General features: G+C 40.2%; 95 protein-coding genes, 7 tRNA genes and 6 rRNA genes (2 of these 108 running past the window's edge). 38 read left to right on the top strand and 70 right to left on the bottom strand.

Annotated elements, in window-relative coordinates; all coding sequences use genetic code 11:
• Positions 1–679 carry the 5' portion of a UDP-2,3-diacylglucosamine diphosphatase gene (locus PL_RS16370; protein WP_041887035.1) on the bottom strand. Its footprint begins 77 nt before the window's first position, so 679 of the gene's 756 nt are visible here — the first part of the coding sequence; its start codon is at positions 677–679; its stop codon lies off the left edge, out of view.
• A 203-nt stretch (positions 680–882) separates the two neighbouring features.
• Here PL_RS16370 and PL_RS16365 point away from each other — a divergent pair, with 203 nt between their 5' ends.
• On the top strand, positions 883–1,893 hold the full coding sequence (locus PL_RS16365; protein ID WP_041887037.1) for an NAD(P)/FAD-dependent oxidoreductase: 1,011 nt from the start codon (positions 883–885) through the stop codon (positions 1,891–1,893).
• Between the two features lie 3 nt (positions 1,894–1,896).
• A complete protein-coding gene (locus tag PL_RS16360) occupies positions 1,897–2,226 on the top strand; it encodes a 2Fe-2S iron-sulfur cluster-binding protein (RefSeq protein ID WP_041887039.1) in 330 nt (109 codons plus the stop codon).
• On the opposite strand, the gene PL_RS16355 is transcribed toward PL_RS16360, so the two are convergent.
• Positions 2,227–3,924 carry a S41 family peptidase gene (locus PL_RS16355; RefSeq protein ID WP_041887041.1) on the bottom strand — a complete coding sequence of 566 codons (1,698 nt, stop codon included), beginning with the start codon at positions 3,922–3,924 and terminating at the stop codon, positions 2,227–2,229.
• Positions 3,925–3,970: 46 nt separating this feature from the next.
• Positions 3,971–4,186, bottom strand: a complete 216-nt coding sequence (locus PL_RS16350; RefSeq protein WP_041887044.1) for a hypothetical protein — start codon at positions 4,184–4,186, stop codon at positions 3,971–3,973.
• 182 nt (positions 4,187–4,368) lie between these two features.
• Between PL_RS16350 and nagB the strand changes: the two genes are divergently transcribed.
• A complete protein-coding gene (nagB, locus tag PL_RS16345; protein ID WP_041887046.1) occupies positions 4,369–6,288 on the top strand; it encodes a glucosamine-6-phosphate deaminase in 1,920 nt (639 codons plus the stop codon).
• 178 nt (positions 6,289–6,466) lie between these two features.
• A complete protein-coding gene (locus PL_RS16340; RefSeq protein ID WP_041887048.1) occupies positions 6,467–9,313 on the top strand; it encodes a M16 family metallopeptidase in 2,847 nt (948 codons plus the stop codon).
• Positions 9,314–9,356: 43 nt separating this feature from the next.
• Here the strand turns inward: PL_RS16340 and PL_RS16335 are convergent, their stop codons facing one another.
• Complete coding sequence (locus PL_RS16335) at positions 9,357–10,889, bottom strand: glycoside hydrolase family 10 protein (protein WP_041887049.1); 1,533 nt, start codon at positions 10,887–10,889, stop codon at positions 9,357–9,359.
• Between the two features lie 213 nt (positions 10,890–11,102).
• Between PL_RS16335 and PL_RS16330 the strand changes: the two genes are divergently transcribed.
• On the top strand, positions 11,103–12,011 hold the full coding sequence (locus PL_RS16330; RefSeq protein WP_041883395.1) for a hypothetical protein: 909 nt from the start codon (positions 11,103–11,105) through the stop codon (positions 12,009–12,011).
• Between the two features lie 12 nt (positions 12,012–12,023).
• On the opposite strand, the gene PL_RS16325 is transcribed toward PL_RS16330, so the two are convergent.
• The 4 genes from PL_RS16325 to PL_RS16310 form a co-directional block, all read right to left on the bottom strand.
• The gene (locus PL_RS16325; RefSeq protein WP_348619913.1) at positions 12,024–15,677 is read right to left on the bottom strand and encodes a sensor histidine kinase; all 3,654 of its coding nucleotides are present in this window, start codon (positions 15,675–15,677) and stop codon (positions 12,024–12,026) included.
• 97 nt (positions 15,678–15,774) lie between these two features.
• Positions 15,775–16,659, bottom strand: coding sequence for an ACP S-malonyltransferase (gene fabD / locus PL_RS16320; protein WP_041883394.1), 885 nt, complete (start codon positions 16,657–16,659; stop codon positions 15,775–15,777).
• A 17-nt stretch (positions 16,660–16,676) separates the two neighbouring features.
• On the bottom strand, positions 16,677–17,312 hold the full coding sequence (gene folE, locus PL_RS16315) for a GTP cyclohydrolase I FolE (protein WP_041883393.1): 636 nt from the start codon (positions 17,310–17,312) through the stop codon (positions 16,677–16,679).
• A gap of 13 nt (positions 17,313–17,325) precedes the next feature.
• Complete coding sequence (locus tag PL_RS16310; protein ID WP_041883392.1) at positions 17,326–17,736, bottom strand: 6-pyruvoyl trahydropterin synthase family protein; 411 nt, start codon at positions 17,734–17,736, stop codon at positions 17,326–17,328.
• An 83-nt stretch (positions 17,737–17,819) separates the two neighbouring features.
• Here PL_RS16310 and mqnB point away from each other — a divergent pair, with 83 nt between their 5' ends.
• Positions 17,820–18,449, top strand: a complete 630-nt coding sequence (gene mqnB, locus PL_RS16305; RefSeq protein WP_041883391.1) for a futalosine hydrolase — start codon at positions 17,820–17,822, stop codon at positions 18,447–18,449.
• Positions 18,450–18,483: 34 nt separating this feature from the next.
• Entirely contained in the window at positions 18,484–19,335 is an 852-nt protein-coding gene (locus tag PL_RS16300) for a menaquinone biosynthesis family protein (RefSeq protein WP_041883389.1), read from the top strand.
• Positions 19,336–19,354: 19 nt separating this feature from the next.
• On the opposite strand, the gene PL_RS16295 is transcribed toward PL_RS16300, so the two are convergent.
• The 7 genes from PL_RS16295 to PL_RS16265 all read right to left on the bottom strand — a co-directional run bounded on the left by PL_RS16295 (position 19,355) and on the right by PL_RS16265 (position 25,477).
• Positions 19,355–19,735 (bottom strand): hypothetical protein, encoded by a 381-nt coding sequence (locus tag PL_RS16295; protein ID WP_041883387.1) that lies wholly within the window; start codon positions 19,733–19,735, stop codon positions 19,355–19,357.
• A 1-nt stretch (position 19,736) separates the two neighbouring features.
• Positions 19,737–20,969, bottom strand: coding sequence for an ABC transporter permease (locus PL_RS16290; protein WP_041883385.1), 1,233 nt, complete (start codon positions 20,967–20,969; stop codon positions 19,737–19,739).
• 31 nt (positions 20,970–21,000) lie between these two features.
• Positions 21,001–21,639 carry an MBL fold metallo-hydrolase gene (locus PL_RS16285; protein WP_041883384.1) on the bottom strand — a complete coding sequence of 213 codons (639 nt, stop codon included), beginning with the start codon at positions 21,637–21,639 and terminating at the stop codon, positions 21,001–21,003.
• A gap of 12 nt (positions 21,640–21,651) precedes the next feature.
• The gene (gene gldD, locus PL_RS16280) at positions 21,652–22,239 is read right to left on the bottom strand and encodes a gliding motility lipoprotein GldD (RefSeq protein ID WP_041883383.1); all 588 of its coding nucleotides are present in this window, start codon (positions 22,237–22,239) and stop codon (positions 21,652–21,654) included.
• Between the two features lie 12 nt (positions 22,240–22,251).
• Positions 22,252–23,013 carry a shikimate dehydrogenase family protein gene (locus PL_RS16275; RefSeq protein ID WP_316933278.1) on the bottom strand — a complete coding sequence of 254 codons (762 nt, stop codon included), beginning with the start codon at positions 23,011–23,013 and terminating at the stop codon, positions 22,252–22,254.
• A 13-nt stretch (positions 23,014–23,026) separates the two neighbouring features.
• The gene (locus PL_RS16270) at positions 23,027–23,794 is read right to left on the bottom strand and encodes a phosphosulfolactate synthase (protein ID WP_041883382.1); all 768 of its coding nucleotides are present in this window, start codon (positions 23,792–23,794) and stop codon (positions 23,027–23,029) included.
• Between the two features lie 279 nt (positions 23,795–24,073).
• Complete coding sequence (locus PL_RS16265) at positions 24,074–25,477, bottom strand: tetratricopeptide repeat protein (protein WP_041883381.1); 1,404 nt, start codon at positions 25,475–25,477, stop codon at positions 24,074–24,076.
• A gap of 352 nt (positions 25,478–25,829) precedes the next feature.
• On the opposite strand from PL_RS16265, the gene amaB reads away from it, so the two are divergent.
• Positions 25,830–27,368, top strand: coding sequence for an L-piperidine-6-carboxylate dehydrogenase (gene amaB, locus PL_RS16260; protein WP_041883380.1), 1,539 nt, complete (start codon positions 25,830–25,832; stop codon positions 27,366–27,368).
• 102 nt (positions 27,369–27,470) lie between these two features.
• On the opposite strand, the gene PL_RS16255 is transcribed toward amaB, so the two are convergent.
• Both PL_RS16255 and PL_RS16250 read right to left on the bottom strand, forming a co-directional pair.
• Positions 27,471–27,875: a hypothetical protein gene (locus PL_RS16255; RefSeq protein WP_041883379.1), complete on the bottom strand. Its 405-nt coding sequence runs from the start codon at positions 27,873–27,875 to the stop codon at positions 27,471–27,473.
• A 152-nt stretch (positions 27,876–28,027) separates the two neighbouring features.
• A complete protein-coding gene (locus PL_RS16250; protein WP_348619908.1) occupies positions 28,028–28,657 on the bottom strand; it encodes a GIN domain-containing protein in 630 nt (209 codons plus the stop codon).
• A gap of 351 nt (positions 28,658–29,008) precedes the next feature.
• On the opposite strand from PL_RS16250, the gene PL_RS16245 reads away from it, so the two are divergent.
• The gene (locus tag PL_RS16245) at positions 29,009–31,906 is read left to right on the top strand and encodes a DEAD/DEAH box helicase (RefSeq protein ID WP_041883399.1); all 2,898 of its coding nucleotides are present in this window, start codon (positions 29,009–29,011) and stop codon (positions 31,904–31,906) included.
• Between the two features lie 19 nt (positions 31,907–31,925).
• Here the strand turns inward: PL_RS16245 and aat are convergent, their stop codons facing one another.
• Positions 31,926–32,567, bottom strand: coding sequence for a leucyl/phenylalanyl-tRNA--protein transferase (gene aat, locus PL_RS16240; RefSeq protein WP_041883398.1), 642 nt, complete (start codon positions 32,565–32,567; stop codon positions 31,926–31,928).
• Positions 32,568–32,638: 71 nt separating this feature from the next.
• On the opposite strand from aat, the gene PL_RS16235 reads away from it, so the two are divergent.
• Both PL_RS16235 and PL_RS16230 read left to right on the top strand, forming a co-directional pair.
• Complete coding sequence (locus PL_RS16235; RefSeq protein ID WP_041883375.1) at positions 32,639–34,066, top strand: DUF1800 domain-containing protein; 1,428 nt, start codon at positions 32,639–32,641, stop codon at positions 34,064–34,066.
• A gap of 10 nt (positions 34,067–34,076) precedes the next feature.
• Complete coding sequence (locus PL_RS16230) at positions 34,077–35,276, top strand: DUF1501 domain-containing protein (RefSeq protein WP_041883374.1); 1,200 nt, start codon at positions 34,077–34,079, stop codon at positions 35,274–35,276.
• Here PL_RS16230 and PL_RS16225 read toward each other — a convergent pair.
• Positions 35,273–36,103, bottom strand: coding sequence for an App1 family protein (locus tag PL_RS16225; protein ID WP_348619905.1), 831 nt, complete (start codon positions 36,101–36,103; stop codon positions 35,273–35,275). The genes PL_RS16230 and PL_RS16225 overlap by 4 nt on opposite strands.
• Positions 36,104–36,318: 215 nt before the next feature.
• Here PL_RS16225 and PL_RS16220 point away from each other — a divergent pair, with 215 nt between their 5' ends.
• On the top strand, positions 36,319–37,191 hold the full coding sequence (locus PL_RS16220; RefSeq protein WP_041883373.1) for a diacylglycerol/lipid kinase family protein: 873 nt from the start codon (positions 36,319–36,321) through the stop codon (positions 37,189–37,191).
• Here the strand turns inward: PL_RS16220 and PL_RS16215 are convergent.
• The 12 genes from PL_RS16215 to PL_RS16160 all read right to left on the bottom strand — a co-directional run bounded on the left by PL_RS16215 (position 37,184) and on the right by PL_RS16160 (position 45,624).
• A complete protein-coding gene (locus tag PL_RS16215) occupies positions 37,184–37,576 on the bottom strand; it encodes a hypothetical protein (protein ID WP_041883372.1) in 393 nt (130 codons plus the stop codon). The genes PL_RS16220 and PL_RS16215 overlap by 8 nt on opposite strands.
• Positions 37,577–38,227 (bottom strand): energy transducer TonB, encoded by a 651-nt coding sequence (locus tag PL_RS16210; protein WP_041883371.1) that lies wholly within the window; start codon positions 38,225–38,227, stop codon positions 37,577–37,579. It abuts the gene before it with no gap.
• A gap of 16 nt (positions 38,228–38,243) precedes the next feature.
• Complete coding sequence (locus PL_RS16205; protein WP_041883369.1) at positions 38,244–38,951, bottom strand: peptidoglycan DD-metalloendopeptidase family protein; 708 nt, start codon at positions 38,949–38,951, stop codon at positions 38,244–38,246.
• 6 nt (positions 38,952–38,957) lie between these two features.
• Positions 38,958–39,347 (bottom strand): 30S ribosome-binding factor RbfA, encoded by a 390-nt coding sequence (gene rbfA / locus PL_RS16200; RefSeq protein WP_041883368.1) that lies wholly within the window; start codon positions 39,345–39,347, stop codon positions 38,958–38,960.
• Positions 39,348–39,362: 15 nt separating this feature from the next.
• On the bottom strand, positions 39,363–40,556 hold the full coding sequence (hflX, locus tag PL_RS16195) for a GTPase HflX (protein WP_041883367.1): 1,194 nt from the start codon (positions 40,554–40,556) through the stop codon (positions 39,363–39,365).
• 22 nt (positions 40,557–40,578) lie between these two features.
• The gene (gene trpC, locus PL_RS16190; RefSeq protein ID WP_041883366.1) at positions 40,579–41,370 is read right to left on the bottom strand and encodes an indole-3-glycerol phosphate synthase TrpC; all 792 of its coding nucleotides are present in this window, start codon (positions 41,368–41,370) and stop codon (positions 40,579–40,581) included.
• A gap of 10 nt (positions 41,371–41,380) precedes the next feature.
• Positions 41,381–41,953: an anthranilate synthase component II gene (locus PL_RS16185; RefSeq protein WP_041883364.1), complete on the bottom strand. Its 573-nt coding sequence runs from the start codon at positions 41,951–41,953 to the stop codon at positions 41,381–41,383.
• A gap of 9 nt (positions 41,954–41,962) precedes the next feature.
• Positions 41,963–43,375, bottom strand: coding sequence for an anthranilate synthase component I family protein (locus PL_RS16180; protein WP_041883363.1), 1,413 nt, complete (start codon positions 43,373–43,375; stop codon positions 41,963–41,965).
• A gap of 215 nt (positions 43,376–43,590) precedes the next feature.
• Positions 43,591–44,055 (bottom strand): cytochrome B, encoded by a 465-nt coding sequence (locus PL_RS16175; RefSeq protein WP_316933277.1) that lies wholly within the window; start codon positions 44,053–44,055, stop codon positions 43,591–43,593.
• Between the two features lie 119 nt (positions 44,056–44,174).
• Entirely contained in the window at positions 44,175–45,161 is a 987-nt protein-coding gene (locus tag PL_RS16170; protein WP_041883361.1) for a phosphatidylinositol-specific phospholipase C, read from the bottom strand.
• Positions 45,162–45,345: 184 nt separating this feature from the next.
• Positions 45,346–45,491: transfer RNA gene (locus tag PL_RS16165), tRNA-Asp, on the bottom strand.
• Between the two features lie 22 nt (positions 45,492–45,513).
• Positions 45,514–45,624, bottom strand: a tRNA-Asp gene (locus tag PL_RS16160).
• 154 nt (positions 45,625–45,778) lie between these two features.
• Between PL_RS16160 and PL_RS16155 the strand changes: the two genes are divergently transcribed.
• Positions 45,779–46,255, top strand: a complete 477-nt coding sequence (locus PL_RS16155; RefSeq protein WP_041883359.1) for an Lrp/AsnC ligand binding domain-containing protein — start codon at positions 45,779–45,781, stop codon at positions 46,253–46,255.
• A 272-nt stretch (positions 46,256–46,527) separates the two neighbouring features.
• Here the strand turns inward: PL_RS16155 and rrf (PL_RS16150) are convergent.
• The 12 genes from rrf (PL_RS16150) to PL_RS16095 all read right to left on the bottom strand — a co-directional run bounded on the left by rrf (PL_RS16150) (position 46,528) and on the right by PL_RS16095 (position 58,838).
• Positions 46,528–46,639, bottom strand: a 5S ribosomal RNA gene (gene rrf, locus PL_RS16150).
• A gap of 144 nt (positions 46,640–46,783) precedes the next feature.
• A 23S ribosomal RNA gene (locus PL_RS16145) occupies positions 46,784–49,662 on the bottom strand.
• Between the two features lie 218 nt (positions 49,663–49,880).
• Positions 49,881–49,957, bottom strand: a tRNA-Ala gene (locus PL_RS16140).
• 15 nt (positions 49,958–49,972) lie between these two features.
• Positions 49,973–50,047: transfer RNA gene (locus PL_RS16135), tRNA-Ile, on the bottom strand.
• A gap of 141 nt (positions 50,048–50,188) precedes the next feature.
• Positions 50,189–51,710 (bottom strand): 16S ribosomal RNA (locus tag PL_RS16130).
• Between the two features lie 822 nt (positions 51,711–52,532).
• On the bottom strand, positions 52,533–52,721 hold the full coding sequence (locus PL_RS16125) for a hypothetical protein (protein ID WP_041887102.1): 189 nt from the start codon (positions 52,719–52,721) through the stop codon (positions 52,533–52,535).
• Positions 52,708–53,289 carry a zeta toxin family protein gene (locus PL_RS16120; RefSeq protein WP_041887104.1) on the bottom strand — a complete coding sequence of 194 codons (582 nt, stop codon included), beginning with the start codon at positions 53,287–53,289 and terminating at the stop codon, positions 52,708–52,710. The genes PL_RS16125 and PL_RS16120 overlap by 14 nt, the downstream gene beginning before the upstream one ends.
• Before the next feature lie 301 nt (positions 53,290–53,590).
• A 5S ribosomal RNA gene (rrf, locus tag PL_RS16115) occupies positions 53,591–53,702 on the bottom strand.
• Between the two features lie 144 nt (positions 53,703–53,846).
• Positions 53,847–56,725, bottom strand: a 23S ribosomal RNA gene (locus PL_RS16110).
• 229 nt (positions 56,726–56,954) lie between these two features.
• Positions 56,955–57,031: transfer RNA gene (locus PL_RS16105), tRNA-Ala, on the bottom strand.
• A gap of 13 nt (positions 57,032–57,044) precedes the next feature.
• Positions 57,045–57,118, bottom strand: a tRNA-Ile gene (locus PL_RS16100).
• A 198-nt stretch (positions 57,119–57,316) separates the two neighbouring features.
• Positions 57,317–58,838, bottom strand: a 16S ribosomal RNA gene (locus tag PL_RS16095).
• Together the 16S, 23S and 5S rRNA genes with 4 tRNA genes alongside form the textbook arrangement of a ribosomal RNA operon.
• 1,837 nt (positions 58,839–60,675) lie before the next feature.
• On the opposite strand from PL_RS16095, the gene PL_RS16090 reads away from it, so the two are divergent.
• A complete protein-coding gene (locus tag PL_RS16090) occupies positions 60,676–62,076 on the top strand; it encodes an RtcB family protein (RefSeq protein ID WP_041879302.1) in 1,401 nt (466 codons plus the stop codon).
• An 8-nt stretch (positions 62,077–62,084) separates the two neighbouring features.
• Positions 62,085–62,693, top strand: a complete 609-nt coding sequence (prfH, locus tag PL_RS16085; RefSeq protein WP_348619899.1) for a peptide chain release factor H — start codon at positions 62,085–62,087, stop codon at positions 62,691–62,693.
• 36 nt (positions 62,694–62,729) lie between these two features.
• Here prfH and PL_RS16080 read toward each other — a convergent pair whose 3' ends face one another.
• Positions 62,730–63,599, bottom strand: a complete 870-nt coding sequence (locus PL_RS16080) for a helix-turn-helix domain-containing protein (RefSeq protein WP_041879295.1) — start codon at positions 63,597–63,599, stop codon at positions 62,730–62,732.
• A gap of 84 nt (positions 63,600–63,683) precedes the next feature.
• On the opposite strand from PL_RS16080, the gene PL_RS16075 reads away from it, so the two are divergent.
• Positions 63,684–65,120 carry an MFS transporter gene (locus PL_RS16075; protein ID WP_052496108.1) on the top strand — a complete coding sequence of 479 codons (1,437 nt, stop codon included), beginning with the start codon at positions 63,684–63,686 and terminating at the stop codon, positions 65,118–65,120.
• A gap of 2 nt (positions 65,121–65,122) precedes the next feature.
• A complete protein-coding gene (locus PL_RS16070) occupies positions 65,123–65,515 on the top strand; it encodes a hypothetical protein (RefSeq protein WP_041879292.1) in 393 nt (130 codons plus the stop codon).
• On the opposite strand, the gene PL_RS16065 is transcribed toward PL_RS16070, so the two are convergent.
• From PL_RS16065 to PL_RS16050, 4 genes are all read right to left on the bottom strand, one after another.
• Positions 65,508–67,817 carry a Tex family protein gene (locus PL_RS16065; RefSeq protein WP_041879289.1) on the bottom strand — a complete coding sequence of 770 codons (2,310 nt, stop codon included), beginning with the start codon at positions 67,815–67,817 and terminating at the stop codon, positions 65,508–65,510. The two genes, PL_RS16070 and PL_RS16065, sit on opposite strands and share 8 nt — an antisense overlap.
• Positions 67,818–67,922: 105 nt before the next feature.
• Positions 67,923–68,909, bottom strand: coding sequence for a pyruvate dehydrogenase complex E1 component subunit beta (locus PL_RS16060; RefSeq protein ID WP_041879287.1), 987 nt, complete (start codon positions 68,907–68,909; stop codon positions 67,923–67,925).
• Positions 68,910–69,014: 105 nt separating this feature from the next.
• Positions 69,015–71,924, bottom strand: a complete 2,910-nt coding sequence (locus tag PL_RS16055) for a PD-(D/E)XK nuclease family protein (RefSeq protein WP_041879284.1) — start codon at positions 71,922–71,924, stop codon at positions 69,015–69,017.
• A 3-nt stretch (positions 71,925–71,927) separates the two neighbouring features.
• Positions 71,928–75,191 carry a UvrD-helicase domain-containing protein gene (locus PL_RS16050; protein WP_041879281.1) on the bottom strand — a complete coding sequence of 1,088 codons (3,264 nt, stop codon included), beginning with the start codon at positions 75,189–75,191 and terminating at the stop codon, positions 71,928–71,930.
• Between the two features lie 124 nt (positions 75,192–75,315).
• On the opposite strand from PL_RS16050, the gene PL_RS16045 reads away from it, so the two are divergent.
• The gene (locus PL_RS16045; RefSeq protein ID WP_041879277.1) at positions 75,316–75,858 is read left to right on the top strand and encodes a thioredoxin family protein; all 543 of its coding nucleotides are present in this window, start codon (positions 75,316–75,318) and stop codon (positions 75,856–75,858) included.
• On the opposite strand, the gene PL_RS16040 is transcribed toward PL_RS16045, so the two are convergent.
• Entirely contained in the window at positions 75,859–76,299 is a 441-nt protein-coding gene (locus PL_RS16040; protein ID WP_200890700.1) for an RrF2 family transcriptional regulator, read from the bottom strand.
• Positions 76,300–76,511: 212 nt separating this feature from the next.
• Between PL_RS16040 and hmpA the strand changes: the two genes are divergently transcribed.
• Positions 76,512–77,723: an NO-inducible flavohemoprotein gene (hmpA, locus tag PL_RS16035; RefSeq protein ID WP_041879320.1), complete on the top strand. Its 1,212-nt coding sequence runs from the start codon at positions 76,512–76,514 to the stop codon at positions 77,721–77,723.
• An 84-nt stretch (positions 77,724–77,807) separates the two neighbouring features.
• Here hmpA and PL_RS16030 read toward each other — a convergent pair whose 3' ends face one another.
• Positions 77,808–79,514: a glycoside hydrolase family 3 protein gene (locus tag PL_RS16030; RefSeq protein ID WP_041879274.1), complete on the bottom strand. Its 1,707-nt coding sequence runs from the start codon at positions 79,512–79,514 to the stop codon at positions 77,808–77,810.
• A gap of 337 nt (positions 79,515–79,851) precedes the next feature.
• Between PL_RS16030 and PL_RS16025 the strand changes: the two genes are divergently transcribed.
• Entirely contained in the window at positions 79,852–80,463 is a 612-nt protein-coding gene (locus PL_RS16025) for a porin family protein (protein ID WP_041879317.1), read from the top strand.
• A 64-nt stretch (positions 80,464–80,527) separates the two neighbouring features.
• On the opposite strand, the gene PL_RS16020 is transcribed toward PL_RS16025, so the two are convergent.
• From PL_RS16020 to PL_RS15975, 10 genes are all read right to left on the bottom strand, one after another.
• Positions 80,528–81,838 (bottom strand): carbohydrate porin, encoded by a 1,311-nt coding sequence (locus tag PL_RS16020; protein ID WP_348619895.1) that lies wholly within the window; start codon positions 81,836–81,838, stop codon positions 80,528–80,530.
• A 100-nt stretch (positions 81,839–81,938) separates the two neighbouring features.
• Complete coding sequence (locus PL_RS16015) at positions 81,939–82,526, bottom strand: LutC/YkgG family protein (RefSeq protein WP_041879271.1); 588 nt, start codon at positions 82,524–82,526, stop codon at positions 81,939–81,941.
• Entirely contained in the window at positions 82,523–83,902 is a 1,380-nt protein-coding gene (locus PL_RS16010) for a lactate utilization protein B (protein WP_041879268.1), read from the bottom strand. Before PL_RS16010 ends, PL_RS16015 begins: the two co-directional genes overlap by 4 nt.
• Positions 83,903–83,911: 9 nt before the next feature.
• The gene (locus PL_RS16005; RefSeq protein WP_041879265.1) at positions 83,912–84,649 is read right to left on the bottom strand and encodes a (Fe-S)-binding protein; all 738 of its coding nucleotides are present in this window, start codon (positions 84,647–84,649) and stop codon (positions 83,912–83,914) included.
• On the bottom strand, positions 84,646–86,019 hold the full coding sequence (locus PL_RS16000) for an FGGY-family carbohydrate kinase (protein ID WP_041879262.1): 1,374 nt from the start codon (positions 86,017–86,019) through the stop codon (positions 84,646–84,648). Before PL_RS16000 ends, PL_RS16005 begins: the two co-directional genes overlap by 4 nt.
• Complete coding sequence (locus PL_RS15995; RefSeq protein WP_041879259.1) at positions 86,019–87,287, bottom strand: sugar isomerase; 1,269 nt, start codon at positions 87,285–87,287, stop codon at positions 86,019–86,021. The genes PL_RS16000 and PL_RS15995 overlap by 1 nt, the downstream gene beginning before the upstream one ends.
• A gap of 31 nt (positions 87,288–87,318) precedes the next feature.
• A complete protein-coding gene (locus PL_RS15990; protein WP_041879256.1) occupies positions 87,319–89,439 on the bottom strand; it encodes a bifunctional rhamnulose-1-phosphate aldolase/short-chain dehydrogenase in 2,121 nt (706 codons plus the stop codon).
• 20 nt (positions 89,440–89,459) lie between these two features.
• Entirely contained in the window at positions 89,460–90,539 is a 1,080-nt protein-coding gene (rhaT, locus tag PL_RS15985; RefSeq protein ID WP_041879252.1) for an L-rhamnose/proton symporter RhaT, read from the bottom strand.
• Positions 90,540–90,626: 87 nt separating this feature from the next.
• Positions 90,627–91,211, bottom strand: coding sequence for a TMEM175 family protein (locus PL_RS15980; RefSeq protein WP_235324452.1), 585 nt, complete (start codon positions 91,209–91,211; stop codon positions 90,627–90,629).
• Positions 91,212–91,288: 77 nt separating this feature from the next.
• Complete coding sequence (locus PL_RS15975; protein WP_041879246.1) at positions 91,289–92,248, bottom strand: quinone oxidoreductase family protein; 960 nt, start codon at positions 92,246–92,248, stop codon at positions 91,289–91,291.
• A 261-nt stretch (positions 92,249–92,509) separates the two neighbouring features.
• On the opposite strand from PL_RS15975, the gene PL_RS15970 reads away from it, so the two are divergent.
• Positions 92,510–93,262: a LytR/AlgR family response regulator transcription factor gene (locus PL_RS15970; RefSeq protein ID WP_041879245.1), complete on the top strand. Its 753-nt coding sequence runs from the start codon at positions 92,510–92,512 to the stop codon at positions 93,260–93,262.
• 213 nt (positions 93,263–93,475) lie between these two features.
• Here the strand turns inward: PL_RS15970 and PL_RS15965 are convergent, their stop codons facing one another.
• The 3 genes from PL_RS15965 to PL_RS15955 form a co-directional block, all read right to left on the bottom strand.
• Entirely contained in the window at positions 93,476–94,240 is a 765-nt protein-coding gene (locus tag PL_RS15965; protein WP_082035842.1) for a type 1 glutamine amidotransferase domain-containing protein, read from the bottom strand.
• An 86-nt stretch (positions 94,241–94,326) separates the two neighbouring features.
• A complete protein-coding gene (locus PL_RS15960) occupies positions 94,327–94,893 on the bottom strand; it encodes a Crp/Fnr family transcriptional regulator (RefSeq protein ID WP_041879243.1) in 567 nt (188 codons plus the stop codon).
• A gap of 4 nt (positions 94,894–94,897) precedes the next feature.
• Positions 94,898–95,455, bottom strand: a complete 558-nt coding sequence (locus PL_RS15955) for a GNAT family N-acetyltransferase (RefSeq protein WP_052496106.1) — start codon at positions 95,453–95,455, stop codon at positions 94,898–94,900.
• Between the two features lie 155 nt (positions 95,456–95,610).
• Here PL_RS15955 and PL_RS15950 point away from each other — a divergent pair, with 155 nt between their 5' ends.
• The 6 genes from PL_RS15950 (at position 95,611) to PL_RS15925 (ending at position 99,261) form a co-directional block, all read left to right on the top strand.
• Positions 95,611–96,189: a Crp/Fnr family transcriptional regulator gene (locus PL_RS15950; RefSeq protein ID WP_041879241.1), complete on the top strand. Its 579-nt coding sequence runs from the start codon at positions 95,611–95,613 to the stop codon at positions 96,187–96,189.
• 102 nt (positions 96,190–96,291) lie between these two features.
• Positions 96,292–96,828, top strand: a complete 537-nt coding sequence (locus tag PL_RS15945; protein WP_041879240.1) for a YceI family protein — start codon at positions 96,292–96,294, stop codon at positions 96,826–96,828.
• 11 nt (positions 96,829–96,839) lie between these two features.
• Positions 96,840–97,058, top strand: coding sequence for a tautomerase family protein (locus PL_RS15940; RefSeq protein WP_041879237.1), 219 nt, complete (start codon positions 96,840–96,842; stop codon positions 97,056–97,058).
• Between the two features lie 4 nt (positions 97,059–97,062).
• Complete coding sequence (locus PL_RS15935) at positions 97,063–97,797, top strand: SDR family NAD(P)-dependent oxidoreductase (RefSeq protein ID WP_041879235.1); 735 nt, start codon at positions 97,063–97,065, stop codon at positions 97,795–97,797.
• Between the two features lie 7 nt (positions 97,798–97,804).
• The gene (locus PL_RS15930) at positions 97,805–98,185 is read left to right on the top strand and encodes a nuclear transport factor 2 family protein (RefSeq protein ID WP_041879232.1); all 381 of its coding nucleotides are present in this window, start codon (positions 97,805–97,807) and stop codon (positions 98,183–98,185) included.
• 5 nt (positions 98,186–98,190) lie between these two features.
• A complete protein-coding gene (locus PL_RS15925; RefSeq protein WP_041879229.1) occupies positions 98,191–99,261 on the top strand; it encodes an NAD(P)H-dependent flavin oxidoreductase in 1,071 nt (356 codons plus the stop codon).
• 202 nt (positions 99,262–99,463) lie between these two features.
• On the opposite strand, the gene PL_RS15920 is transcribed toward PL_RS15925, so the two are convergent.
• The 3 genes from PL_RS15920 to PL_RS15910 all read right to left on the bottom strand — a co-directional run bounded on the left by PL_RS15920 (position 99,464) and on the right by PL_RS15910 (position 101,609).
• A tRNA-Ser gene (locus PL_RS15920) sits at positions 99,464–99,554 on the bottom strand.
• Between the two features lie 66 nt (positions 99,555–99,620).
• Complete coding sequence (pyk, locus tag PL_RS15915; protein ID WP_348619890.1) at positions 99,621–101,051, bottom strand: pyruvate kinase; 1,431 nt, start codon at positions 101,049–101,051, stop codon at positions 99,621–99,623.
• A gap of 138 nt (positions 101,052–101,189) precedes the next feature.
• Entirely contained in the window at positions 101,190–101,609 is a 420-nt protein-coding gene (locus tag PL_RS15910; RefSeq protein ID WP_041879226.1) for an IPExxxVDY family protein, read from the bottom strand.
• Positions 101,610–101,774: 165 nt separating this feature from the next.
• On the opposite strand from PL_RS15910, the gene PL_RS15905 reads away from it, so the two are divergent.
• From PL_RS15905 to rnc, 3 genes are read left to right on the top strand one after another with little or no spacing between them, the layout of a single operon-like run.
• Positions 101,775–102,011: an acyl carrier protein gene (locus PL_RS15905; protein WP_008508386.1), complete on the top strand. Its 237-nt coding sequence runs from the start codon at positions 101,775–101,777 to the stop codon at positions 102,009–102,011.
• A 29-nt stretch (positions 102,012–102,040) separates the two neighbouring features.
• Positions 102,041–103,294, top strand: coding sequence for a beta-ketoacyl-ACP synthase II (gene fabF, locus PL_RS15900; RefSeq protein WP_041879222.1), 1,254 nt, complete (start codon positions 102,041–102,043; stop codon positions 103,292–103,294).
• A 32-nt stretch (positions 103,295–103,326) separates the two neighbouring features.
• Positions 103,327–104,055 carry a ribonuclease III gene (gene rnc / locus PL_RS15895; RefSeq protein ID WP_200890697.1) on the top strand — a complete coding sequence of 243 codons (729 nt, stop codon included), beginning with the start codon at positions 103,327–103,329 and terminating at the stop codon, positions 104,053–104,055.
• Positions 104,056–104,059: 4 nt separating this feature from the next.
• On the opposite strand, the gene PL_RS15890 is transcribed toward rnc, so the two are convergent.
• On the bottom strand, positions 104,060–104,794 hold the full coding sequence (locus PL_RS15890) for a hypothetical protein (protein WP_235324451.1): 735 nt from the start codon (positions 104,792–104,794) through the stop codon (positions 104,060–104,062).
• A 184-nt stretch (positions 104,795–104,978) separates the two neighbouring features.
• Between PL_RS15890 and PL_RS15885 the strand changes: the two genes are divergently transcribed.
• The 3 genes from PL_RS15885 to nadD all read left to right on the top strand — a co-directional run bounded on the left by PL_RS15885 (position 104,979) and on the right by nadD (position 107,091).
• Positions 104,979–105,842, top strand: coding sequence for a YicC/YloC family endoribonuclease (locus tag PL_RS15885; protein WP_041879219.1), 864 nt, complete (start codon positions 104,979–104,981; stop codon positions 105,840–105,842).
• 86 nt (positions 105,843–105,928) lie between these two features.
• Complete coding sequence (gmk, locus tag PL_RS15880) at positions 105,929–106,498, top strand: guanylate kinase (RefSeq protein WP_041879216.1); 570 nt, start codon at positions 105,929–105,931, stop codon at positions 106,496–106,498.
• A 17-nt stretch (positions 106,499–106,515) separates the two neighbouring features.
• On the top strand, positions 106,516–107,091 hold the full coding sequence (nadD, locus tag PL_RS15875) for a nicotinate (nicotinamide) nucleotide adenylyltransferase (protein WP_041879213.1): 576 nt from the start codon (positions 106,516–106,518) through the stop codon (positions 107,089–107,091).
• Positions 107,092–107,097: 6 nt separating this feature from the next.
• Here nadD and PL_RS15870 read toward each other — a convergent pair whose 3' ends face one another.
• Positions 107,098–107,805 (bottom strand): SAM-dependent methyltransferase, encoded by a 708-nt coding sequence (locus PL_RS15870; protein WP_041879210.1) that lies wholly within the window; start codon positions 107,803–107,805, stop codon positions 107,098–107,100.
• 441 nt (positions 107,806–108,246) lie between these two features.
• Between PL_RS15870 and PL_RS15865 the strand changes: the two genes are divergently transcribed.
• From PL_RS15865 to PL_RS15850, 5 genes are all read left to right on the top strand, one after another.
• Positions 108,247–109,662, top strand: coding sequence for a DUF6600 domain-containing protein (locus PL_RS15865; RefSeq protein ID WP_348619887.1), 1,416 nt, complete (start codon positions 108,247–108,249; stop codon positions 109,660–109,662).
• A 94-nt stretch (positions 109,663–109,756) separates the two neighbouring features.
• Positions 109,757–111,337, top strand: a complete 1,581-nt coding sequence (locus PL_RS15860; protein ID WP_041882093.1) for a peptide chain release factor 3 — start codon at positions 109,757–109,759, stop codon at positions 111,335–111,337.
• 593 nt (positions 111,338–111,930) lie between these two features.
• A complete protein-coding gene (locus PL_RS15855) occupies positions 111,931–112,110 on the top strand; it encodes a hypothetical protein (protein WP_041882091.1) in 180 nt (59 codons plus the stop codon).
• A gap of 73 nt (positions 112,111–112,183) precedes the next feature.
• On the top strand, positions 112,184–112,399 hold the full coding sequence (locus PL_RS26025; RefSeq protein ID WP_082035920.1) for an ATP-binding cassette domain-containing protein: 216 nt from the start codon (positions 112,184–112,186) through the stop codon (positions 112,397–112,399).
• A gap of 84 nt (positions 112,400–112,483) precedes the next feature.
• Complete coding sequence (locus tag PL_RS15850; protein ID WP_041882089.1) at positions 112,484–112,702, top strand: hypothetical protein; 219 nt, start codon at positions 112,484–112,486, stop codon at positions 112,700–112,702.
• 74 nt (positions 112,703–112,776) lie between these two features.
• On the opposite strand, the gene PL_RS15845 is transcribed toward PL_RS15850, so the two are convergent.
• A complete protein-coding gene (locus tag PL_RS15845; RefSeq protein WP_041882086.1) occupies positions 112,777–114,030 on the bottom strand; it encodes a pyridoxal phosphate-dependent aminotransferase in 1,254 nt (417 codons plus the stop codon).
• Between the two features lie 25 nt (positions 114,031–114,055).
• Positions 114,056–115,343, bottom strand: partial view of an argininosuccinate lyase gene (gene argH, locus PL_RS15840; protein WP_041882085.1) — the 3' portion only. 44 nt of this gene lie beyond the right edge of the window; the window shows 1,288 of its 1,332 coding nt (coding positions 45–1,332); its start codon lies beyond the right edge, outside the window — the gene reads right to left on this strand; it ends in the stop codon at positions 114,056–114,058.

Raw genomic sequence — 115,343 nt, 5'->3', positions numbered from 1 at the left:
ACTCCCCTATATTGTAATACTTACTATTGCTCCCCAGATCGACGATCATAGGCAAATGACGATGTCCGTAAATAAAGTAATCATAATGCTGTTTTTTCAGCACATCCCGGGAATAAACAGCCAGCCATTCATTTTCATCACCCAGAAAAAATTCTTCTACCGAACTGCTGGCCATACGGCTATGACCAGACCAGCCATTTGCAATGCCCAGGCCAATCCTTGGCGGGAGAATAGAAAACAACCACCTGCAGACAGGATTTCTAAAAATCTTTCTCAGTATCCTGTAATTCGCATCCCCGGGCCCCAATCCATCTCCGTGATGCAAATAAAAACTCTTTCCCCCTCTATGGATAACCAGCTCATCGCTGATAATCTGGATCCCCATTTCTTTGGTGAAATAATCATCTACCCACATATCGTGGTTTCCCTTAAAAAAATAGATTTTTGTACCAGCATCGGACATTGAGGCCAGCTTACCAAGTAAACGGATATATCCTTTGGGAACTACGGTTTTATACTCAAACCAGAAATCAAAAATATCTCCCATCAAAAATAACTCAGCACAAGTTGGTTCGATAGAGGTAAGCCAGCGGACAATACGGTCTTCGCGAAGACGACTTGCCGCGTGATTTGGTGACCCTAAATGAAAATCAGAGGCAAAATATATGTTCTTTTTCATCAATATTCAAAGATAGTCAACCATTTTATCATTCATGTTCAAAAATATTTTTTACCTGTAATCGGCCTTAAGCATATGAAAAAATGAATACTTACCCCACTAGATTGGTCAACTTTGTCAAATCAGCCTCAATTTTAAACCAAATGCATACAATTGAGAATCATTACAAATGAATTTCGTAAATTCGCAACAAATTTAAATACATGATTTCTACAGATATAGCCATCATTGGCGCCGGACCCGTAGGTTTGTTTGCTATTTTCGAAGCAGGTTTGCTTAAAATGCGTTGTCATTTAATTGATTACTTACCTCAGGTTGGAGGTCAGCTTTCTGAAATTTATCCTAAAAAACCGATATATGATATCCCTGGTTATCCGAGCGTACTTGCTCAGGAATTAGTTGATAACCTGGTAGAACAGGCCAAGCCTTTTCACCCTGGTTACACCCTGGGTGAACGTATTGAAGGATTGGAAAAACGCGGAGAAGGCGATTTTGTTCTGACCACTAATATGGGAACTAAAATAGAAGCCAAAGTAGTTGTAATTGCTGGTGGATTAGGTTGTTTTGAACCTCGTAAACCTGCTGTTGCCGGATTGGAACAATTTGAGAACGGACGCGGTGTTAACTATATGATTTTAGATCCTGAGCAATACAGGGGACAAAAAATGGTAATTGCCGGTGGTGGTGACTCAGCATTAGACTGGACTATATTTCTGGCTGACATTGTAGAAGAATTAACACTGGTTCACCGCAGTGAAAGCTTCCGTGGTGCACCGGATTCAGTAAACAAAGTAATGGAACTGGCTGAAAGCGGAAAAATTAATCTGGTACTAAACAGTAATCTGAACTCTGTATCAGGACATGGTAAACTGGAAAATGTGGAACTGGTTCATAACCGCAGTCTTGAAAAAACAATTATTCCTGCTGATCACCTGATTCCTCTTTTTGGTTTAAGTCCGAAATTAGGCCCTATTGAACAATGGAATCTGAATATCCACAAAAGTGCAATTGAAGTAAATACAGATGATTATTCTACGAATATTCCTGGTATTTACGCAATCGGCGATATCAATACTTATACAAATAAATTAAAGTTAATCCTTTGTGGATTCCATGAAGCTGCATTAATGAGTCACAGTGCTTACCAGTACATGAACCCTGGTATTAAATACACTATGAAATATACTACAGTTAACGGAGTAGCAGAATTTTAAATAATGGAAGAAAATAATATTACCGTACACGTTCAGAATCCTGATGGTACTTTGACTTCACTTGAAGCCCCGGTAGATATGGGCTTAAGTTTAATGGAATATCTTAAAGCCTGTGAGTATGACATTTTAGCTACCTGCGGAGGTATGGCTTTATGTGCAACCTGCTGCGTAGATGTTTTAGAAGGAGAAGAAAAGCTAAAGGAAATGACAGATGACGAATATGCTATGCTGGACACCCTGCCTGATCTTTTACCTAATTCAAGATTAGCCTGCCAGTTACAGTTAAGTCATGACATGGACGGACTTGTAGTTAAATTACACGGGGTTGAATAATTAATTACTATCTGTTACTCCTGTTACTATTTTAGCAGGATCACCTATAGTTTTATAAGCACCCTCACCTTTCAATATTGCAAGCATTTTAGAGGAGTTACCCAGCAGTGATTTTGCTGCTTCCAACTCTTTATCATACTGGAATGCTTGCATTATTTTACCCTTCTCAAAATAATATCTGCTTACAATCTGTGTTTCCAGTATTCTTTTAATCTCAGCTTTATGCTGAAGCACCTCTGTTTTTTTTGCAACCAGCATCTTGGCTTTTAAATCTTCCAGATCTTTTTTGACTGCAGTCAGTTTCTGTTCTTTTTCGGCTTCAGCTCTGAGATCAGATAACAATCGCTCGGTAGCAGAAACATAAGAATAATCTTTATCATCCAGTGAACTTGCAAATGCAGCATATTCCTCATCTGACAGCTGGAAATCCGTCGCCGGACTGATGGCAGCATGCTTCCTTTTGTAAGCGTTGGCAAAGTCAAAAAACATACTTTTACTAATCAGAGATATCGTAATCGGGCTTAGTTTTGTAGCTCCAACTTCTACATCAGGATAAACTCCGCTCCCGTTATACACACTTCTTCCAGTCCTGGTTTTATATTTGGCGATCAATGAATCCGCTATTTTTATATTCTTTCCTTCTGCATTTTTATGCGCATAATCAACAGCTTGTATACATCTGCCGGATGGGGTGAAGTATTTAGCAACAGTAACTTTAACAAGACTGTTATATGGTAAATTAAACGTCTGCTGCACCAGCCCTTTACCATAACTGCGCTGCCCAATAATAACGCCCCGATCCAGATCCTGCAATGCTCCTGCAACAATTTCGGAGGCCGATGCCGAAGAACCGTTAATAATAACTGCCAAAGGAAGGTCAGGTAATAATGGAAGATTATTGGTTTTATAACTAACTGTCTTTTCAGGATTACGCCCCTTTTGAGTAACAACAACCAAATCTTTATTTACAAAGAGATTAACAATTTTTACAGCTTCCTGCAAAATCCCACCACCGTTATATCTAAGATCAAGAATTAGCCCCTTAGGGTGCTGTTTATTCAGCTCAACAGCAGCATCCTGTACTTCCTGTGCAGAATTTTCAAGAAACTTATCCAAACGGATATAGGCAATATCACCTACCATACCCGAATAGGATACATTAGGCTGCCTGATTTCATCTCTTACCAGTTGTTTCTGAATTACAGTTCCCTCTCTGACAATCAACAGGTCTACGGCAGTACCACGGGGGCCACGAAGTAAACGGCTAACTTCTGTACGGTCTTTCCCTTTTACTTCAACTCCATTGATCTTCACAATCTGATCACCAGGTTGTATCCCCAGCTTAAATGCAGGGTAACCGGAACTTACTTCATTTACAAAGAGTTTTCCTTCGATAAAAACAGTGCTCGCGCCTATTCCTCCAAACTGCGTACTTACATATTTCAGTTTATACTCTTCTACTTCAGATTCAGGAACATAAGTTGTATAAGGATCTAATGATTCCAGCATGGCATCAATGCCGGTTTTCATTAAATCTGAAGGACTGGTCTCATCTACATAATTGATATTAATCTCCTTATACAGGGAGGCAAAAATGTCCAGATTTTTAGATACAAGGAATAAATCCTCCTTAAAAGACCAGGTTAAAGACGCAAATGCAATAAGAGCAAACAGGAGCGCAAACTTATTTCGTTTCATGAGCATGCAAATTATTTAAAGAGGATGCGTTTACATGCATCTTAACTTACAACCTGTTTCCTTCAGGATCAGCAAGTGCTTTATTAATAGTAAATTCCACATATCTGGCGTCCCTGTGCAATAAAGTAGTCAACTGATTAACCAACTGATCCTCCTGACCGGGTGCAAACACTAAATTTTCTTTAGCCAGATCTCTGTATTTTCTAAGAACTTTGATTTTAACTCTTTGCGCTGTTTCAGGAGTGAATGTAAAGCTTGCCATAATATATTCTTTCCCGCAAAAATATGAAAAAAAAACAGCAATAACCCAACAAAGAGCCTTCTATATAACGCATGTAAAACGGTATGTTATCAAAAAAACATCATTCCCCTTTTTTAATCGAAGACTCAAAATCTTTTTTATATTTACGTCTTCCTTAAATCCTCAAAAACTCCATACTAAAAATGGCAAGATTAAATCTTTTGGAAGAAACACGTTTCGAAAAACTCCCTGTTTCAGTATTTGACAATCCCAAGACAGCATCTCTAAACGTTGCACAGCGCATCGCTAATCTCATCAGAGAAAAACAAGAAAAGAAACAAAAGGCAGTTCTTGGCCTCGCAACAGGAGCTACGCCAATAGCTGTTTATGCAGAACTTGTCCGCTTGCACAAAGAAGAAAATCTGAGTTTCAATAATGTGATAACTTTCAATCTGGATGAATACTACCCGATGCAGCCTGATGCAGCCCAGAGTTATGTGACTTTCATGAAAGAACATCTGTTTGATCATATTGATATTCCAAAAGAGAACATCAACATTCCGGACGGGACCTTAAGTCTTGAAGCTATTCCTGCTTTCTGTCTGGATTACGAACGCAAAATAGGTGAACATGGAGGTCTGGATATTCAAATTCTCGGAATCGGACGTACCGGTCACATCGGGTTTAATGAACCGGGGTCAGCACCAAACTCAGGTACCCGTCTGGTAACCCTTGATGACCTGACCAGAAGAGATGCTGCCAGAGACTTCGGAGGAAAATCTTTTGTTCCTGCAAAAGCAATTACAATGGGTATCGGGACTATTTTCAAGGCCCGCGAAATCATATTAATGGCATGGAACCAGAAGAAAGCTTCTATTATAAAAAAAGCAGTCGAAGGAGAAATTTCAAGTGAAGTACCTGCTACTTACTTACAGCTTTCTGATCATGTGGAATTTATTCTGGATAAGGATGCAGCCTCTTTATTAACCCGTTTTGATACACCATGGCTTGTTAAAGATTGTGTATGGGAAGACAAATTAATCAGAAAAGCGGTAATATGGCTGGCCAACACACTAAAAAAACCAATATTAAAACTTACTGAGGATGATTATAATAATCACGGTATGGCGCAGTTAGCCATTGAAAGAGGGCCAGTTTATAACATCAATATCCATATATTCAACAAATTACAACATACTATAACGGGATGGCCCGGAGGCAAACCCAATGCAGACGACTCTCAGCGTCCGGAAAGAGCAGAGCCTGCTAAAAAAAGAGTGGTAATTTTTTCTCCGCACCCGGATGATGATGTAATCTCTATGGGTGGTACTTTTATCCGCCTGGTAGATCAGGAACATGATGTTCATGTAGCTTATCAGACTTCCGGAAACACTGCCGTTTGGGATGATGACGCTTTGAGGTTTGTGGAATTCAGTATTGATTTTGCAGAAAAAATGGGACTTGATCAAAAAGAGCTTGAAAATATCTACCAGAATATGCGCTCTTTTATTGCAAAAAAACTACCTAACCAGGTAGATACACCAGAAATTCAATCTGTAAAAGGACTGATCAGAAAAGGTGAAGCTATAGCAGGAGCACGTTATTGTGGCCTTGAAGATGATCATATTCATTTCATGGCATTACCATTCTACGAAACCGGGAAAAACAAGAAAAATCCGGTAACCGACCTGGATATAGAACTGACTATAGAGCTACTTCAAAAAGTTAAACCTGAGCAGATATTCGCGGCCGGAGATTTTGAAGATCCGCATGGTACTCACATCGTTTGTTTTCATATAATTCTGGAGGCGATGAACCGTCTGAGAAAAACGGAAGAATGGGCAAAAGACTGCTGGCTATGGCTTTATCGTGGGGCATGGCAGGAATTCGATACGCATGAGATTGAAATGGCTGTTCCATTAAGCCCGCAGGAGTTACTAAAAAAGAAATATGCCATTTTCAAACATCAGTCACAAAAAGACAGAGCAGTATTCCCGGGTGATGATTCAAGAGAATTCTGGGAACGTGCTGAGGACAGAAACAGAGAAACAGCGAAAGCCTACGATGATCTTGGATTAGCAGAATATGAAGCGATGGAAGCTTTTGTTCGCTGGAAATTCTAAGCATTCTTTCATTTATAAAATCTTAGCGCCTGTTTAATAAACAGTCTGAAAATATATCAATTATAGCTTCTGACCGTTTATTAAACAGGCGCTTGAGTTAAGATCAATATTTCAAAAAGATAGGGGTATAATCGAATAATGGCGTTTAAACGTTAATTACGAACAATTATCATTTAATATGTATAAAAATATAATCCCGGTAATCGGATTAACTGTGCTTACTGCAATTAGCAACCCGGTATCTGCACAGCATAAAATAATTAAACAAAAACCAACTGCCACTGTCAACACCGGAAAACCAATTCCGAATGACCCTGCGGTCAAAATCGGTAAACTGCCAAACGGTCTGACCTATTATATCAGGAAGAACATCGAACCCAAAAACAGAGCAGAGCTCTATCTGGCCAATCGCATAGGGTCATTAATGGAAAACGACGATCAGCAGGGGCTTGCGCATTTCACCGAGCATATGGCTTTCAATGGCACAAAAGATTTTCCAAAAAACGAAATCATCAATTATCTGCAGAAAGCAGGAGTACGTTTTGGCGCCGACTTAAATGCCTATACCTCATTTGATCAGACAGTTTATCAATTACCAATTCCAACAGACAGCATAGAACTTTTCAGAACAGGCTTTAAAATACTTGCCAACTGGGCGGGAAAAATCAGCATGGATGGTGAGGAAATAGACAAAGAAAGAGGTGTAATCATTGAAGAAGATCGCCAGAGTGGTAAAAATTCAGGAGAAAGAATAAGAAAACAATTGCTTCCTGTGATTCTTAAAGATTCCCGTTATGAAAATCGCATTCCGATTGGAAAAATTGACTTATTAAAAACGTTTACACATGATAAGATCAGAAATTTTTATGCAGACTGGTACAGACCAGATTTACAAGCAGTAATTGCTGTTGGCGATTTTGATGTTAATGAAGTTGAAAAGTTGATTATTGCTAACTTCTCTGACCTGAAAAATCCGGTAAAAGAAAAGGAAAGGATAAAATACGATCTTCCCGACAATACAACACCGCTTGTTAAGATAGTTACTGACGCAGAACAACAATACAATACTGCATCAATCACCTGGAAACAGCGTGGGAACATCTTAAAAACCACAGCAGACCAAAGAAAAAACATTGTATATAGCATGATTAATTCTATGCTATCTGCTCGTTTTCAGGAAATCCTTGAAAAAGGGAATGCTCCATTTCTATTTGCTCAAAGTTCATTTGGCGGTTACCAGGGGGGATTAGTTCCCGGCATCAATGCTTTTCAAACAACAGTTGGGGCCAAATCCGGCAAAGACCTTGAGCATGCTCTAACTGCCGCAATAGCGGAGAGTGAAAGAGCTGTCAGGTTTGGATTTCTCCAATCAGAACTTGATGTAGTCAAAAAAAATATTGAAGCCGGAAATGAAATTTCACTCAAGGAGAAGGACAAAACCTCTTCTGCTGCCTTTGTTGGTGAATATCTTAGTCATTTCCTGACAGGATCGGCTATAGGATCAATTGAGTTCAACTATGCCGATACCAAACAGAATTTAAAAACGATCACGTTGAAAGAAGTTAATGCACTGGCAAAAACACTGATTACCAAAAATAATCCGATAATTATTGTACAGGCTCCGGAGAAAGAAAAAGCCAATCTGCCAACTGCAACACAATTACTGGCTGTTTTTACCAATGCGGGAAAAGGTCTTAAACCATATATTGACAATACCATAAACAAACCTCTTTTAGCGCAAATACCAACTGCTGGTAAAGTAACCGGAGAAAAGAAATTTGAAGATATTGGGGTTACAGAATGGACATTAAGCAATGGGATCAAGGTATTGCTCAAACCGACTGATTTCAAAAATGATCAGATTATATTCAGTTCTTTTTCCAGAGGTGGAACTTCTCTGGCAAACCCTGCTGACTACCAGTCGGCTGATAATGCCGGAATCATATCCCAAAGCGGTCTCGGGGATCTAAACCCATCTCAGCTAAATAAATTATTAGCAGGGAATACTGGCAGCGCAAGTGCTTATCTGGATGAATTATATCAGGGTTTTGGAGGAAGTTCTTCGCCTAAAGATTTAGAGAATGCACTACAAATGGTGGTCGCTTCAGCTCTCCACCCCCGTAAAGACACAGAAATTTTCAACAAATGGATTAGCGATGCCAAAGTAAGTCTGGAGAATAAAAATGCTGATCCCGAAAGTGTATTTGCAGATACCATACAGGCAGTACTTTCTTCCTACAACAAAAGAAGTATGCCCTATACGCTGTCCGACCTGGATAAAATCTCACTGGACAAAGCATTCGACTTCTACAAAGGGCGTTTTGCTGACCTTGGAGAGCAAACTTTTGTCTTTGTGGGTAACTTTGACCTGAATACAATTAAGCCTCTTATAGAGACTTATATTGCAAGCCTGCCTACATTGAATAAAAAAACAGATTTCATAGATCTGGGTGCACGAACACCTAATGGGAATATTAGCAAAACTGTCCGCAAAGGATTAGAAGACAAAGCAAGTGTCCAGTTATATATCCATGGCGACTATGATTATACAGCAGCAAATAATGTGCAGCTGGACGCATTGAACACTGCCCTGGAAATTAAAATACTGGAAAGACTGCGTGAAAAAGAAAGCGGAGTTTATTCTCCCGGGGTTTCACTAAGTGTCAGTAAATATCCGGTGTCCCATTACTATTTTGTCATCTCTTTCAGCTGTGCACCTGCCAATGTAGAAAAGCTGATCGCAGCAGCACTGGATGAAGTAAAAAACATCAGAGTTAATGGAGCAACTGCACAGGATATCACCAAATTCAAATCTGAAATACAGCGTCAGCAGGAATTAAATCTGCGTAATAACGGATACTGGCTGGGCTATCTGACCACCAGATTAAAATATGGCGATAACTTAAATCAGCTACTGACAGAAAAGCAAAGACTGGAGGAAGTAACAATCGAGTCTTCTAAAACTAATGCACAAAAATACTTAAAACAAGATAACTACATCAGGCTCACTCTATTGCCACAGTAATAAATAAAAAACGGGTATGAAATTCAATCATACCCGTTTTTTTTTATCTGGTTTCAACACCAACCGGTCCACCTGGATCACTTTCGTTCTTCAGCCTGTCCAGCGCAGTAACCAGGTAATTATACCGTCTTCCTTTAATTACACCTGTATCCAAAAAGGATGTTGTATTCTCAAAACTGATCTTTATAATATTTTTAGGGTTGACCACACTGATTCTTTCGCCCTCATCAAATCTATAGATCACATAACCAGATGCAGTTTCTCCATCCTCTGCTTTTAATGGTGCAGACCATTTAAGCTGAACCCCGGTTCCAACTGCCTCTGCACTTAAACCCTGGGGTATATTAGGTACAATTTCATCCAGCCAAGGCATTTGTGGCGGAAGCGCCGGATATTTATACAAATCATTTCTTAAAGAATCAGCAGTTGCCCTTGCTACTGTAGAAAAGGATTTGGAACTGAAGAAAACACTTCCCTGAACACGGTTATTTTCTCTCATATATCTGATCTGATCTGGAATCTGACTTGGGTTTCTCCATGCAGCCTCCATACGCTGATTCATCAAATAAGCTGCTTGTCCGATATAGAGGTGTCTTCCATAAGTATTATTACTCCACCAATCTACTAAAGTATCAAATGGCGCTGCTTTTCTGGTAAAGCTGAAATATACCTGCGGATTGATATAATCTACCCAGCCTTCTTTAATCCATTTCCTTGAGTCTGCATACAGTTCTGTAAAATTAGAAAGTCCATGAGTAGCAGACCCTTGCGGGTCCTCATTACTATTTTTCCATATTCCAAAAGGGCTGATACCAAACTTCACATATTTTTTGTAGTGATGAATACTGTCATCCAGCTGTTTAATCAGCATGTCTACATTATTTCTCCTCCAGTCGTTCAGATTTGTAAAGCCATTCGGATATTTATTAAAGGTAGCACCATCATTAATACGCTGACCAGAAATAGGATAAGGATAGAAATAATCATCAAAGTGAATACCATCTACATCATATCCTTTAACCACATCCAGAATTACCTGAACAATATATTCTCTAACCTCAGGTAAACCCGGATCAAATTGCTTTTTTCCTCCGTAGGTAAAAAACAGGTCCGGTCTTTTTCTGGTCATATGGTCTTCACTGAATACGGTATTAGGACTCATACTTGCACGGTATGGATTAAACCAGGCATGTAATTCCATTCCACGGGAATGTGCTTCAGCAATAGCAAATTCTAACGGGTCATAACCCGGACTAGGGGCAATTCCCTGTCTTCCCATCAGCCACTGACTCCATGGTTCTCTTGATTTACGGTAAAATGCATCCGCAGCAGGCCTTACCTGTAGCATAATAGCATTCATACCATTTCTTTTATGCTGATCAAGCAACCCGATCAACTCCTGTTTTTGTTCATCTACACTCAGTCCTGGCTTTGAAGGCCAGTCAATATTCGTAACGGTAGCGACCCAGACCCCTCTAAACTCCCTTTTTGGAGCAATTTTTGCTGATGATTGTGCATAAATAAAAATTGGGGTAATTAAAGTTGTTAGAATTGTAAAAACAATCTTTTTCAGCATTATTGGTTCTTTTGGTAGTTTAAACTTTACATCAATATGGGGACAGAATACTAAACATTTAGCCCCAACGTCAGCAATTAAACGATTTTTTTTAAGGTCTCATACAATTTCAGTCATTTTTTTACCACAAATTATTTTTTTTATCCTATGTTCGTTTTTTTTATCAGTAAGTTTTAAACACCTTAACAAGGAAACTTCAATTTTTGATTTCAAATGTTAGACCGAAAAGATCCCGTAAATAAAGGAGACCGAAATAAAATATATTTTCTGATCGTAGTAATTGCTGCCCTATTGGGTACAAATGCTTTTTTATATTTCAAAGATAAGCATGAAAAAGAGCGCTTTGTGACCACTAATACAGAGAAAGAAAGGTTAAAGCTGGAAGTGGAGAAAATAGAAGTTGAATTTGATAAGGTTAACACGATGAATGTTGCCCTGACTGATAAACTTCAAAAAGAACAACAGCTGGCAAGAGCTAAAATTTCAGCCTTAAAACGGGCATTACAAAAAGGAGAGGTCACACAAAACGAGTTGATTGCTGCTCAGAGTGAGCTCAAGAAATTAAGATCATTTTTAAATGACTATAAAGAAGATTTCTCCCGTCTGGAAAAAGAAAACTCTTTTCTTAAAGCAGAAAGAGACAGTCTGGTCAAATCAGTAAGTTCCGTCTCTGCCAGGGCAACGGCACTGGAAAAAAAGAATTCAGAATTGAGTGCTAAGGTAAAAAGCGGAGCTGCATTAAAAGCCTTTAATGTAAATCTGCTGGCTTTTAAAGTAAAAAACAGTGGTAAAAACGTAGAAGTAACCAGAGCTTCCACAGCAAAAAAACTGGTCACTTATTTCAATATCATTCCTAATCAACTGGCGGCAAAAGATTATCATAAGATATATATTCGTGTTTTTGACCCTTCAGGAAATCTCATCGCAGACGAACAGAATATGTTTGAGGCAGATGGTCAGGAAATGCAGTATAGTGATATGATTACTATTTCTTATAATAATGATGATACAGCTTATACAATTGAATGGGTAAACCCAAGACCATTTGTCAAAGGCACCTACGCTATTCTGCTTTATGCAAATGGCTTTACAATGGGGAAAGCTGCCATTACATTGAGATAAATTCCAAAAAACCTATTCCTGAACCAGCGGGAAACTCAGATAAAAGGTGGTTCCGGTATCTTCTACAGACTTAAAGTCTATTGTTCCACCAGCGTTTTCTACAGCCTGCTTCACAAAAGCCAGCCCCAATCCTGTTCCGGAAGATTTAGTCGTGAAATTAGGAACAAATATCTTTGGCTGCAGTTCAGCATCAATACCCTTTCCATTATCTTCTACCTCTACCCATACATAATCAGAATCATTTGTGATTTTGATAAAAATCATGCACTTGTCTTTTAGATTTGCAGCTTCTATCGCATTCTTCATCAGGTTATTAAATGAACGCAGCATCTGATCTTTATCTCCCTGAATCAAGACCTCTTTATTGGTCAGGTTAGAGATGTAGATTTCAACATTCTTTGTATTGACAAAAACATCTCTTGTCTGTTCAATAATCGGAATAAGCTTTAGCTTTTCCAGTTTCGTATCCGGCATTTTTGCAAAATTTGAGAACTCTGAAGCTATGGTAGCCAGACTATCTATCTGCTCTACAAAAGACCTGTAAAAACGTTCAAATTTTTGTTCAAAGTTAGGATCTTTCTCTTTCCAGGATTTTTCCAGCAATTGTACACCAAGTTTTAAAGGTGTCAATGGGTTTTTAATCTCATGAGCAACCTGTTTAGCCATCTCACGCCACGCACTTTCCCTTTCAGACTTGGCTAGCTTAACTGCGCTCTCTTCAAGCGCAGAGATCATTTTATTATACTCTTTGATCAGTGAACCTATCTCATCATGACGGGACCAGACAATGGGTTGATTTTTCTGGCCAAGTTTAGTCTTTTTAATACTTTCCTGGATGAAAGTTAACGGACTTGTAATCTGATTAGCCAGGAAAACTGCCAGAATACCAATAGCCACAAAAACAAGCGCATAAATATTAATCAGCGTATTAATAAACAGCCCAATTTTTGACTGATAATCCGCTTCATTTCCATAATAAGGCAGACCAATATAAGCTACTGTCTGATTTTGTGCATTCCGTATAGGTGCATAGGCTGATGAATATTTGAACTCACCGATTGTTTCATGAGGATTGGAATATTCAGATCTTTGAAGCTGCTTAAGATAAATATAGGCTTTAGGCTCCATTTTAGTTCCTATAATCCCATAATCATACATCTTGGGCAATGAAGTAAACAAAAGATTCCCGTCAGTGTCAAAAAGGTTTAAATAAGCTGAATTGATATCTGCAAACTGATTGAAGTTAATTACAGCCATATCAGTCGCTTCAGGTATACCTGTACTGAAAATCTGCTTTTCATAGGAGAGCTGTACTTTCCTGATTTTCTCCCTGATAAAGTCTTCCTGTTGTTTTCTGTACTCATCCCTGATATAGAAGAATGTAGACCAGCCAACAATCAGTAAGGTAGCCACTACAGAAAGTACAATGGAAAGTTGTATCCTGGTTTTATAAAGGATCTTATTTGCATTAATCATTAAGGAGCGATTGATATTGAACCATCCGCCCCAGCTCCTGTCAATATTCTTCAGCAACCAGATCAGCATATATAAGCCCGCAGAAAAGATGATAAACATCAGAAAGAAGAAAGATAATGCAGCTAGCCTGACAATATAATTTACCTTCTCTTTACTGATCACTATAATCTTTGAATTACTCGCCGAATAGATTAAATGACTATAGCCTAATTTAGGTTCATTTACAATAACCGGTTCTCCGTAAATGCCCTTGAATTCTGTGTTCGCAATTTTGTAGGTATACTTACCAGCCTGCTTGATCAGTTTATTATTATTATAAAACGCAAAAGAATAATTGCTGTAATCTTCATCATTTTTCAGTTTCCCGTCAATCAGGATTTCCGGAAACTGACTGTTATAATTATACTGTTGTGATTTCAGTTCGATAACCAGTGTCCCCAGAATATGATTATCGTCAAAAATCGGGATAATCCCGAAGTAATTCTGATAACCAAACGTATCATTAAGCCGGTAAAAGAAGTTTGAGATTTTAACAGACCCGGACTTAACCAGATTCTGATAATGCTGCAATGACCTGTCTTCTCTTACGGCAAGCGTAGAATCTGAAGCATTAAATTCGTAAAAATTGTGCTCAAAAGGAGCTAAATAACCATCCAGAAAAGTCTTAATAATATAGTTCTGTAAGGCAAGGTGCCTGTTTGACCCCGGGCTTTTAAAATAGTCTGTAATAAAAAGGTCATTGGAAATCCCGTTTCCCAGGCTTTCAATAGAGTTAATTACTTTAGGATCATCTGAGCTCTGCAGCTTTTGTGCGATAACGTAGCGGTTACTGCGCTCCTTAATATCATTAAATTTTAAATACTTGATAGATGAAACAAAGGCAAGACAGAAAAATACCGCAGCAAAAATGCCTATAGAAAATTTATTTTTCTGAATATAGCTATTATAGGAAATAATAAACAGGAATAAAGCATAGGCTATAAAGAAGGCTGTAAAATCCATACATAACATATAAATGAAATACAGTGAGAACAGCGTAATGAACAAGATTACCCTTTCCTTATTGTTCACAATTAATTGCCTGGTCAGCTGTATGGCGATACTGGCCATCAGGTAAACATTAAACCAGACCAGACAAAGAATGATAATACAAACCCAGCTCAACCAGCTAAGATTGATAATATTAGTAATATCAAAATTTATTTTAGAGTTATAAATGAGGCCAAAAAAGACATCATTCATCAAAAAAGCGATACCAGAGAACAGCAGCAGCAATACAAAATGGAAAAATAGCCCTGCTATCTTGCTTCTGACCATCCATTGCGGGAGCCTGTAACTATCCTTATAAGTATATATAAAAAGTACGACCCAGGTAATAGCTAATACATTAAGCAGAAAATCACCCAGAGAGGGTAAAAAGAAGCTTTCAGCATAAATCGAGGGGCTGAAAATTTCCAGGGTAAACTGATGATTGTACCAGCCGTATTCCAGATCCGTAATTCTGACTCCCAGGAAAAAAGTAAGGAGTAATAAAGTTGCCGGAACCAGATAACCTCTTTTGGCTAATCTGGCGCAGAATGAGTTGACAAATAAAGAGAAACTGAATAACCCGACGACCCATAACCAGATTTGAATAGTAGAGTAAACACTTTCCGTATAATTAGGCTTTAATTTCACCTCAAACAGTAATTTACCATCCAGGTTCATAATTCCATTAACCTGTTCATCCATAAAGGAAGCCAGAGCCAGAGAATTTGAGGAAGATAAGCTATTTACGATTCCATTTTTAAGATACCTGTTCTGAATACTGAACTGGTTTTTCACATCAATAAGGAAGATAATGGTGTAACTTCCTTCTGTTTTTTTGATTGCTTCGTACCAGCCGTTAGATAATTGCAGAAAAGAAGAACCTTCTTTTACCTTATCCAGATTTGGCGGTATCGCTTTGTAAGAGCTCCAGAATTTAAGTACAGAATGGTCATAGGTGAGGATATTTATTCCTTTGACACCATATGAGTTGATATAATTCAAAGCAAATGTTTCATTCAGGTGAAACTGCTTGGCTCTCTCGAGCTGTTGCGCATCTGCTAAGAAATTATATACAGTTTGTTCATTTAAGGCAAGGTTTTCCTGAAGTTTGCTTGCCTCGTGTTGCAGAAGGTCTTTTTCAGTTATAGAATGCTTTAACATTAATGCCGTAACAATACAGCATATGCCCAGAATCAATAAAAGAAATCTTATTTTACCCCCTATATTCACGCTGGTTTTTTTAGTTAATGATCACCGATTATACAGGAATTACTGCAGAACTTGTCTGAGCCTCTCTGCTTACTTTTTTAACCAGGCCTTGTAATACCTTGCCCGGTCCTACTTCAATAAATTCATCGGCTCCGTCTGCCAGCATACGTTCTACTGTTTGCGTCCATCTGACTGCACCAGTTAACTGGGTAATTAAATTGAATTTAATTTTTTCAGGGTCTGTTTGTGGTATAGGATCAACATTCTGGTAAATCGGACACACAGGAGGCAAAATTGTAGTATTTTCTATTGCTTCCTGAAGTTCAATTCTCGCAGGTTCCATTAAAGGAGAGTGAAAAGCACCGCCTACATTTAATTTCAAGGCTCTCTTAGCTCCCGCTGCAGTTAATTTTTCACAGGCAATATCGATACCTTCTATACTACCTGAAATAACCAGTTGTCCCGGACAGTTATAATTTGCCGCTACCACCACTTCATCAATTTCTTCACAGATTTTCTCTACTACATCATCCGCCAATCCTAAAATAGCAGCCATAGTTGAAGGTTGTAGTTCACATGCTTTCTGCATAGCATTTGCACGTGCAATTACCAGTTTCAATCCATCTTCAAATGAAATTGCAGATGCTGCAACCAGTGCTGAAAACTCTCCCAGAGAATGTCCCGCTACCATATCCGGTTTGAAATCATCACCTAAAGATTTGGCCAGTATAACAGAGTGAAGAAATATCGCCGGCTGGGTAACCTTAGTCTGCTTCAATTCATCTTCGGTACCTGTGAACATGATGTCGCTGATACGGAAACCAATAATATTATTTGCCTTTTCAAATAATTCTCTGGCCATCTCAGTTTCATATAGTTCTTTACCCATACCTGAAAATTGCGCGCCTTGCCCTGGAAATAAATATGCTTTCATTTATATTATTCTTTTTTCTAATGTAACCGTGCTGTAATTAACCTCAAAAACTCTGCCCTCGTTTTATCTTTTGCAAATTCTCCTGTAAAAGCAGACGTTGTTGTAACAGAATTTTGCTTTTGTATCCCTCTCATTGCCATGCATAAATGCTGACATTCGATGACTACCGCTACTCCTGCAGGATCTAAAGTATCCTGAATACAGTCTCTGATTTCATTTGTCAGTCTTTCCTGCACCTGTAATCTTCTTGCAAAAGCATCAACAACGCGGGGAATTTTACTTAGACCAACAATATGACCATTGGGAATATAAGCCACATGGGCTTTACCAAAGAAAGGCAGCATATGATGTTCGCACATAGAATAAACTTCTATATCTTTTACCACAACCATCTGGCTGTAATCTTCTTTGAACATCGCTGAACGCAGAATTTCGTCAGGTTTAATATCATAGCCATGCGTAAGATACTGCAACGCTTTAGCTACACGCTCAGGCGTTTTTAACAAACCTTCACGCTGTGGGTCTTCTCCCAGCTGAGTCAGGATATCAGTATAATGGCTGGAAATAGAAACTGTTTTCGCTGTATTATAACGATCTATTTTAACATACCCTTCGTTCTCTTCATCAAAGGCATCTAGTGTATTATTTTCCATGTATATCGTTTGATTAACCGAAGTACTCTACAAAATTATTTTCGGTCTCGTAAATTTTAACGCAATGCAGCTCTGCGCCACCTGCTTTAATATGTGGTAGTAATTGATCCCAAACTGCAATCACCAGGTTTTCTGTTGAAGCAAGTTTGTCTTTCATAAAATCTACATCCAGATTAAGATTTCTATGATCAAGTTTGTCAATGATATGCTCATTGATAATTTCTTTCATCCATTTAAGGTCGACTAAAAATCCGGTTTCAGGATTAACTTCTCCTTTTACGGTAACAAATAGCTGATAATTATGACCATGCCAGTTAGGATTGGCACATTTGCCAAAAACTTCAAGATTATGATCATCAGACCAGTCTGGTCTTGCTAGTTTATGAGCGGCGTTGAAAGATTCTTTGCGGGTTATATAAATCATATTTCAGTAATTGACCGCAAATATACGAAGACTATCTAAAAACAAGCATGCTAGGTAGATCCATTATTTTGTAACTTCGTTAAATGAAGATACTGGTAGTTGCAGCAACAAGAGCTGAATTAGCCGAATGTTTCCAGAATTTTGGCCTGGCCGAAGGAAATTTCATACAGACCCCTCACTTCGATATATTGATTACCGGAGTAGGAATGACAGCTACAGCGTTTGCATTAGGGCAGCATTTATCTGCATCGGCCGCGTATAAGCTGGTGATTAACCTGGGCATAGCCGGCTGTTATGACCATAATATTCCATTAGGTAGCCTGGTTAATATCACCATTGATGAATTTTCTGAACTGGGTGCTGAAGATAAAGACGAATTTCTTACCATTGATGCAATGGGATTTGGCAAGAGCAGATATTTTGCCAGAGACATTCCTGCCGGTCTTGGATTACCAGAGGTAAATGGGATTACGATAAATAAGGTACACGGAAATAAGCAAAGTATAGACAGCATTATTAAAAGATTGAATCCTGTTACTGAAAGTATGGAAGGCGCTGCTGTTTTTTACAGCTGTGAACAACTGGATATCCCCTGTATACAGATCCGCAGTATCTCCAATTATGTGGAAGAAAGAAACCGGGAAGCCTGGAAAATAGGCCTTGCTATTAAAAACCTGAATAACTGGGCAATTAAATTTTTGACATACGATTAACCAAGCAGATAGCGGAACTACTTACATTTACCCCATGAAACTTTCACTCGGCTTTTCTCCCTGTCCAAACGATACTTTTATTTTTGATGCACTCATTCATCATAAAATTGATACTGAAGGATTAGAATTCGAAGTATTCTTTGATGATGTGGAGACCTTAAATCAGAAAGCATTAAAAGCTGAGCTGGATATTACCAAATTAAGTTTTCATGCTTTTGCCCACGTGGCTGATAAATATGCTCTGCTGGATGCCGGAAGTGCATTAGGATTTGGAGTTGGACCTTTACTGATCTGTAAGGATGAAAGTTTGATTGCAAGCGAAGAATTGAACAAAGAAAATTCCTCCTTAACCGTGGCTATTCCAGGACAACTGACTACGGCAAATTTCCTGTTGGGTATTGCATTTCCCAATTTAGTCCATAAACAGGTAATGGTTTTCTCAGAAATTCAGGATGCACTGCTGAATAACAGTATTGATCTTGGACTGATTATCCATGAGAACCGTTTCACTTATACAGGTAAAGGTCTGCATAAGATTGTAGATCTTGGCAGTTACTGGGAAGAACTAACTGGTTGTGCTATTCCGCTGGGAGGTATTGTGATCAACCGTAATCTCGATCGCGAAATACAGCTTAAAGTAAATCGCCTGATCCGTAAATCTGTAGAGTTTGCATTCAAAAATCCAAAATCAGGAATTGATTTTATCTCGCGTCATGCACAGGAAATGGATGAAGCAGTAATGTATAAACACATAGATTTATACGTCAACAAATACTCCGTAGATTTAGATACAGAAGGCAGAAGAGCAATAGACATCCTGTTCAAAATGGCTCACGAGAAAGGAATTATTCCGCAAATCACTAAAAACCTTTACGTAACCAGTTAATAAGACCGGCTGCTAAGTTCTATTGATTACAAGGTCCGTCAGGAATTTCCTTTGTAATCTTAATTAGTTTGGTAACTACCAGAGTAGAGTCAAAGTCAGCTGACACCATCAGACTATCAGATTTGATGGCATGACATTCTGCCTCAATGTAAACCGGCTCATAAGGTTTCTCGAAATTAAACCTACTGTAACCCAGCTCCAATGTGCCGGAACTGTCAGCAACCCAGTATTCCCGTCCCTCTTCACAGTCCGTAAATGATTTTATTTCAGGACCGTAACTATACAACCCCTTGATTATTCTTGTTTTACTTTTTTGAGCATCCTTTCCATTACGGTCACAGGCAACTAAAACAATAGAAAGTATAAACAACAGTAAAAATGTATGTTTTAAGGAATTCATGTTAGAGATCTTGATTTAAGTGATTAATGTTCTTCACGCTCAAATTAGATGACAAAGCTGATGCCATAAACGAGAAAATACTCACTGTGATGAATACTAATAAAAAATCTTTCCATTTGAGGCCAATCGGATAGGCATTACTCATCAGCAGGTTATCCTGTGACATTTTGACCAATCCGAATTTCTGCTGAACCAAACAGAATATAAGCCCAACCAAAAGGCCAAAAATACAGCCTGCCAGAGTAATCATCATTCCTTCAAAAAGGAATATTTTCCTGATTAGTCCTTTTCCGGCGCCAAGACTGCTTAAAATGGCTATATCTTTCAGCTTATCAATAACCAGCATAGTTAGTGAGCCAATAATATTAAAAATTGCGATGATCAGAATAAATGTTAAAATGACATATACAGCCCATTTTTCTGTACTCAGGATATTATATAAAGCTTTGTTCTGTTCAACCCGATCCTTCACTACATATCCTGCTCCCAGCTGGCGTTCTATCTTCGCTTTAAAGAGATCCGGATCTACCCCTTTATTCAGGTTAAGTTCTATAGAAGACACTTTGGTATCCTCCTGCAATAATTTCCTGGCAAAACTTAAGGGTACTATAGCGATGTTATCAAAGTCCTGCTGAACCTCAAAGATTCCAGATACCGGAATATATAAATCCATAAAATCATCAGCCGGATTGACCGAGCTGGTTTTTAGTCCTTTTCTTGGTGAAAAAACCTGCAGTTGCGTGAAAGGGTCGTTCGTATTGACCATTAAATAATTTTGCAAAGCCGATCCGATAACCGCATTGGGCCCACCTTCGTTCTCCAGTACAAATTTCCCCTGAACGGTAATACTATCCAGGCTCTTATTTTTAAGATAAGCTGTACTTACGCCTTTTACCATACCAACAGATTGTTTGTCACGATATCTCAGCAATGCATTTTCAGAAAGCACTTCCGTATAAGAATAGATTTCTTTTGCAGTTTTCAGCTCTGTGAAATAAACACTATGAGGATCAAAGGTTTTTCCCTGCGCAGGTGCGATAACCAGGTGCGGGGTTATGGTATTAAACATCTTTAATACAACCTCCTCAAATCCATTAAATACTGACAAAATGATAATCAATGCCGCACTTCCCACAAAAACCCCCAGTACCGATATGGTAGAAATGATATTTATAGCATTGGTAGACTTTTTAGCAAAAAGATACCTGCGGGCAATATAAAGGGCTGTGTTCAAATGCTGATCGTTTGGTCAAATATACAGGTACTTATTTTAAAAAAGGATTGTTTCGTTTTTCGTATCCGATAGTAGTCAGATGACCGTGTCCCGGAAAAACCTCTACATTATCAGGCAGTATGAAAAGCTTCTCTCTGATATTGTCAATCAGCTGCTGATGATTGCCGCCAGGTAAGTCTGTCCGGCCAATAGAAGAGTAAAATAACACATCACCACCCACAAGAAACTTATCCTCTTTTGCATAAAAGCACAAATGTGCAGGAGAGTGTCCGGGAGCAAAAATCAATTCCAGCTCACTGTTTCCAAAAGTTACAGTTCCTGTTTCTTCCAGGAAAACTTCAGGTTCAGGCGAGAGCTCATAATTCAATCCCATTTGTGGCGCATAGCCCGGAACTGCCTGAAGAATATACAATTCTCCTTTATGGAATTGCGGTTTTAGTCCCCAGGTATCAAAAACAAATTTATTACCAAAAACATGGTCCAGGTGACAATGTGTATTTAACAGCAATACAGGGTTCAGCTTAGTTTCCCTGATCCAGCCTGCCAGTATATTCTGTTCCGCACCATCATACATACCAGGGTCAATAATTACACATTCTCCTGTTTCATCATATAAAACATAAGTATTTTCATTATACGGATTGAAGGTAAATTGTTTAAGAGTAATCATCAGAATTTATAATTAGTTTTTCCATCTGAAAGTATTGATCATACGATCTATATCCTTCTTTATAAAAGTCACAACGGGTGCAACAGAGTCATATTGCGGGCGCTCATTAAAATATAAAGCTCCCCTAAAATAATGTTTAGCACTATCTGTCAGAAAGAACTGTACAGATGAGGCCGTATTTCCTTCAATGGCATAATACACACCATAAACTTTTTTATCAGGAAAATTGATCAGTCTCTGATCAATTGCATTGGCTTTGACCGTATGCTTAAAAGCCAGTGTTCGGGCATCTTCAACCAGACCTTCATATTCGCTTTTTGAAGAAATATTGTAATAAGTAAGGTGAATACGCGCATTAAACTGCGGAAAATGAAGATTATTCCAGCATGTACCGGCGCCCCGCTCTTTATCTCCCTCTATTTTTGCGTATTTGGGATAGTCGAATGAAAAGGGACATCCGTTATCATAAGTCAGGTATTCCTTTTTCGGGAAGTTAATCTGAAAATAACCTCTTGGCTTCGGTATATAGCTTTCATTGCTGGTACAGGCCGCACTACAGCATAAAAGGAAAAAGATACTATACAACAGATATTGTTTCATTTTTATGATAACCTAAGCATTCCAGATAACCCATGACCGTTCAGCCTGGAGTTCTAACATTTCGTATCCGTTTTTAACCGCAGCGCCCTGTGCTCTGGCACGTTTCAGGAACTCAGTCTCTTCCGGGTTATAAACCAGATCATATGCCAGGTGCTGTGGCTTAAGCCAATGATAAGGTATGTCCGGCGCAGCCTCAACATTTGGAAAAGTACCTAAAGGCGTTGTATTAATGATTACCTGGTGTTTATCAATAAGTTCCTGAGTCAGATCAGCATATAAAATTGCGTCAGGAGCGGCTGTCCGGACTACTGAAAGATAGGAGATATTTAATTGATCCAGCACATATTTCACTGCTTTGGCAGCACCTCCGTCACCTAGTATCAGTGCATGCGTATGATGTGCTTTTAGAAAGGGCTTAAGTGATTCCTGAAACCCAAACGCATCAGTATTATACCCCTTGAGTATCGATTGTCCATCCTTATGTTTAATGGAGATACAATTCACTGCCCCGATCTTTTCAGCAGCAGCATCAAGCTCATTCAGATAAGGCATTACACCAACTTTATGAGGGATCGTTACATTCAGCCCGCTTAAAGAATTATCTGCCGCAATCAAAGAGATTACGGCAGCTATATTTTCAATTGGGAAGAGTTCATATTTATGTTCTGCAATTCCTTCCTTCTCAAACTTCTCAGTGAAGAATTTCTTTGAAAAAGAATGTGACAGCGGATAACCAATTAGTCCGAATGTTCTCATATTATGTATCTGCAGCATGCCGGGCAACCGGTTATTTACTTAAGTTAAGGAAGTAATCAAATGTATCCCCTCTCAGCCCTAAACGTATAGTTTCCAAAGGAATAACTTCAGCAGGAGCAATATTACCCAGATTCACATTACTGCCAATCAATTTGATAAACCAAACCTGCTGTTCTTTTTGCGGAGCTTCCCAGATAATAGTTTCTGCTGGTATCTGCGTTAAGATCTCGTCTACCAATCCTTCCCGTACTTCGCCTGATCCTCTGTATATACCTACATTTCCACCTTCTCTTGCCTCAGCAATTACCTTCCAGGATCCGGCTTCAATTTCAGCATTCATCAGCTTAATCCATTTGTATGGTGCAAATATTTTTGTAGCATCTTTAGATCCTACTTCTGATATTACCGTTACATGTTTGGATAACTTATTGATGTATTCACATTTCAGATCATGTTCAATTTCGATAGATCCATCAGACACCTCTGCGTATTCCATACCGAATTGCTCCAGTACACGGATATAATCTTCAAACTGATTACGGATGACAAACGCTTCGAACAAAGTACCACCAAAATAAGTAGGAATACCTGCACTCCGGTATATTTCTAATTTCTCTTTTAATTTAGGGGTAACAAAAGATGTTGCCCAACCTAATTTCACGATGTCGGAATGGATACCAGCAACATCAATAAAATCTTCTGTCTGTCTCAAACTGAGGCCCTTGTCCATCACCATAGTTATGCCGCTCTGGCGAGGTTTTACTGGACGTACCGGGATATTATTCAATGGGTAATTCATATCTGCTGTAAAGGTGAAAAAAATAAGGCTATTTTCATCAGGATATATTTGTTTTTTATAGGTTATGAAGCTATCATGATCTTCTAATGACTTCGTCAGCTGAGCTGTAAGATCATGATGGTTTCATCAGTATATATTTGTTTTTTATAGGCTATGAAGCTATCAACAGTACTTATTTTAACCTAAAAAACTTATGTCATTAGCTGACATAAGTTTTCAGAGGCCGTTACGTGCATAACGAAAAAATATTCTGTGTATTATTTTGTAACTATTAAGTAGCTATTTGATATATCTGTTAATAACTTCAATGATTGCATTATTATCCTGTAGCTGAGGGAGATATTCGAATAAGATATAATGTTTCTCCGGATCTGTCACCAATGCTGTCTCCAGGTAAACAAGAGCTTCTTTATGTTGCCCCAGAGCAAACAGGTATGCAACCTGTCTGTAGTAAAGCTCTGCCGCATCAGGATTATTCTTAATTCCATCCGAAATAGTTTCTGAGGCTTCAAGTAGTCTCCCCTGTTCATATAAAACCGTAGAAAAATCCAGCCAGGCTTCTATATCAAGTGGATTATATTCCAGCACTTTATAATAAGCGTCAACTGACTGCTCTATTTGTCCGAGTTTATAATAGGCATCAGCCATTGCAAACCAGAAATCAGGGTTTTCATCATCCAGCTCTATAGCTTTTTTATAGAAGTGCAGCGATTCAAAATAGCGTTCCTCAAAGTTCAGTGTCACTCCTATTCCAAACCAGGCATCAGCCAGCTTACTATCCATCTTTACAGATTTTTTATAGTAGGCACGTGCTTCATCCATACGTTCCAGCTTTTCATAACATTCACCAATGGCACAATAAGTATCCGCATTTGGTTTTTCATATTCCCAGGTTTGTTTATAAACCTCGATTGCCTCCGCATAGCGATCCAGTTGTACCAGCGCATTGCCTTTATTATAATAAGCCGAAGCAAAATTATCTTTGATCAGAATTGCATAGTCATAAGCATCAATCGCTTTCTCAAACAGATCAAGTTTGTGATAGGAATTTGCCAGATTGTACCATGCAGCATAAGAATAGGGATCGTTATCGATATATTCCATATAAAACTGGATGCTTTCTTCCTGTTTGTCCAGAATATCATAACAAAAAGCCAGTTCATACAAACCGTCTTTATTTTCCATATTCTGTTCCAGACTCTGTTTAATATACTTTATGGCACTTTCGTAATCCAGCATATTCTGATAAACATAAGCAATCTGAAGCAAAATTTCGTCTGTTGTTTCCGCAAAGGTCAATGCGATCTGGAAATTATCCAATGCCTCGCTGTAGCGCTCCAGGCTATTGTATATATTTCCGCGAAGAACATAGATTTCTGATTCAGAAGCTTCGAGCATCTCCGCTTTTTGCAAAGAGAAAAATGCCTTATCAATCTGATCGGTGACAAAAAACAACTGTGCCTGCTTAATTAAAAACACGGCAGCATATGGATGCTGATTCAGTGCGTATTCTATTACCTGCAGTGCCTTTATGGGGTCACTTTTTTCTATATAGTAGTCAATGATGTTTTCAAAGGCCTGGGCATCAAAAAAATACTGATCCTGGTTCCTTATCATCTCTTCATAACGCTCTACCGAACGTTGCGCATCATCACTAAAATCAAAGTAAAATTCCTCTTCCATCGTATTGAATAATTAAAGAACAGCTCCCTTTTTTTCTAAAATACAGTATAAGTTTACAGTATTATATAGCATGTAACCGAAATAATTATCAACATACAAACAACTGATATTGTAATTAGCTGATAATATTAAATTTAGCAGTAAATAAGCCGGCTAGCGAGGGTCAGCATTTTTCTATTGCTGTTGGGAGTTTTCCTGAATTCTTACAAAGAAACGCAACTTAATTTTAATCTGCGTAAAATTCAGGTCAAGAAATCCGGAGCCTTTTTTGAAATGTCCTGAAAGCACCCCGGCCATTCAGGATTTTTTTGTTGATTTGTGTAAGCGTCCATTTAAATCAAGATCCAACAAAATGCAAACCAACATTAATTCAGTTCTAAAAAATTTAGGTATACTGGACCTGAATCCAGCTTACAGTACAGGAAACACATGGGGTGGGAAAGCAAATTCAGTAACTATTGACAGTTATTCACCGGTAGACGGCAAAAAAATTGCTGCAGTCCGGGTTGCAGACAAAGAGGATTATGAGACTGTATTAACACAGGCAGAAACCGCCTTAATTTTCTGGCGTAATCAGCCAGCTCCCAAACGTGGTGATATTGTACGCCAGCTGGGGGATGCATTACGTATACATAAAGAAGATCTGGGCACACTCGTATCCTATGAAATGGGTAAAAGCTTACAGGAAGGATTGGGTGAAGTACAGGAAATGATTGACATCTGTGATTTCGCAGTAGGTCTTTCCCGTCAGTTATATGGCTTAACCATGCATTCTGAGAGACCAAATCACCGGATGTATGAACAATGGCATCCGCTGGGCATTGTGGGAATAATTTCTGCATTTAACTTTCCGGTAGCAGTCTGGAGCTGGAATGCAGCTTTAGCACTGGTATGTGGTAATGTATGTGTGTGGAAGCCCTCTTCTAAGACACCATTATGCGCAGTTGCCTGTCAGCATATTCTGGCCCGGGTGCTTAAACAAAATGAGATGCCTGAAGGTATCAGCTCCCTGCTGATCGGTAATGCCACAGGAGATCTGATTAATAACGACAAAAGAATTCCACTCGTTTCCTTTACCGGTTCTACGCGTATAGGAAGAAAAGTTTCGGCAGCGGTGGCCACAAGGTTCGGAAAAAGTATTCTGGAATTAGGTGGAAACAATGCCATTATCATCTCAAAAGATGCAGATCTGGATATGTCAATTATCGGTGCTGTGTTTGGTGCGGTTGGTACTGCCGGTCAGCGTTGTACCTCAACCAGACGTTTAATTATCCATGAAGACATTTACGAATCCTTCAAAAACAAACTGGTAAAGGCATACGGACAGTTAAGAATAGGAGATCCATTAGATCAGCATAACCATGTTGGTCCGCTGATTGATAAAGACGCCGTGGATATGTACAACCAGGCAATCGGAAAAGGGAAAACTGAAGGAGCCAGATTTGTTGTTGAAGGCGGGACATTAACAGGAGACGCTTACAATTCCGGCTGTTATGTAAAGCCATGTGTAGCCGAGGTAGAAAACCATTATGAAATTGTACAGGAAGAAACTTTTGCCCCTATTTTATATCTGATTAAATATAAAACCCTTGACCAGGCAATTGCGCTGCAAAACAGCGTTCCGCAGGGTTTATCATCTGCAATCATGACTCTGAACCTGAGAGAAGCTGAACAGTTTCTTTCCTGCGCAGGATCAGACTGCGGTATTGCAAACGTAAACATTGGCACATCAGGTGCCGAAATCGGTGGCGCATTTGGTGGTGAAAAAGAAACCGGTGGCGGCAGAGAAAGCGGATCAGATGCCTGGAAAGGATATATGCGCAGACAGACCAATACGATCAATTACGCTGCTACATTACCATTGGCACAAGGCATTAAATTTGATTTATAGCACTGTTTAATCTTACAAAATAAAAAGAGCCGGTAGTTATACCGGCTCTTTTTATTCAGCTGACAAAAGCAGCATGAGATTATTTTAAATAGAAAACCCTGTTTAATTATAAACGGTAATATTTTTACTGGCTAAAATAGTAAACAACCCATCCCCACTACTTCCTACAAGATAGATCGTTCTTATCCCTGTAGAACCTGAAGCAAAGTCAGCAGCATTAAAAGTAATTGATGTTGCTCCTCCCTGGAGCTGATCTGCCGGAAACTGTATACTAGGTGTGCCGCTTACACTCCACATAGCATCACCCGGAAAATCACCGATTAAATTGGAATGCGTATAGGTATAAGTATAAGTTCCTCCGCTTAAATAAATTGCGGCAGGCCCCTGAATAGTAGGCCTTGGTGATTTTTTTTCTTTTACTGCTGCAGTCTGATGGTCATTCGCACTGGCAGTAAAACCGCTGAATCCAAGAGCAATGGCTAAGCTTAAAATAATGATTTTCTTCATTAGTCTTTAATTAATAAGGTTGATTAAAAGGTTAACTACCCCAAGTTAATTAAAAAAATTAATTACGAAACAAAAAGCACAAGACATTTTGGTTCTGTAATTTTATTTACAGATAAAACATCTTATGCTTATCTACCAATAGACCGCTCCTGCTATTTTCTCACCCCGCTGGTATTAGTTTTTTTAACTGCCGCACCATTCATTGCCCACCTGGACTCTACCGGTAAATTCTCTGTTTTCGAAGCAGCAAATCTTTCCGTTTTTAAACTGCCTATCCCCGCATTTTTTATTGTATGATTATCAGTTGCACCTGAAAGATCAAGATAAGCTTCTCCATCCAGATCAGTATACATACTTTCTGTTTTAGCTTTGATATAAGCCACTGCATGATCTCTTAAAATCACCTGAAGATAAGACTGTTTAAAAGTACCAACTGTTCTGACAGATGCATTATCTGAAGCATAAATTCTGTACACGTCTTTCACATAGATTGTAACCTTTACAGGTGTTTCCTCAGATGAGCTCACAGTCAGTGTATTTCCCATCTGTTTAATTGATACTTTTTCTCTCTCGCCTTCATCAATTGACACAAACTCAGTGCTACTCTGTACCAGAGAAACTTTGGTATTGCCCATTACTACTACTCTTTTAATATCATCATTAAATGAGATTACTTTCGCTGATGCAACTGATTTTTCTGATGCAAAAGAACCGAATACTGTGCCCGACAAGATGATGGCAGTCATTGCCGATACTGCTAATGTTTTGAATGAAGTTTTCATATCTTTGTTTTTAAGGTTTTCTAATTCTGTTTCTAAATAGTTTGTAATTAAGACACAAACTCCTACCAGGTGTTGCATAATTTTTCGGCTTTTATACCATGTACCTGTAAAACCCGACGAACGCCTGTAATTTTCCGACAAACCTTAATGAAAATTTTCACCAAAAAACAATAAACCCGGTCCTGCCTTTAGACTCATTCTCCTAAACAATGTCACCACAACAGGACATATTTGGTTTTTTACGCGAATAATCAACTGAAAAATCACTTTCTATTTGATCACGATTCAAAATTGATGTATGTTTAAGGATTTTCTATACTATAAGGCTCCTTTTTTTTAAACATTTACCTCATGTTACGCGTAGATAGTTCTAAACCCTGCAAAATCGTATATTCATTGTGCAAGCATGAGTATTTAGGCTATTTAATTGAACCACATATTGTTCAGCTTAATCCTCAGGGAGATTTTTCTTTAACTTATCAGCGCTTATTTAGTCATACAGCTAAAGAATTCACCAAACATCTTACAGAATCTGATCTTAAAATCATTAAGATGCTGGACGAAACAGAACAAGATCACGTAATTAAGAAATATCATAAAAAAGCGATCAGGCCTTTTGAGTTTTTCAGTAAATTTTACGACGATAAATTCTACGAAAGTGTACGCCCTAAAATTGAAAAAAAACTTGCCGAAGTACTTGAAATCCTTAAAATCAAGGATGAATTGTATCTGATGGATAAAGACGGGTGGCCGGCTGAGCGTAAAATAGAACTCGCTACAGAACCTGCTACCATATTATTTCATTTCAGAAGGAATGAGGTCGAGACACGATATTTTCCAACAATCAAATATCAGTCCCTTCGTATTGATTTCATGTTTAAAGAAGCCCAGATTGTTAGTAATCAACCCGCATGGTTGTTATTGAATGATGTACTTTATTTCTTTGAGCAGGATATAGAAGGGAAAAAGCTGTTTCCATTTCTTAACAAGCGATATATCACAATTCCTACAGCTAAAGAAGAAACTTACTTTGAAAAATTTGTTGCTCCTTTAATAGAGAAATATCATGTATATGCAGAAGGATTTGAGATCCAGACAGAAAAGCATGAGCCCAGTGCAATTCTTAAAGTAATTTATATCGAAGGCGGAATTTCCCAGCTTCAATTATATTTCAAATATGGTGAACATGTTTTTGCTTTAGGCAATGAGAAGAAAGTAACGGTTCACGTAGAGAAAAAAGACAGCAATTATATATTTACCCGTGTTAAAAGAGACACTGCATGGGAGAAACATAAATATACTGAATTAATCAAACTCGGACTTAAAAAAACAAGTGCGATCTTTTATAACCTGGAGCTCAATACCAACACCGAAACCGAAGATAAATCTTATGGTGTACTGAATTGGGTTAACGAGCATATTGAACAGCTGGAGGCTAAAGGATATAGCATCGAACAATCAACCGGTCAGAAAAAGTTCTTATTTGCTTCCAGTAAAATTGATTTTGAAATCAAGGAAGACAATGACTGGTTTGATATCAATGCCATAGTATATTTCGGGATACACCCGATACCTTTTATCTCTTTAAAACAACACATACTGCATAAAAAAAGAGAATTCCTGCTCCCTGATGGTACTATAGCAATCATTCCGGAAAAATGGTTCTCCCAGTACGGCAGTTTATTCAGCCTGTCTGACGGCGGAAAAATGCTGAAGCTGAAAAAACATCATATCGGTCTGATTAATGATCTTGCCGGTGACGGAATTGCTAATGTAACCCTACAGCGCAAGCTCCAGAAACTAAATGACTTCGAGAATATTGAAGACGTACAGATGCCTGCACATTTCAAAGGTGAACTGAGAAGTTATCAGAAAGCAGGTTATAACTGGTTCAGTTTTTTAAGAGAGTATAATTTTGGTGGCTGTTTAGCAGATGATATGGGTCTTGGTAAGACGATCCAAACCCTGGCTATGCTGCAGAAGCTGAAAGAAGAAGATGAGCTGAATAACACGCACAGCACGTCATTGATCATCATGCCCACATCACTGATTTACAACTGGCTGGCCGAAGCAAAGAAATTCACGCCCAAACTGAAAATCCTTGCTCATACCGGTAGTGCCAGGAATAAAGATGTGAGTCATTTTATTAAATACGACATTGTAATTACTACCTATGGTATCACCAGAGTAGATGTTAATGAAATACATAATTTTTATTTCAACTATATTATTCTGGACGAAAGCCAGAACATAAAAAATCCGTCCTCCAAATCTTTTAAGGCTGTCAAACAACTTAAATCAAGACACAGGTTAATTCTGAGTGGTACCCCGGTAGAAAACTCAGTAGCAGATTTATGGACGCAGCTTACCTTCCTTAATCCTGGGTTGCTGGGTACACAGGCCTTTTTCAATGAAGAGTACGTACAGGCTATTGAGAAGAAAAAAGATGAAGATAAGGCAAAAAAACTACAGGCCATTATCAAACCCTTTGTACTCAGACGTACCAAAGAGCAGGTTGCAGAAGAACTGCCGGCAAAAACCGAACAGATTATATACTGTGACATGAGCGAAGATCAGGCTTCCTATTATGAAAAAACAAAGTCTGCCTACAGAAATGATCTGCTCAGCAGTATGGATGACGGTACTTACGCAAAAAAACAGGTTCAGCTTCTGCAGGGTCTGACTGCATTGCGTCAGCTGGCAAATCATCCTTTGATGATTGATGAACACTATTTATCAGATTCAGGAAAATTTGAAAACGTGGTCCATACCCTTGACAACGTACTCAAAGGCGGTCATAAAGTGCTTATATTTTCACAATTTGTAAAACACCTGGGTATTTTCAGAAACCATTTTGAAAAAGAGCTAATTCCATTTGCCTATCTCGATGGTTCAACAAAAAACCGTGGCGAAATTGTGGCTGAGTTTCAGGAAAACCAGGATCTTAAAGTCTTTCTGATTTCAATAAAGGCCGGAGGCGTCGGGCTGAATCTTACTCAGGCGGATTATGTATTCATCTTAGATCCATGGTGGAATCCGGCAGTTGAACAACAAGCTATTGACAGATCACACCGTATCGGACAGGAGAAAAAAGTATTTATTTACAAGTTTATCGCTAAAGATACCGTTGAAGAAAAGATTCTTGCCTTGCAAAACCGCAAAAAACGTCTGGCAAGCTCTTTAATTACGACCGAAGAAAGCTTCTTCAAATCACTGAGTAAAGAAGATATCCGGGAAATTCTGAAATAACAACGTCTTAAAAACAATTTCAGCTTTGCGGAAACTGCAGGATTGCAGTATAATCTGCCCGGGAGATCATTTCGGCACCTAAACTCATCAAATGATTATTGGGTACCTGACAATCAATCAGCCTGTATTCGTTTTGCTGACAAAGCCAGATCAGCGCAGTCTTAGATGCATTACTTTTTTTACTGAACATACTTTCTCCAACAAATACCCCGTTAATTTCCAGGCCGTACAATCCTCCGGCAAGCTCCCCCTCATACCAGACTTCAACACTATGTGCCCAGCCATGCCTGTGCAGATTGATATAAGCATTCTGCATATCATTAGTAATCCAGGTACCATCCTGATCTTTTCTTGGTGTTTCTGCACAACAAACAATTACATCCGCAAAAACCTGATCCATTGTCACTTTAAAAGCACCATCCGCAATTACTTTACGCATGCTTTTACTCACTTTAATTCTTTCCGGGAAGATTACACAGCGTTCAGGAGGAGCAAACCAGCAAACCGGGTCTCCTTCACTAAACCATGGAAATATCCCGTTCTGATAGGCCAGTATCAACCTGTCCTTACTTAAATCTCCACCAATAGCCAGTAATCCATCATCGTCTGCCAATGCCGGATCAGGGAAAACCAATTCTCCTTCAGGTAACTGAAATATCATAAAGACAAAAATATAAAATTTTAAACCTAAACGTTTTATATCTGTCATACCCAACAAAACAGCCTGATACCATGGATAGAAAAGATAATTTTACCAACATCAAGCATCTCTATAACAGAGCCGGTTTCGGAATAGCCTATCCCGATTTGCTTCAGCTAAGCAAAAGAAAAATAAGCAAGGCGATAAAAGGTCTGCTTACCGTTTCAAACCAGGGAACTGAGCTGACAGTAATTACACCTGATGAATTTAAACAGCAACAACTTATCCTCTCTGGCCTCAACGGCAAAAAAGAATTAAGCCCCGACGAAAAACAACAGCGGGAAGACATCACCAAAGCACGTAACGAGAAAAGCCGGGAACTTAACCTGAGCTGGATTCAAAGGATGATTACAACCGAAAATCCGCTGCTGGAAAAGATGACACTGTTTTGGCATGGACACTTCGCCTGCCGATCCAATAATCCGTTTTATGCACAGCAGCTAAACAATATCCAAAGAAACAATGCTTTGGGCAACTTCAAAACTTTGCTGCTTGAAGTATCCAGGTCACCGGCTATGCTCGACTATCTGAATAATCAGCAAAACAGAAAAGGCCATCCCAATGAAAATTTCTCCAGGGAACTGATGGAGCTGTTTACTTTAGGCCGCGGCAATTACACAGAGAATGATATTAAAGAAGCAGCCCGTTCATTTACCGGATGGGCATACAATAAGTCCGGTGATTTTGAATTCAACCAGCGGGCACATGATGAAAAGGAGAAAACCTTTTTTGGACAAACCGGCACTTTTGACGGAGAAGCCATAATTGACAGGATACTGGCCAGGCCCGAAACCGCAACATTTATTTGTCGCAAACTATATATTTTCTTTGTTAATGACACCCCCGACGAAAATCATGTCAAAGAATTAGCCGGTCACTTTTACGAACAAAAATATGACATCTCTGCCCTGATGAACAGCTTGTTTAGTGCAGAATGGTTCTATAGCAAAACCAATACAGGCAATAAAATAAAGTCTCCGGTAGAGTTTCTTGTGAATCTGAGCAGAGAGTTTTACGTTACCTACAGCAAGCCGCAGATTTTAATACAATTACAAAGCAGTCTGGGCCAGTACTTATTTAATCCCCCTAATGTCGCAGGCTGGCCAGGAGGAAAAACCTGGATTGACAGTTCTTCGCTGATGCTCCGGCTAAAAATCCCTTCGCTGGTTCTTAATGATGGTATTCTTGATTTTGACGGTAAAGCAGATCCCGAAGATGAAGCCGTTATTGCGCTGAATAAAAAACAAAAACCCAGACCTGTCAGATCTTATATCAATGCAAAAGCAGACTGGTCTAAATTTCTGGCCTGTTTTCCTAAAGACATGAAACAAACCGAGCTCGCTGCTTTTCTGCTGGAACCACCGGTAGACAAAAAAATCAGTGATGTTATTGCATCCAATATTAAATTAAAAAATACGGCAATTGCAGTGACCAGTATGCCGGAATATCAACTGTGTTAGCTTAAATGAAATGGAAAGAAGAGACTTTTTAAAAAATGCCGCTTTTGCAGCAGCAGGAACTCTGGTAGTTCCGGCCTTCATGAAACCTTTTGAAGCACTCGCGCTGGATGAGCTGAGTTTATATAAAAACCTGGTTGTTGTTCAGCTCTCGGGCGGGAATGACGGGCTGAATACAGTTATTCCATTCGGTAATGATATCTATTATCAAATGAGAAAAGGCATAGCAATAAAACCAGATGAAGTCATCAAACTAAATGATATGCAGGGATTGAATCCGAATCTGAACTGTTTGAAAGAACTTTACGATCAGGGATGGATGACCATCATTAATGACGTGGGCTATCCTAATCCTGACCGCTCACATTTCCGTTCCATGGATATCTGGCAAACAGCCAGTGATGCCAATCAATACCTTTCCACAGGCTGGATAGGCCGTTATCTGGATTCAAACTGTGAAACCTGCAAATTCCCCTATACAGCTATTGAAGTTGACGATAGTCTATCTCTGGCAATGAAAGGTATGAGCAAAAAAGGGATCGCCTTAAAAGATCCTGCGGCCTTGTTCCGTAATACCAATGAGCCCTTTTTCAGAGACATGATTAACCGAGACAAGGACCATCTGGATGAAGACAATCTCGGATATCTCTATAAAACGATGATAGAAACCTCTTCTTCTGCCAATTATATTCAGAATACATCCAGGATCTATCAGCCCAATTACACCTATCCCAACACAGCCTTTTCCAACCAGTTAAAAACGGTGTCCCGGTTTATCTGTTCGGGATTAAAAACCAGGGTTTATTATGTTTCTTTAAGCGGTTTTGACACCCATGTAAATCAGCTAAACCAGCAAGGACGCTTATTGCAGCAATATGCAGAAGGCATGAATGCTTTTGTGAAAGACCTGCATCAAAACAATAAACTGGAAGATACCCTGGTAATTACTTTTTCCGAATTCGGACGCCGTGTAGCACAAAATGCAAGCAACGGAACTGATCATGGTACAGCAAACAATATGTTCCTGTTTGGCGGACGCTTAAAAAAGCAGGGAATATACAATGGAGCACCAGACCTGGGCAACCTGGATAATGGTGATCTTAAATATCAGGTAGATTTCAGGGAAGTATATGGCACCATTCTGGATAAATGGCTGGATGTCAACAACTCACAAGTACTCAACAAACGTTTTAACACCCTCGGTTTTATTTAAATACCAATTAATCCAATTCGGACAGCATGTGACATTGCTTCTTTACTATCCTTAAAAAGGCAGGTATGAATCCCCTTTTCCTCCGCTTTTCTTAACAGATCAAGTGCGGCATCCTGTTTTTCCTGTCTGATATTCCTGATATAGATAGCCTCTATACTTTCCGGATACTTTATAGCAATTGTCGTATAAATCTCTGTATCGCGCTGTGAATTATCGCCAAAAAGTATAAATTTCTGATTTGGGAAGGCATCTATAATCCGCATTATCCGCATCAGTTTACCTTCATGCCCCGTTTTCCCTGTTTTTAACAAATCTTTCCACCTCTTGATCTGATTCAGTAAAAAAGAACCCTCCGGTAATTGATTAAAGCTAAAAGTGCTTACCAGGTAATCATATAAATTCCATTCGCTGCTGGAAACATAAAAAAAAGGATTAGGATGTTCAGCATCAGTATGAGACAAAGCCAGTAAATTATAATGAGAAGCAACACCCGGAAAGGTTTTCCGGGTGTGCGGATTCTTAATAAAAAGTTCTCTCAGTCTCCTGCCAATAGTTGCAGAATGCGAAATCATAATCGTATCATCAATATCAGATATAAATGCATACTGCGTAACATGAGGCACGTAAATTTGCCCTGTACTCTCAGCGAGGACCTCCCCATGATCACTCAGGGCCTCTATCCGGACTGGGTGCCAGCCGGCACTCACACTTTCCATGGCCTCCCATTCGAATTTGAAAAACCCATCATATTCAGTGGTCTGATAAACGGTCTGCTTATAAAAAGTCAGTCTGACTTTAACCCATGGATATGGTTTGAGTATAAACATCCTGATCAGATAAATTATATTCTTAAAAAAATTATTGCTGTACTTCTGGTCATTCTTAGCCCTGAATTTAAAGACGTGTCCATAAACAACAAGATTGTGTGTATGGCCATAACCGTGATATATCTTTACGCTGACAGAATTATTCATTATAAATCAAACAGAGCAGGCGCATAGTTGTTTGTGATATTGAACAATACCTATAAACAATTACCGGAATGAAATTACTTTTTATTGTCAATCCAGGTTCGGGAAGTGATGATATAGATTTCAAAACGGTGATATCGGATTTTTTCAAATCCCTTGAGCATACATTTGAAATTTATGAGCTTACGGCAAACTGTAATCCCGAACAGATCAGAGCAGCTATAGATGAATCAAAGGCAGATCGTGTGATTGCTGCCGGCGGAGACGGGACATTAAAACTGGTCGCAGACCTGTTGAAAGGCACGAAGGTCCCGATTGGAATTATTCCAGCCGGTTCTGCAAATGGTATGGCCAGAGAAATGGGCATACCACTAAACATTGAACAGGCACTTGCGCTGACTATAAGCGGAGAAACCAAAGAAATTCACGCAGTAGTTGTAAACGATGAATTCTGTATTCACTTATCCGATATTGGCTTCAATGCCTACATTGTTAAAAAGTTTGATGATCTGCCACAAAGAGGAATGTGGGGTTATACCAAAGCCTTATGGAAAGCCCTGTGGAGCCACCATAAAATGGAAGTAGCATTCAGTATAGGAAACGAACTTATCCGCTCAGAAGCGGCTATGGTAGTTATTGCCAATGCGACCATGTATGGGACCGGTGTAAAAATAAACCCTGATGGGAAATTAGATGATGAAGTTTTTGAAGTTATTCTGGTCAAAAAATACTCCTTTCTGGAAATCTTAAAAATACGCTTCACCAACTTACCTTTTAATCCTGAAAAAATCGAATCCTTTCAGACTGACAGCCTGCTTATAAAGACCAGAAACAAGGTACACTTCCAGGTAGACGGAGAATATATAGGTAAAGTCAATAGCATTCAGGCAAAACTATTACCAGCAGCTATAACTATGATTTTTAACCCGGAAAAGATTACCTGAAATATTTCCGATGTCCCTGCAGCACATAAAAAGCTCTGAAAAATTCAGCGATAATGCATATCCTGAACAAAACACCAAACCACTGTGCCCCGCTGGGAAATAATTCAGGCAAAAGCGTAATAAACCCAATAGAAAACACAAAAAGCAACAGCCGGAAAGGAAACTGAATATAATTGGTAATTATGCCATATTTTCTGAACTGAAATAATCCGGCAGCAGAAACAAACAGGGAAAAGAAGATTAATAGCGTTAAAACAACTCTGGCTACAGAAGTTGCATCGCCGGGGATTTCCTTGTAATTCACTAAGACAGACCAGATCTGAGGACTCATGGAGACAATGCTGATCACATCCAGCAAAGCAAATAATTTGAATAGAAAACGCATTTATTTACAATATTTTTCGAGTAGTTCGTCAGCCAGTGATGAACCCATATATTTAACAAACAGAAAATCTTCGCAGGCACCCTGTTTATCTTTTTGCTTTAATCTCTTTTTTCCCTCTTCTATTCTTTTTTCCAGATAACTGTCATCATAGCCCAATTCTTTCTTTAAAGCTGTGATCCGACCCTCCTCCGCTTCGTTATAATTGCCAATGGCCTTATTCCGGTAAAAATTAGTGATCACCTCTGTGAGCCCTTCATTTGCCTTATAGGCAGCAATCGCTTTATTTCTTTGCTGTGGATTCACAGTAGCGCAGTCCCCGTCCGAAAGAATAAAATTTACCGGTGCAATCAGCACATAAGTGGTATCATAGTTATCAGGTACCTGCCATTTTCCACTACTCAGTCTGATCAGGCGCAGCGCTTCCTGATCGAGATCTATTCCCAGTCCGCTGCTTACCTTTGAAGTATAGACCTCACCCGAAAGATTCACTTTAAAACTAATATTAATCTTTCCCTGAATACAGTTTTGCAGTGAATATACCGGATAGATAATATTTGTCCGGATAAAAGCATCCAGTCCACCCTGAAGCACTGGCTGTGCCTTTACAGACAGCCCAATGAAAAACAGGAATAGTACAAGAATCTTCTTCATCCCGTAATTTACGAAATTATTCGGCAGGAATGTTAAAAGTACGGTTAAGAATCAAGCCCGGATCAGGACAATTATTAAGATAAACAGCACGGTTAGAAAACTGACAGACTCCCGGATAGTCACCTTCTTTGCCCTGCATATCAAACATCAGTTGAAAATGCAGATGCGGAGGCCAGTTTCCATTTTCAGCCGGAATACCAAAAGCAGCAAACGGAGTACCGCCTGCAATAAATTGTCCAGCCTGGAGACCGTTAAGAGAGGCCAGACTTAAATGACCATAAAGTGCATATAAAGTGAGGCCGTTAAGTTCGTATTTTAAAATGATTGTCGCACCGTAATCACCAAACTGATTATTGTTCTTAAAACTATGTACTACGGCATCATAAAAATTAAAGATCTGAGTACCGGCCGATGCCCAGATATCAACCCCAAGATGTAATCTTCTGGGTTCCTCTGCAGTATCAAAATGAGCACTTCTTGAATAAATTGTCCTGTGTTCATTGTATCCGCCAATACCGTAACGTGAGCTGGTATCTTCGAGTTTTTTGGTTACCCATGCAGAGAAAGCTGCAGTATCAGCAAGAATCTGATCAGTCAGTTCCAGGTTTCCCGCTGTAAAATCAAAAGGATACAAACGATCAGCAGATGAATCAAAACTGACTACGCTGCTGATCCTGTTTTCAGGGTCCGATGCCCATTCCTTAAGTTTTTCCAGAGGTTCCATCAGAAATTAATCCTCTGTTGTTTCTTCTTCCGTCCCCTGTTCTTTGCGGTCCTTTGAAATTTTATCAAATATTTTATCCATGTGCTCTACATAGGTATTTGTATCATCCACAAAGAAAGTCAGTGTAGGCACAACTCTCACCTGGTGACGAATACGTGCGCCCAGCTTATACCTGATTTCTCCGGCATGAGAATTTACTGTAGCAATTGACAATCCGGTATTATTAGTGCTTAAAAAGCTCAGGTAAACCTTTGCAACTGCTAAATCTGGAGATACACGGACCTTTGTAATCGTAACTAATGTATTGGGTAAGTATTCTGCCCCTTCTCTTTGAAATATCGTAGCTAATTCCTCTTGCAGTACACCGGCAAATTTCTGTTGACGTTTACTTTCCATGTTTTCTTGTTAATTTTAATATAATAATTTGTCATAAGGATACCTTACCGTATGCAGTGCCACAACTTTATCGTATAAAAGTTGTTTGAACTCTTCCAGGTTCTCCTTATTCAGTGCTGAGATAAATATTGACGGCGTATTATGCTGCGCCATCCAGCTCTTTTTGAAATCTTCCAGCGTTAATGTCACCTTTTCCTCTTCATTCATTTCATCAGCCTCAGGATTAACATAAGCATCAATTTTATTGAATACCACAATCGTTTCTTTATCCCTCGCGCCAAGATCTTTCAATGTCTCATTGACCACGTTGATCTGATCCTCAAAACTTGAATGAGAAACATCTACCACATGGATTAATATATCGGCTTCCCTTACCTCATCCAGTGTTGATTTGAAACATTCAACAAGGTGATGCGGTAGTTTGCGTATAAATCCAACAGTATCCGACAATAAGAAAGGCAGATTATCAATCACCACTTTCCTTACTGTAGTATCCAGGGTTGCAAACAATTTATTCTCTGCAAAAACCTCAGATTTGGAAATCATGTTCATGATGGTAGACTTACCCACATTGGTATATCCTACCAGGGCCACCCGGATTAATTCATTCCGGTTCTTGCGCTGCGTTTCATTCTGTTTATCGATCAGTTTCAGTCTGCTCTTTAAAAGAGAAATTTTCTCCAGAATCATCCTTCTGTCACTCTCAATCTGAGTTTCCCCTGGACCACGCATACCAATACCACCTTTCTGGCGCTCTAAGTGAGTCCATAAACGTGTCAAACGTGGTAATAAATATTGCAGCTGGGCTAATTCAACCTGAGTTTTAGCCTGTGAGGTCTGAGCTCTTCCCGCAAAAATATCAAGGATAAGATTACTCCTGTCCAGGATTTTCACTTCCAGTTCACGCTCTATATTCCGCAGTTGCGAAGGAGATAATTCATCGTCAAAAACGACCATATCAATATCCTCCGACTTCACGTAGGCTCTTATTTCTTCTAATTTCCCTGTTCCAACAAAGGTAGCTCTTTCCGGTTTCAGCATTTTTTGTGTAAAAACACTATCCACCACACCACCTGCTGTATCTACCAGAAATGTTAATTCGTCTAAATATTCTTTTGTTTCCTCCGGTTTTTCTCCCGGTCTGATCACCCCTACCAGGACAGCACGTTCCTGCTTAACAGCGGTATCATAAGTTTTCGCTTTTCCCATGTAAAGTACAAAGATACAAAAGTTATACCGAGATCAACTCCTCTACGAACTGATGCATTGCTGCTCCCGGATCTGAGGTCTTCATAAAATTTTCACCAATCAGAAAACCGTTAAATCCAGCTGTTTTCAGCTGCTTAATCGTCTGAGGGTCACTGATTGCACTTTCAGAAATTTTCAGAAATTCTTTTGGAATCTGATCAGCCAGATCAAATGAAGTCTGAATACTGACAGAAAAGTCTGCCAGATTACGGTTATTAACACCAATGGCATCAATATAAGGGTTGATACTGCGCTGTAATTCTTCCAGATTATGTACCTCAAGTAATACATTCAGCCCTAAACTTTTTGCCAGTCTGCCAAAGTTCTCTATCTGCGCCGGAGTAAGAATTGCAGCGATCAGCAGAATAATATCTGCACCCAGAGCCTTTGCTTCTACAATCTGATACTCATCAATCATAAAGTCCTTCCGTAAAAGCGGGACACTGTTCGCTGCTCTTGCTGCCAGTAAATCATTGGGATGTCCACCGAAAAAATCAATATCGGTCAATACAGAAATCGCTGAGGCTCCTGCAGCTGCATAACCATTGGTTACTTCTTCAACTGCAGACCGGTCGTTGATAATCCCCTTTGATGGCGAACGTCTTTTGAACTCCGCAATAATACCGGTACGCTTAGGATCAAGTATAAATTCTTTCAGCACATATGGCGTCCTGTTAAAATAAACACCGGCTTCCAGTTCTTTGATGGATACTAATTTCTTAGCCTGTTCAACTTCTTCTGTTTTTCTGAGAACGATTTTATCTAAAATATTCATAGTGTCTATTTTAATTTTCCAACCAATTTTTCATCATCTCCTTACCATATTCGGTCAGTACACTTTCAGGATGAAACTGCACACCACGAACATCATAAGTCTGATGTCTGAGTGCCATAATCTCCTGGCTGGCATCTGTAGCAGTAACTATCAGATCTGCAGGGAATCCTTCCTGACTTACAACCCATGAATGATAACGGCCAACATTAATTACTTCCGGACAGTCATTAAATAAAAACTCTTCCTTATCAATTACATTTATAGGCGTAGCAATTCCATGCATAGGTCTGCCCAGATTTAGTAGCTGACCACCAAATGCCTCTGCAATAGCCTGCTGTCCGAGGCAAATCCCCAGAATACTTTTTTCAGCCGCATAAGTCCGGATAACCTCTAAAAGCAAACCCGCTTCCGAAGGTATACCAGGGCCCGGTGATAATAAAATTTTATCAAACCCGGCAACGTCAGCAATAGCAAATTTATCATTTCTCCATACTTCAACCTCACTGCCTAATTCATTAATTAAATGCACTAAATTATAAGTGAAGGAGTCATAATTATCTATGACTAATATTTTCTTTTGCATGTCTTTAGTTTAAATTTTATTAATCTCTTTAGCCATTCCTATTGCTTTACGCAGGGCAGCAATTTTATTATTTACCTCATTCAGCTCGTTTATAGCAATCGAATCGGCTACAATCCCGGCGCCAGCTCTATAATGCAGCTGATTATTTTTACTCATAAATGTACGGATCATGATTGCATGATTAAATGAACCATCAAAACCCATGTAACCAATGGCACCTGCATAGAAATTGCGCGCCAGCCCTTCGTATTCATCTATAAGCTGCATGGCTTTATATTTCGGTGCTCCGCTTAAAGTACCGGCCGGGTAAGTATCAGCAACAACTTTAAATGCCGAAACATCCTTTTGTAGTTTACCACTTACTTTTGAAACCAGGTGAATCAGGTGAGAATAATATTGAACTTCTTTGAAGGATTTCACTTCAACACCTCTGCAGTGTCTGCTCAGATCATTTCTGGCCAGGTCAACCAGCATCACGTGCTCTGCACTTTCCTTAGGGTCCTGTTCCAGCTTTCTGGCCAGTTCAGCGTCCTCTTCATCATTACCGGTACGTTTAAAAGTTCCGGCAATCGGGAAAATATTGGCAGCTCCATCTCTGATAGTAATCTGAGCTTCGGGCGAAGAGCCAAAAAGTTTAAAACTTCCGTAATCAAAATAGAAGAGATACGGAGAAGGGTTAATCGAACGTAAACAACGGTATACATTAAATTCATCCCCCGAAAATCCCTGATTATAGGCTCTGGAAGGGACAATCTGAAATACATCGCCACGCAGGATATGTTTTTTCATCTTCTCCACAACATCCATAAATCCTTCGTTAGTCAGATTGGATTGCTCATCACCTACAGTATCAAAGCTATATTCAGGAAAATTTTTATTTTGAATCAGGTATTCAATTTTTTCCAGGTCGTCATCTTCTTCCTCATTAAAATTATTTTTAAACAAGGTGACTTCGTTCTTAAAGTGATCTATGGCAATAATATAGCGATAGACATGATACTGCATCAATGGAATTTCTTCCCCTTTTGGAGATTCTGCAGTAAATTTGATATCCTCAAAATACTGTACAGTGTTCCAGGTAAAATAACCAAACATACCTGTAGAAATGTAGCGTTTTTCCTGCACAGACTGCGTGTCAAATCTCGCTTTAAAGGCTTCGATTTCTTCTGTCAGGATAAATTTGTCCTTCACTTCTTTTTCGCCGTTTGGAAAATAAGTGGAAAGCTGTCCGTTTTGAAGCATAATTCCTGCTACAGGTTCTGCACAGACATAACTCACTGAATTCTCCCGGCTGTGGTAATCCGAACTTTCCAGTAGCAGGGAATTTGGAAAAACGTCCCTCAATCGCAGATAAATACTTACCGGCGTAATCGTATCTGCTAACCTTTTTTTAAAAACTGTATTGATTTTTATCTTCTCCATCTGAAAAATATTAAACAAAAAAAACCCGACGTGTTGTACGTCGGGTTAGTATGTGTGGTTTGGTTTAGGTTGATAAACTATAATGTACACGAGACTGCGACGAAACTCTTTTCAGAATTACCGCGCCACTGCCAGGTTGTATGTTTATTGTTAATCATTGAGTAGCAAAAATAGAAATAAATCTTACAAACCAAAATTAAATCGTAAAATAATTATCACATTCCAAAGAAATGGCGGCTCGGATCAACTTTAACCATCGCAAAAATTGCCCCTACGATTAATAAAAGTGCCAGTCCAAAAAATATAGCTATGGTTTTATGTTTGGCTAACGCAGTAGTTCCTCTCTTAGAGCGGGCATTACCAACTGTAATTAAAACAATTGCAATCAGCATCATGGAAATATGCTCCATTTTCCAGTAACGTTGTATAGCTACAGAACTATCTCCTTTATACCAGTCATGCATAAAATAAATAGCCAATCCTAAAAGGAGCTGAATATGCGAACTGATTAAAGTAAATACATTTAATTTACGATTACCTTCGGTATATGGTTTCTTTCCCACATATCCCATTAATGCACTGATAAAAGCAACCAGCAATAAAATGATTACTAAATAACGCCATCCAGAGTGCGCACTCTTCAAGATTTCATAAATACCCATAACAATTTTTTTCTTCAAAAATAAGAAATTAATGCTTGCTTATAAGAGCAGAGCCCTTTTATTGGTATTTAGAATCATTATAAAAACGAAGCTTGGCTGAGCCGGTAAAACCTATTGTCCCCGGATGGCATTATCATTTAAAGCGCCTGGTTAAAATTTGATTTTACAATCCCTCTGGATAAATCAGCTGTAATAAAGTTCAGGGGAATTACGCCATATTTTCCGTTTGTATTACCGCTGAAAAATGTTGTGATCTTAGGATTTATGTAATTATTTACAGCAATAATATCTGGAATACCGAAAATAAGGGACTTAAACCCACTTCCAAAATTGATATACAACCTGTTTGAAGTATCATCATGAGCAGCATTCAGCAAACTGTTGACACTGGCCCACTTGGCCTCCACCTTTGAAACTTTATATTCATCCTGAATTTTCAGATTTGCCGCTTTATTATTAATTTCAAAAGTTGCATTATCTTTCCAGGCAGTAGCATCAATTCCTTTTGCATTTGCTGTACTGAATCTCCTCAATAGCTTAATTTTGCCACGTATAGATGAAAGCCTGGAAATATCAGTACCCAGATCCCATTTTGATGCATTTTCCTTAACGTAGGCATCAAAAGTTTCTTCAAAGCTGCGTGTATTACCTGAAGGCGTATATTCTTCCTTTACGCTCATAATTACTGTTTCCGAAGGATTTGCATCAAGGAAGTCAATGCATGCCTTTAAAACGTCGCTAAAGTTCAAATTCTGGTAAACCAGATCGTGATGAATAGTAAAGCTGTTATTGAAATGTCTGCATCTCACATCCAGAAATCTTACACCAGCTGTTAACTGATCTGCAATAGTCAGGTTCTGACATTTGGCTGTACCAGATACCGGTTCGAATCTTGCACCAGAATCATGTGTCCCCGGGATGGATATTTGTGCGATGCTTGTGGTATCCGGTATAAAGCTCATCCAGTTACTCAGCGTGTAATTTAACAAAGCCGTCTGCTTTGTTTTTACTGAGCTCTCTTTTTTCATTTCAGGGTTATACCCTAAACTGTCCTGCTTCTTACAGGCGGTGAAGATCATTACACCAAACGTTAATAAGACTAGTTGTAGTTTTCTACTGTTCATAATAAATTGTTTTTCCGGTTAGATTACCTGCAAATACGATTTATCTATCGATTTTGCTTAACGCTAAACTAGTATGGAATTGTTAATTTATCACGTGTCAAAGATTAAGTTTAAATACTATAAACAAAAAGAGTAACCCGCCCCCGGATTACCCTAATTAACTAACTTATTAAAATAAAAAAACTGGCTGTTGGGGAAGGAGTCGAACCTTCAAGGGGAAGTTAGCATCAGCTCAAAAAATTAATTTGTGGTCAACCCATAAACTGTGTTTATCCCATGATCCCCACCACCGAGACAAGAAGGTGTGTCTGCCAATTTCACCACCCAACATTAAATAAAGAACAACATTCTTTGGCTGTAGGGGAAGGAGTCGAACCTTCAAGGAGTAGTTAGCCTTTACAGGTTTTCCATATTCTCCACCACCGAGACAAGGAGGTGCGTCTGCCAGTTCCACCACCCTACAGAGTATAAGCAATTATTAAAATGAACGTTTTTTTCTTACTTGCTTGATACAAATGTAATGATAGACTGCATACGTTGCAAATATTTTAATCAATTAATTTCATTATTACAATTATTGTAATTATATTAGATCATCATTAAAATTAATTGAAATCATGCTCAAAAAAGAAAGCCAAAATTTAGAAATTGATAACCTCGATATTGACATTTTAAAGCAGCTGATGCAGGATGCAACTAAACCTTACACAGAAATAGCTAAAGATCTGATCGTTTCGGGTGGTACTATTCATGTCAGAATGAAGAAACTTCAGGAAATGGGAATTATAAAAGGTTCACATTTAATTATAGATCCGCAGAAAGCGGGTTATGATATCTGTGCATTTCTGGGAATCTACCTTGAAAAAGGTATCCAGTATAAAGACGCTGTTGAACAGCTCAGTAGAATTAAGGAGGTTGTAGAACTTCATTATACTACTGGTGCTTATAGTATGTTCGCGAAAATTATCTGCAGGGATACCAACCATTTGCGTCATGTATTAAATGAAGAGATTCAAGCAGTAGCCGGTATTCAGCGAACAGAGACATTGATCTCACTGGAAGAAAGTATCAGAAGACAGATAGAGCTGGGTTAGAAATCCCGGCTTTAATATGAAGCTGAATTACCTGTTTCATTAATTCTAAAGGCAGAAATTATTATTCTCAAAGCTCTGTGATCTTCAGAGAAAACCAGGGCGGTCTATATACAAAAAAGGTTGTGCTGTAAAAGTCTGTAAACTCAATCAGGAAAGACTTATAAACTCCATGCAGAAAAGTTTATAAGCTAGATGCAGAAAGGTTTATAAGCTCGATGCGGAAAAGTCTATAAACAAGAAAAGCCTGTAGTTTCCTACAAGCTTTCTTTAAGATTTGGCACCGACCTACTCTCCCACGTGTTACCGCAGTACCATCGGCTCTGGTGGGCTTAACTTCTCTGTTCGGAATGGGAAGAGGTGGACACCACCGATATAGGCACCTAAATGTCTTTATCAATTGTTATTGATCAATATTTTATTTGTTTTTCTCCAAATAACCTTTACAGTTATCCTGTTTCCAGCTCAGAGACAAACGATGACATATTATTGAAAGAAGTTAGTTATGAAGAACAAACAACAGTTTATTGCTCTTGAAAGCTTCGGATGATTAGTATTACTCGACTATGCTGTCACCAGCTTTACATCTGTAACCTATCAACGTAGTAGTCTGCTACGGTCCTATATGGAATTCTCATCTCGTGGCTAGTTTCGCACTTAGATGCTTTCAGCGCTTATCTATTCCCAACGTAGCTACTCTGCAATGCCCCTGGCGGAACAACAGATTCACTAGAGGTTAGTCCAACCCGGTCCTCTCGTACTAAGGTCAGCCCCACTCAAAATTCCTACGCCCACAACAGATAGGGACCGAACTGTCTCGCGACGTTCTGAACCCAGCTCGCGTGCCACTTTAATCGGCGAACAGCCGAACCCTTGGGACCTTCTCCAGCCCCAGGATGTGACGAGCCGACATCGAGGTGCCAAACCTCCCCGTCGATATGAGCTCTTGGGGGAGATCAGCCTGTTATCCCCAGCGTACCTTTTATCCTTTGAGCGATGGCCCTTCCATGCAGAACCACCGGATCACTATATCCGTCTTTCGACCCTGCTCGGCTTGTCTGCCTCACAGTCAAGCAAGCTTATGCTATTGCACTCCTCATACGGTTACCAAGCGTATTGAGCTTACCTTTGAAAGCCTCCGTTACCTTTTTGGAGGCGACCACCCCAGTCAAACTACCCATCAAACAATGTCCTCTCCTAAAAGAGTTAGACACCGAATACAAAAAGGGTGGTATTTCAACGTTGACTCCACAACACCTAGCGATGCCACTTCATAGTCTCCCACCTATCCTACACATCCTGTATCCAATGTCAATGTTAAATTGTAGTGAAGGTGCATGGGGTCTTTCCGTCCCGTTGCGGGTACCCGGCGTCTTCACCGGGACCACAATTTCACCGAGCTCATGGCTGAGACAGCGCCCAGATCGTTACACCATTCGTGCAGGTCGGAACTTACCCGACAAGGAATTTCGCTACCTTAGGACCGTTATAGTTACGGCCGCCGTTTACTGGGGCTTCGATTCAATGCTTCGCCTTGCGACTAACATCCCCTCTTAACCTTCCAGCACCGGGCAGGTGTCAGGCCTTATACTTCATCTTTCGATTTTGCAAAGCCATGTGTTTTTGTTAAACAGTCGCCTGGGCCTTTTCACTGCGGCTGACATTGCTGTCAGCGCCCCTTCTCCCGAAGTTACAGGGCCATTTTGCCGAGTTCCTTAGCCATGATTCACTCGAGCACCTTAGAATTCTCTTCCCGGATACCTGTGTCGGTTTGCGGTACGGGTTTTTATAACCTGAAGCTTAGCGGTTTTTCTTGGAAGTCTGATTACCTGCGCTATCCACTTACCCGAAGGCTTGCGGTACTATCGACCTTTAGCAAAGAATGCGGATTTGCCTACATTCCCTATACCTACAGTCTTTAACGATCTATTCCGTCAGATCGCGGCAGTGTCACTACTCCGTCCCCACATCGCAGTTATAAAAAGTACTGGAATATTAACCAGTTGTCCATCGAATTTCCCCTTCGGGTTCTCCTTAGGCCCCGACTAACCCTGATCCGATTAGCGTTGATCAGGAAACCTTATCCTTTCGGTGGGCAGGTTTCTCGCCTGCCTTATCGTTACTTATGCCTACATTTGCTTTTCCAGAAGCTCCACCCTGGCTTACGCCAAAACTTCGCTGCCGCTGGAATGCTCCCCTACCGTAATATTAATATTACCCATAGCTTCGGTGTACTACTTTATGCCCGTTTATTATCCATGCACGATCGCTCGACTAGTGAGCTGTTACGCACTCTTTAAATGAATGGCTGCTTCCAAGCCAACATCCTAGCTGTCTAGGCAATCGCACCTCGTTAGTTCAACTTAGTAGTAACTTAGGGACCTTAGCTGATGGTCTGGGTTCTTTCCCTCTCGGCCCGTGACCTTAGCACCCCGGGCCTCACTGCAGTGTATATTTAATAGCATTCGGAGTTTGTCTGGATTTGGTAGGATTTGACTCCCCCGCACCCAATCAGTAGCTCTACCTCTAGTAAACTTAACCACCACGCTGTTCCTAAAAACATTTCGGGGAGTACGAGCTATTTCCCAGTTTGATTAGCCTTTCACCCCTACCCACAGATCATCCGGAAACTTTTCAACGTTTATCGGTTCGGTCCTCCAGTACGTGTTACCGCACCTTCAACCTGTCCATGGGTAGATCACAAGGTTTCGCGTCTACCTCCCCTGACTATACGCCCTATTCAGACTCGCTTTCGCTTCGGATCCATGTCTTAAACATTTAACCTTGCCAGAGAAGAGTAACTCGTAGGCTCATTATGCAAAAGGCACGCCGTCACGCCACCTGGACGCTCCGACCGCTTGTAAGTACACAGTTTCAGGTTCTATTTCACTCCCCTGTTCGGGGTTCTTTTCACCTTTCCCTCACGGTACTGGTTCACTATCGGTCTCTCAGGAGTATTTAGCCTTACCGGATGGTGCCGGCAGATTCCCACAAGGCGTCTCCGACCTCGCGGTACTCAGGATACTACTAGACTAATGTTACTTACGTGTACGCGGCTCTCACGCTATATTGCCAGGCTTCCCATCCTGTTCCACTTCATTTCATTAATGCCACATCGTAGTCCTACAACCCCAGCTATGCCGTAACATAACTGGTTTGGGCTCTTTCCAGTTCGCTCGCCACTACTTTGGAAATCATTATTATTTTCTCTTCCTCTGCTTACTTAGATGTTTCAGTTCGGCAGGTTTGCGCATCGTAATGCGACTAGTCTTCAACTAGCCAGGTTTCCCCATTCGGAAATCTTCGGATTAATTCATATTTGCTAATACCCGAAGCTTATCGCAGCTTATCACGTCCTTCATCGCCTCTGAGAGCCAAGGCATCCCCTGTGTACTCTTTCTTACTTTCTTCTCTCCATAGCCTTTTGCGCCTATGGAAATGCTTTTTTTGATGGTTATTAACCCTACGGATTGTATCAGTGCAAGCACCTTTACCTTCCTTCAAGCTAACAACGTCTCTATTGTTGTTTGCTCTTCTTTATTAACTTCTTCCAATATGTCAAAGAACTTTTCTATCCCCGGTACATTGCTGTTCCTATTTCTATGCCTTTTATTTTAAGCATGGGTGATGGTGGAGAATAACGGAGTCGAACCGTTGACCTCCTGCGTGCAAGGCAGGCGCTCTAGCCAGCTGAGCTAATCCCCCTTAGAATTATAACTGTAGTCCCGAGCAGATTTGAACTGCTGACCCCTACATTATCAGTGTAGTGCTCTAACCAAACTGAGCTACGGGACTAAATTGTCTTTACTGCAGTAGGTGAACACTTATTCGATGTTTCATCCTATGGGTTTTTCTTTTGAGATTTGTTGTCATTTACTTATACCAATTGATCAATCGGTATATCATTTACGCAGCGAGTAATCTACCTTTCTCCAGAAAGGAGGTATTCCAGCCGCACCTTCCGGTACGGCTACCTTGTTACGACTTAGCCCCAGTTATCGGTTTTACCCTAGGACGCTCCTTGCGGTTACATACTTTAGGTACCCCCAACTTCCATGGCTTGACGGGCGGTGTGTACAAGGCCCGGGAACGTATTCACCGTATCATTGCTGATATACGATTACTAGCGAATCCAACTTCAAGAGGTCGAGTTGCAGACCTCTATCCGAACTGTGAATGGCTTTTGGAGATTTGCTTGCTGTTACCAGCTTGCTGCCCTCTGTACCATCCATTGTAGCACGTGTGTAGCCCCGGACGTAAGGGCCATGATGACTTGACGTCGTCCCCTCCTTCCTCTCTGTTTGCACAGGCAGTCTGTTTAGAGTCCCCACCTTAACGTGCTGGCAACTAAACATAGGGGTTGCGCTCGTTGCGGGACTTAACCCAACACCTCACGGCACGAGCTGACGACAGCCATGCAGCACCTAGTTTCGTGTCCTTGCGGACTCATCTATCTCTAAATGATTCACTAACTTTCAAGCCCGGGTAAGGTTCCTCGCGTATCATCGAATTAAACCACATGCTCCTCCGCTTGTGCGGGCCCCCGTCAATTCCTTTGAGTTTCAATCTTGCGACCGTACTCCCCAGGTGGAATACTTAACGCTTTCGCTTAGCCGCTAACTGTGTATCGCTAACAGCGAGTATTCATCGTTTAGGGCGTGGACTACCAGGGTATCTAATCCTGTTTGATCCCCACGCTTTCGTGCCTCAGCGTCAATAAAATCATAGTAAGCTGCCTTCGCAATCGGTGTTCTGTGACATATCTATGCATTTCACCGCTACTTGTCACATTCCGCCTACCTCTAATTCATTCAAGCTCTTCAGTATCAAGGGCACTGCGATGGTTGAGCCACCGTCTTTCACCCCTGACTTAAAAAGCCGCCTACGCACCCTTTAAACCCAATAAATCCGGATAACGCTTGGATCCTCCGTATTACCGCGGCTGCTGGCACGGAGTTAGCCGATCCTTATTCCTTCGGTACATTCAGCACATTACACGTAATGTGGTTTATTCCCGAATAAAAGCAGTTTACGACCCAGAGGGCTGTCTTCCTGCACGCGGCATGGCTGGTTCAGAGTTGCCTCCATTGACCAATATTCCTTACTGCTGCCTCCCGTAGGAGTCTGGTCCGTGTCTCAGTACCAGTGTGGGGGGTCATCCTCTCAGATCCCCTAGACATCGTGGTCTTGGTGGGCCGTTACCCCGCCAACTAACTAATGTCACGCATGCCCATCTTAATCCTATAAATATTTGATCATTGTACAATGCTGTACTGTGATTTTATGCGGTGTTAATCCGAATTTCTTCGGGCTATCCCCCTGATTAAGGTAGGTTGCATACGCGTTACGCACCCGTGCGCCACTTTCGCTACCAGCAAGCTGGTAACTATCGTTCGACTTGCATGTATTAGGCCTGCCGCTAGCGTTCATCCTGAGCCAGGATCAAACTCTCCATTGTAAAATGTGTTGTTTGAACGCTGACCATTCTTAACTTGTATTAATAATAGTCTTTATTCTTATTTGTCTGTCAGAATAGACTTAAAAAACTCGCGCGGTTCATGTACTTTGAACTTGTACGTGTTTACCTCGCTACGTTTGTAAATGACATCTCTTTAATGAACTTCTCGACTTAACCTCCCGGCAGTCTATATATGTTGCAATGCTAATCTTTCTAATCCCTCAAGTCTTAATGTTCTCAAGGTCTTTTCCAGCTTCTCATCGTTTCAATCTTGTTTATTTGCTTTGTCAACATCCGTTGTAAAGCTTCCCGTTTTTGTTGGGACTGCAAAGGTAGAAATCTTTTTTAATTTGTCAAGCTTTTTATTTTTTATTTTTGAAGTTTTTTATTCCTTCTTCAAACTCAACCAATCTCTGTTTTTGCACCCTCTCCATATCCTTTTCACTGTTTCCCTTCCTCCGAAGCGGGATGCAAAAGTAGGAAAATTATACCGCTATCCAAACATTAATACACTATTAATTGTATCATTCCTTTAACTGCATGATTATCAGTTCAAAATACCGTAAACTATTTTCAAAAGAATAAATCAATCACCAGAAGCCCCCTTCAAAACCGTAGAAGTGAGACCAGATATTCACGGAAAGTATATGTATAATAAAATCATTCTTCTATAAGGATGAGCTTAAGCATCCGGCATAAAAAATAAAAAGAGGCAAAAGCATTGTAGAAATAAGATGATAAAGCGCAAAACGCTTTAAAAGACCTGACCAGATTAACCAGGCTATGAAGAATTAAACTTGTAAATACTTATCGAATGATAAATTACTCAGGAAGCGCTTTAAGCAGCTCTTTAGCAGGAACAGATGCAGGGTTGCCATTCTTATCCCCGACTACGAGGTTTTCATTATTCAGGGCGGCTTCCTCAACCAGGTTGCGCAAAGCCTTTTTAAGCCCAACCATTACTTTATCAGTAAATGTCATGTCTTGTAATAAGGAATTAGCTTTTTCCATGGTCCTGTTGCTTAATAATACTATTCCAAAGTTCGTTATTATAAACTGCTTTTCCAAAGCCGTCAAATTTAGCAATCACATCAGGGGTTACATAGGTGTTATCAACAAGTGTCCACTGATCACACACCGACATATACAAATTATATAAATTATAAATTCCCCTGTAATATCTACGCACTATAACATCCGAAGGGATATGATGTCCTCCCTTACTTACACGCTTTGCTACCCGTTCTATAGCCAAATCCGGTGAGCTTAACCAAAAATACAACAAGCTAACCTTATATCCCAACCGATGCGCTTCCTTAACCAGGGAAACATAACTACGTGTAGCTAGTGTCGTTTCAAAAGCAAAGTCAAGCCCGGCAGCCATCAATTCACGAATTCTGTTAAGCATAATTCTACCAGATTCAAAAGCAACACTTTCAGGATTAAATGGAGATAAGCCAGCGGCGATATTATCTGCATTTACAAATTCCCTGCAATTTAGAATTTCAGGTAAAATCGTATAACTGGCCGTTGTCTTTCCTGCGTCATTACAACCGGATACGATATATAGATTAGGCAAAAGATCCCGCTCCCATCGAGAATACTTCTTGTATACTACTTAGTAAGTAAAAAATTGATTGTTTCATTAAAGCTAAAGGTAGAAATTATTATTCTCAAAGCTCTGTGATCTTCAGAGAAAACCAGGGCGGTTTATATACAAAAAAAAGGTTGTGCTGTAAAAGTCTGTAAACTCAATCAGGAAAGACTTATAAACTCAATGCAGAAAGGTTTATAAACTCGATGCGGAAAGGTTTATAAGCTCGATGCGGAAAAGTCTATAAACAAGAAAAGCCTGTAGTTTCCTACAAGCTTTCTTTAAGATTTGGCACCGACCTACTCTCCCACGTGTTACCGCAGTACCATCGGCTCTGGTGGGCTTAACTTCTCTGTTCGGAATGGGAAGAGGTGGACACCACCGATATAGGCACCTAAATGTCTTTATCAATTGTTATTGATCAGTATTTTATTTGTTTCTCTCCCAATAACCTTTACAGTTATCCTGTTTCCAGCTCAGAGACAAACGATGACATATTATTGAAAGAAGTTAGTTATGAAGAACAAACAACAGTTTATTGCTCTTGAAAGCTTCGGATGATTAGTATTACTCGACTATGCTGTCACCAGCTTTACATCTGTAACCTATCAACGTAGTAGTCTGCTACGGTCCTATATGGAATTCTCATCTCGTGGCTAGTTTCGCACTTAGATGCTTTCAGCGCTTATCTATTCCCAACGTAGCTACTCTGCAATGCCCCTGGCGGAACAACAGATTCACTAGAGGTTAGTCCAACCCGGTCCTCTCGTACTAAGGTCAGCCCCACTCAAAATTCCTACGCCCACAACAGATAGGGACCGAACTGTCTCGCGACGTTCTGAACCCAGCTCGCGTGCCACTTTAATCGGCGAACAGCCGAACCCTTGGGACCTTCTCCAGCCCCAGGATGTGACGAGCCGACATCGAGGTGCCAAACCTCCCCGTCGATATGAGCTCTTGGGGGAGATCAGCCTGTTATCCCCAGCGTACCTTTTATCCTTTGAGCGATGGCCCTTCCATGCAGAACCACCGGATCACTATATCCGTCTTTCGACCCTGCTCGGCTTGTCTGCCTCACAGTCAAGCAAGCTTATGCTATTGCACTCCTCATACGGTTACCAAGCGTATTGAGCTTACCTTTGAAAGCCTCCGTTACCTTTTTGGAGGCGACCACCCCAGTCAAACTACCCATCAAACAATGTCCTCTCCTAAAAGAGTTAGACACCGAATACAAAAAGGGTGGTATTTCAACGTTGACTCCACAACACCTAGCGATGCCACTTCATAGTCTCCCACCTATCCTACACATCCTGTATCCAATGTCAATGTTAAATTGTAGTGAAGGTGCATGGGGTCTTTCCGTCCCGTTGCGGGTACCCGGCGTCTTCACCGGGACCACAATTTCACCGAGCTCATGGCTGAGACAGCGCCCAGATCGTTACACCATTCGTGCAGGTCGGAACTTACCCGACAAGGAATTTCGCTACCTTAGGACCGTTATAGTTACGGCCGCCGTTTACTGGGGCTTCGATTCAATGCTTCGCCTTGCGACTAACATCCCCTCTTAACCTTCCAGCACCGGGCAGGTGTCAGGCCTTATACTTCATCTTTCGATTTTGCAAAGCCATGTGTTTTTGTTAAACAGTCGCCTGGGCCTTTTCACTGCGGCTGACATTGCTGTCAGCGCCCCTTCTCCCGAAGTTACAGGGCCATTTTGCCGAGTTCCTTAGCCATGATTCACTCGAGCACCTTAGAATTCTCTTCCCGGATACCTGTGTCGGTTTGCGGTACGGGTTTTTATAACCTGAAGCTTAGCGGTTTTTCTTGGAAGTCTGATTACCTGCGCTATCCACTTACCCGAAGGCTTGCGGTACTATCGACCTTTAGCAAAGAATGCGGATTTGCCTACATTCCCTATACCTACAGTCTTTAACGATCTATTCCGTCAGATCGCGGCAGTGTCACTACTCCGTCCCCACATCGCAGTTATAAAAAGTACTGGAATATTAACCAGTTGTCCATCGAATTTCCCCTTCGGGTTCTCCTTAGGCCCCGACTAACCCTGATCCGATTAGCGTTGATCAGGAAACCTTATCCTTTCGGTGGGCAGGTTTCTCGCCTGCCTTATCGTTACTTATGCCTACATTTGCTTTTCCAGAAGCTCCACCCTGGCTTACGCCAAAACTTCGCTGCCGCTGGAATGCTCCCCTACCGTAATATTAATATTACCCATAGCTTCGGTGTACTACTTTATGCCCGTTTATTATCCATGCACGATCGCTCGACTAGTGAGCTGTTACGCACTCTTTAAATGAATGGCTGCTTCCAAGCCAACATCCTAGCTGTCTAGGCAATCGCACCTCGTTAGTTCAACTTAGTAGTAACTTAGGGACCTTAGCTGATGGTCTGGGTTCTTTCCCTCTCGGCCCGTGACCTTAGCACCCCGGGCCTCACTGCAGTGTATATTTAATAGCATTCGGAGTTTGTCTGGATTTGGTAGGATTTGACTCCCCCGCACCCAATCAGTAGCTCTACCTCTAGTAAACTTAACCACCACGCTGTTCCTAAAAACATTTCGGGGAGTACGAGCTATTTCCCAGTTTGATTAGCCTTTCACCCCTACCCACAGATCATCCGGAAACTTTTCAACGTTTATCGGTTCGGTCCTCCAGTACGTGTTACCGCACCTTCAACCTGTCCATGGGTAGATCACAAGGTTTCGCGTCTACCTCCCCTGACTATACGCCCTATTCAGACTCGCTTTCGCTTCGGATCCATGTCTTAAACATTTAACCTTGCCAGAGAAGAGTAACTCGTAGGCTCATTATGCAAAAGGCACGCCGTCACGCCACCTGGACGCTCCGACCGCTTGTAAGTACACAGTTTCAGGTTCTATTTCACTCCCCTGTTCGGGGTTCTTTTCACCTTTCCCTCACGGTACTGGTTCACTATCGGTCTCTCAGGAGTATTTAGCCTTACCGGATGGTGCCGGCAGATTCCCACAAGGCGTCTCCGACCTCGCGGTACTCAGGATACTACTAGACTAATGTTACTTACGTGTACGCGGCTCTCACGCTATATTGCCAGGCTTCCCATCCTGTTCCACTTCATTTCATTAATGCCACATCGTAGTCCTACAACCCCAGTTATGCCGTAACATAGCTGGTTTGGGCTCTTTCCAGTTCGCTCGCCACTACTTTGGAAATCATTATTATTTTCTCTTCCTCTGCTTACTTAGATGTTTCAGTTCGGCAGGTTTGCGCATCGTAATGCGACTAGTCTTCAACTAGCCAGGTTTCCCCATTCGGAAATCTTCGGATTAATTCATATTTGCTAATACCCGAAGCTTATCGCAGCTTATCACGTCCTTCATCGCCTCTGAGAGCCAAGGCATCCCCTGTGTACTCTTTCTTACTTTCTTCTCTCCATAGCCTTTTGCGCCTATGGAAATGCTTTTTTTGATGGTTATTAACTCTACGGATTGTATCAATGCAAGCACCTTTACCTTCCTTCAAGCTAACAACGTCTCTATTGTTGTTTGCTCTTCTTTATTAACTTCTTCCAATATGTCAAAGAACTTTATTGTCCCAGATATTTGTATTTCTACTTCTATCCTATTTCCTATACCTTTTATCTTAAGTACGGGCCAATGGTGGAGAATAACGGAGTCGAACCGTTGACCTCCTGCGTGCAAGGCAGGCGCTCTAGCCAGCTGAGCTAATCCCCCTTAGAATTATATGTAGTCCCGAGCAGATTTGAACTGCTGACCCCTACATTATCAGTGTAGTGCTCTAACCAACTGAGCTACGGGACTATTTACCTCAGTGCAGTATTGTTGTTGAGGTGTCTCAGCACAATTCCTTTTCCTCGGTCAATACCTTCTTTCAGTAGGCGAACAACTATTATGATGTTTCATCCTATGGGTTTTTCTTTTGAGATTTGTTGTCATTTACGCATACCAATTGAACAATCAGTATATCATTTACGCAGCGAGTAATCTACCTTTCTCCAGAAAGGAGGTATTCCAGCCGCACCTTCCGGTACGGCTACCTTGTTACGACTTAGCCCCAGTTATCGGTTTTACCCTAGGACGCTCCTTGCGGTTACATACTTTAGGTACCCCCAACTTCCATGGCTTGACGGGCGGTGTGTACAAGGCCCGGGAACGTATTCACCGTATCATTGCTGATATACGATTACTAGCGAATCCAACTTCAAGAGGTCGAGTTGCAGACCTCTATCCGAACTGTGAATGGCTTTTGGAGATTTGCTTGCTGTTACCAGCTTGCTGCCCTCTGTACCATCCATTGTAGCACGTGTGTAGCCCCGGACGTAAGGGCCATGATGACTTGACGTCGTCCCCTCCTTCCTCTCTGTTTGCACAGGCAGTCTGTTTAGAGTCCCCACCTTAACGTGCTGGCAACTAAACATAGGGGTTGCGCTCGTTGCGGGACTTAACCCAACACCTCACGGCACGAGCTGACGACAGCCATGCAGCACCTAGTTTCGTGTCCTTGCGGACTCATCTATCTCTAAATGATTCACTAACTTTCAAGCCCGGGTAAGGTTCCTCGCGTATCATCGAATTAAACCACATGCTCCTCCGCTTGTGCGGGCCCCCGTCAATTCCTTTGAGTTTCAATCTTGCGACCGTACTCCCCAGGTGGAATACTTAACGCTTTCGCTTAGCCGCTAACTGTGTATCGCTAACAGCGAGTATTCATCGTTTAGGGCGTGGACTACCAGGGTATCTAATCCTGTTTGATCCCCACGCTTTCGTGCCTCAGCGTCAATAAAATCATAGTAAGCTGCCTTCGCAATCGGTGTTCTGTGACATATCTATGCATTTCACCGCTACTTGTCACATTCCGCCTACCTCTAATTCATTCAAGCTCTTCAGTATCAAGGGCACTGCGATGGTTGAGCCACCGTCTTTCACCCCTGACTTAAAAAGCCGCCTACGCACCCTTTAAACCCAATAAATCCGGATAACGCTTGGATCCTCCGTATTACCGCGGCTGCTGGCACGGAGTTAGCCGATCCTTATTCCTTCGGTACATTCAGCACATTACACGTAATGTGGTTTATTCCCGAATAAAAGCAGTTTACGACCCAGAGGGCTGTCTTCCTGCACGCGGCATGGCTGGTTCAGAGTTGCCTCCATTGACCAATATTCCTTACTGCTGCCTCCCGTAGGAGTCTGGTCCGTGTCTCAGTACCAGTGTGGGGGGTCATCCTCTCAGATCCCCTAGACATCGTGGTCTTGGTGGGCCGTTACCCCGCCAACTAACTAATGTCACGCATGCCCATCTTAATCCTATAAATATTTGATCATTGTACAATGCTGTACTGTGATTTTATGCGGTGTTAATCCGAATTTCTTCGGGCTATCCCCCTGATTAAGGTAGGTTGCATACGCGTTACGCACCCGTGCGCCACTTTCGCTACCAGCAAGCTGGTAACTATCGTTCGACTTGCATGTATTAGGCCTGCCGCTAGCGTTCATCCTGAGCCAGGATCAAACTCTCCATTGTAAAATGTGTTGTTTGAACGCTGACCATTCTTAACTTGTATTAATAATAGTCTTTATTCTTATTTGTCTGTCAGAATAGACTTAAAAAACTCGCGCGGTTCATGTACTTTGAACTTGTACGTGTTTACCTCGCTACGTTTGTAAATGACATCTCTTTAATGAACTTCTCGACTTAACCTCCCGGCAGTCTATATATGTTGCAATGCTAATCTTTCTAATCCCTCAAGTCTTAATGTTCTCAAGGTCTTTTCCAGCTTCTCATCGTTTCAATCTTGTTTATTTGCTTTGTCAACATCCGTTGTAAAGCTTCCCGTTTTTGTTGGGACTGCAAAGGTAGAAATCTTTTTTAATTTGTCAAGCTTTTTATTTTTTATTTTTGAAGTTTTTTATTCCTTCTTCAAACTCAACCAATCTCTGTTTTTGCACCCTCTCCATATCCTTTTCACTGTTTCCCTTCCTCCGAAGCGGGATGCAAAAGTAGGAAAATTATGCCGCTATCCAAACATTAACACACTATTAATTGTATCTATTCCTTAACTACATGATTATCAACCCAAAATACCGTAAACTATTTTCAGCAGCAGCAGAGCGATCAGCTTTCCTTCAATGAAGCCTTAATAGTGCAGTATTTAACAACAGCATGAAGTCCAATTACACCGATTAACAGCAGCATCAGCCCGGTTAACTAAGCAATCGCAGCTCTCAAATCGCACAATTATATCACATAGACCTGCCCTTTCACCTCTCATTACCACAATTTCAACATCCAATACTCAACTGATTGTCCGGTGAATTATTATTTCCAGGGTTTCTTTAGGGGTAGTGCTGGGGTTTGAACTAGCCTTGAACTGGGGTTGAACTAGCCTTGAAGTAGCCCAGGCTAGTTCAACCCTACTTCAACCCTACTTCAATACCACTTCAACAGGCTACACAACCCCTACCCAACCCAAACAATACAATCTAATACCGGTCATGATATATATACTCCAGCCAGATGACCATTCCTTTATAGCACACATCTAACAGATTTGTTCAATGCACACAGATAACAACAAGTCAGCTCACGGCCCAATAAGACTTCCGGGTTGGTATAGGGTTGGTATACCCCAGGGGTATACCAACCCTATACCAACCCGGACTACAAACACCCTTTAAACCTCCCCGCAATTCAACCTGCCCTATACTGGAATTTGGTTACAGACCAATCCCGTAAAGCCTTTTTTCTGTATAATCCCTCTGATAAAAACATACAAGCTTAAGCAGATGACCAAAGTCCTTTCTAATTAACTCCCCGATTCAACGCTATATCAGCGTCAGTAGTCAGGCAAGAAAAAAATAAATTTGGCGCAATCTATTTTCTTATTATACCTTTGCAACAATTCCTTATGGTTTAATCATTTCAAAATCAGGAATCATGACAGAACACTATTACATATCGCCCCTATCGCTCATTGCCTAAATCAGGCTGACGTTTATTCCTATAATTTAATTTTTGCTTAAAAACTTATCCGAATGCTTTGTGATATTCTTATTTCACAGCTGCAACAGGATTCAGTTGATGTCCGGACAACCTGTAAGAACAGATCTGTGACGTTTATTTAAACAAATCCAGCATTTTCCGGAATAACACGAGGACCAATAAAAACGGTCACCGTTATTCGTCTGCCTCAGATTCAGGTAATTCATCGAAATTCTAAAGGGGGAATTATCCTTTACAGGATCATTTTGAATTTTATGCCTGTACTAACAGCAAAATTCTATTCATACCAAAATTTAAGCCGTACCAGCAGGAATTTTTATTCTCCTGTTTCCGGCAATAAGCTACAATTTAAAACGCAATGAGCAATTTAAGAACAAAAGAACTCAGTAAAATGGGCTATACGAATGATCAGGCAAGAAGCCTGGTGATCAATATAATCGCCAAACACTATAAACATCATTCGAAGAACGAGATTACTAAACTATTAACCCATATAATAAATAACCCTGAAAACTATTTTAATCATGAATATCTGGGCAAAATCGCCGAAACACTTACCGGAAGAACCAAATCATCTGATTTTGAAGCATTTTCTCTTTTAGCACAGCCAGCACCGTATAAAGTTTATGGTACAAAAGACATAGATACCGGTGCCAAGAAACAAATGGAGCTCGCGATGTCACTTCCTGTTGCTATACAGGGAGCATTGATGCCAGACGCAAATACCGGCTACGGCCTGCCTATTGGCGGAATAATTGCTACAGAAAAGGCGGTTATTCCTTATGCTATTGGCGTAGATATAGGCTGCCGCATGTCACTTTCCATTATAGATGAAAGTGCGAGCTTCTTTATGCGTTACAGTCATCAGATCAAACAAGCCTTAAAAAATCATACACATTTTGGAATGGAAGGATCATTGGATATCCAGCCCTATCACGAAATTCTTGATAGCCCGGTATTCAATGAAACTGAATTGCTGAGACGTCTTCAGGGAAAAGCAGCCAGACAATTAGGAACATCGGGCAGTGGAAATCACTTTGTGGAATTTGGGGAAATTGAATTATTTGAAAATAATTCCATGCAACTACCCGCAAAGAAGTACATCGCTTTACTCTCTCATTCCGGCAGCAGAGGTCTGGGAGCCAATATTGCCGGTCATTACACACAGATCGCAATAGAAAAATGCAGGCTCCCAAGAGAAGTACAAAAATTGGCATGGCTGGATTTAAATAGCGAAGCCGGACAGGAATACTGGATCAGCATGAATCTGGCAGGCGAATATGCCAAAGCCTGTCATGATACCATACACCAGAACTTACTCAGGTCACTGGGCCTGCAGACTTTAGTGAATATTGAAAACCACCACAATTTTGCCTGGAAAGAAAAACAGGCAAACGGACATGAGTTTATTGTTCACCGTAAAGGTGCAACCCCGGCACATGAAGGAGAAATGGGAATAATCCCGGGCAGCATGACTACCGCAGCTTACCTGGTAGCTGGAAAAGGTGAAGAATTATCCCTCAATTCTGCGTCACATGGTGCAGGCAGAGCAATGAGCCGGACAAAAGCAAAACAAAACATGACTGCATCCGCACTTAAAAAATTGCTGAACAATGCAGGAGTTACGTTAATTGGTGGCAGTGTTGAAGAGAGTCCTATAGCTTATAAAGATATAGAAAGAGTAATCACAGCACAAAAAGACCTCATTGAGGTACAAGGTAAATTTCTACCAAAAATAGTTAGAATGAATAAAGATTAATGAAAAGCATGATCATACAAATCACCTCGGGACAAGGTCCTGAGGAATGCTGCAGAGTAGTAGCTAAAGTACAGGAAATGATTTTGAAACAGGCCAGACAATTAAATATACAGATTGAAGTACTTGAAAATATAAAAGGTGATCTTAATGGAACCTTACGTTCAGCAGTGTTACTGGCAAAGGCTGATGATTTATCTGCATTGCACAAAGAATGGCACGGATCCGTCCTCTGGATTGCCCAGAGCCCATACCGCCGGTTCCATAAACGTAAAAACTGGTTCGTAGGTGTAGAGATTTCCGAAAGCCGGGAAAAACTGAAATGGGATCCTAAAGCTGTAACCATTGAAACGCTGAGAGCGTCTGGTCCGGGCGGACAAAATGTAAATAAAGTAGAAACTGCAGTCAGAGCAACGCATCAGCCTTCTGGTTTACAGGTATTGGTGATGGATACACGGTCACAGCTGCAAAACAAAAAGCTATGTCTGGAAAGGTTGGAAAACAAGGTGCTGGACTGGCAGACCAGACAGCTGACCGGACAGCAACAGCAGCAATGGCAAAATCACGCAGCTTTATCCAGAGGTAATCCTGTTAAAACTATCAGGGCCGATTTAAGATGATTATTAAAAAAGCAGAGCCGTATGCTGACGGCTCTGCTAAATTTCAACAATTTTATGCTTTTTTCTATAATGACCAGGTGTTACGCCTCTGTACTTTTTAAATATCCTTGACAAATGGCTTTCATCTGTAAAATTCATTTCCTGTGCAATCTCCTTGATAAGCATATTACTATATAAAAGACGGGTATCCACTAATTTCAATTTATAATTGATGATATACTCCTGGATACTTTCACCGGTCCTTTTCTTAAAATATTCACCCAGGTAATTCACCGAAAGATTAAACTCAAGCGCTATAACCTGCATTCTTAGATTTTCCGGCTTATAAATATGCTGCTGCAGATAAGCTATAATCCTCATCACCGCAGACTCTCCGGCACTTTCCAGCCGTTTATCAGATTCAGTACGGATAATATTACGGGCAATCAAATTGATCAGCACAGAAACCGACTGTCTAATAATAGCCAATGAACCAATCTCTTTTTGAATATATTCCCGTACAATTCCTTCCATTAACGCCAGTCCAAATACTTCATCCTGCTCATTTCTAAACAGGCAACCTGCCTTAGCATGATAATTATAAAAGATATACCCGATCTTTTTCATCCAGTCACAGTAATCAAGCTGACTGGCTTCGGCCTGAAGTTTGAAAAACGAAACTTCCGAAAAGCGGATATGAACAAAACGTGCCGGGCTATCGATAATAAACGAATGCCGGTCTTCCGGCGTTAAGAAAAATATCTTTCCGCTATGATAGCTATAACTGTTTCCGTTAACCATATGGCTCCCGTTACCTTCCTGAACATAGAGCAGTTCAAAATGGTTCAGTTGTTCTGATTTAGTCGCCCCTGGCATTTTATCCAGTATAGAAATTTCGAACAGCTCTCTGATATCTTTCCTAACCATCCTGCAAAGATACAAGACAAGCCTCTTAAAATACAATTCTACTGTTCCGACAAGCACCTTCCTTTGCACCATCAATATTTTCTTATGCAAAAAACAGTTCAGGATTCCCTTTCAGCATCTGCAGATACCCCATACGATAAAAGATGGCCCGCCCTTATCGTATTACTCATGGGCGCCTTTTTATCTCCACTTGACTTTTTTATTGTAAACGTAGCGCTGCCTGCAATTAAAGATAGTTTACATGCAACAGCAAGCCAGTTGCAATTTGTAATCATCGCTTATGGGGCCACCTATGCCGTTTTGGTTGTCACAGGTGGCCGTCTCGGTGATATATATGGAAGGAAACGTGTATTTATAATTGGAATGGTATTATTCACCTTCTCTTCTGCTGTTTGCGGTTTTGCTCCGGATATGCCGGTTTTAATCAGTGCGCGTATCGTACAGGGCTTAGCAGCTGCCATACTTGCACCGCAGGTTTTATCTTCTATCCGTATAATTTTTCCTGCAAAAGAGCAACCTAAAGCGATGGGTTTCTTTGGAGCCACTTTCGGTCTGGCTTCCATTGCTGGTCAGCTTTTAGGTGGAGTGCTGATCAAAGCCCATCCGCTTGGGTTCACCTGGGAGTCTGTCTTTATGATCAATATTCCTCTGGGTATGCTCACAATAATCATGGCCATTTTTATTCTGCCTGAAAACCGTCCTTCAAAAAAGCCCAGGCTGGACATCCCTGGTATTCTTTTTCTTTCTCTTGCTCTGTTTTTAGTAATCTACCCTTTAATCAAAGGAAGAGAAGAAGGCTGGCCTTTATGGATATTTTTATGTTTCGCTGCTGCAATTCCGGTACTGATCATCTTTGTTAAGATAGAAAAGGATGCAGTTACCAAAGGCAGAGATCCGTTAACAGACCTGAATATGTTCAGGGACCGGCATTTTATAACCGGCGCTGTCATTATTTTCTTTTTTAACAGCACTGCAGCCTTTTTTATGGTTTATCCGTACTATTTGCAAAATGGCCTTCACTGGGATGTACTTTCGGCCGGATTAGCGGTGCTGCCTTATGCAGCAGGATTTTTCATTGGCCCTTTAACCAGTGCCCTGCTGACCAGAAAACTGGGATCTGCAGTTGTTTTACTGGCTTTAGGACTACTGGTGACTGGCTATGGAGTAGTGATTTTCTCTGTGCTGATCTACACTAAACCCGGATTGCTCTTATATACAGGATTAATGATTGCCGGTATGGGACACGGGATTGTACTGCCGGCACTGGTACGCATCACGCTGGCTCCGGTTACTTCAGAAAAAGCAGGTATGGCGGCTGGTATAATCAGTACAGCTATACAGATGGGCAGTGCTATCGGTGTTGCACTGATAGGAACCATATTTTTTTCCTTACTGCACATTGATCCTGCTGATCATACTTTCAAAACAGCATTTGCAATTTCCATAGGCTGTCTGCTCTGCATTTTTATCCTGGCATTTTTCCTCACTATCCGCTTAAACAGATTACCCTTAAAAAAATAAATATGGATATTACACCAACAGTACAACAACAGGTTCACGATTTCAATACAGCAATCACCTTATGGTTTACAGGAGAAACGGCCATAGAAAATATAGATAACGTATCAGGAAGACTCCATAAAGACTTCATGATGGTTGCACCGGATGGTTCGGTTAAAAATCATGAGGATCTGACAGCCTGGTTAATTACCGTTCATGGGAAAAAACCGGGATTCACTGCAATAGCCGGGCAGTTTAGTTTAAGTTATTCGGCAGATAATATGGCTATAATCGTCTATCATGAAACACAAAAAACCCCATCAGGAACAAATAACCGCAGATCAAGTGCTTTATTTATTGCTGATGGGGAAGGAAAAATAACCTGGCGTCACTTACAGGAAACCTGGATTATTTAAATTTATTTTTCAAAGCCTCCAGTTTAGTCTGCAAATCACCATCTGGTTGTGCTTTTGCCTGCTGAGGCTTTGGTTTGTTATATTGAGGTTTGCGGCTGGCATCATTCCTGTTATTTTCAGGTTTTCTGTTGGCAGCAGGCCTTTCTGATTTAGCTCTTGCAGCTGGTTTAGGTGCATTTTCACTCTTCATAGATAAAGAAATACGTTTGCGAACAACGTCAACTTCTTTTACAGTGACTTCAACTTTCTGACTAACTTTTACAATATCGTTAGGGTTAGCCACAAATTTATCTGCCAGCTGACTGGTATGTACCAGACCATCCTGATGTACACCTATATCTACAAAGGCACCGAAATTGGTAATATTGGTTACTATACCAGACAACTTCATTCCTACTTTTAAATCGTTGATTTCATTCACACCATCAGTAAAACTAAAGGCTTCAAACGCTTCCCTTGGATCTCTCCCTGGTTTAGCCAGCTCACTCATGATATCATTTAATGTAGGTAAACCTACATTTTCACTAATGTATTGCTGTAATTTAATCTGTTTTTGAAGTTTTACGTCTTTTAAAAGTTCATCAACGGAATGCCCAAGGTCTTTTGCCATCTGACTTACCAAAGCATAACGCTCCGGGTGAACACCACTGGCATCCAGCACATGTGCTGCATCTCTGATTCTTAAGAAACCGGCAGCCTGTTCATAGGCCTTATCTCCTAAACGGGGAACTTTCTTTAAACTTTCTCTGTTTTTAAATGCACCATGCTCATTTCTGTAGGTCACTATATTTTGAGCTAACTGCGGCCCCAGTCCTGAAACGTACGCCAGCACCTGTTTAGAGGCCGTGTTTAATTCCACACCGACAGCATTTACACAGCTGATTACGGTATCATCCAGTGACTGCTGTAATTTAGTCTGATCTACATCATGCTGATACTGACCAACCCCGATTGATTTAGGATCAATTTTAACCAGTTCTGCCAGAGGGTCCATTAACCGGCGGCCTATAGAAACAGCTCCGCGGACAGTGATATCCTGTGTAGGGAATTCTTCACGGGCTACTTCTGAAGCTGAATAGATAGATGCACCATTTTCATTAACCATCACGATTATTACACCTGCCAGATTCAATCCTCTGATAAATGCTTCTGTTTCTCTGCCTGCAGTGCCATTTCCGATAGCAATGGCTTCAACTTCATGTTTAGCACATAGTTTTTGAATCGCATCTGCTGCATTTTTAATATTTCCCTGTCCGGTATGCGGATAGATGGTTGTGTTTTCTAATAATTTACCCTGTCTGTCCAGGCATACTACTTTACATCCTGTTCTGAAACCAGGATCTACAGCCAGTACATTTTTCTGTCCCATCGGTGCTGCCAATAAGAGTTGACGGGCATTCTCCGCAAATACACGGATAGCTTCTTCATCAGCTTTCTGTTTAGCCAGCAGGCGAAGTTCTGTCTCCATTGCAGGACCAAGCAGACGTTTGTAACAATCATGCAGTGCCAGTTCTACTTGTTTGGCTGCAACATGAGTTCCCTGAATAACCTGTTTTTCTAAAATTTCAATTGCCCCTTCTTCTTCGGGCATGGCTTCTAATTTCAATATAGACTCATTCTCTCCGCGTCTCATAGCCAAAACACGGTGAGAAGGTGCAGACTTCACAGCCTCTTCCCATTCAAAATAGTCTTTGTATTTTATCCCTTCTTCTTCTTTACCTTTGATTACTGTAGATTTAAGCACAGCTTTTTGTTGAAAATACTGACGCATACTGGTACGAACCTCCGCATTTTCATTAATCATTTCTGCAATAATATCCCTGGCACCTGCCAAAGCATCTTCAGTACTGTCCACACCAAGCTCCGTATTCAGATACTTTGCTGCTTCTTCATCAGGATTTAATTTCCCCTGTTCAAAAATCAACAGCGCCAAAGGCTCCAGCCCTTTACGTCTTGCTTCTGAAGCTCTTGTTTTCCTTTTCGGTTTATAAGGCAGGTAGATATCTTCAATAGTCGTAATGTTTTCTGCCGCATTAATCTGCGCTTCGAGTTCTGGTGTCAGTTTACCCAGCGTGGTCAGCGCTTTTAAAATAGCTTCACGTCTTTTGTCCAGTTCACGCAACTGCTGAAAACGGTCCCGAACCGCAGCAACCTGTACTTCATCTAAACTTCCGGTAACTTCTTTACGGTAACGGGAAATAAAAGGCACAGTTGCTCCTTCATCTAATAATTCAATAGTTGCAATAACCTGTTTTTCTGAGACTGCCAATTCTGCAGCAATAATCTTTGAGTGATTATTCATGTTAAAATATTGGGTAAAATTTAAATGATTTTATGGATTGGGCTAAAAACAAAAAATCCCGCAGGGGGTTAGCCGGCGGGATAGTATATAGTTCTTCTAAATAACTTATTTTGTTACGTACATTACTTCTTTCACCGCTTTAACTACACGCTCAGCATTTGGTAAGCTGGCAGCAATTAAAGTTGGTGCATATGGTAATGGTACATCAGCACAAGTAATACGTAAAACTGGTGCATCTAAATGATCGAAAGCATTTTTCTGTACGTTGAAAGCAATTTCAGAAGAAATAGAAGCCAATGGCCATGCCTCTTCAACGATTACCAGACGGTTTGTTTTCTTAACAGACTCAATAATTGTGTCATAATCAATAGGACGTACAGTACGTAAATCGATTACTTCAACATTGATTCCTTCTTTAGTCAGTTCTTCAACAGCAGGATTAACAACACGTGTCAGCATTTTACCAAAAGTCACGATAGTTACATCAGTCCCTTCTTTAGCAATTCTTGCTTTTCCGATAGGAAGATAATATTCTTCTTCAGGAACTTCACCTTTATCACCATACATTACTTCCGACTCCATGAAAATAACAGGATCCGGATCAATAATAGCTTGTTTTAATAATCCTTTAGCTTCGTAAGGAGTTGAAGGAACAACAACCTTTAAACCCGGACAGTTTGCATACCAGTTCTCAAAATTCTGAGAGTGCTGAGCGCCTAACTGACCTGCATTACCTGTTGGACCACGGAATACAATTGGAATAGAAAACTGACCACCGCTCATGGATAACATTTTTGCGGCTCCGTTTATAATCTGATCGATTGCAACCAGGGAGAAGTTGAATGTCATAAATTCTATGACCGGAATTAACCCATTCATTGCAGCACCAATACCGATACCGGTAAAACCAAGCTCAGCAATTGGGGTATCGATGATACGTTTGTCACCAAACTCATCAAGCATTCCCTGACTTACTTTGTATGCACCATTGTATTGCGCAACTTCTTCGCCCATTAAGAATACGTTTTCATTCTTACGCATTTCTTCGCTCAAAGCTTCACGCAAAGCTTCTCTAAATTGAATCTCTCTCATTGTATATTCAAATGTTAACTGCCGGCAAATATAACTATTGTAACGTAATAATAAAGTTTGTTTTAATTACATTACAAAGCGATTATTATTATCGTCACCATAGCCCTACTTCCCGCAAAGGGACAAATAAGGACAATATGTGCAATTATCGGCTAATGTTGTGTGTATAAAAGGGGTTTCCGGATTAAACAATTCTTCCAGTTTTTCTCTTAATAAACGGCTGAAATCCAGCTTCAGACTTTCCAGATGTTCAGCCTGCAACTGAATCTTCTTTCTTTTTTCCCCGTAAAAGCTAAATAATGTACCTTCTTTCCTCATCTTGCGGATCAGATATAAATTAGGCTCCATCCCGCTTATTCCCCTGGACTGCTCATAGACATAGGTATAAAAAAGAGTTTGTATCAGCGCTTTATTCTGTTTATCTGTTTCCCGATCAAAAATCTCTTCGAGTGAAGAATACTGAAGTTCATCCCTTCCTGTTTTGTAATCGACAACCCGTGTCACTCCATTCCTCTGATCTACCCTGTCAATAATTCCATGTAAAGTAATCTGCCTTTCTACGCCAGCTACATGCAGCTTAAAATAAATCTCATCCTTGCTTTCCAGCCCGATAATAGAGAAAGGGGCTTCTTTTTCATCATGATCCAGAATCACATTTGCATATTCTTCAACAATAGCCAGTACAACCTGCTGCATTCCGTTTGCCTGCAAAACATGTTCTTCATCATCAAACATAACTTTCACAAAAGCAGTTCGGGTTAACCGGTCCATGTTTTTACGCTGTTCTATAATCCGTTCCCTGGTGATATAAGGACTTTCCTCCTTCAGTTCCTCGTAGAATTTCTCCAGCACAAAATGGAGCATTGATCCGATATAATTTGCCTCCAGATTCTCTGAGAGCTCTTTAGGCTCTTCTATTTTCGCTATGTATTTATAGAAAAACTGAACAGGACAATTCAGATAGGTAGTCAGTGCAGTTGCAGAAAGTCTGACCGAAGGATCTTTCAGATCCAGATAGGCTTCCAGGCGTTTTAAAACCTCCCCCTCTTTTTTAATATCCCTCGTAACCAGATGTTCTGTGGCAACGGCCTGCGACTGATCAAAATAAGTAAAGTGATGACCGCTTTCAAACTCCAGCTGCCTTAAAAACCTACTGGGTTCACCTGTAGTATCCTCATCTGTCTGCCCATTATAAACCAGGCTTATTTTTCTCGAACGCTGCAGCAGCCGGTAAAACATATAGGCAGATATCGCATCCTGATTTTCAATTACCGGCAACCCATAAGCCCTTCTGATACTATCAGGAATAAAACTTGGGGAAGCACTGACCTGCGGCAGTATGCCTTCATTTACACCCAGTATATAAACATGGTCAAAGTCCAGACTCCTGCTTTCGAGTAAACCCATTACCTGCACTCCCTGAAGAGGTTCTCCACTTAAAGGGACTGCAATACCCTGTACAGCTTTTTGAATCAGTGATAAAACAAAAGGTAAAGGTAAACGCGCCGCGAATTCTGTCAGCGTATCATGCAGCCTGTTTAATTCTTTGATCGTAGCAATAAATAAATCGACCTCGGTCTGTTTCAGTGTTTTTTCTTCTACCTGCTGTGTCAGAACCAATTTAAAAACCTCCTGAAGATTTACGATTGCCGAAGAACCTGTATTTCTTTTGGTAAAAAACAGCGAGGCTAGTTCACCTGAACGTTGTAATAAGGGTATATCTACCTCTATCAGCTGTTTCGCCAGGATTTCCAGTTGCAGCTTATTTCGGATTTCCTGTGAAATCCCAACCAGCGGATGTGATAAAAAGGCTTCTACTTCCCTGTGATTTACGGTGTCCTTTTTCCCGCCGGCAAGCTGTGACTGTACCGATAGCCAGATATCAGCCAGACCGAAAATAGAGGTAGCCAATAGTGGATACCCCATTGTGACGTTAAGCTCTACCTCATTTTTTTTACCTGCAGCATCATAATGGGTAGGAATAGTCTGTAAAACCGGCAGCAGCAAACTTTCATCTGCAAGGATCAGCGCAATCTTACCGGCATTGTCAGCAGCATCCAGTATTGGATAATCTTCTTCCAGTTCCTTTTGCAGAATCTTTGCCTGCGCTGTCTGTCCCTGTGTTTTATAAACTTTGATTTCTTTTTTCTCTGCTTTAATCAGGGCTTTGCTCTGTCCGAGTGCATTGGGTAAACCGAGTTTCTGTATATTTTTCCGGAGAAATAATCCCGCTTCCTGGGTATCATCTTCCATATAGTAGGTATCGGTATCAAAATAGAAAAGTGCTTTTTCAGCTTCATTCCATCGCTTGAAAATTACTGCTTCGGCATTGCTTAAAGCATTAAAACCGGCAAAAACCAGTTTACCTTCCGCAAAATCATCAATAAACCCCGGCTTTCCGGCAGTTCCGTTAGCCAGTTTCCGGTAAACATGAGCCATAGAAGTCAATCCTTTTTCTGCCAGGGCATCATGAAACCCACGATATAACTTAGGCATCCTGCGCCACATCCGGATAAACTGCTCCTGGTGATTTTTCTGTTTTCCTGTAGAAAAAGAAGTCCAGAACTGTTCCAGAAAAGTTTGCTGTTCTGTGGTCAGGTGCTGAAATTCTTTCTCAATGACCGCGATGTCTTCGAGTTCTTCAAATAACTGGTTAGCATTGACCAGATCATTATCTATTTGTGCAAAATCACTCAGTATAATTCTTGCAATGGGATAAAAGACATCAGGATTAATCTCTTTAGCTCCTTCTGCTTTAAGCAGTTCATTATATTGCTGATGCAGTGTAAAAAACTGAGTAAAGCCATCGGCAACCAGCAAATCGGTAGACAAAGCAAAAAACTCCTGTATCGTAAAAAACGAAGGACTCCAGAAAGGTTTGCCGATTGTATCTGCCAGATGATGCTGCAAATAAGATACTGGTCGCTTATTGTTAAAGATCACGGCAGCATTATGCAGTTTGTTACCAAATCTGTCTGCTAAATCTTCTGCTACTTCTTTTAAAAATGCTTTCATGTATTATACCAGAATCAATTCGCCTATGGTGGCATAAAATAAATAAGTGCTTACTTTTGGATAACCCATCTCCTGTAAAAGATCGCGGTAACCATGTACTTGCTTCACATGACTGCGGCTTTGTTTTTTGGTAAACTTATAATCAATTACAATGACATCGTTATCTGCAGTAAATAAGACCTTATCAGGACGGTAACTTTTACCTGTAATGTCAATAATACTCTTTTCATTTACACTTTGAGTACTGTTTAATAACAGATTCTGGAGATCCTGATGCTGCAAAACATTAACCGCCTGCTTTTTAAAGTCTGCAATCTCCTTTTCTTTGAAAAAACCTTCCGTCAGCATCTGACCCAAAACTTCATCCACTTCATCTGTATCAGCTGCACGGGCCAGTACTTCATGCAAAATACTACCCTCACGGCCTGCATTATCATTCAACAGCATGTCCAGTTCTTTCTTTCTGACATCACTGTTAAAGACCTCACTGAGCCTTTCTGATAAAGGATAGGTGTTCAGATTGATAATTTCAGGACCGGTATGTTTTGATAAACCTCCGCCACCCTTTTTTATCACTTCTTCTTCCAGCAGGAATCTTCCTTCTGAAGTAAGCTGATCTTCAAATATCCTGATTAACAAATCACCAATCGTACTGACTGTTTCAGCTTTTTTGCCCAGACAGCTGATATATAAATACTCCTTTGTCCGCGTAGTTGCTACATAAAGCATATTTAAAGCATCCATATTATTATAAAGCAATTCTTCATAATAAGGTATGGCAACTGCCGATGCGCCAAGAGAAGATGTATATTTCAGCGGTATACTCTGCAGCTGGTGATATGGCGTATTTGCAGCGGGAACCCAGAATACAGTATTGATTTTACCGTTGATATCCCAGTTACAAAATGGAATCATGACTACTTTAAAAGCCAGTCCTTTGGATTTATGAATCGTAATAACCTGTACAGCATCAGTATTTTCTGAAGAAGGCAAAGTCTTTCTGCTGCCTTCTTCTTTCCAGTATTTCAAAAATGAGGTAATTCCTTTTTCTCCCTGACGCCCGATATTACCAGCCAGATCTCTTAAAGCAAATAAATATGGCAGATGATTGGAATGAGGCTTTTCATTAAGGCCGTAAGCTGAAATTAGTTTCTCCAGCAGTTCTGGTAAGGGCTGCTGCATCCAGCTTCGCCAATGTTTGCACAAACCGGCAGGCAATACATCCGTTAACTCTTCGAGCTGTTTGCTTTTAAGGTTAAACAGGGACGCAGGGTCTAACGTGCGCTGCTGTAATTGCGCATATAAACTTATACAATTTGCTTTATACAGTGCTGTATTAGCCGGCATTCCGGCCATCACCATTAAGGTATCAATCAATATTTTTACAGCCGTATTATTGGCCAGCAGCAGTGCTTCTCCGGAAATGACACTGATGTTGTTCTCCATGAGTATATCAACCACTGCAATCGCTTCTGAGTTAGAGCGTACCAGTACACAGGCATCGCCAGCCTGGTAGCGTTTTTCTTCTATCAAAAGCCGCTTAAGGGTTTCAACCATTTTTCGCAGCGCCTCTGCCCTGAAGCTGGTTTTATTTAGCGGGGTATCATTTTCATCTGTTTTTAAAACATTAAAATCGATTGTCCCTCCATCTGCTGTACGGGGTGTAAGTTTTTGTTCAGCCTCTGCATAAACATCTGTAATAATATGACCAAAGCCTTTCTCTTCCCACCAGCTGCTTAAAGCCAGATTAGTATGCTGCTCTTCTACTGTAGTATTAATATTTTTCTGCATTAATATGGGCAATGCCCTGAACAGAATATTATTAAAGTTGATAATATTTTTAGTGCTTCTGTAGTTCTCTTCCAGGCTGGAATCTGTTACATAGGCACTTCCTATGTCTTTTTTAGCTTCCTGATGAAGAATATTCCAATCTCCGTTACGCCATCTGTAAATAGATTGTTTGACATCTCCTACAATTAAATGATCAATGAGCTGACCGTTCGCTTCTGCCAGTGCATTTTTCAGCAGGGGCCTGAAATTACCCCATTGATTGGCAGAGGTATCCTGAAACTCATCAAACAGAAAGTGACGGTAACGGCTGCCGGTTTTTTCCCAGATAAACGCCGGGTTATCGTCATCATCACCTGTAATTCCTTTTAAAAGATTTTGTGCGTCACTGATCAGTAAACTTCCGCTTTCTTCGCGGTATGTTTTTAATAAGACGGCCATCTCCTGCATCAGGCGCAGGTAATACAGGTTTTTATTAAAGGCCTGGGCCAGAATATAAGCTGGCAGGCCATCTGTATAAGTATGATATAAATTACGGATAACCGGATTTAATGCATCATACAAAGAGGTATCAGACCCGGGTTTGAACCATTCTTCAGGTTCATCTATTAATTTAGCCAGACTTTCAAGTTTGGCGAAGTCCTCTTTTTTTTCCAGATCAAAATCTTCATCTGCAATTTTCTTCAGGTTATTCAGCGGAGATCTGGATTTTCCTTTCAGATTATCCGGATTTATTCCAGAGGATTCAAATAGCTGAAATGCTTTTACAGAAAGCTGCCTGATCATATCCTGAAAATGTGTAATCTGTTTCCTGGTATCTTTTTGATAATTACCAAACAGCGCATTCATATCTGTATGCTGCATCAGCTCCTGAATGGCATTATCAAATGGCTGATACCTTTCTTTAAATATCTCCCCTGCCAGATCGGTTAATTCAGATCTGTAGTTCCAGCTGATATTATTACTGATTCTGTCTAATGCCAGGTCGATGATCCATTGCAGTAACTGCGGATTAACATCTAACTGCTCATCGAGTTTATCTGCCAGTTCGTTTTTGACTTTATCAAAATTCATCTCCAGTTTATAGCCGGAGTCCAGCCCCAGTTCAAACGCAAATCCCCGGATTACTTTTTGGACAAAACCATCTATTGTACTCACCGAAAAACGGCTGTAATCATGTAGTATTCTTTTATAAATTCTGGCAGATTTCTCCTGTAATGTGGATGTATTTAAGTCTGGATGCGCCTTTAAAACAAGTATTCTATAGTCTTCCACCTCCTGATCGCCCGTAGCAAAGCCTTTTAACACTTCCATAATACGGGTTTTCATTTCTTCGGTTGCCTTGTTGGTAAAGGTAACCGCAAGAATCTCCCTGTACCTGGTTTCACCAGACAGTAAGAGTGTTAAGTAGTGTGCCGTGAGGCTGAATGTCTTACCTGACCCTGCAGAAGCTTGTAATATTTTTAAAGGTTGGGGCATGTGGTGAAGTTAGAACATTTTAGAGCGAAACGAATCATATTTATTTCTTCTTATAATCTCATTACAATTACCTTTCAGGAATTGTATACATTTAGAAAAGTTTAAGCTATTAAAAAGATTGGACATGAAAAAACTATCATTAGTACTATTAGCCACACTGGCGATATCAACTGCGGGTTTTGCACAGAAACAAAAAACAGCCGCCGCTAAAACCAGCGTCGTTAAAGAAGAGGTAAAAATATATAATCCGGACGCCGATGCAAAGGCCGATATCACTGCCGCAGTCGCAAAGGCTAAAAAAGAGAAAAAACATGTGTTTATCCAGGTAGGCGGAAACTGGTGTTCATGGTGTATTGCTTTTCATCATTTAGTGGATAATACTCCGGCACTGAAAACGTATCTGAACGACCATTATGAAACCGTACTGGTTAATTATAGCAAAGAGAATAAAAATGAGGCTGTAATGGCAAGTCTTGGCTATCCAGGCCGTTTCGGTTATCCGGTTTTTGTTATACTTGACGGAGACGGAGAAATATTACACATACAGAATTCCGGTTACCTGGAAGAAGGGAAAGGACATAGTGCAAAAAAAGTTACAGAATTCCTTCAGGGCTGGACTTACGAAGCATTAGATCCTGCAACCTACGCCAAGGACAATTCGAAATAATTATTTCTTTAAAGAAAGCATTCCATTCATCAGTTCACTATTGAACTCTCCGATTTTGGTCTCATGAAGCATGAGATGTATTTTGTTCCGGATATCCTTAAATTCGTTGTGAAGCGGACATGGGTTTATCTCGGAACATTGTTTAAGTCCTAAACCACACCCAAAAAAGATATCATTTCCATCTACAGCGGCAACTATATCACTTAGAGGCCTCTCCAGAGAAGCGTCGTCTAAATAAAATCCGCCATTAGGTCCTTTAGTGGATTGAACTATCCCCTTACGACTTAAATCCTGTAAGATTTTTGCCAGGAAAGGTTCTGGTGAATCTATTCCTACTGCAATTTCTTTAATGCCTACTCTGCCGCTCTGTCCGGCTGTTCTGTGTGCAATAAAGAAAACTGATCTGATTGCATACTCACAAGTTTTTGAAAATATTCCCATCTCTGATTATACTACAAAGATAGTAATAAATTAAAGATAGAAACGTTGCTGTTTTTCATCATTAATCTCATTCTGAGTCCGAAATAATAAAAGACTATTTTATCCTTTATTATTTTTTATTACCTTTGACCTATTAAATCATACCTGAGCACATCAAAAAAATGCACAACTGCATTCCTATAAAAGACAAAAAGGTATTAATATATTTTATTATGACTGACGAACAAAAACGACTGATTACAGTTACAGTACCAGTATTAAAAGAAAATGGCGTTTTATTGACTACACATTTTTACAAAAGGATGTTTACGCATAATCCAGAGCTAAAAAATATGTTTAACATGGGAAATCAGCAAAGTGGTAAACAACAGACTGCCCTGGCAATGGCTGTACTTGCCTATGCAGAGAATATAGCCAATCCGATGGTTCTGTTACCTGTAGTAGATCGCATCGGACATAAACATACCAGTTTAGATATCCGTCCAGAGCATTATATGATTGTAGGCAATCATTTACTGGAATCTATTAAAGAGGTTTTAGGCGAAGCTGCGACTCCGGCAATTATTGATGCCTGGGGGGCTGCTTATCAGCAACTGGCCAGCCTGATGTCCGGTCATGAAGCTAAACTTTATGAAAAGCAGACTATAAAAACAAATGGCTGGACGGGATGGAGACCATTTAAAGTGGGAAAGAAAAATATAGAGTCAGCAGAAATCACCTCTTTTTATCTTTATCCGACTGACGGTGGCCATGTTCCAATGCATATTCCTGGTCAGTATCTCAGTGTCCGTACCTTCCTGCCAGACCTGAACTTAAATCAGGCACGTCAATACAGTATTTCCAGTGCCCCTAATGAAGAATATTACCGCATCTCTGTTAAAAGAGAAAAAGGACAGAACCTGGATGCGAATGGGCTGATCAGTAATTATCTGCATGATTTTGTAAACGAAGGCGATGTGATAGATCTCACCTCTCCTGCCGGAAACTTCATCCTTGCTGAAAATATAGCAGCTCCAATTGTACTGATCAGTGGTGGCGTAGGCCTTACTCCTTTAATGAGCATGCTTCAAAGTCTTACCGGGAAAAACCATACCCAGCCTATTACCTGGCTCCATGGCTGCAGAAATAAATCAGTCCATGCCTTCAAAGATCAGTTAGATCAGATTACCAGTACCAATAGCAATGTAAAACAGCATACCTTCTACAACGTGGTTACTCCGGAAGATATAGCAAATGGTGTTATGGAAGGTCATCTGGACATCAGCAGTATCCTGGAATTACATCAGCATCCTGACACTAATTATTTCATCTGCGGTCCATCGGCTTTCATCCAGAAACAATTTCAGGATCTCCAGGCACAGGGAATAAACAAAAACGCGATCTTTTTTGAAGAGTTTGGTCCTCAATTACTCCAATTGAACTAATGGGCATAAAAAAGAGCTGCGCTTATACAAAGGTTCCTTCTGCAACAGAACTCCTGTCTGAACAAAGCAGCTCTTTTTTTGAACTTACAATCCGGAATTAAACCTGAAGCTATTATTTACAGTAACGGGTAATCTACCTGTTCCGGTTTTCACATTTTCGATAACCTCGGCAGCTGCCTTCTGCATATAGTCCTCTTTCTGATAAGCTACAACCAAAGACTTCGCTTTTTCTATTCCCGGGAGAGCAGCCAGATTATAAGGATTAGCAAACAAAGCAAAAACCGCATTTTTGGCAGCCATATTGCTGATCAGCATCTTCAAATCGCCACTCAGTTCCATTCCATTACCCGGACGTGTTCGTGTATCATGGATTCCTATAATTACCTGATCAAACATCCCCAGTTCCCTGACTACTTTTGCAACAGAGTTAGCATTTGCATTTTTTTCGAGGCTAAAAAACACAGAATTCTTATAAAAGCCACCCAGTTCACGTTGAAATGTCGTTACCCCTGGCGTACCAATACTGATTATAGCTGTTTTTTTCCCGCCGGCCAGCGCTTTAATACCACCGGCACCATTGAGTACAGTCATTGACGCATCAGCCAGCTGCTGTAACAAAGCCAGGCTTTCAGGTCTGTTCACATCAGCCGCTACATGTGCTGTATTTACCGTATCTCTTTTATTTACACCTGCCCAATATTTGGCAATCAATATTTTACGGACACTTTCATCAATTCTGTCCATACTGATTCTACCATCTCTGACCGCGTCGCGTACCAGCTTAATTGCTCTTTTGCTGTTTTCAGAAATCTCCAGAATATCATTACCGGCAATAACAGCCATCAAATCTGCTTCGCCATCCTTAAAATTCTTGACTACTCCTTTCATCTCCATCGCATCAGTGACAACCAGTCCTCTAAAACCCAGTTCTCCTTTAAGAAGACCAGTTACGATCGGCTTAGATAAGGTAGAAGGTAGTTTGGGGGTATTATCAAGCGAAGGAATATTCATGTGCGCGATCATCACTCCGGCAGCACCTTCCCTGATCAATTCTCTGAAAGGATAAATTTCCAGACTATCTAATCTTGCTTTGGTAAAATTAAGCTGCGGAAGATCATAATGAGAATCAACATCTGTATCACCATGGCCAGGAAAGTGTTTTAAAGTAACCAGCAATCCTCCATCCTGCATTCCTTTCATGTAGGCCGCAGCCTTTAGGGCTACATTATATTTGTTTTCGCCAAAAGATCTGTAATTGATAATCGGATTTTTAGCATTGTTATTAATATCAACATCGGGAGCCAGATTCATCTGCATCCCAATTCTCTTATAGTCACGGGCTACTTCCAGCCCCATTTTATAAATCAGCTCCTTATCCTGTATAGCACCGAGAGCCATTTGATAAGGATATGAAATTGTACTATCCAGACGCATTCCCAGCCCCCATTCTCCATCTGAGGCTATTAATAGCGGGGTACGTGCCAGTGCCTGATACTTATTGGTCAGAATCGCCTGTCTACCAGGGCCACCCTGAAAAAAAACCAGCCCCCCTATACGCTCTTTTCTGATTACATGTCCGACAGAATCTTCAAATGCCTGTCCTTTATTGGTATGAGCTCTGACAAAAAACAACTGGGCAATTTTATGCCGCTTCTTTAATTTATGAAGAACTGAATCAACCCAATGATTAGAATCATCCAGACTTTGGATATAAGATTTTTTTTGTGCCTGAACAGAAAAAGCGACAATGAACAGCAGAGCTAAAATCAGGAAGAACCGTTTTTGAATCATGAAAAAGATATGGTTAGTGATCCAAAGTTAATCAAAAGCTGCAAACCAGCGGGAAAGCAATGACTAAAAGCTCACAGCAAACCTGATATCAGCCCGGGACCATCATCATGTATCAAATTTGATACAGATAAAGCGATAACCTCTAAAGAGATCAAAATTATAAATCAGTCTTCAAAGTTTTGTTTATCAAGACGTAAAGCTCTGATCAGGATCTTTCAGGCTCCCGTCTCCAGAACTGGCACATTTATTTCTATGCCCACCCCGTTAATGCAAATTAACCAGATAAAGCTGGTATAAATTTATACCAGCTCAATAGATCCATTTAAAAAACATGATGATGAAAAAGATCTTAATTTTGGCTATTGGCCTTTTTGTAGCTACTGCAGCAAATGCACAGGATAGAATTAAATTTGGTGTAAAAGCCGGTGTAAATCTTTCGGACATTATCAAAGGCGATGGCAACAACAATTTCGACACCAAAGTAAAAACAGGATTTAATGCAGGTGTTACCCTGGAAATTCCTTTGATCGCAGGTCTTGCTTTCACACCAGAAGTTTTATATTCACAAAAAGGGTATAAACTGACTTCTCCGCTTGGCGAATTCAGACAAACAACAAACTTCATTGACGTACCTATTTTAGCAAGTTTCAGATTGGGCAGCAGCTTTAACATAGTTGCAGGTCCCCAGGTATCCTTTTTATTATCGACTAAAAACAAGTTCATTAACGGATACGGAAGTGTTGAGCAAACTAATGTAGAAAATGATTCAGACAGATTTAAGAAAAGTCTGGTTGGAGGTGTAATCGGTTTCAGATATGATGTCAATGACAAATTTGACATTCATGGACGCTACGCATTAGATTTCCAGAAAAATAATGAAAACGGAACATCCAATACTCCTGAATTCAGAAATCAGGTATTCTCTTTAGGAGTAGGCGTTAAGTTTTAACCAGATTCCAATACCTATGGAAAATCAGCCCTGGTTTCTTTAATTAGAAACAGGGCTTTTTTATTTAAAATTCGACGTGGGCTCTCAAAGAGAAAACATTGACTGGTCCGCGGTCCTTATTATAAGCAGGATGTAAGACAAACTGATAATCCGGAGACAGGAAGAACTTTTTCTGGTAAACATTCACCTTATAATAGGCTTCGGCAATCATTTCAGGTGCATAATTCAATTTCCCATCACCTATGATGAATCCATATCCTCCGTGTGCAAGGTAATCCCGGTGTGCTGCAGAGATCCCGTTCCCAACAAAGGCAAGACCAATCTCTGCATCTTTCTGATGCCAGCTTTCTCCTTTCAGGATAGCACCAAAACTTACCGACCTGTCAATTTCTGTAAAAGCCCATGTTTCGGTCTTCCCGTCATTATAACTGGTTTTAGCGAATACACCCAGATCAGCATTCACATTTTGTTCTATATTAATCCCGAAACCATATTTATTTCTGCCATAATCACGGGTCGAGGTAATATCGGGAGCAGCCGGATTTTGAGCAACTGCCAGGCGGTAATCGCCCATTTTTGCCGCATTATCATAACCCAGCACACGCAATGTCCCTTTTTGTCCGCCAATTCTGTATCTTTTTTCATATTCTAAAGTAAAGGCGTGGGCCTTACTTATTTTACCGTCCCAGACAGCTCCGTTTGCAGTATTGGTTACCATAGTCGTTGCCAGACGTAAAGTCCAGGTGGGTTGTCCTAATTCAAGTATAGCTCCGAATACATATCCTCTTGTATTTGCAGGATAATCCCATGCTCCATTAGCCATTAAAGACCAGTTCATAAACTGAGATCTCGCATCATGACTAAAAGCATTATTGTCAAAGAAATCACTGAGGCCAAATTTACCCGCAGTAATAGAGAAATATCTTTTTTTTCTGTAACCGGCAAGCTGATTTGCATCATCCGCTATAGTATCTGTCTCTTTTCCCCAGCCAAAAGTCTGTACCAGATAAGCTCTGGCAATATAAATTGCAGGTTCAGGAGATCCGATACGGAACGTTTCGCCATTGGTAAATCCGGCCACACCCAAAGCCTGACTGAATCCTTTACCTCCGGACATTTCAGGATTGAAATAAGCTTCAGCGCCTTTCCATAAACGCGCTCCACCAAATAAGGTCGTCGTAAAAGATGTAGCTGTTTCATGTGCAGCAGAAAGACTGTTATCTCCGGAATACAAGGCATGAAACCCGGGTTTGGTCTGGGTAATTACTGTTTGCTGAAAATGAAAGTTGAATCTTTTTTTAAACAGGCTATCTGTCTGTGCGTAAATTGGCAGGGCAATAAAAATGGCTATTCCCAATAATATTATCTTCTTCATAGGATGAGCGCAAAGATATTAGAATACAATATTACTGAGATTAAAACCAGATTAAAGAAATTCTTTTTTAAGCAGGCCTTTTTTGTCTTTAAAATTCGTTTTAAGCGTAGATAAATATGGTCATACTTCTTGGTCCGTGCGCACCCAATACCAGCGACTGCTCAATATCAGCAGTCTTCGACGGGCCTGCAATGAAGGTTCCAAAACCATAATCAGCTTCTGCGATTTTCTGGTAGGCTGTATGCATATCAGGAACCAGCGAAGAAAGTGGAATCACCATCACAATATGCTGTGTAATAAAAGGTAAAACTCTTATTCTCATCTGCGCCTCGGTAAGCCACAAGGCAGAATTTTCAGCAACTCCCAGTTCCGGTTTAAATATAGCTACGTCCACATCAGCATAACTATGCGGATCTGCATCAAACTGAAATTCCGGAACTGCTGCTGAAACTAATTCTTTTACGGTAGACAGGATACGTTTCTCTGCCGAAAACCGGGCAGCAATCATGGGCTGTATAGCTCCAAATTCATCAACCAGATGTACTGTACTCCCAATTCCTTCAGCAACGGCCTTAAATTTAGCCTGCAGCTCAAGAATTTCTATCTGCTGCAGTGGCATTGAAGCTGGCAGAGGTGCCAGTTCTGGTTGATTCTGTCTTAAAGCGGCTAATATTTTATCTCTGCTCATTCTGATTTAACATTCTTTTTGTACCACTCTCCAAATGATTGTTTTGGAACTTCGGGCATATCTCTTTGTTTGTACCATGGATTAAACTGATTATTCACAGCAAAAGGTGCATATTTCATGATCAATCTTCCCGCTTTACCTGCTGTACGGTAAATTCCCGGAGAAGAAAGTGTATAGTTCATCAGCTTCATGCTCATTTTCTTAGATGAAGCGGCATATCCTTCCTGAACAATAACCTGTCTCCATTTATATAATTGCTGATGAATATCAATTTTGACGGGACATACATTGGAACAGGAACCACACAGCGTAGATGCAAAAGGCAGATCTGCATATTTTTCTCTATCCAGATTAGGAGCCAGAATTGCACCTATCGGTCCTGAAATTGCATAACTGTAACTGTGCCCGCCACTTCTTCTGTAAACAGGACAGGTATTCATACAGGCACCACAACGTATACATTTTAAGGATGCCCGGAAATCTTCACGTCCCATTTGAACGGTACGTCCGTTATCAACCAGCACAATATGCATCTCCTGCCCTTCTCTCGGTCTTTTAAAATGACTGGAATAGGTAGTGACCGGCTGTCCGGTTGCACTTCTGGCTAATAAGCGAAGAAAGACACCCAGATGTTTACGTTTAGGAATAATTTTTTCAATTCCCATACAGGCGATATGGACATCAGCAAGATGAGCGCCCATATCTGCATTTCCTTCATTCGTGCAAACCACAAATTCTCCGGTTTCTGCAATAGCAAAATTAACACCGGTCAGGGCTGCTTTTCTGGTCAGGAATGTTTCTCTTAAATGCTGTCTGGCTGCTTCTGTAAGGATCTGTGGATCTGAAGTCCCGGCTTCCACACCAAGGTGCTGATGGAAAAGATCTCCGATTTCTTCTTTTTTCTTGTGAATGCAGGGCAACACAATGTGACTTGGTGGTTCTTTGGCCAGCTGAACTATTCTCTCTCCTAAATCAGAATCAATTACTTCTAAACCCTGTTTTTCCAGATATTCATTCAAATGGCATTCTTCTGTCAGCATAGACTTGCTTTTCACCATTTTGCTAATCCCGTGCTTTTGCAGAATACCATGTACAATCTGATTATGCTCTGCGGCATCTGCTGCCCAGTGTACAATGATTCCATTGGCCAAAGCCCGTTCTTCAAAGCTAACCAGGTAATCAGCAAGATTAGATAAAGCATTATTTTTAATCTGTGAAGCTTTTTCTCTCAGTGTTTCCCATTCCGGAATACCATGAGCGGATTTATCTCTTTTCTGTCTGATCCACCATAAGGTTTCATCATGCCAGTTTACCCGTTGTTCATCCTGATTAAATAGTTCAGAAAGCTCAGGATGGTCTTTTGTTTTTGTATTCATAAAGCAATCTTATCCTGCATTTAGTATTTCTGCAATATGCAGTACCCTTACTTTACTGTTTCCTCTTTTTAGAATCCCTTCCATATGCATCAGGCAGGACATATCTGCTCCGGTAATATATTCTGCACCATTTAACAGGTGATCGTTGACCCTGTCTTTCCCCATTTTCACCGAAACCGCTTCTTCAACCACACAAAAGGTCCCGCCAAACCCGCAGCATTCATCTTCTCTTTTCAGATTTATCAGTTCCAGTCCTTCGACCTGAGATAAAAGCTCCTGAGGTTTAGAATAATAAGGGGCAACCAATTCACTCATTTGTGAGAGTAACAATCCCCTTTGCCCATGGCAACTCTGATGGAGACCAACTTTATGAGGAAATTTCGCCTTGAGGTTTTTCACCTTCAATACATCAACCAGGAATTCCACCAGCTCATATACCTTTTTTCTTATTCCTGAGGCCTGTTCTTCTGATTTTTCAGTATGCAGATGTTCTTTAATATGTAAGACACAGCTACCGGAAGGAGAGACTATATAATCGAATTCAGAAAAATTATCTACAAACAGCTGATTACATCCCTGAGTGAGATGCTCAAATCCTGAATTGGCCATCGGCTGTCCGCAGCAGGTTTGTCCGGTCGGATAAGTCACATCCAGACCCAGTTTTTTTAATAATTGATAAGTTGCAATACCTGCATTAGGATAAAACTGATCAACATAACAGGGGATAAACAGGCCTACTCTCTTCATAAGGAAAAATCATTAGAAGCAGCATAGTACTTTAATTCAATTAAATTATCTGGCATAAGTTTCGTATTCCATGTTTTATGTATGGCCAGAGCTGTTCCGATAGCGGTAGCCTGTGCCATTGATGCTGCAAATACGGCCATATCAGGGAATAATCTGGCCAAAAGGTTCATATAAATCTCATTCTTACTAAAGCCACCATCTACGAAAATCCGCTTCACACTATAATCTCCCATTACTAATTTCGAAGAATTGTACTGTTGTACTGCAATATCAAAAATTAACTGGTGATATGCTAACGTATCTGTAGAAAAAACAAAAAGGTTACGTTGTTTAAAATCAATATCGCTATGTATCGCCCCCTGTTCCTTATTCCTGATTAAACTTCTGATCACATCAGGATCAAACTTCATCTTTTTATAGCGGTTAACACTTTGCTTAAAATGTCCGGCAATACGTTTGACCTGCTGATCATGTTCATAACCAGCAAAAATACGGGAGGCTTTTACTGCCTTACCCTGATACTGCAGATAAGAGAGACAATCATTTTCCAGTTCTGCACTGGTGAGAGGAGAAGAATTAAACGGATTCAGGGTTATACACCAGGTCCCTGTAGAAATTAATACAAAAGGTTTATGAAAATTAATCAGATAAGGAATGAGCGCAGCGGAACTGTCATGTAGTCCTATACCTGTGAGATAGGCAGAGTTAAAAGCCAAAGCCGGGAAAACCTGTTTAACATTTACAACAGGTGCCAGTTTAAGATCCAGGCCTTCATTTTTAACCCAGTCATGGTATTGATTTTTTTTAAAATCCCAGAGTAAGGTATGACACCCGATACTGGTCATTTCTGAACAAAAGATACCTGATACCAGAGAACTCAGATACTGTGGCAGATGCAGTGCATAGCTGATCTTTTGATAAATTTCAGGTTTTTCTTTTTTTATACGGTATAACTGCATTCCTGCATTCAGGCTTCCTAAAATCGGAGACGACGTCGCCCGGGCAATTAATTCCGGACTTCCGTGTTTGGCATGAAACTCCCTTTTGAGTTCTTCAGGATATGTTTTAAGATAGTTATAAAGCGGAGTAAGCGGTTTCCCGTTTTCATCGATGTACACCAGACTTGCCCCATAAGTAGAAAAATTTACGGCTTTGATTTCAAATTCTTCTTTCTTCATTAACTCAGAAAGAGTATCCAGTACGGACAACGTTAAACTCTCCAGGTTTTCGCAAGGATCTCCGTCTTCATCTTCTATTTCCAGAAAACGTGCAGACCGCTCAAAAACAACATTGTAATTTTCATCAAATACAAAAACCTTTTTGTTCGTTTTGCCGGCATCAAAAACCACACAAACGGGTATTCTGCTCATTATAGTCCTATGGCTACAGTTTTACTTCCTCTCTGATTAATCAGTTTTTTCCGGATCTGCTGTTCACGATATAAAGCCAGTGGCTGTGCTGCACCTCCTTTTCTCAGCCGGGCCTCCTGAACAATTGCTCTTACATCGGTGCGAAAAGCATGCTGAAGGATCTCCTGGCAACGTACCACATCATTTTCCTGCTGCGCTATAGTCAGTGCATGCCGGTCAACCATTAATGCCTGTGTGTAGGCTAACATAATAGCTTCTACAGACTGTAACAGGTCTTCCAGCGGATCTTTTACATTATGTGAGGCATCAATCATCCAGCCCAGTCCTGTTGCGTGATCCGTTCCTTTTGCATCCATTCCTTCCACCAGCTCATTAAAAATCAGAAATAGCTGGTAGGGCTTCATGCATCCGGCTGTTAAGTCATCATCCCCATATCTGGAATCATTAAAGTGAAAACCGCCCAGCTTATCTTCCATTAATAACAGTGAGACAATCTGCTCAATATTTGCATTTGGCAGATGATGCCCCAGATCAACTAAAGTATAAGCTTTGGCACCGAGTTTATTTGCATATAAAAGAGATTGCCCCCAATCCCCGACTGTAGCAGAATAAAAATTAGGCTCAAAGGCCTTATATTCTATGAACATCTTCCAGTTATCCGGCAATGCGGCATAAATTTCCTGCAAACTCTCTAAAGTATTCTGAAAAGCTCTTCTGAAATTAAGTTGTCCCGGAAAACAGGATCCATCTGCCAGCCAAATAGTCAATGATTCAGACCCCAAAGCTTTACCCTGATGGATAACTTCAATATTATGTTCAATTGCCTGCTGGCGAACTGCCTTATTTACATGTTGTAAAGAGCCGAATTTATAACTATAAACCTGTCCCTGCTGATCCTGGAAAGTATTTGAATTCATTGCATCAAAATGCAAATCATAATGTGCTGCCAAAGCTTTAATCGCATGGCTATTGTTGATTTCATCCCAGGGAATATGTAAAGAAATAGCACCGCTGGCTCTGTTTAACTGATGCAGCAGGCCAATATCATATATTTTTTCTTCCAGATTACGGGGTTCACCACCAATAGAAAATCTGCCAAACCTTGTACCTCCGGTACCAATTGCCCAACTGGGGATAGCCAGCTGAAATTTAATCAGTTTGCTGATCACCTCTTCCACATGTGCGTATTCTGATACGATAAAATCAAATCTTCGCTGATGATCGGCCTGCAGCTTCTCATTGTGTAATTCTATATGATGTTTTTCCATTTTCCGTGTTTTTTAAAATAAACCCTGCAATTTATCTCACAAATGCCATTGCTATTCCACCATCAACATTTAAAACATTTCCTGTCGATTTTGCCAGCAGCCCTCCCACAAGGGCAAAACAGGCATTTGCAATATCTTCAGGCAGGATAATTTTATTCAGTAAAGTCCGCTTTGCATAAAATGCCGGTAAATCCTCTACCTTTATTCCATAAGCTTTTGCACGTCCGGCAGCCCATTCCCCCTCCCATATTTTACTATCCGAAATCACTGCATCCGGATTCACTACATTAACTCTGATCTGATCATTCCCCAGTTCCGCAGCATTTAATCTGCTCAAATGAAGCTGAGCCGCTTTTGCAGACCCATAACCAGCATTATTAGGCCCTGAGACCAGTGAATTTTTACTGACAATATTCAGAATATCACCTCCCATATCCTGTTTGCGCATAATCCCGACTGCCGCCTGTGTTATTCTAAACTGACCTTTTACCAATACATCGTATAATATATCCAGATCTTTTTCGGTATGCTCTTCAATAGGTTTGGATATAGATAAACCAGCGCAGTTTACAATGAGATCTACCCCGCCAAAAGCCAGCGCAACTTTATGAAATGCTCTTTTAATATCTTCTCCATTAGTTACATCAAGTATAACTGTCGTATAAGCATCTTTACCATATTTTTTATGGAACTCCTGATCTGCTGCAATTAATCGCCCTGCATCATTATCATTGATCAGCACAACTGCCCCTTCGTCCGCAAATTTTCTGGCTATTGCTTTACCAATACCGCCTGCGCTTCCTGTAATTAAGGCAATTCTCCCTGAAAGGGCTTTAGGTTTTGGCATTCTTTGTAGTTTAGCTTCTTCCAGCAGCCAGTATTCTATGTCAAAAGCTTCCTGACGCGGTAAAGCAGTATAGGTAGAAACTGCTTCAGCTCCCTTCATTACATGAATTGCATTGAGATAAAACTCTGCTGCAACACGCGCGGTCTGTTTATCCCTGGCAAAAGAAAAAAGACCGATTCCAGGATAAAGGATGATTACAGGATTGGCATCACGAACAGGGGGACTGCTTTCCTTTTTACCTGACTGATAGTAATCGTTATACATTTTACGATACGCAACAAATCCGGGGGCCAATTGTTCTTTTAATTTTACTGGATCAGAAAGATCTTCCAGAGGGGCTAAGGATAAAACCATCGGGCTGATCTTTGTTCTTAAAAAATGATCCGGACAACTGGTCCCCATTGGTGCCAGCCGGTCTAAATCGTTGGAATTAATAAATTCCAGTACATGCGGATCGTCAGTAAAATGTCCCACTATATGATGCTCACCGGAACAAAAACCACGTAATACCGGAGCCAGCAATGCGGCTTGTTTTTCCCGGAATATCTTTTCCGGGGCCGTTATTTTCTGTCCACCAAAAACCGCCCGGTGCCTGCCATAATTTTCTTCGAGATAAGCAGTGCATATTTCTATAACTTCCAGGCTATTTACATAACTTTCATATGCTGTATTGCCCCAGGTAAACAAACCGTGAGAGCCTAAAATAATACCCCTTATACCTGGATTCTCATCCAGACACTGCTTTAGCTTAAGTCCAAGATCAAAACCCGGCCTCTGCCAGTCCAGCCAGGCTACCGTTCCGTTAAACAGCTCCCTGGTAATCTGCTGCCCATCCTTAGCTGCTGCAATCGCAATTACTGCATCCGGATGCAAATGATCGATATGCTTAAATGGCAAAAAAGCATGTAATGGTGTATCAATTGACGGCGCCTTTGACCAGAGGTCATAAATACAGTGATTGAAAAGTTCAACCATTTCATCTTCATGTTCCGGGCCTTTGTATACCTGCTCCAGACTTCTGAGGCGATCTACATATAATGCGGCCAGACCATCGCGTGTCAGGGTACCAATATCACCACCTGAGCCTTTGATCCACATCACTTCAACCATTTTACCGGTAAGCGGGTCAACAGCCTCTGCTTTACAGGATGTATTTCCACCGCCGTAATTAGTAAGCCTGAGATCTGCGCCCATTAAATTTGAACGATAAAGCAATAATGCGACTTCATCTCCCTCCAGACTGGCAGCTTCAGTTTCATTCCATGTGAAATTTACATGTTTAAAGCGGACTTTTTCTACAGACATCTGATTGATTATTTATAAGGTTATTTAATAGAATTCCCATAGCCCACAACAACTATCGAGGTGATAATCAATACAATTCCAGACAGAATCATAAAAAGGGTTGGCCTACTTACTGCTTTCCATTCTTTTAATACCAGTCCCCATATATTAGCTACCAGAATAATAAAGGCCATATGCAGAATCCATGAACTTGCTCCATTGCCCAGCTTACTTTCTCCCATACCGTAAAAAAAGAACTGAAGAAACCAGGAAGTACCTGCCAGTGCGCAAAAAATATAATTGGATAAAAGAGGTGTGCTTTTATTGCGATAATCACTAAAAGTTTTGTTCCGGGCATTCAGGATCAGACACCAGATCAGATTAGTTGTTAATCCTCCCCATAATAAAACCACATAGGTAACATTATTCTGAAACAGAAATCCGCCCTGCCCGGGATGCATGGTTTTCCAGAGAGAATCAGCTTCATGTGCCATATCTTTTCCGGCATCTATTCCAAAAGCGAAGCAGGCACTGAGAATTCCGGAAATAATAGCAACCAGTAATCCTTTTCCTATGCTGAACTCATTTCCAGGAGCTGAATCATCTTGTTCTTTAACAAGCTCTTTCTCTCTTCTCCATCCGGCTTTTCCGCACAATACAATACCCAGAATACAAACCAGTAATCCTGCAATAACCCATTGTCCCCATGCTGTACTGATTAATTGCGAGAAAGTATCTTTCCCCGATTTTGGATAAAAATCATAATATACAGAAGGAAGCAATGCTCCGAAAATTGAACAAAGCCCCAGAATCACAGAGCTGCCCAGTGATACGCCAAGAAATCTGACACCTAAACCATAGGTCAGACCGCCAATTCCCCAAAGTACGCCAAATAAATAAGTAGGCCAGATAATTGTTCCCTGTGTATGTCTGATGATTTCCCCAAATCCGGGAATTGTGAAATAAGCGGCAAGTGGCGGAACAATTAACCAGGAGAAAATTCCTCCCGTTATCCAGTAACTTTCCCAGGCCCAGCCTTTAACTTTCTTAAAGGGTATATAAAAACTGCCAGAGGCAAAACCTCCGATAAAATGGAATATTACCCCTAGAATGACCTGCATAAACTGTATAATATCTGGTTAGAATAATAAACAATTATAAAACTTCTAATCGGGCTAACTGTACCGTACTGTCTCGGCCTGTATTTTCTAGTCTTGCGCCATACTTTTTTCAATTCTGGAATCCGGTATAAACCAGATGACAGCAACCAGTACATATAAACCGAAACTGATCCATGGATTAACCATAGACAAAACAATCGCCGTGAGATAACACGCAACTGAAATCATTCCTTTCGTCCCCTTTCCTATCGCTTTACTCAGATTTGAGTTTTTCCCTTCATGTTTAATCAGAGAATTTGATAAAATAGAATAGGCAAATGCATTCATCACCATTACAAAGCCATAAAGAGCCATCGGCCATTGACTAAAATGGTTTTCACCCATCCATGCGGTAGCAAAAGGGATAAGCGACAGCCAGAACAACAAGTATAAATTAGACCATAAAATACGGCCGTTCACAGACTTTGCTGCCTGCATCATATGGTGATGATTATTCCAGTAGATCCCAACATAAACGAAACTCAGCACATAACTGATAAATACAGGGATCATCGGGATCAGGGCTCTGAGATCATTGCCTCCATGCGGCACTTTCAGTTCCAGTACCATAATTGTAATAATGATGGCAAAAACGCCATCACTAAAAGCTTCCAATCGTCCTTTATGCATCATTATTTCTTCGTTGTTTAGATTATATTTTTCGTTTCTTTCTATAGAGAACAGAAAGCTCAGTACTATTCAGGTTTAAGTTAAGGAATCAAAATTATCTTTCCTGTACTCTTTCTGCTTTCTAAAAAGTCATGGGCAGATTTTCCTTCTTCCAGCTTAAAAATTGTGGGTTCAGCCCAGTTGATCTTTTTAGTTCTGATCCATTCAAATAGCTGGCCGGATCTTTTTATTCTTTCTTCCCTTGAAGTCAGATAACTCCACAAATCGCCTCCGGTTAATGTTTTGGATCCATCCATCAGCATTCTGGGATCTACAAATGCCGGATCGCCTCCGCTCATCCCAAAAAACACGACCTGACCGCAGTCTCTGGTCACATTAAAGCTATCCTGTAAAGTATTGCCTATGCTATCATAAACTACATCCACACCTCCGGCGGCAAATAAAATAACCTGCTTCTTCCAGTTATCACGATACAGATAAACCTGGTCAGCTCCATTTTCCATTGCAACAGCTGCTTTTTCTTCAGAAGATGTCAGACCGATAACAGTCCCACCCATGGCCTTAATGATTTGCGTTAGCAACTGACCTACCCCACCTGCAGCGGCATGAACCAATACAATCTCACCGGCTTTAACCTGATGACTGTCAGTAGCCAGATATTGTGCAGTTAATCCCTGCAGCAAAACACCAGCAGCTGTTTCAAAACTTATATCCTCTGGCAGAGGTAAAGCATGGCTCACAGGTACCGCAACATACTCTGCATTGGCAAAAGGTACATCAGCAAAAGCTACGCGGTCACCAATTTTAAAGTCTGGATGATGATTTGCATCTGCAACGATTCCTGCTCCTTCATAACCAGCAATATAAGGTGGTTCTCCGGTTAGATGATAATTCCCTTTTCTACGATAAATATCAGCAAAATTCAGCCCTATAGCCTTCATTTCCAATAAAATCTCTCCTTCCTTCAGAATTGGCACTGGTACTTCTGAATACTTTAAAACCTCTGAACCGCCAAAGCTGGAAAACGTTAATGCCTTCATGTTTTTTTTGTTAAATAAATACTAATTTATAACAATGAATATAATAATATCATCTTCCTGAGTATCATGACAGTTCATCCAGATATTGCAGATTAAATTCCAATCCTGAAATAAAAAGACACATTGTAACTTTTAATGTTCAATTAACAATAATCTATTGTAATTTAGCTTTTTTAATAGTGGGCGAAAAACTGATCTGACACAATCATTTTTTGACAGCAGCTGAAGAAATTAAAAAATTACTACCTAATTACCTGTTTCATGATGTTAAACTGCGTTATCATAGAAGATGAGGACCATGCTGTTGAATTGCTGACAGACCACATCCAGAACATGCCTAACCTAAATCTGCTGAAAGTTTATCTTCAGCCGATAATAGCCATGACTGAAATAAAGGAAGAAGACAATATCGATATTCTTTTTCTCGACATTAATATGCCCGGTATATCAGGAATGGATCTGGCAAAAATCCTGAGATCAAAAACCCGCTTTCTGATATTCACCACTGCTTATCATGAATATGCTGTAGAAGCATTTGAGCTTGAAGCAGACCAGTACATCATTAAGCCAATTACTTTCCCAAAGTTTACCATGGCTATTGAGAAGATTATCCGGAAAATCGGTAAAGAATCTCTTGCTCCGGTAATCCCTAAATCAGAGATATTCATTAAAACAGGAGTAATGAATAAAGTGACCAAGGTAAATCCGGCAGATGTAGTCTATCTGGAAGCAAAGGACAATTATATCATTGTTCATACAGATAAGGATAGTATTATTACCTATCTGACATTAAAAGAGGCTCTCCAGACATTAAATCAACTGGAGAACCTGATACAGGTACAAAAATCATTTGTTATTGCCCGAAACAGAATAGGCATTGTGGAAGGGAATGTTATTATTATGGATAAAGGCGTTCAGATCCCCATAGGAAACACATACCGCAAATCATTCTTTGATTATGTAAAACAAAACACTTTAATCTCAGGGAGAATTAAATCCGCTAAGCAGTTATAGGTTTTGAAGAATTAATTACTCAAACAGATATGCTCCGTCTTCAGGTATAATACACCTGAGGTCAGCTCATGCTGTACCACTGCCGCTCTGATATCAGCTCTGCTTTGCGTATTATGGTTTACTACAAATTATCTGAAAAAAGGAAAAGCCCTCGCCCCGGCGCTGAGTGCGCTGGAGTTATGGACTAATGAGTATGCGCAGGAAGAAGTGAATTTACTGAAGTCCGGCTAAAACTGCCTCTCCTACTGCTTTTGCGGATTGTGGATTTTGTCCTGTTATTAAACGCTGATCAGTAACCACATGGCTTTGCCATAGTCCTGATTTTTCAAACTTTGCTCCTCTTTCAATCAACTTATCTTCCAGTGAAAAAGGAACTACATTTTCTAGCTTCACTGCTTTTTCTTCTTCGTTGGTAAAACCGTTTATTTTTTTTCCGTCTACCAGGTATTTACCATTGCTCAGTTTAATATTTACCAGTCCGGCAGGGCCGTGACAAACTGCACTTACTATACCTCCATTTTCATAAATTTTACCTGCAATTGACGCAAGAGCAGTGTTATCTGCAAAGTCCCACATTGCACCATGCCCACCGGCAAAATGTATAGCCACATAATCGTTCGGATTGATTTCAGAAGGTTTCATGGTATGCTCCACCTTTTCATGATATACTTTGTCGTTCCAGAATTCAGCATTTACTCTATCTGTCAGATCAAAGCCATCAACTGGTGCTTTTCCACCCTTAGGACTTACAAAATCAATTTCATAACCTGCATTTTTCAATATTTCCCATGGATGTGAAACTTCTGACAGGTAATATCCGGTTGGTTCTCCGGTACTCCCTTTTTTGTCATGACTTGAAACTACAAACAGAATTTTCTGATGCTTTGTTTCAGGTTTGGCTGTCTGTGCCTGTATGTGGTTAAACATACTATGACCAGTTATCATTAGTATTGCTACGATTAAGATCTTATTTTTCATGTCTTTAAAATTTAATAAGACAAAGGTGAGATAAAATAATCCCGGCCAAAAGGAAGCTAATCACAAAATAAGTGTGATCAGGATCACTATGGATGGCTTAACCGGCTCAGCGTTTCTCTGGATACACCTAAATAAGCGGCTATTAAAGTTTTAGGGACACGCTGGACCAACAGGCGGTTCAGACGAATAAAGCCGTTATACCGGTCCTGAGGATTCTTGTTAAGTAATAATAAAATGCGCTGCTGCAAAGCAACATAGCCCCCATTGGATTTCTTACGGAAGAAATTGGCTATACCATGAATCTCATTACAAAGCTTTTCTTTGTTTTCCATAGAAAGAATCAGTAACTCACAGTCTTCAATACAGTCGATATTAATCGTCGCTTTGGTCTGGTTGAAATATGCCTGAAAATCAGTTATCCACCAGTCTTCCAAAGCAAACTGCAGAATATGTTCTTTATCATCTGAATCTGTATGATATGCTTTCAAACAGCCTTTGATAACCAGGTATTCATTGAATACGGTATCACCTTCCTGCACCAGAAACTGGTGTTTACGTAGTTTTTTAGTAGTAAAGTGTGACAGCACATAAGTAAATTCCGTGTCAGTAAGCGGGATAATTTTTTCTAAATGCTGTCTTAAAGGATGTTCCATTCTATTATTTTTTATCGGCAATGCGCAAAAACACCTGTTCTATACCATCAATATCGTCCATTATCTCGTCTACTTTCTTAAAACCAAAATGAGAAACAAGCCGCAGAGAGGGTATATTATCAGGAGATACAGAAGCGAGGAAACGTGAGGTCCCAAATTCCTGCTGTGCCCAGTCCATTATAGCCTTTACTGCTTCTGTTGCATAGCCACGCTGACGGTAAGCAGCAAATATACGATATCCCAGTTCAGCAGCATCTCTCCCATATTCATAAATGTATTCCGGATCAGGTCTGCTGTGAAAACGGATAAGACCAATCATGGTCATTTGATCTGACAATACAATTGCCCTTGCTGACCAGCGCTGATACAGCGGATCTGTTTTCAATTGTTTCTGACCGTATCTAAAGCCGCTGAGATGAGCTGAAATATCCTCAGTGATTGACACGCCAAGAATTCGTTCAGCAGAGCCAATGTCATTATTCAAACAGGCTCTGACCGCTTCTGCACTGATCAGACGCAATAATAACCGGGGAGTAACTATATCATCGTAAATCTCTTTCATATTTCACTATTTTCACAAAATGCATGATGAGTTACCTTAGCTAAATTAAAGTATTCAGTATAAAATACACCATTGTTATTCTTTTAAATGTACCACGCAATAACCGGGAAAATCATTAGTTTTTTATTGAAACTTTTGTAACTACTTTTATCCCGATGTTACCTGAAGAAATCTTAAAAGATCATATCGCAAAAACAGTATCCTTAACTGACGATCAGTACAGTTATGTTTTTTCACATTTTAAACTAAAATCGTTTAAAAAAGGACAAACCATTATAGCTGCCGGTGACAAAGTGGACAGTGAGTATTTTGTGCTTTCAGGATGCCTGAAGTCTTTTTATCTTAATGATGATCTTAAAATGTTTATCCTTCAGTTTGCAATGCCTACCTGGTGGGCTTCGGATTTCAATGCACTTTACAGTAATTCCAGAGCAACTATCAATTTAGATTGCATTACTGATGCTGAAGTATTCTGCTTATCAAATGAGGACCGGGAAAAGCTTTGTAAAGAATTGCATCCTATGGAATATTTTTTCCGCTGGCGTACCAACAAAGGTTATGTCGCCAGCCAGAAAAGGCTGCTTTCACTGATGAATGATAACGTCAGAAGTCGTTATGAGGACCTCATGAAACTTTACCCCGAACTTTATAATATGGTACCTAAAAACCTGATTGCTGCATATCTTGGTGTTTCAAGAGAAACACTAAGCCGCCTCTATCAGCACGGGAAGTGATGCAGATCACATAAATCCTTTCTTCTTTGAATGTGATCCTGGTCACACGCTTTGCTTGCATTTCCTCCCCAACTTTGTGTTGTAATTAATACATAAAGAAAAATGGAAACTCAAAAATTTGAAATCTCAGGTACCCAAAGTCACCTGGACTGGGTAGGCAGAAAAGTTACCGGCGCGCATCATGGAACCATCGATGTTAAAGCGGGTTCACTAATTTTAACAGGTGGCAAACTTACCGGCGGTGAATTTATTATTGACACCGCTTCTATCAAAATTCTGGACGTAACCGATCCTGCCACGAATGCACAGTTTGCAGGCCATCTGGCTTCAGAAGACTTCTTCTCCAGTGAAAAATACCCCGAAGCATTACTCTGCATCATTTCTGTATCAGAAAACCAGATTGAAGCTCATCTGACCATCAAGGGCATTACTCACCCGATCAGTTTCACCGCTATTGTAAATGTTGACGGGGATATGCTTTTTGCATCCGGAAAACTGGTTATAGACCGTACCAGATACGATATGAAATTCCGTTCAGGAAATTTCTTTAAAGACCTTGGCGATACGCTGATCTATAATGATTTTGACCTTGATGTAAAAGTTACTGCAAGAGCCGTAAAAGAGAATATTTTAGCTTAAAAATTAAGACCATGCCATACATTAAAATAGAAGTAACCCGCGAAGGCGTTACAAGAGAACAAAAACAAATACTCATCAAAGGGGTAACTGACCTGGTTAGCAATACACTTAATAAAGATCCGCACCTGACACATGTGGTCATTAAAGAAATTGATCTGGATAACTGGGGTTATGCAGGTGATCAGGTGTCAGTATTAAGAGAAAAAAGTGTAACAGCTGATAAAAAATAAGGTCATGAAAAAACAAACGATTATCGTTACCGGAGCATCTTCCGGCATTGGAAAAGAGATAGCAGACTACTTTTTAAAAAAGGGAGATAACGTAGTGATTAATTCCAGCTCACAGGATAAACTGGAAAAAGCATATCGGGAACTTGGCGGAGGTGAGAACCTGGTTATGATAGCCGGCAATGTAAGTGATAAGACAACCGGCAAAAGATTAGTTTCAGCTGCAATTGAAAAATTCGGCTCGGCAGACGTATTGATCAACAATGCAGGTATTTTCGAAACCAAAGCATTTCTGGAAGTTGATGAAGCTTATCTTGACCGCTTTCTGGATACTAACCTGAAAGGTACATTTTTCACAACACAGGCCGTAATTCCGCAAATGGTTAAACAACATGGAGGTGTGGTCATCAACATTGGTACACCTCTTGTTGATCACGCACTGGGCGGAGCACCCGCAACTGCACCAATCTCAAGCAAGGGAGCTATTCATGCGCTTACACTGCAATTAGCTGCCGAATTCAGTAAAAACAATATTCGTGTCAATACTGTTGCTCCTGGTGTTATCCGGACACCAATGCATGGCGAAGATGCAGATCAAAGTGCAGGTATACATTTATTGAACCGCATTGGTGAGGTAGAAGACATCGCGGAAATGGTTTATACCATAGCCAAAAGTAATTTTATCAGTGGCGCGATCATCAATGTAGATGGAGGTATGGGGGCAGGACACAACTTAAATTGATCTAAAAATGGAAACTAAAAAAAGTGACCAGACAGCTATTTCACAAGCACTTCAGGACTATTATTTTAAAGGGATATATGAAGGTAATGTGGATATGCTGAGCCAGGTGTTTAATCCCGGCGCGCTATTGTTTGGCGATGTTAAGGGGCTGCCTTATGCTAAAACACTGATTGATTATCTCGATGCCGTTGCAAACCGCCAGAGTCCGAAAGACCTGGCCAGCCCATTTAAGGGCGATATAGTGGCTATCAATGTTATTCAATCCATTGCCATAGCAGAAGTAAAAGTAAAAATGTATGATTTTAACTATCATGAGTTCTTATCTTTTCATAAAATTGATAGTAAATGGCTCATTGTAAATAAAATGATCAGTGACGTTAACAAATAAAACTCATGTGGTATAAAACAAAAGCGTCTGAAATATTGGGAATTCAATATCCGATCCTGCAAGGCCCATTTGGAGGAAACCTCTCCTCTGTTGAACTGGTAGCAACAGTATCGAACCTGGGCGGCTTAGGTGGCTATGGCGCTTACACGTTAAGTCCGCAGGAAATCATTGATGCAGACCGGCAGATCAGGGACGCAACCAACAAACCTTACAATATCAATTTATGGGTCTCCGATAGTGATACAGATATAATAGCTGATGAACAATATGAAAGCACGAGAACGCTATTCCAACCTTACTTTGATGAGCTTGGAATAGCATTACCGGAAAAACCCGGCCCCTTTCAAACACGTTTTGAAAACCAGATGGAAGTGATACTGGATATTCGTCCTCAGGTTTTCAGCTTTATGTTTGGTGTGCCATCGGCAGATGTGTTAGAACAATGCCGCAGGTTAAAAATTGTGACTATTGGAACAGCAACGACACTGGATGAAGCAATTTTTCTGGAAAATGAAGGTGTGGATATGGTTATCGCTTCAGGTTTTGAAGCTGGTGGTCACCGGACTTCATTCCTTGCTCCTGCAGAATCCTCTCTTACTGGTACATTTGTCTTGCTGCAGCTTATTAAAGAAAAAGTTAAGATTCCTGTCATTGCTGCGGGTGGTATCGCGAATGGTAAGGGTATTGCGGCTGCAATGACATTAGGTGCTGATGCAGCTCAGATTGGCACTGCATTTCTGGCTACAGACGAATCAAATGCGCTGCCTGTTCACAGACAAATGTTATTCTCAGATGCAGCCAGATACACTACCCTTTCACGAGCCTATACCGGCAGATTAGGCCGGGGAATTACCAGTCGAATAGCCAGAGATACGGTCCATAGAGAAGCGGATATACTGCCATTTCCTTTGCAAAGCACTTTTATGTCGCCTTTGCGAAAAGCAGCAATAGCACAGGAAAAATGGGATATGATTTTTTTTTGGGGAGGACAAATTGCTCCGTTACTAAAACATACCAAAGCCCGTGAGCTGATGGAATCTTTGATTGAGGAGACTAGTGCTTATTTAAGGGGATAAGGCCTCGTTCTGATCGCCCGGATACTGTCTGTTACGATTCCTTATACGGCTTGGTTAAGTGATTACCCTCCAGAGCGTCCCCTTCAAGGGATTAGCTGCGCTCGTACGCATTTATAGTTTAGTACAGGCTCCTGAACTGAAGAGTTCGGGCCTGCGCTAAACTATAAATGCTACTTGTCTTTCAGACAAGCAGCATTTATGCTGGCGGAGAGAGAGGGATTCGAACCCTCGATACCCTTTTGAGGTATACACACTTTCCAGGCGTGCTCCTTCAACCACTCGGACACCTCTCCAATTCCGGGTTGCAAAAGTAGTATTTTTTTTGATTGTTAAACCTGAGCCCGCCTTATTTTTATAAATTAATCAATAACAGTAACTTTTAACATGTTCGTTTTACCTTTGCTTTCCATAGGAATTGCAGCAGTATTGATCAAAGTATCGCCTTTTTTAATCAGTTTCATTTTAACCAGCAAACTATTTACATCTAAAATAGTTTCATCAGTACTTTCAAACTTATCATAAAAGAATGCCTGAACACCCCATACCAGACTTAAAGTATTCAATAATTGTCTGTTATTTGTGAAAATATAAGTCAAAGCTTTTGGCCTGTGACTTGAAATCTCGAAAGCAGTATAACCGCTCACAGTCATGGAAACAATACCTTTAGCGTTTGTTTGTTTAGCTAAAATACAGGCAGAATCACAGATTGCATCACTTAAGAAAGTTTCAGAATCAGCTTTCAGAGATTTTTCCGGGTTAAACGGATAATTGTTTGTCTCAATGTTCTGAATAATTTTCTGCATCGTTTCAATAACGATCAGCGGAAACTCTCCAACAGAAGTTTCACCACTTAGCATCACTGCATCAGCTCCATCCAATACTGAGTTGGCTACGTCATTCACCTCTGCACGTGTTGGTCTTGGAGTAGTAATCATACTTTCCAGCATCTGGGTAGCAATAATTACCGGCTTCGAAGCAGCTATACACTTCTGAACAATCATTTTCTGCAATAATGGAACTTCTTCCATTGGCATTTCAACACCAAGGTCACCACGGGCAACCATGATACCATCAGAAACCGCAATAATTTCATCAATGTTATCAATTGCCTCAGGTTTTTCAATTTTTGCAATTACTCTTGCACCTTTATTCCTTTGTTTGATAATATCTTTTAACTCTACAATATCAGCAGCGTTACGAACAAACGAAAGACCAATCCAGTCTACATCGTTCTCCAGTACAAAATCAAGATTTTTACGGTCTTCGATAGTTAAAGATGGAATTGAAACTTTAGTGTTTGGTAAGTTTACACCTTTTCTGGAAGTTAAAATACCACCATGAACAACCTCACACACAACCTCATCTTCATAATTGGTTTCCACCACTCTCATTTGCAATTTTCCATCATCCAGAAGGATAATTTCTCCTGGTTTTACATCCTTTGGAAAGCTGGTATAAGTGATATAAATACGCTCTTCATTTCCGATACATTCTTTGGTTGTAATGATTGTACGGCTTCCATTAACTAAGTGTATACCACCATCTTTAACAATTCCGATTCTGATTTTAGGTCCTTGTAAATCAGCTAAAATACCAACGTTATAATTGTGTTTTTTATTGATTGTACGGATCGTATCCAGGACTTCCTGGTGATCAGCCTGTGAACCATGTGAAAAGTTAAGTCTGCAAACATCTAATCCAGCATTAAACATGCTTAATAAAACATCTGGTTTTGCTGAGGCCGGACCTAGCGTGGCTACAATTTTTGTTCTGGAATGAAAGGGTTTCATTTGAGTTATTTTATTTGTTAAGACTAACAAAAGAAGGTTTTAGCACTAAAAACCACTGTTAGTCTGGTTAATTCTGTTATTTAACTAAATAATGTCAGATTCAAATATAGTGTATTTCATACACCTTACATATAAAATTTATATTACCAAATTCTCATTAGACTTCAACTTGAAGGGATCTATCTGCGCAGCAACCTGAATATCAGGCAGTTTGTTTAAGCCAGAAATGATATAATTCAAGTCTTCTTTGTCAATATAGCCCTGAATAATCATGAAATAATCGACTTTATTCATTTCAGGAATCAGGAACCCTTCACTGCTGCGGTTACCGAGTATAAAAAAATCATTATCACCCTGTTCCACATAAAAATAATATTTTGAAAAGGCCAGCGGAGCCTCATCTACATTAAAAAAGACCTCATGATCTTCAGCTTTTTCGAAATTTAAATTGAGCCTGGTATTGATCTGATGACACAGTACATAATCCTTTAAAGAGGCTGTGATTGCGATTAAGACAAAATCAAGATCCAATGAAAGTTTTAAATAGGTTTTGTTCAAAGCAGGTAAGTAAGATATATTTTAGGATACGAAATTATAAAACTAATTTTGCTTTATCATTTGAAATAAAAACATTAAAATTGACAGAGAAATAAAAACATTTGAAATGTGTCAGAATTTATTTTTCTTTGCACTGAATTATTTAACCCATTAAATTATAACATTATGTCTGATATTGCTTCAAGAGTTAAGGCTATTATCGTTGAAAAATTAGGTGTGGATGAGAGCGAGGTTACCCCAGAAGCTTCTTTCACTAATGACCTAGGTGCGGATTCTTTGGATACTGTAGAACTTATCATGGAATTCGAAAAAGAATTCAATGTAGCGATTCCTGATGATCAAGCTGAGACTATCGGTACAGTTGGTCAAGCAATTGCTTATCTAGAGAAAAACGTAAAGTAGAACATACGGCCTCCGTATAATCCGTATAAATGGAATTAAAAAGAGTAGTAGTTACAGGTCTAGGTGCACTCACTCCAATTGGCAATACTATCCCAGAATTCTGGGATAATTTGTTAAAAGGGGTGAGTGGCGCTGCGCCGATTACAAGTTTTGATACAGAAAAATTCAAAACAAAATTTGCCTGCGAGCTGAAAAACTTCAATCCTGAAGACTTTTTAGAAAAAAAAGAAGCTCGAAAATTAGATCCTTTTGTGCAATACGCTATAGCATCAACAGACGAAGCGGTGAAAGATGCGGGATTTGACTTCTCGCAAATGGACACTAATCGTGTTGGCGTTATCTGGGGTACTGGTATTGGTGGTATTAAGACATTTCTGGAAGAAATGAGAAACTATTTTTCGGGTGATGGAACTCCCCGTATTAATCCGTTTTTCATTCCAAAGATGATTATTGACATCGTTCCAGGGCACATCTCTATAAAATACGGCCTGCGTGGCCCTAACTTTGCTACCGTATCTGCCTGTGCTTCTTCAACTAATGCAATGATCGATGCTTTCAACTACATTCGTCTTAATATGGCAGATGTAATTATCAGCGGAGGTTCAGAAGCTATTATCAACGAAGCTGGTATTGGTGGTTTTAACGCAATGCACGCTCTTTCTACAAGAAATGACGATCCTTCAACTGCTTCCAGACCGTTTGATAAAGACAGAGATGGATTTGTAGCGGGAGAAGGTGCCGGTACAATTATTCTTGAAGAACTGGAACATGCAAAAGCACGTGGTGCAAAAATCTACGCCGAGCTTGTCGGTGGAGGAATGAGTGCAGATGCAAATCATATCACGGCTCCGCATCCTCAGGGATTAGGTGCTAAAATGGTAATGACGAATGCATTGAGAGATGCAGGAATGAATACCGGAGACATTGACTATATCAATGTTCATGGAACATCAACCTCATTGGGAGATATCAGTGAAACAAGTGCAATTGTTAATTTATTTGGTGAAGATGCCTACAAATTGAACATCAGCTCTACAAAATCAATGACCGGTCACCTTTTAGGTGCTGCTGGTGCAGTTGAGGCTATTGCTGCTATTCTTGCTGTGCAAAACGACATTGTACCTCCAACAATTAACCACTTCACTGACGATCCTGCTTTTGACCCTAAATTGAATTTTACGTTTCATAAACCACAAAAAAGACTAGTTCGTGCTGCATTAAGCAACACATTTGGTTTTGGTGGTCACAATGCATCAGTAATTTTCAAAAAATACGAAGAGTAAAACGTCACTGAATATCGATTTTAATAAATTTAATGCCCCTATTTGACCTATATAAACTCCACTTATCACCCGATAAAGAGTTTATAAAAAAGCTGAAAAATATGTTAGGCTTTGTGCCTGGAAATACCGTTTTGTATAAAATGGCATTCAGGCACAGGTCTGTGGCGAAAATATTAAAAAATGGAAGTCGGAGCAGTAATGAACGCCTCGAATTTCTGGGCGATGCCATCCTGGGCGCCGTTATCGCAGAACTACTCTTTAAAAGCTATCCTTACAAAGAAGAAGGCTTTCTTACTGAAATGCGTTCCAAAATCGTTAACAGAGTCAATTTAAATCAGCTTGCCAGAAAAATGGGCTTTGATCAGCTTATTGTGTTTGATCAGAAAATGGTAAACATGCAGACCAAACACCATTCTATGCTTGGAGATGCTTTTGAAGCATTAATAGGTGCTGTTTACTTAGACAAAGGATATAATTTTACTAAGGAATTACTGCTTAAACGTATTGTCAAACCTTATATTGATATCCATACCCTGGAACAAACTGAAACCAATTTCAAAAGTAAACTGATTGAATGGTGTCAGCGTCATGCTAAAGATATCTCTTTTGAGCAGATTGAAAACAGTGAAGGTGACAGCGCCAAACTTTTCACGATACAAGCCATCATTGATGGTGAAAGCTATGGCATAGGAAGAGATTACAACAAGAAAAATGCAGAAAAACAAGCTGCCGAAAAGGCTTGTGAAGCATTATCCTTATAAATCATCACTTCTTTTTTAAAGTGTCTGTGTACTTTTTATAAGTATCTCTGATATATTTTACCGCATCATATTCAGTCCAGTTTTTGGCCTTCTGATAATCCGGACGATAGTTTAACATAAAGTTTTCCAGCTCCTTCCCTTCCAGTTCCGTATTCTTTTTAATTAAAGATTCGTTGAAATAACCATCTATCTGACTCTGCTGTAATTCTCTGTTGTAATAATTCCCAAAACGTTTGGCATTTTTAGGCGTACGGCCGAATAACTCATATAAAGCCGTTATCGGAGCAAAAATATAAGAAAGCAATGGAGGCTTTCCGGCATAGAAAGACCCTTTATCCCGGTAATCCTGTTTCAGTTCATCCAATTCTGCCTTTTTAGACTTTCCTCTGATATTCACCTCCTGCAGCGTTGTTCCGGTTCCGTTATCCAGATAAACAATCAGATCTTTGTTTGATGTGACAACCAATTCCCTGTCCGAATAATTCTGTTTAAAGATCACCAGTGTATCTCCCAGATTAGCTTTAACCTGGAAAAGCCCAAGATCATTACTGCTTACCGTAAATTTAGTCCGCAAATTGGTTACCTGTGCCATTGCAATACGGCTTGTTGAACCTTTGGTCATCACAACCCCGCTTAGCTGAAAATCCTGCTGGGCAAAAACAACAGAAACAGGGGCAAATAAAAACGTAAAAACGAATAAACTCTTTAAAACTGTACGGATCATTTTTCTGTGATGCATGTCGTAAATTTAACTATTGTTTAGCAATCGGCCATGCCAAAAATTGCCAAATGACTTTATAAAGGCTATTTCATAGTACAAAAAATCCGCCATTAAATCATAACAGACTCAAAATTCATGAGTTCTAATCGTTTATAGGCTATCATTTTAACAATAAATTATATCTTTGCACATGATAAAATCAATGACAGGTTATGGCCTGGCCTCTACAGATCAGGAAAATACAAAGTTTTCCGTAGAGATAAAATCCCTGAACAGTAAGTTTTTAGAACTTAATCTAAAACTGCCGAGGGCATATGCAGATAAAGAACTTTTACTGCGTAATATCTGCAGCAAGGATATTGAACGGGGCAAAGTAAATGTTTCTATCAATATCGAACGTAGCGAAGAAAATCTTAAAGGTGCTACGATCAACGCCGCTTTACTGAGCAAATATTACAAACAACTGGAGGCAATAAACATTGATTTGGGTGCCAACTCAAGCAATCTGCTGCAGGCTGTATTAAATTTTCCTGACGTAATCAGCTACACAGAAGAAGTGGTTAATGAAGGTGAATGGAATATTGTACAACAAACATTTAATACTGCTTTAGCTAATTTCAATCAGTTCAGAGAGACTGAAGGTGCTGCTTTGAAACAGGATCTTGAACTTAGAATTACAAACATTCTTGGTTTTTTCTCACAGATTGAAGTTCTGGCACCATTGAGAATTCCTCATATCAGAGCAAAACTGAACCTGTTACTGGAAGAAGTATCCGGAAAAGTTAATGTTGATCAAAACCGTCTGGAACAGGAATTAATCTATTACATAGATAAACTTGACATCACGGAAGAAAAAATCCGTCTGAAAAGTCACTGTGATTATTTTACTGAAACACTGAAAAGCAAAGATGCCAATGGTAAAAAACTTGGTTTTATTTCTCAGGAAATAGGCAGGGAAATCAATACTATGGGTGCAAAAGCAAATGATGCTCAGATACAGCAATTAGTTGTAGGCATGAAAGAAGAATTAGAAAAAATTAAAGAACAGTTGTTAAACGTTATTTAATACATCAGCAAAAATATACCCGGAAATAAGGAGCAGGCCCGTTACGCAGCGAATTAGTTCCGGACACAAGGATAGATCACACACCAATGACACAAGGTAAACTTATTATATTTTCAGCTCCTTCAGGCGCTGGAAAAACAACAATCGTTAAACATTTACTGGAAAAGTTTCCATCACTAAGCTTTTCCATTTCAGCTACAACAAGAGAATTACGTGGTGACGAAAAACATGAGAATGATTATTATTTCATCTCGAAAGAATCTTTTTTACATAAAGTTGCACACCAGGAGTTCGTAGAATTTGAAGAAGTGTATAACGGAACTTTCTATGGCACGCTGCGTTCAGAAATCGAAAGAATCTGGAATGAAGGCAAACATGTAATCTTTGATATTGATGTTGAAGGTGGTTTACGTTTAAAACGTAAATACGAAGAAGATGCACTGGCTATCTTTGTTCAGCCACCTTCTCTTGAAGTCTTAAAAGAGCGTCTGAGCGGTCGTGGCACTGACAGTGAAGCCAAACTTCAGGAAAGATTTATTAAAGCGGAGAAAGAGCTTAAATACGCTGACAAATTTGATGTCATCCTGAAGAATTTTGATCTTGAAACAGCCTGCGCAGAAGCTGAAAAATTAGTTGCTGATTTTCTCAGCAAATAAAAAATCCCAGAGAAAGAATGGCGAAAACAGGTTTATTTTTTGGCTCTTTCAATCCAATTCATACAGGTCATCTGATTATAGCCAGCTATATGGCTAATTTCACAGACCTGGATGAGGTGTGGCTGGTCGTTTCGCCACAGAATCCGCTGAAAAATAAAAAGGGGCTTGGTAATATGTACGACAGACTTGAAATGGCCAGGTTAGCAACTGACACGGCGGAAAAAATCAAGGTAAGCGATATAGAATTTAACCTGCCCCAGCCTTCTTATACAGTTGATACCTTAGCCTATCTTCACGAAAAACATCCGGCAAAAGAATTTGTACTGATCATGGGAGCCGATAATCTGGCTTCTTTGAAAAAATGGAAAAACTATGAGGTTCTTTTACAGAACTATCATATCTATGTTTATCCCAGACCGGGATCTGACGTGACTGAATGGACAGACCATCCTTCGATTACATTGACAGAAACACCTCAGATGGAAATTTCATCGACTTTTATCAGACAGGCTTTAAAAGACAATAAAAATATACAATTCCTTGTTCCTGAAAATGTAATCGCATTTATGGACAGTAAAAATATGTATCGTTAACCCGGATTAACGGTAAATCAGGAATATAGTTGGTTTTTTATGCAGATCGATCTTCTCCTGACGCCATTGTCCTACAGTTTGTGTTCTGATAAACTCATCCTCTCCGGTAATGTTGCAGGCTATACAAAGTAAAGTTTGTGCTGCTGTATTTTTGATAATATCTTCATACAGGTGATTGTTTCTGAAAGGGGTTTCAATGAATAGCTGTGTCTGTTTCTTTTTTTCAGCAAGCTGCTCCAGTTCCTTAATTTTTTTCACTCTTTCTACCTTATCAATAGGCAGATAACCATGGAAAGTAAAACTTTGTCCATTAAATCCTGAAGACATCAGTGCCAGTAAAAGTGAATTAGGACCTACTAGCGGTACCACTTTGATTCCACGTTTATGGGCTTCAGAAACAATCTCCGCTCCCGGATCAGCTACACCCGGACAACCAGCTTCACTCATCAGACCTACATCTTTTCCTGTCATCAGTTCCTTAAAATAAGGGACCATAGAGTCATTACGTTTATGTTTACCATAATCATGAATGGTTAAATCGCTTTGCGGAATTTTTAAGCCTGCCTCTTTTAAAGATTTTCTTGCAGTTTTTTCATTCTCTACTATATAAGTGTCAATCGCATTAATTGTATCTATCAGATAGGGTGTGAATGACTTCGCAGAGGCATTTTCTGCCAATGGAACTGGAATCAGGAATAATACACCTTTTTTCATTTTTGAATTTATTTGTTATTTAATGGTAATGAAGTGATCACGTTCTTGTTGCAACCTTAGATGAGCTGTAAGACCGTGATGGTTTCATTTTAAATCTTATTGTTTTTTGGTATAATTTATGTAGTAGTGATATGATTTCCGTCTACACCGTTTAGTGGGTTTAAGAGCTCTTATTTACTTATTAATTTATTTAAATTTCAGCATTTACTCCTGCAGATTGCAATAGTCTGGAATTACAAAGGAAAAGAATAAATATTTGGAAAGAGAAAATAAGGATCTAAATATTAAGTTTAACCGTTTACAGCTGATAAATCCCGTATCCCGCTCTATGCAATTCTTAAATTGCCATACCCGCTCTTTACCTGATTGCATAAAACGTTAAACCATTGTACATTTTTTTACTCATAGATATAAGTTAGGTTATATTATAAATACACACAAATGAAAAACATGATCAAATTACCAGCTGCACTACTGGGGCTCATGCTCTTGTTCGGTTGCACAACCCAGCAATCGCTGGCACAAGGGGAATATGATAATATTTCGCTTCAGTCATTTTATGACGAATTATCTCCATATGGAACCTGGATTCAGGATCCCCAATATGGGAATGTCTGGCGTCCCGACGTGGATCAGGGCGATTTCAGACCTTATTATACGGATGGGCGCTGGGCCATGACTGAATACGGGAATACCTGGGTATCAGACTATGACTGGGGCTGGGCTCCGTTTCACTATGGCCGTTGGGTAAACAACAGATTTAATCAATGGGTCTGGATTCCTGATACGGTATGGGGACCTGCATGGGTTAGCTGGAGAAGTGGTGGCGGATATTATGGTTGGGCGCCGTTAGGCCCAGGCATCAATATTAACATCAATATTGGCGGTGGTGGATACAACCCGCCAAGTAACTGGTGGAATTTTATTCCGCAGCGCAGTATCTACAGCAATTATTATCCTCGTTATTCCAGCAATAATGTAACCATCATTAACCGTACAACTATTATTAATAATACTTACGGCCGTGGTGGCAGAAATACATATTATACAGGTCCAAGATCTGAGGAAGTTAGAAGAGCAACCAACAGAGATGTAAGGGTTTATAACATTTCCCGCACCGACAGACCCGGAAGAACAAGTATTACAAATAATAATATCAGTATTTACAATCCAAGATCCGGCAGAGGAGACAGTAACAGCTCAAGAACCGGAAATACTGAACGTTCAGGCAGAGGTGATATCAATACCTCGGGCAGAGGCGATATAAACACTTCCAGAAGCGGAAACAGCGGACGTACTGCCAGAGGTGATATTAATACTACCGGAAGAGGCGATGTCAATCCTGCAAGAGTTGGAAATGGTGATCGTTTAGGAAGAGGAGATATTAATAATTCTTCAAGAACCGGAAACGATGTACCCAGAAATACTGGTCAGGCTGACAGAACCCGTGGTGGAAGAGGTGATTATGTTGATCAGCAGCAGCAACAACGTCAGCAACAGGATATGCAGCGTCAGCAGCGTGATGCTCAACAACAGCAACAGCAACAGCAACAACGCCAGCAACAGGATATGCAGCGTCAGCAGCGTGATGCTCAGCAGCAACAGCAACAACGCCAGCAACAGGATATGCAGCGCCAGCAGCGTGATGCTCAGCAGCAGCAACAACGCCAGCAGCAGGACATGCAACGTCAGCAGCGTGATGCTCAGCAGCAGCAACAACGCCAGCAACAGGAAATGCAACGTCAGCAGCGTGATGCTCAACAGCAACAACAACGCCAGCAGGAGTCCAGAAGTTCAAGAGGTGGAGGTGATACCCCTCAGAGAACTGAGTCTTCAAGGAGCGGAAGAGGTAACTAAAACACATCAAAGAGAACCGGCTGTAATGGCCGGTTTTTATTTTATATATTATATTTATCTTTGCAGCCTCATCAAGCAAGATGCTTAACCCTTTATGATTCACCCCGAAATAGAAAAAAGAAAAACATTCGCAATTATCAGTCACCCCGATGCCGGAAAAACAACGTTAACTGAAAAGTTTCTGCTGTTTGGAGGAGCGATCAATACCGCTGGTGCTGTAAAACGTAACAAAGCCAATCAAAGCAGTACTTCAGATTTTATGGAGATTGAGAAACAACGTGGAATTTCCGTTGCAACCTCAGTAATGGGTTTTGAATACAAAGATAAGCGCATCAATATCCTGGATACACCTGGTCACAAAGATTTCGCTGAAGACACTTACAGAACCCTTTCTGCAGTAGACAGTGTAATTCTGGTTGTAGACTGCGTAAAAGGTGTTGAGGAACAAACAGAAAAACTGATGGCTGTATGCCGGATGCGTAATACACCTGTAATTATCTTTATCAATAAGATGGACCGGGAAGGTAAAGATGCCTTTGATCTGCTGGACGAAATTGAGAGCAAACTGAATATTAGTTTATGCCCTTTATCCTGGCCTATCGGACAGGGACATACTTTCAAAGGTGTATACAGTATCTACAATAAACACCTTAACTTATTTGAGCCGGATAAAACAAAGATTGCTGATCCGGTAATAGAGGTAAGTGACCTGAATGACCCAAATCTGAACAATTTCCTGAAAACCAACGAACTGGAGGACCTGAAAAGTGATCTGGAATTAGTAGATGGTGTATATGGCAAATTGGATCAGAGCATGTATACAGAAGGATTACTGGCTCCGGTATTTTTTGGCAGTGCCATTAATAATTTCGGAATAAAAGAACTGCTGGATACATTTATCAATATTGCCCCAAGTCCGAGAAGCAGAGAAGCTGAACAGAGAGAAGTACTGGTTGAAGAAAAAAACTTCTCTGGCTTTGTCTTTAAAATTCACGCTAATTTAGATCCCAAACACCGTGATCGTATCGCTTTCCTGAGAATATGTTCAGGTAAGTTTGAGCGGAATAAATTCTACTTCCATACACGTCAGGGTAAAAAACTGAAGTTTTCAAATCCAATGGACTTTATGGCTAATGAAAAAAGTATTGTGGAAGAAGCATGGCCGGGTGATGTTGTAGGCTTATATGACAGTGGGAACTTTAAAATCGGAGACACCTTGACTGAGGGAGAGCAACTGCAATTTAAAGGCATTCCGAGCTTCTCTCCTGAGATATTTAAAGAAGTAGAGAACAAAGATCCGCTTCGTACTAAACAGCTTGAAAAAGGCATACAACAGCTAACAGAGGAAGGTGTTGCCCAATTATTTACTCAACAACCAGGAAACAGAAAAATTATCGGTGCTGTAGGTGAACTGCAATTTGAAGTAATCGCATTCAGACTGGAACACGAATATGGTGCAAAAGCACATTTCCGTATGTTGAGCTACAGCAGATCAAACTGGGTAACTTCTACAGATAAAAAGAAACTGGAAGAATTTGTGAAACGTAAACAGCAGCATATCGGAGAAGATAAGGATGGAAATCCTGTATTCCTTGCTGACAATGATTTTATGATCAATATGACCAAAAGAGATTATCCGGATATCGAATTTCATAAAACTTCTGAATTCAAATAATCAAAAAATACAATCAACATTTAAAGGCTGTACCGGGAAAACCGTTACAGCCTTTTTGCATTGTTGAAATTTGTCGCGTGGCAGGATTTCATTCAACAGGCAGTCCATTTTAGAGTTGGCACTCATCACATCACTCCCCTTTTTCGGTACAAGACAGCTTCAGTAATAGTGACCTTAAGAGATATATTGAAAGAAGTCATACGTTAAGTTGTGGTTAATATTGATACGCCATTGATACGGGGTTGAAGCGGGGTTGAAACGGGTCGAGGCGTTTCAACCCCGCTTCAACCCCGTATCAATCCCGTTTTAACACTAAACAGTGTATAACGTAAGTCTAATCTCTTACTAGTGTTGTTCTTTTCTTATTCAATTACAATATTGTTTAACCCTCCGCTCTTATAACGTCCTCAAAAACAGGATAAGCAGTCAGTATTTCGACCAACTGGCATTTCTTCCCGATGAAAGTACCAAATCACAAAAAAAAGACTTTATGCACTGTTTAAATAGTTCATCTAGGATATAAAGCACTTTGTATAAAACATTTTAGCTGCGTTTTTTAATTCATTCTATTTGTTTCAACAAAACGAATTATTATGAAAAATTTATTTAACGTTTCGCCATTTATACTGTTGTTAGTGCCATTCTTTGTAATGACAATCCTTGTGATTTCCATCAGTTCTGCCCGCCCTGCCCAGGGAACAGAAATGGCAGCAAAAACTACGGCAAATCAATCCTGTACACTCACAAACAACAATATATTAATTGCCAAATAATGAATAATCCTGCTATACAGACACGTGGGCTCACTTACTATTTTGGTAAAAAAAAGTAGTAGATAATCTTTCGCTGGAAATAGAAAAAGGTAGTATTTATGGTTTTCTTGGCCATAATGGCGCGGGCAAAACCACAACGATCAAGATTTTGCTTAACCTGTTGAAATCTCCCGGAGATACCGTTTTTATTTTTGGAAAAGAGATTAACAGCCACAGAATAGAAATCTTAAAAAATATAGGCTCATTAGTAGAGCAACCCGCTTTGTATGCACATTTGTCTGGCAAGTAAAATCTTTTCAACCGCTGCATTTTACTGAATATCCCCAGAACTAAAGGCGCTGGAGTTATTAGAAATAGTGACTTTTTAAAACCAATGGGCATAGGTTTTATCGGTATTATCATTGGGATAATTATTGCCTCAGCAGGTTGGAAATTTGCTTATCTCTTCCCCTATAGTCATCCCGTCATGACACTGTCGATGGCTAAAACCAGCACCCGGTTCTTTACCGCAGAACTCTTTTTCAGTCTGGCTTATGCAGTCATATTCTTTACAGCCGGTTATTTAATTGTGGCCCGCAAGAGCATCAAATAAAACAAAAAGGGGTATTCTGCGGCTGCAATGAATCTGCAACCCGGAATACCCCTTCTGTAAATGTGTTTATATTTTTATTTCAGCTTGCTTAAAGCAGCTTTAATACGTGGTATCATCTCCTTGATATCAGTCAGTGAACAAGCACCAACTGATGCACGGAACCAGGCTTTGGTTTCATCGTTACCAAAACAAGAGAAAGGAACCAGTGCTACCTGAGCTTCTCTGATCAGATAAGAGTTCACATCAGTACTATCCTTCAGCAGATCTCCCTCTGGTGTGGTCTTACCAATATAATCGATCTTAAGCGTCAGATAAATAGCTCCCATAGGTGTAATTGCATCTACTGCAAGGCCATCATTTTTCAGACTCTGGAAACCTGTATACAAAGCATTCAGACTATCCTGAATCTGTAACTTAAATGAACCAAGGAAACGGTCAACCTGAGCTTTATCAGCAAAATATTTACCAACAGCAACCTGTTCTGCTTTTGGTGCCCAGGCACCAATATGTGTTAATAAAGCTTTCATTTTACCGATCACTTTTTCTGGTCCGAAAGCCCATCCGACACGCACACCTGTACTTGCAAGACATTTAGAAATTCCATCGATATAAATCGTGTAATCTTTCAATTCCGGACGCAGGCTAACCGGATTGATATGTTCTTTTCCAAAAGTCAGTAAAGAGTAAATCTGATCATACATAATGTATAATGGTTTCTCCCCTTCTGCTCTTGATTTATTTTCTTCAATTACAAGGTCACAGATCTCTTCCAGCTGCTCTTTAGTGAACATGGTACCCGTTGGGTTCAACGGAGAACATAAAGCCAGCAGAGTCGCTCCTTTAAGATATGGCTTTAATAATTCAGCTGTAGGCATGAAATTATTTTCAGCAGTCGTTTCCACAGCAATACCTTCTGCTGAAGAAAGATGACAATAGTGATTATTATTCCAGGAAGGAGCAGGATAAACTACTTTATCACCCGGATCAATCAATGCCAGATAAGTAGCATAGATCAAAGGACGTGAACCGCCTGAAACCAATATTTCATTAGTTTTAAAATCCAGATCATATCTGTCTTTTAAAACGTCTACAATTGTTTCACGTAAAGCCAGAATACCATCAGCAGCAGGATAGTTTGTATGATTATGGATATAAGCATCAACAATTTCAGCTTTCAGCTCCGCAGGTATAGGGAAAATAGAAGGGTCAAAATCACCTATAGTCAAATTGGCAATCTTAGCACCTTTGCTTTTCAGCTCATTAACCTCATTACCAATTTTAATGATTTCTGATCCAATAAGTGTATTTGCTAATACCGATACATTCATGTTTTTAATTTATTAATGGTTAGAATTAAGCCAGCAAACTTTGAATAGCTGACTTGGTTTTTTCAAAATTAAACTGGTCGAGAATAGTCTCCATCATGGCTTCAATCTCCGGATTGCATAGATTTCCTATACTGCCCTCATGCGTATGATTTACTTTAACTCCCGGTACAAAGGTACCATTTTCAATCGTCTCTCCTACTATCTGGTAAGCTTCTCTGAAAGGAATTCCTTTTAAAGCCAAATCATTAACAACCTCTACACTAAACAGGTAAGCATATTTTTTATCTGCCAGAATATCGTCTTTAAGAGAGATATGCTGTAACATATATGTTGTCATTTCCAGACATTCGTTTAACGACACAATAGATGGAAAAAGATTTTCTTTCAATAATTGCAGGTCGCGATGATAACCTGATGGCAGATTAGTGGTCATCATGGCAATTTCATTTGGCAAAGCCTGGATCTTATTACATCTTGAACGGATCAGTTCAAATACATCAGGATTCTTTTTATGCGGCATAATGCTTGAACCGGTAGTCAGCTCATCCGGAAACTTAATAAAACCAAAGTTCTGATTGATAAACAAACAGACATCCATAGCCATTTTTGCCAGGGTTGCAGCTACGGACGACATCGCCTGAGCCAGAACTCTCTCTGTTTTCCCTCTGCCCATCTGCGCATAAACCACATTATAATTCAGGTTTTCAAAACCCAGAAGATTTGTAGTCATAGTCCTGTTCAACGGAAAAGAAGAACCATAACCTGCAGCAGAACCCAAAGGGTTTTTATTACAGATTTTCCAGGCAGCCAGCATCATTTCCATATCATCTACCAGACTTTCGGCATAAGCACCAAACCAAAGTCCAAAAGACGAGGGCATAGCAATCTGCAAATGCGTATAACCAGGCAGCAGTTTATCTTTATGGGTATTACTCAGTGTAATAAGCTGCTGAAATAACACGGCGGAATTACTCACCATTTCTTCAATTCTGTCTCTGAAAAATAATTTCAGGTCAACCAGTACCTGGTCATTACGGGATCTTCCGCTATGAATTTTTTTACCTGCTTCACCAATACGCTGGGTCAGTAACCACTCCACCTGCGAATGCACATCCTCCACAGTATCTTCAATCTTAAACTCTCCGGCTTCGATTTCAGCGTAAATATTTTTAAGCTCTCTTTGTATCTCTGCCAGTTCTGCAGCTGTAAGTAAACCGATACTTTCCAGCATCTCTACATGTGCAAGAGAACCCAGCACATCAAAAGCTGCCATTTGTAAATCCAGTTCTCTGTCTTTACCAACAGTAAAACTC

The sequence above is a fragment of the Pedobacter lusitanus genome, from assembly GCF_040026395.1.
GTDB lineage: Bacteria > Bacteroidota > Bacteroidia > Sphingobacteriales > Sphingobacteriaceae > Pedobacter > Pedobacter lusitanus.
Note: the sequence above shows the minus strand (reverse complement) of the source record. Positions and strands in the feature narration are given on the sequence as shown.

Coding starts and splice junctions, on each gene's coding strand:
- PL_RS16045 (WP_041879277.1), top strand. CDS start 75,316: ATGAAAAAACTATCATTAGTACTATTAGCCACACTGGCGATATCAACT.
- hmpA (WP_041879320.1), top strand. CDS start 76,512: ATGACTGACGAACAAAAACGACTGATTACAGTTACAGTACCAGTATTA.
- PL_RS16300 (WP_041883389.1), top strand. CDS start 18,484: ATGAAACTTTCACTCGGCTTTTCTCCCTGTCCAAACGATACTTTTATT.
- PL_RS16080 (WP_041879295.1), bottom strand. CDS start 63,599: ATGGTTAGGAAAGATATCAGAGAGCTGTTCGAAATTTCTATACTGGAT.
- PL_RS15975 (WP_041879246.1), bottom strand. CDS start 92,248: ATGAAGGCATTAACGTTTTCCAGCTTTGGCGGTTCAGAGGTTTTAAAG.
- PL_RS16215 (WP_041883372.1), bottom strand. CDS start 37,576: ATGCGTTTTCTATTCAAATTATTTGCTTTGCTGGATGTGATCAGCATT.
- PL_RS16125 (WP_041887102.1), bottom strand. CDS start 52,721: ATGGAAAAAGCTAATTCCTTATTACAAGACATGACATTTACTGATAAA.
- rhaT (WP_041879252.1), bottom strand. CDS start 90,539: ATGCAGGTCATTCTAGGGGTAATATTCCATTTTATCGGAGGTTTTGCC.
- PL_RS16250 (WP_348619908.1), bottom strand. CDS start 28,657: ATGAAAACTTCATTCAAAACATTAGCAGTATCGGCAATGACTGCCATC.
- PL_RS16230 (WP_041883374.1), top strand. CDS start 34,077: ATGGAAAGAAGAGACTTTTTAAAAAATGCCGCTTTTGCAGCAGCAGGA.
- PL_RS15890 (WP_235324451.1), bottom strand. CDS start 104,794: ATGCATCACAGAAAAATGATCCGTACAGTTTTAAAGAGTTTATTCGTT.
- PL_RS15940 (WP_041879237.1), top strand. CDS start 96,840: ATGCCATACATTAAAATAGAAGTAACCCGCGAAGGCGTTACAAGAGAA.
- rbfA (WP_041883368.1), bottom strand. CDS start 39,347: ATGGAAAGTAAACGTCAACAGAAATTTGCCGGTGTACTGCAAGAGGAA.
- nagB (WP_041887046.1), top strand. CDS start 4,369: ATGGCAAGATTAAATCTTTTGGAAGAAACACGTTTCGAAAAACTCCCT.
- PL_RS15850 (WP_041882089.1), top strand. CDS start 112,484: ATGGGCATAGGTTTTATCGGTATTATCATTGGGATAATTATTGCCTCA.
- PL_RS15990 (WP_041879256.1), bottom strand. CDS start 89,439: ATGTCTGTAGAAAAAGTCCGCTTTAAACATGTAAATTTCACATGGAAT.
- PL_RS16270 (WP_041883382.1), bottom strand. CDS start 23,794: ATGAATTACCCATTGAATAATATCCCGGTACGTCCAGTAAAACCTCGC.
- PL_RS16325 (WP_348619913.1), bottom strand. CDS start 15,677: ATGTTAAAGCATTCTATAACTGAAAAAGACCTTCTGCAACACGAGGCA.
- PL_RS16275 (WP_316933278.1), bottom strand. CDS start 23,013: ATGCTGCAGATACATAATATGAGAACATTCGGACTAATTGGTTATCCG.
- PL_RS16040 (WP_200890700.1), bottom strand. CDS start 76,299: ATGGGAATATTTTCAAAAACTTGTGAGTATGCAATCAGATCAGTTTTC.
- PL_RS16010 (WP_041879268.1), bottom strand. CDS start 83,902: ATGAATACAAAAACAAAAGACCATCCTGAGCTTTCTGAACTATTTAAT.
- PL_RS15945 (WP_041879240.1), top strand. CDS start 96,292: ATGGAAACTCAAAAATTTGAAATCTCAGGTACCCAAAGTCACCTGGAC.
- hflX (WP_041883367.1), bottom strand. CDS start 40,556: ATGGGAAAAGCGAAAACTTATGATACCGCTGTTAAGCAGGAACGTGCT.
- PL_RS16180 (WP_041883363.1), bottom strand. CDS start 43,375: ATGGAGAAGATAAAAATCAATACAGTTTTTAAAAAAAGGTTAGCAGAT.
- PL_RS16075 (WP_052496108.1), top strand. CDS start 63,684: ATGCAAAAAACAGTTCAGGATTCCCTTTCAGCATCTGCAGATACCCCA.
- PL_RS16335 (WP_041887049.1), bottom strand. CDS start 10,889: ATGCTGAAAAAGATTGTTTTTACAATTCTAACAACTTTAATTACCCCA.
- PL_RS16005 (WP_041879265.1), bottom strand. CDS start 84,649: ATGAAGAGAGTAGGCCTGTTTATCCCCTGTTATGTTGATCAGTTTTAT.
- PL_RS16360 (WP_041887039.1), top strand. CDS start 1,897: ATGGAAGAAAATAATATTACCGTACACGTTCAGAATCCTGATGGTACT.
- gldD (WP_041883383.1), bottom strand. CDS start 22,239: ATGAAACAATATCTGTTGTATAGTATCTTTTTCCTTTTATGCTGTAGT.
- PL_RS16330 (WP_041883395.1), top strand. CDS start 11,103: ATGTTAGACCGAAAAGATCCCGTAAATAAAGGAGACCGAAATAAAATA.
- PL_RS16235 (WP_041883375.1), top strand. CDS start 32,639: ATGGATAGAAAAGATAATTTTACCAACATCAAGCATCTCTATAACAGA.
- pyk (WP_348619890.1), bottom strand. CDS start 101,051: ATGAAACCCTTTCATTCCAGAACAAAAATTGTAGCCACGCTAGGTCCG.
- PL_RS16055 (WP_041879284.1), bottom strand. CDS start 71,924: ATGAAAGCATTTTTAAAAGAAGTAGCAGAAGATTTAGCAGACAGATTT.
- PL_RS16205 (WP_041883369.1), bottom strand. CDS start 38,951: ATGGAACCTCTGGAAAAACTTAAGGAATGGGCATCGGACCCTGAAAAC.
- mqnB (WP_041883391.1), top strand. CDS start 17,820: ATGAAGATACTGGTAGTTGCAGCAACAAGAGCTGAATTAGCCGAATGT.
- PL_RS16000 (WP_041879262.1), bottom strand. CDS start 86,019: ATGAGCAGAATACCCGTTTGTGTGGTTTTTGATGCCGGCAAAACGAAC.
- PL_RS16155 (WP_041883359.1), top strand. CDS start 45,779: ATGCTCAAAAAAGAAAGCCAAAATTTAGAAATTGATAACCTCGATATT.
- PL_RS16030 (WP_041879274.1), bottom strand. CDS start 79,514: ATGATTCAAAAACGGTTCTTCCTGATTTTAGCTCTGCTGTTCATTGTC.
- PL_RS15950 (WP_041879241.1), top strand. CDS start 95,611: ATGTTACCTGAAGAAATCTTAAAAGATCATATCGCAAAAACAGTATCC.
- PL_RS16090 (WP_041879302.1), top strand. CDS start 60,676: ATGAGCAATTTAAGAACAAAAGAACTCAGTAAAATGGGCTATACGAAT.
- PL_RS15970 (WP_041879245.1), top strand. CDS start 92,510: ATGATGTTAAACTGCGTTATCATAGAAGATGAGGACCATGCTGTTGAA.
- PL_RS16025 (WP_041879317.1), top strand. CDS start 79,852: ATGAAAAAGATCTTAATTTTGGCTATTGGCCTTTTTGTAGCTACTGCA.
- PL_RS15980 (WP_235324452.1), bottom strand. CDS start 91,211: ATGATGCATAAAGGACGATTGGAAGCTTTTAGTGATGGCGTTTTTGCC.
- PL_RS16340 (WP_041887048.1), top strand. CDS start 6,467: ATGTATAAAAATATAATCCCGGTAATCGGATTAACTGTGCTTACTGCA.
- PL_RS15960 (WP_041879243.1), bottom strand. CDS start 94,893: ATGGAACATCCTTTAAGACAGCATTTAGAAAAAATTATCCCGCTTACT.
- PL_RS15870 (WP_041879210.1), bottom strand. CDS start 107,805: ATGAAAAAAGGTGTATTATTCCTGATTCCAGTTCCATTGGCAGAAAAT.
- PL_RS16050 (WP_041879281.1), bottom strand. CDS start 75,191: ATGCCCCAACCTTTAAAAATATTACAAGCTTCTGCAGGGTCAGGTAAG.
- PL_RS16245 (WP_041883399.1), top strand. CDS start 29,009: ATGTTACGCGTAGATAGTTCTAAACCCTGCAAAATCGTATATTCATTG.
- PL_RS15925 (WP_041879229.1), top strand. CDS start 98,191: ATGTGGTATAAAACAAAAGCGTCTGAAATATTGGGAATTCAATATCCG.
- PL_RS16070 (WP_041879292.1), top strand. CDS start 65,123: ATGGATATTACACCAACAGTACAACAACAGGTTCACGATTTCAATACA.
- PL_RS16210 (WP_041883371.1), bottom strand. CDS start 38,227: ATGAAGAAGATTCTTGTACTATTCCTGTTTTTCATTGGGCTGTCTGTA.
- aat (WP_041883398.1), bottom strand. CDS start 32,567: ATGATATTTCAGTTACCTGAAGGAGAATTGGTTTTCCCTGATCCGGCA.
- PL_RS16185 (WP_041883364.1), bottom strand. CDS start 41,953: ATGCAAAAGAAAATATTAGTCATAGATAATTATGACTCCTTCACTTAT.
- PL_RS16065 (WP_041879289.1), bottom strand. CDS start 67,817: ATGAATAATCACTCAAAGATTATTGCTGCAGAATTGGCAGTCTCAGAA.
- PL_RS15905 (WP_008508386.1), top strand. CDS start 101,775: ATGTCTGATATTGCTTCAAGAGTTAAGGCTATTATCGTTGAAAAATTA.
- PL_RS16350 (WP_041887044.1), bottom strand. CDS start 4,186: ATGGCAAGCTTTACATTCACTCCTGAAACAGCGCAAAGAGTTAAAATC.
- PL_RS15865 (WP_348619887.1), top strand. CDS start 108,247: ATGAAAAACATGATCAAATTACCAGCTGCACTACTGGGGCTCATGCTC.
- PL_RS15885 (WP_041879219.1), top strand. CDS start 104,979: ATGACAGGTTATGGCCTGGCCTCTACAGATCAGGAAAATACAAAGTTT.
- PL_RS15955 (WP_052496106.1), bottom strand. CDS start 95,455: ATGAAAGAGATTTACGATGATATAGTTACTCCCCGGTTATTATTGCGT.
- fabF (WP_041879222.1), top strand. CDS start 102,041: ATGGAATTAAAAAGAGTAGTAGTTACAGGTCTAGGTGCACTCACTCCA.
- nadD (WP_041879213.1), top strand. CDS start 106,516: ATGGCGAAAACAGGTTTATTTTTTGGCTCTTTCAATCCAATTCATACA.
- PL_RS16265 (WP_041883381.1), bottom strand. CDS start 25,477: ATGGAAGAGGAATTTTACTTTGATTTTAGTGATGATGCGCAACGTTCG.
- amaB (WP_041883380.1), top strand. CDS start 25,830: ATGCAAACCAACATTAATTCAGTTCTAAAAAATTTAGGTATACTGGAC.
- folE (WP_041883393.1), bottom strand. CDS start 17,312: ATGGAAAATAATACACTAGATGCCTTTGATGAAGAGAACGAAGGGTAT.
- PL_RS16310 (WP_041883392.1), bottom strand. CDS start 17,736: ATGATTTATATAACCCGCAAAGAATCTTTCAACGCCGCTCATAAACTA.
- PL_RS15930 (WP_041879232.1), top strand. CDS start 97,805: ATGGAAACTAAAAAAAGTGACCAGACAGCTATTTCACAAGCACTTCAG.
- PL_RS16365 (WP_041887037.1), top strand. CDS start 883: ATGATTTCTACAGATATAGCCATCATTGGCGCCGGACCCGTAGGTTTG.
- gmk (WP_041879216.1), top strand. CDS start 105,929: ATGACACAAGGTAAACTTATTATATTTTCAGCTCCTTCAGGCGCTGGA.
- trpC (WP_041883366.1), bottom strand. CDS start 41,370: ATGAATATTTTAGATAAAATCGTTCTCAGAAAAACAGAAGAAGTTGAA.
- PL_RS15855 (WP_041882091.1), top strand. CDS start 111,931: ATGAAAAATTTATTTAACGTTTCGCCATTTATACTGTTGTTAGTGCCA.
- fabD (WP_041883394.1), bottom strand. CDS start 16,659: ATGAAAGCATATTTATTTCCAGGGCAAGGCGCGCAATTTTCAGGTATG.
- PL_RS16220 (WP_041883373.1), top strand. CDS start 36,319: ATGAAATTACTTTTTATTGTCAATCCAGGTTCGGGAAGTGATGATATA.
- prfH (WP_348619899.1), top strand. CDS start 62,085: ATGATCATACAAATCACCTCGGGACAAGGTCCTGAGGAATGCTGCAGA.
- PL_RS16225 (WP_348619905.1), bottom strand. CDS start 36,103: ATGTTTATACTCAAACCATATCCATGGGTTAAAGTCAGACTGACTTTT.
- PL_RS15965 (WP_082035842.1), bottom strand. CDS start 94,240: ATGAAAAATAAGATCTTAATCGTAGCAATACTAATGATAACTGGTCAT.
- PL_RS16355 (WP_041887041.1), bottom strand. CDS start 3,924: ATGAAACGAAATAAGTTTGCGCTCCTGTTTGCTCTTATTGCATTTGCG.
- PL_RS15935 (WP_041879235.1), top strand. CDS start 97,063: ATGAAAAAACAAACGATTATCGTTACCGGAGCATCTTCCGGCATTGGA.
- PL_RS15845 (WP_041882086.1), bottom strand. CDS start 114,030: ATGAATGTATCGGTATTAGCAAATACACTTATTGGATCAGAAATCATT.
- PL_RS16285 (WP_041883384.1), bottom strand. CDS start 21,639: ATGATTACTCTTAAACAATTTACCTTCAATCCGTATAATGAAAATACT.
- rnc (WP_200890697.1), top strand. CDS start 103,327: ATGCCCCTATTTGACCTATATAAACTCCACTTATCACCCGATAAAGAG.
- PL_RS15995 (WP_041879259.1), bottom strand. CDS start 87,287: ATGGAAAAACATCATATAGAATTACACAATGAGAAGCTGCAGGCCGAT.
- PL_RS16015 (WP_041879271.1), bottom strand. CDS start 82,526: ATGAGCAGAGATAAAATATTAGCCGCTTTAAGACAGAATCAACCAGAA.
- PL_RS16060 (WP_041879287.1), bottom strand. CDS start 68,909: ATGAGAGAGATTCAATTTAGAGAAGCTTTGCGTGAAGCTTTGAGCGAA.
- PL_RS15860 (WP_041882093.1), top strand. CDS start 109,757: ATGATTCACCCCGAAATAGAAAAAAGAAAAACATTCGCAATTATCAGT.
- PL_RS16295 (WP_041883387.1), bottom strand. CDS start 19,735: ATGAATTCCTTAAAACATACATTTTTACTGTTGTTTATACTTTCTATT.
- PL_RS16020 (WP_348619895.1), bottom strand. CDS start 81,838: ATGAAGAAGATAATATTATTGGGAATAGCCATTTTTATTGCCCTGCCA.
- PL_RS16255 (WP_041883379.1), bottom strand. CDS start 27,875: ATGAAGAAAATCATTATTTTAAGCTTAGCCATTGCTCTTGGATTCAGC.
- PL_RS16170 (WP_041883361.1), bottom strand. CDS start 45,161: ATGAACAGTAGAAAACTACAACTAGTCTTATTAACGTTTGGTGTAATG.